Source organism: Rufibacter ruber, from assembly GCF_001647275.1.
GTDB classification, from domain to species: Bacteria; Bacteroidota; Bacteroidia; order Cytophagales; family Hymenobacteraceae; genus Nibribacter; species Nibribacter ruber_C.
In genome coordinates this window covers 1-115,343 of sequence record NZ_LRMM01000007.1, presented here as the reverse complement: position 1 = coordinate 115,343, position 115,343 = coordinate 1, and the positions used below count along the sequence as shown (strand labels likewise).

Below are 115,343 nucleotides of genomic sequence, written 5' to 3'. Positions count from 1 at the left end.
ACCATCCTGATCTCCAATGAATACGGGTGGCGTTGGGCCTTCATCATTCCCGGGATAATAGGAGTGGTATGGGTGCTGGCATGGGTCAGTATGCCCTGGAAGCGCAAGCAGGAGGCCAAAGAAGCAGCTGTGCCCCAGGCGGTGAGTAGTAAGCCATCCTTCTGGAGTGTGCTCACCAACCCCAAAGCACTGGTGTTTATTGCCATCCGGTTTTTATTAGACCCTGTCTTTTACTTCATCATGTTCTGGATTCCCAAATACCTCAATGAGGAGCGCGGGGTGTCTTTTGATGAAGTAGGAAAACTGCTGTGGATTCCTTTCCTGGCCCTGGGGCTTTCCAACATGTTGGGCGGCTGGATCTCAGACCGTCTGGTGAGAAGCAACTGGGGCGTTAACAAAGCCCGCAAAATGGTTATGGGAGTTGCCGCCGCGTTAACGGTTTCAGCTATGATGGTAGAGAGCGTGTCTACCGTGCATATGGCTATCTTTCTGATGTCTGTGCTCCTGTTTGCCCATGGCTTCTGGATCACCAACTACATTACCGCCATCTCAGATGTATTTGGGGATATGGCCACTTCTACCGTGGTGGGCTTGTCTGGAACGGCCGGTGCCATTGCCGGTATCATCATTAACCCGCTTATAGGGATAGTGGTGCAGAAATATTCCTATGACCCGCTGTGGATCGTCTGCGGACTTATGTACCCTCTGGCTTTTGTCCTGTTGATGCTCTGTATCCCGCGCATTGAGCCATTGCTCCTGAAACAGAAACAACCTAAGCCAGACGCCAGGGCAGTTGCCTAAGGATCACCTATCCTATAAGTTTTCTCATGATATTTTAAATAAACTAGGCAGAAGCTTGTTAAATTTTTTAACTTAGTGCGTTAGGATATACCATTTATATTAAACTAGAAACACAATGACTCAGATCGTGGAAGAAGCATTGAACGGAGAACTGGTTGCTACCGCAGCAAAAGGAGCGCAAATACATACAAGAAAGAGAACAGTGCCAAGAATTGGGGTTTTTGGGGTTGGGTACAAGAAGTACTGGAGCCAGTTTGAAGGCCTGTATGACCAGATGCTGGAAAAGCAGGAGGTGCTTCTGAAACTTGTGGAGAAAAACGAGGTGGAAGTGCTGGACTTTGGCATGGTAGATGACGTGACCGGTGCCTATGAACTACTGCCTAAACTAAAAGGCGCCAACCTGGACCTGGTGTTCTGTGACATGCTCACTTACGCCACATCCAGCACCTTTGGCGTCATCATCAAAAGCCTGGATGTGCCCATGGTATTAGTGGCGCTGCAGCCAGACAAGGCTTTGAACTATGAGAAAGCCTCTACCCACCAGCAGCTGTACAATGATGATATCTGTTCTCTGCCTGAGTTTACCGGGGTAGCGGTACGCATGGGCAAGCGGGTGCCAGATGTCATCATCGGCACCTTGCATGATGACCCGGCCGCTGAAGCCGAGATAGCCGAGTACTGTAACATAGCCCGCGTGCTGCATGACCTCAAAACCGCCCGTATTGGCCACATTGGCCACCCTATTGAGGCTATGCTGGACATGCACTCAGACGCCACCATGCTCACCGCCCACTTCGGGCTGCACATTGTGCAGTGTGAGGCGCATGAGATCGTCAGCAAAGTGCAGGAGGTGGGGTTTCAGGAGCTGGAAGATGAGAAAAGCCGCATCTTAGATTTCTTTGATACGCCAGACCCCGTTTCTGACCCCATTTCTGAAAAGCTGCGCGATACTGATCTGGAGGTGGCCGCCAAGGTTTCTGTGGCCCTGGAGAAGTTTGTAGAGGAGAAGCAATTGACCGGTCTGGCCTACTACTATGAAGGCAGCCCTAACAGCGAGACCCAGCAAGTCATGACCAACCTGATTGTGGGCAACTCCCTGCTGACCGGTGCGGGCTTCCCTATGTGCGGCGAGTCTGACCTGAAGTGCTGCATTGCCATGCTCATCATGGAACGTCTGGGCATTGGCGGGAGCTTCGCTGAATTCCACCCGGTTGATTTCAAGGAGAATTTCATTCTGGTAGGGCATGACGGACCGCACAACGTGACCATTGCCCAGGGCAAACCGGTGTTGCGGAGCCTCAAGAAATACCACGGCAAACCGGGCTTTGGGGCAGGGGTGGAGTTCAAGATACAGGAAGGGCCTATCACCATGCTCAGCATTACCTCAACCTATGAGGGGAAATTCAAATTTGTCATCGCCGAGGGCGAATCTGTAGAAGGCCCTATCCCGCCCACCGGGAACACCAACACCCGTGGCTATTTCAAGCCAGATGTGAGAACCTTCCTGAAGAAATGGGTGAAAGAAGGGCCTACCCACCACTTTGCCCTGGGGATTGGCCACCACGCCCAGACCATTAAGAAGATTGGCGACTATCTGGGAATAGAAGCGGTGATTGTAGAATAAGTAGTTTTTTAGTGATTAGGTTGTCTGTTGTCTGTTGTCTGTTGTTTTCGGCCTGTTTTTACAAAAACAGGTCGAAAACACAATCTAGGTTGTCATCTTGTTTTCTGTCTTCACAGACAAGCTTTTGGGTTAACCTGGCGACTGGCAGACAGTAAGCTGTGGTAGCCCATCTATAAGTAACAATTTTCTGTTTTGGGGCTGTTTTTCTGAAAACAGCCCCAAAACAGAAATGCAGAAAAGCCTTGGCCAGTGCAAGTGTTTAGTGGTTATTTTACCTGCCGTAAGGGCGGCAAGTGGCATGAAACACTCTTAGTAAACCAGTAGCGAATGAATCTTAAAAGTAACCTGTTCCTTTCTGTCTTAGTCCCGGTCATCTTTGGTTGTGCGGGCCGTACCTCAACGCCCGCGGCGGCCCCAACTACTGCCGCCGCTACCGCTGAAGTAGCGCCCTTGCCCCTGGAAGATGCCAATCTGAAGGGCAAGCGTTTCCATAATATCACCCTAGAAGCCTCCCTCAAACCTTTCAAAGAGAACAGCCCGGCGGCCATCAGAAGAGCTGCCGCTGAGATGTTCACCCAATGGCATTCCCTGCTTCGGCACGCTGATACCGTCTCTGTGATGCTCTGGACCTCAGATGGGTCTGAGATTCTGGATTACAGCGGAGACTTGGGCCAGAGCCTGGAATGGTCAAAGTACATTGGGAACCCCAACACAGAACATGCAGTGAATTCCGGTCCTAAAGAGCTGTCGCTGCATGAGCGGGCGTACCTGTACCTGGAGAATCCGCCGCAGTACACCTACAAGGACCTTAAGTTCATCATTCAGACGCTCAAGGAGATGGGCAAGGCCATTACGGGCAAACCCATCAGAATTGGCGCCACCTTTGACCGGGCCCGGAGTTTGCCAAGTCTGAGTTCAAATACAAGAAACACCCCGAGATTCTGGAAGGCAGCGCCATGGGCGAAAAATCATTTGTGTTCAGCTACGCCACCCTCAACGCAGACAAAACCCCGTACGCGGGCTTCCCGAACGGTATTCCGGACAACACCCCTTTCGGGACGTTTTTCGGGCGGCAGAGCCAGCACTTTTTAAAGGACCTGGGCTATGACTATATCTGGTTCAGCAACGGGTTCGGCTTTGGTATGGAACCCTGGGCCTCTACCGGGGTCATTTTCACCGGCAAAGGATTCAATGAGGAGAAGCTGGCCGAAACCAAGGAGAAGATCATCAATTTCTGGAGCCTTTTCAGAAATGAGTGCCCTGAGTTCAGGATTGAAACCCGCGGCACCAACCTCTCTACCGGTATTGACCTGGCCAAGGACGGGGTGGACCTGCAAGCCATCTATGGGGGCGGGTTCAACATTCTGCCGCCCCCCAATTCGCCGTGGGCGGCCTTAGATGGGGATTTTGGGCTGGAGATGATTGGCTACATGTCCCGCATGGCGCAACTGCCAGATGACCGCTATATTTTCAGGTACTACACCCATGACCCGTGGTGGCTCAACAGCCCCTGGCTGGACCGCTACGGCCGCGAGCCGCATGACATCTACCTGCCCATGGCCGTGGCCAGAATCAATGAGAAAGGGGAGATGCACCTGCCTACCCACCTCAATTTCCTGACCATTGATGACTCCTTCGGGAACATGCCCACGCAGGTGCCAGATGAGGTGACGCCGCATATCCTGAAAGCCCGTTATGACAGCCCCACCTCGCCGGGGCCGGTGGTGTGGGTGTATCCGTTTGAGGAGTACCATGACTGGGCAAAGAACCAGCCCCAGCGTTTACCAGAAATCTACTACGGTGACTGGTTTATCCGGCAGGCCATCAACAACGGCTTCCCACTGAACACGGTCATCTCTACTAAATACCTGGCGCCTGCGGTGAAAAACAAGCCGGGGCTGTTCAAGGAATCTACTTTGTTGGCCATAGTGCCGGAGGCTGGTTCTGAGTATGAGAAAGCCTTGATCAGCCACGTGAAAAACGGCGGAAAATTGATTGTCTTCGGCCCCGCCGATTATATCAGCCCTGCCTTTGCAGAGCTGCTGAATCTGCAAAATGCCAGCCCCATTGATGGCGAGCTGCAGATTGTGAACCACTACATGCCAGATCAGGTGGAGACAGGTTTCCCAAAGAAGATCAGACACCAGGCGCTGTTTTCGGGCGGCGGCTTGCGCACCAAGGTGAAGAATACCAAAGACGCCCATACCACAGTGCAGGTAACCATGAAGCAGGGGCAGCAAACCCGTGATGCGGTCTGGACCAGAGCCCTCCCAGATTGGAAAGGCGGCAAAGTGGCTTATGTACGCGGCACCAACTCCAGCCACTTTGAGGGAGGCCGTCTGCTCAAGCCAGATGATGCAAATGAGTATTTCATTGGGCCGGCGTACCTGCGCTATGTGCTGAAGGAGTTTGGCATGGAGTACAGCGTAGACAAGTATGCGCCCACGGTCAAAAACCCAGTGTTAACCATTGCCAGAAATGATAACGGGTTCCAGTTCTCCGGCTACGTGCCCAATACCTCTGTGCAGCACCGTTTCAAGTTTCCGCAGGGCGCCCCGGTGTTGCTGGGTTATGATACCCGTCTCCGGAACGGCTACGCCATCTACTCGTTGCCCACCGCTTTCCACCGCGAGGTGCGGGTGTTTGTGGAGCAGCAAGACGGCATTGTGTCCTGCAAGGAGATGCACTCCGGGGAGCTGGGCATTAGCAGAAGATTGGCCATCAGTGGCCTCAAAAATGCCACCGTACGGGTGTACCCCACTGAGGAGACCACAGATGAGAGCATCCACTTTTATTTAAACACCACCTACCCCTGGAAGGAAGGGAAACTGGGCTTTGAAAAGGGAGACCCGGCCCTGGGGAAACATTACGTGGTGAAGAATGTGACGGGAGACGTGGTAGTATCTTGGTAAAGGCGTAGGAACATGAAAATGAAACAAACTTTTTTGCTTCTGTTGGCTGTGTTCATGGGTTTGGCCTCACAGTGCCAAACCGTGAAGAAAACTACTGCGGCCTCTGTAAGGGTGCCAGCCGGGGTGGCTCACCCTAACACGTATCTGGCTGATCTCATGCAGGAGCTCACGGTGAAATGGCCGAACAACCGCACCATTAACCTGGTGTTTCATGGGCACTCGGTGCCGGCGGGATATTGGGCCAACTCTGAGGTGCATACGCTGGAGTCATACCCGTACCTGCTGCTGGGCAAAGTGAAAGAGGCGTACCCGCACGCCGTGGTGAATGTGATCACGACGGCCATTGGCGGGGAATACTCAGAGAAGGGTGCCCCCAGACTGGCCACAGAAGTATTGCCGCACAGGCCAGATGTGCTGTTTATTGACTACGCCTTGAATGACCAGGGTATAGGGCTGGAGAGAGCCAGGGCTGCCTGGGAGAAGATGATTGAAGAAGCGTTGCGGAATAACCTCAAAGTGGTGCTGGTAACGCCGTCTCCTGACAAACGCCAGAACATCACTGATCCCAATGACCAATTATCTAAACACGCCCAGCAGGTGCGCGAACTGGCTGCCAAATACCACGTGGGGCTGGCAGACCCTTACGCCGAGTTTGTAAAGTTGGCCAGGGAGAGAGGCAGCGTGGAGCAGTACATGTCACACGTGAACCACCCCAACAAAAAAGGCCATGACCTGATTGCCACAGAGCTGGCCAAGTGGCTGGTGAAGAAATAGAAGATAACCCATTGACCCCATGAGATAAAAATACAACCCTGGCAGAAGACTGTCCGGCTCCTCTAGCACTTACCTGGAGGAACAGGAACGAGGCCTATTCTTGAATGAAAAAGGGGGATTTATAGCTTACCCATTTTAGGAACTACCGCTGTTTTTGGCTTGATTTTCAGAAAACAGGCCAAAAACAGAAAGCCATAAGGATACAGATTGACACCTTGTGTTCCCAGAGTACAGCGCTGTAAAGCTTTCATTCTTTAAGTGATTAGTTAACCTCTAACCCCATGTACTATGACAAGAATATTCCCCCTTATTCTCCTAGTATTCGGCCTCTACCTATCAGCAGCCGCCCAAACCATCACCCACGCCTGGGACTTTAATAGCTCAGTGGTCAACAACCAGGTAGACGGTTGGAACATTGTGAATTTTACCAACGCCAACACGGCCAACGGTATTCTGAGCCTGACGGGCAGCGCCCGGTTCAACCACATCAGGTACAATGTGCCTTCTGGGGTCACCATTAACCCCTCGCAAAGCAAAACGGCTATCATTCGGCTCAAGAACGAGACGTCAGAAACGGTAGGCCGCCTCTATTTCTGGGGCAGCCAAGCCAGTGCGGTTTTTATTGATTTTGACATAACCCCCAATGATTCCCAGTTCAGGGAGTACAAAATAGACCTGAGCCGTGACACCGCCTGGACCGGTACCATCAGCGCCATCAGGTTTGATGTGCCTACCACCTTGCAAACGGCTTATTACGGCCAACAGGTGAAGGTAGACTATGTAAAGCTGAGTACTGAAGTGTTGCCTCCGCCCGCACCGTTGCCTAAACCCACCATGCCCGCCCGGGAGCCTGCTCCGTTTGGCATCAACCTGGCCGGGGCTGGCTTTGGTGAAAAGCAGAATATGCCGGGCGTGTACATGCAGCACTATGAGTACCCCACCAAGGCCGAGCTGGATTACTGGAAGGCGAAAGGCTTGAACCTGGTGCGGTTTTCCTTTGTTTGGGAACGCATTCAGAAAAGTTTGAACGGGCCGCTGGATAACTTTGAGCTGACCCAGATGAAACGGTTTGTAGACGAAGCCCGGGCCCGCGGCATGTGGGTGCTGCTTGACTTCCACAACTACGGCAGGCGGGTGATCAACGGCAATGAAGTCATTCTTGGGGCCTCTGGTTTGCCGGTGGCTACGGTGACAGATGTCTGGCGAAAACTGGCTTTGGTGTTCAAAGACTATGACAACATCTGGGGCTACGGCATCATGAATGAACCACATGACATGCTGCCCACCCACCCGTGGTTTGAAATTGCACAAGATCTTATAGAGGAGATCAGGGACGTAGATACCCATACCCCCATTGTGGTGGGCGGCGACCGGTGGAGCTCCGGTTATCACTGGCCCAGTTACAGTGATAACTTGAAGAACCTCTATGATCCATCTAATAAGCTCATCTTTGAGGCGCACCAGTACTTTGACGCCAACTTTTCGGGCCTCTATGCCAACAGCTATGATGCTGACCAGGTAACCCCCACCACCGGCGTTGACCGCATTGCCCCCTTTGTCAACTGGCTCAAACAGAACAACCTGAAAGGCTTTGTGGGGGAATACAGTATTCCAGATGACGCTGCAGATCTTAGCCGTTGGCGCGTCACCCTTGACAACATGCTGGCTTACATGAAAGCCAACGGCGTGAACGGCACCTATTGGGCGGCGGGACCCCGGTGGGGAGCCAACCGAATGGCTGTAGAGCCTTTGGGTGGAGTAGACAGGCCCCAGATGACCGTGCTGCAGAACTATTTAACAGCAGATGTAGTGCCTACCGGCAGCCCTACCAACCAGACCCACGTCTGGGATTTTAACGGTTCCCTCACCAACGGACTGGTAGATAATTGGTCTTTTGTGCAGTACGGGAGCGTAAGCGCCGCCAACGGCATTCTTTCGTTGACGGTGTCCCAGACCTACAACCACATGAAGCATCAGCCCACGGCTGCCAATGCCATCAACCCGGCGGTAAGCAAGTATGCGGTGATCAGGCTGAAGAATGAGACCCCAGACACCAAAGCGCGGTTCTACTGGCGGGGAGCTGACCTGGCGGCCCACTTTGTGGAATTCACCATCACGGCCAATGATACCCAGTTCAAAGAGTATGTGGTGAACCTGACCCAGAACACCAATTGGAGCGGGCAGAGCACCATTAAGGAGATTAGGTTTGATCTGCCCAGCCCTTCCAGTGCCAGCGCCATAGGTAAAATAGTGCGGGTAGACCAGGTAAAGCTTCTTTCGGCCGTAGCCCCGGCCCCGCAGCCTTTGACCTGGAATTTTGATGCCCCGGTTACCAATAATATGGTAGAGAACTGGGTAATTGTGAACTACACCAATGCCAGTACCGCTAACGGGATTTTGAACCTCATTGCCCCGGTGACTTATAACCACATCAAGTTAGATGTGCCTGCAGCATCTCCCATTGACCCGGCTGTCTATCAATATGCCACCATCAAGTTAAAAAACGGCACCGCCGAAACCAAAGCCCGTTTCTACTGGAGAGGCCCAGACCTGGCGGCACATTATGCTGAGTTCACCATTACTGCCAATGACGCCACTTTTAAAGAATATACCGTTGATTTAAGCCAAATAGCTGCCTGGGCAGGTCAGGGCACCATTAAGCAGATCAGGTTTGACGTGCCCACCCCCGTACAGGCGGCCTCGTGGGGAGCCCCGGTGGCCATTGATTTTATCTCTCTGGCGGCTACGGCGTCTCCCATGCAAACCCTAAATGTCTCCAGCGTCTCACAGCTCCTGGTGGCAGAAGGCGGTCTTCTAAAAGATCAACGTCAATGGCAGGTAGTGAGCGCTAAAGATGGTGTGTTTCAGGTCATGGCAACGGTGCCCCAGGAAGAGAGGGGACAACTGTTTATCTCTGACCTGAGCGGTAGAAAACTGTATTCCAAACTGCACACCCTTCCCAAAGGCACAACAGTTCTGGAGGCAAAAGTTAAGCGAATGGCAGCTGGTATTTATGTGGTGACTTGGTACAACGGCAGGGAAAAGATCACCCAGAAAGTGAAAGTCAACTGACCTCTGAATATTCCTGACCTGGTTTGGCTTTTTCCAGACAAGGTCAGGAAGGGAGGCCATTTTCTGAAAAAGAGACTATTTCTTACAACGGGAGGGGGCAGTTCAGCAGCCCCCTTTCCTTCCTGCTGTATTTCAGTAGGATTCAAAGGGGTACGCATGACTTTCCTGAGTTTTCTGTTTTGGGCCTGTTTTTAGGAAAACAGGTCAAAAACAGAAGGCAGGGTAAAAGAACAATAAGAAACGGTGAAGCTGCCACTGCCTGATCAGACCAAAAGGATTTTCAATTTTATACGCATACCTAACCACCTACATGAAACATAAACTTTTACTACTCCTTTTGTTCACCTTAAGCTGGGGTATTTTTCAGACTAAGGCGCAAAGTACTCCTGAGCCCTTCTTCAAGGAAGGGGAGAGGGTGAACTTTGTTGGCAACAGCATCACGCACGGCGGGTACTTCCATAATTACCTGTTGTTGTTTTATGCCACCCGTTTTCCCAACCAGAAAGTAGTCTTCTACAACTCAGGCATCTGGGGAGACAATGCCAACAGTTTCCTGCAGCGCATGGACGCTGATATTCTGAGCAAACCGGCAGAATACGCCGTGGTTATGGCCGGAATGAATGACGTAAACCGCAGCCTCTATGACCCGGCCCGCCAGAATGAAGCTGACATAGAGACCAAAAAGGCACGCGCCCTAACAGACTACAAAGGCTATTATGAGCAGGTAATTCAGAAATTACTGGCCGCCAACCTAAAAGTTATCTTGCAGAAGCCTACCATTTATGATGAGACCGGTACCCTGCCCGCCCCCAACATGCCGGGCGTAAACGGAGCCTTGCAGAAGGCCACCGTTATCATTGATGAGCTGGCCCAGAAGTACAACCTGAAGACGGTGGACTATTACACCATCTTAAACACCATCAATGCCCAGCTTCAGGCTACCAACCCGGCCGCCACCATTGTGAGCAATGACCGCATTCACCCCGGTGCCCCAGGGCATCTGGTCATGGCATACCAGTTCCTCAAGGAGACCAATGCCCCCAGGTATGTATCTAAAACGGTGATAGAAAACGGCGCTGTAAAAGAGTGTGCCAACTGCACCGCCCGTGACGTCAACATGGCCATGGGTAAGGTAGAGTTCAAAGTTAAAGCCAACAGCCTGCCGTATCCGGTTGCCTCAGATGCCGCCCCCGCTCTGGCGTGGGTTCCGTTTATAAGGGAGTTCAATGAGGAATTTTTGCAGGTTTCCCCCCTGAGCCCGGGCAAGTACACCCTGCTGATAGACGGCACGGTGGCTTCTGAGTTCACCCATGAGCAACTGCAGGCCGGTGTGAATCTGGCCACCATACAAAATACCCCCCAGTACAAACAAGCGCTTCAGGTACAGGGGCAAACCTCCCTCTACAGAACCGTACAGATAAAAGTGCGAGACCTGAAACGGGTGGAATTCAGTTACCTGCCCCGCGATCTTTTGGGCAAGCCGTATTCTGAGATAGAGGCGTACATCAATCAACTCATCAGTACCAATGATGTCAAATACACGGCAAATAAAGCCTTGTTTGATAGTTACCTGGTAAACAAGCCGCAGGAGCAGGCGCTGGAGCAGCAGCTAACAGACCTTGCTGATCAGATATATGTCCTCAATAAACCGGTAGAGCATACGTATCAGATCTTACGCAGCTTCCAGACCCAGACCCACATCTGGGACTTTGATAGCCCTATAGTAAACAACACCATTCAGGGATGGACCATAGTCAACTACAGCCCCGCCACCACTGAGAACGGCATTTTGAAACTGTTTGGCACCAGGGCCAATAACCTCATCAGATATGACGCACCGGTTGGTTCTATTGACCCCGCGGTGTCTAAGGTGGCTGTGATCAGGCTAAAGAATGAGACCATCCACAACAAAGCCCGTTTCTACTGGTGGTCCTCCAACCCTACCCATGATGCTGCCTTTATTGAATTTGATATTTCGGCCAATGATACTGATTTCAAGGAGTACATCATTGATTTAAGCAGAGATCCCCGCTGGGCGGGTGGTATTAAAATCATCAGGTTTGATATTCCTGCCTCCCTCAGTGCTTCTGAGTACACCAAGCAGATCAGCGTAGACAATGTACGCCTGTACACGTTCCCAGACATGCCAGACCGCACCCCGGCGCCCTTTGGGGTGAATCTGGCAGGGGCCGAATTTGGCTCAAACATGCCGGGTGTCGTCAATACGGACTATACCTACCCCACTATCCCTGAATTGGACTATTTCAAATCAAAAGGGCTTACGTTGATTAGGCTTCCATTCAAATGGGAACGAATTCAGTTAACGCTGGGCGGTGCCCTGGACCAGGCGGAGTTGGGACGAATGAAAAAATTTGTAGAGGCGGCCCGGGTGAGGGGAATCTGGGTGCTGCTTGACATGCACAACTACGGGCGCCGCAAGATCAACGGCACCGAATACATTATTGGCGCGCCTGAACTCACCATTGCGCATGTGGCAGATGCCTGGGGCAAGCTGGCGGCTGAATTCAAAGACTACGGCAACATCTGGGGTTACGGCCTCATGAATGAGCCCCATGACATGCTGGCCTCCACGCCCTGGAAGAACATTGCCCAAGCCCTGATCACCAAAATACGGGAGGTAGATACCCAAACTACCATTGTAGTGGCCGGTGACAGCTGGAGTTCTGCTGCCAGATGGCAAACCGCCAGTGATAATTTAAAAACCCTGTCAGACCCGTCAAAAAAGCTGATGTTTGAAGCCCATCAGTACTTTGACAGAGATGCCTCTGGTAGCTACGCCGGTACCTATGACACTGAAGGAACCACCCCAACCACGGGTGTAGAACGGGTGACACCGTTTGTGGCCTGGCTCAAGCAGAACAATTTCAAAGGCTTTGTTGGAGAGTACGGGGTGCCAGATGATGACCCCAGGTGGTTGGTGACCTTAGACAATATGCTCAACTACCTGTCTGTTAACTGTGTGAACGGTACGTATTGGGCTGCCGGCCCCTGGTGGAATACCTACAAACTTGCGGTGGAGCCCAGGGGAGGGGTGGACCGGCCGCAATTACCAACGCTCCAGAAATACCAGTTTGCCAGCAATAACTGTTCTACCCTGACCGGTATCAAAGAAGATTTGGAAGCCTCTAAGAAATACGTATTGTTCCCTAACCCATCCCGCCATGAGCTTTTCCTGGATACCCCAAACTTCAATGGCGGTCAGGTAACCATTACAGATTTGTTAGGGAGAACAGTGCTGAATGGAACGGTGAAGGAAAGAACCATAGACGTTAAGGCGTTGCCAGCCGGTACGTATCTGCTGGTGGTAGTGAAGAAAGAGCAGCGTCTGTATAAACGGTTTATCAAAGAGTAACGGTTGCTGCTAGAGGAGGTGGTTTCCTGTTTTGGGGCTGTTTTCTGAAAAATAGCCCCAAAACAGGAAAACCACCTTCTCTGTTGGGCAGAGGGATGAGAGAATCCCTTCAGGAACAAGTAAACCAGAAGCAGCCTGGCGGTAATTTATTTGCTTTGGTATTCCGGGTTCACTGCAATGGCAAACTTATACTTGTCGCCCCGGTAAAGAGACCTTTCAATCTCAATGACCTTGCCAGTGTCTGCCATCACGGCGCTGTCTAACACAAAGATGGGAATAGGGGCTTTGGTGTCAAAGTTGTTGTTGGGCGCAGAGGGCTGCATAATGTCAACACTCAGCGTTTGCTTGATGTCAGAAATTTTCAGGTTGTAGTTGTCTTCATACACCTTAAAGTATGAGATTTCAGTGGAAAGGCGGTCAATTTTAGGGCAGAGCGTGAGGGAGATGTATTTGATCTCATCTTTCATCAGGTCGTCATCTGCGTAGCGCAACTGGTGTATTTTGAGTACGGGGCCTTCCATGATGAGGTGCTTGCCCACTATGTCAGAGGAGATGCCTTCCTTTAAGATGGTTTTTTCTATGATGATGTTCTTTGGGGTGAACCCTTCGGCTTTAAGGTTCTCATTGAACCCGCGGCGGGTCATGTCCAGGGAGCCAAGGGTGCGCATCACGTGGTGGTCAGAAGACCGGTTGAGCACAAAGGTGCCTTTGCCTTTGATTCGCCTCGCCCAGCCGTTGTTCTCTACTTCCAGGAGGGTTTTGCGGGCTGTGGTGTTGCTGATGTGGTAGGTTTTGATGAGCTCGTTCTCAGAGGGAACCTTGTCTCCTGGAAGCAACTCACCGCTTTTGATTTTTTCTATTATTTCTTCGCTGATAGAAATAAACTTTGGCTTCATATGATTGAATGGCAACGGTAGAATTGGACTACTATTACAAAATTAAAATTTAAATGCAATCTACCCGCTTTTTCAGGGTATGAATTTGTGTTTTTTCGGTATGAGGTAGGAGCGGGGCCCTAGAGAGCCATTAAGATCTATTGGCTGTGGCGCTTTTGGCGCCACTTGCCTGTTACTCCTTTATTAACAAGTAAGTTATATTTATGCGTAAATTATTCCCTTCTTTTTTGTTTCTGGTGCTTTTTATCACTCAACTGGTAGTCTACGCACAGTCAGATGTGAAGGTGAGCGCCAACCAACGGTACCTGGTGTATCAAAACGGAAAGCCTTTCTTCTACCTGGGAGATACCGCGTGGGAGCTGTTTCACCGCCTGAACCGCGAGGAGGCCGCCCGCTACCTGACCAACCGGGCCCAGAAAGGGTTCACGGTCATTCAGGCGGTGGTGCTGGCCGAGCATAACGGGCTGGAAGACCCCAATCCCTACGGGAACACCCCGCTTCTCAACAATAACCCGGCCACGCCCAATGAGGCATATTTTGAGCACGTAGATTTCATCATCAAAAAAGCACAGGAGCTTGGGCTGCACATGGCCCTGCTGCCTACCTGGGGAGATAAGATTTTTAAAAACACCTGGGGGGTGGGCCCTGAGGTGTTCAACCAGGAGAATGCCTTTACTTATGGCAAGTACCTGGGAAACCGGTACAAGCATCAGCCCAACATCATCTGGGTAGTGGGCGGCGACCGAAACCCCAGAAAAGACACCACTGATGTCGCCATCTGGCGGGCGCTGGCCAACGGCATTATTGAGGGCGTGGGCGGGCAAGACAAGGCGCTTATGACGTTCCACCCCCAGACCAACTCCTCTGAGTGGTTCCACCAAGACGAATGGCTGGATTTTAACATGCAGCAGACCGGGCATTGCCCGGATATAAAAGTATGGGAACGCATCACGCATGATTACCAACGGCAGCCCACCAAACCCACTTTTGACGGGGAACCGCTGTATGAGGAAATTCCGGTTTGCTTTGATTTGAAGAATGGCCGGGCCCAGGTGGTAGATTTGCGCCGAAGGGCATACCTCAGTCTTTTTGCCGGTGCGCACGGCCACACCTATGGCTGCAACAACATTTGGCAGATGTGGCAGCCGGGCCGCACAAAAGCAGTGGAGGCCAACCTGCCGTGGTATGAATCCCTGGACCTGCCCGGCGCCCAGCAGATGACCTTTGTACGGAAACTGATGGAGTCACGGCCGCTGTTAGAGCGGGTGCCAGACCAGTCACTGGTGGTGCAAACCTCAGATGATTTCAGTACCCGTATTCAAGCCACCCGCGGCCTGGACTATGCTTTTGTCTATACGGCCTCCGGTATCCCCCCGGAAGTTAGCTTGGGCAAGATCTCTGGTAAAAAAGTCAAGGCCCACTGGTATGACCCCAGAACTGGAACCTATACCAAAGCCGGCACCTTCAAGAACACCGGGACAAGGCGTTTTACCCCGCCCACGCAGGGAGCAGATCAGGACTGGGTTTTAGTGCTGGATGACACCAGAAAGAAATACCCGGTCAAGTAAACCAAGTGAATGGACAGAAACACCTAGAGCATGTTTAAATTTGCTTTTTGTGCTGCAAACGGGTATCAAAAGAACCAGACTTTGCAGTTGACTCGCACCATAGCGGGGCGTATGCTGCTCAAAAAACGCTTCGCCAGAACCTTTCGCTCCCCGTTTTCGCTTGCAAAATCAAAAATTAAACAAGCTCTAAACATTTTTTTGTGTGTCCTCTAGAAAGGTTCTGGGTGGCGAACAGCGGCGGAAAAATGAGAACTCAACTTGTTCTCTGCAGTCCTTTCTAATAGAAAAAATAGACAAGAACATCTGACGATGCACCCGCACCTTTGAAAATCATTCTGCCTATGTTGTTGGTAGTCCCGCACTGTTTTAGGATAGAAATCCATGCCCAGGGTAGGGGACAGGGGATGATGACTTGTGCTGAGTTGAACATTTCCAGGCATTATTCCTGATCATGTTATTATTCCACTTCATTGGTCTTCTTGCGCCCTTGTAAGCTTCTACCCCTTTCAAGGAAGGGGCAAAAATGGAACATATTTCCTGAGTTCATCTTGAAATTGCAAATGCTGCTGATTACCTACCCATGAAAAGAGGTGCGGGCCATGCGCGCGCTCTATTGGGTAGTCTGTTTTCGGCCTGTTTTTAGAAAAACAGCGAAAACAGAAATTTGAGGCAGGCTTAAACAGGGGGTAGAATTGCACGTTATTGAGCAGGAACAGTTTTCTGTTGCCCGGCTTCTGAAATCTCCCGCACCCAGTGCTCCTGCAGCAGGAAGTACAGGCGGGAGTAATGTTTCTGGCGCCAGCTGTCTTGCGCTAATTGAAGGTAGGGAGCATATTTTCCGGTAGCCACCCCTTTTTGATTGGCTTCAAACTGCAACTTTTTCAGGTCTTCCTCCAGTTTCTTCACCCACGCCTCATCTACTTCCGCCCTGGCGGAAGAGACCCGTTGGGTGGAGGAGGAGCTGGTGAACACCTGCAAATCATACGGCTGAAGCCGAACCGTTAGCTTGTCTTTCCTCTTAGTTTTAGCGGCGGTCACTGGGTTGGCCAATTCGCCTTTCTCCAGCAGGCGCACCTCGGTCTCTACAGCCGTGGGGAGCAGATTGAGCACGTAGAAGTAGAGTTGGCCATCTACCACTTGTTGCCTGATCCGTACGGGATCTGTGGCCGTGGCCACGTCTTCAAACTTAACAGCGGGCAACGCATGGAACGCATCTGAGAACCGCTGAATCTCTTTCTCCATCCCGAAGGTGCCAATCAAATAGCCTCCTTTGGTGATGGTGGTAGCCTCCAGGTTGTTTAGCGCGAGCACATAAGGTTCAAGGCTATGGTAACTCACAGGGTTGAAGGTGGTCACCCGCCAGGTGAATTCCTGCACGCCCAGCTTCTGAAGGCCGTCCATCTGGTGGGTTCTGCCTACCGGGTCTTCCCAATAACGGTCATGAATAGTCACGCCCACATTTTTTAACGGCTGTAGAGAGGCCACCACCTCTGGGGCGGTCATGATAGTACGGTTTACCTCATGGGTGTCTGGCTCATAGTTAACCCGTTTCCAACGCAAATCTGCCGGAACAAAGGTGTAGTTGAGCTGGAGGTTGGGGTTATCTTTGTACAAGGCCGGGTCTATCCCCATCTCGCGCAGCACCTCTACCGGGTTTTGGTTCAGGTAGTCTGCCAACCGGTTGTTGTGGGTCAGGTGTACAAACAGGTTCAGGATGAGTTTCAGGTCAGACCGGTGGGCTGCCACCAGGTTTCCCATTTGGTTGTAATGCTCATACAGGACTTTGCACCGCCAGTCAATCCAGGCTTTCTTGGCCGCAGGGTTGGCCATGAGCCAGTTGTAGCTGTTGCTGAACCTCTTTGGGTCTCCCGCCACATACCCGGGAATCTTAATGTTGCTTTCCTGCTGAAAACGGGTCAGGTTAATGTCATTGTAGCCAGACTCCAGGGAGGCGAAGGTGTACAGCTTCGGACGGGTGATCACCAGTGAAACTGCTTTCAGGGCGGGCTCCTGCCCGTACCGTTCGCAGACCTCAGACACTACCTCCTGTACCGCCTGCATAACCCGTGGGTCTGCCGCATTGTAGTTGGGGTCCGCCCCGTGCCAGTAGCCGTACCAGAGCTTCCCGTCTTTGTTCACGTTGATCACGGTTTCTTCGCCCTGCATGACTTTTGCCGAGTCTGCCAGGGCATATTTGTTCAGGCTGGGAAGGGTGTGTATGTGAAGACCGGCATTGAACTTCATGCCCTCCTGGTCCAGCCGTTTTAAGAGATAGGCCGGGAACCCGTCTGGGTGCGGACGGGTACCGCCCTGGGCCCCGTCAATGTCTGGTTGGAACGGTTCTGCCCAGGTGCCGTACAACGGACCGGCATACCAGGCAATGGGATACTCAAATTCGGTCTGTCCAAAAGATTTCAGGTAGCTAATCAACCGGTCAGTGGTTTGGGAGAAACCATCTAGCTGGGCAGACGTGCCAAAGCTCAGGTTCAACACCGGGTCTTCATAATACAGGCCGGTGCGGCGGGCGGGGGCGCTTCCTTTGAACACCGTTGGGGGCTGGTTCGCCTCCAGATGGCTCACCCGGTAGATCTTAATTTCTTTCACGGCCGCAGGTTTGGCGGTTTCTGCGGTCATAAAGATGAAGGCCTGCCGCTTAGACCGTGGCCAGAAGACTATGCGGTGCTCCTGCATTCTATTGGACAGCGGGAACTCGCCACCGGTATAAATGCCGGTATGGGCCTGGTAGTCCCGGGTATTGGCAAAGTCCTGCAGCAACACCTCCATGGTTCGCTCCTTGTCATCTGGAAACGTAATGAAGGCCACGTGCGGCTCATTCACGTCTTGCACTTCAAAGTCCAGCACAAAACGGTTATGGCGGGCGGGGCCAGATTCACGGTACTTGCCCAGCGGGGAGGTGACAACGGTGCTGCTGCCCGCCTGCGCAATAGGGTGCCTGGTGGCGGCGTCTATTTGCGCTACTAATTTTTGGGTGGCTGGGGCGGAGTGGGTACTGCTTTGGGTGGAGAGGACGTGCAGCGGAGAGGTAACCAATTTTGTCTTCTGACCTTCAGAATACGTCACCATTAAGGAGTACTCGCCCGCCGCTTGCACTAACAACGGAATCTTTACAAAGCCTCTCTTCAAACCGGGCAGGGTATGGTTGGGTAGATTACCGGACTCCAGAACATTGCCGTTGGGGCCGCTGAGCTGATAGGCCAGTTGTTGTAACTGTATCTCCTGCTCACCCGGGTTATGTAACGCCACATGTACAAATTCGGCTTTGCCGGAAGAAAGAAAAGGGTCTTTGATGGAGACCTCTGCCGTGAAGCGCCGGTACTGGAGGTACGCCTGACGGGCCTCTGCCTCAGTGATCTCGCGGCTGTAAATGTAAATTTCGTCCAGAGCGCCGTTCCAGGCCTGCTCTCCTTTTTCATTCAGGGCACCCAGAAAGAAGAAGGGATGGTTCTGGTGCTTCCAGTTGGGCATCCAGCCGGTGGAGGCCTGCTGGCCGTCTACGTAAAGCGAAACCCCTTTCTTCTCGTTCCAGGTAATGGCCAGGTGGTGCCACTCTGGCTGGTCTGAAGGCAGGAGTTTGCTGTAATACACAATGCTTTCCCGCGGGTCGCGCAACTGGAACCGCATACGCTGGTTCAGCATGTCCCAGGTGTAGTGCAGGCTGCCCTTGGTGCCGGGGCCATTTTCATTGAACAGCACAAACGGGCCGCCTTTTTTCCCTTCCTGTCTGGCCGGCATTTTGACCCAGAGGGAAAGGGTGCCTTGTTGCTTGTTCAGGTTGTGTAAGGACTGGAACTGCAGCGTCTGTCCTTTTCCAAAATAGGCTGCTTTGCCCCTGATTCCGTCTACTAATGCGGGCAGGTTTTTATTTTCAGGGGTATTTTTCCCTTTGGCCTGCGCGGCGAAGCCTTTCTCAAAGCTCAAATGGAACAGGGTGGGAGGGGCCGTTTCTGGTTGGGTCTGTGCCTGCACAGACAGGGTGCAGAGGAGGAGTAAACCTGCCAGACGAAAAAAGTTAAATCTCATACCGGTATTGGGTTTGGTACCGCTTTTCAAGCAAGCGGCTAGATGATTCACTTAAAAGCCTTTCTGTTTTTTGGCTGTTTTGGCCAAAACAGCCCAAAAACAGAAAGGCAGACTGGCCTTGGGAAATGACCAGTCTGTATGTAGGCAAAGGGATTATTTTTCGTACTTGAACTTACCCTGCATCACCTCCCGGAAGAACTTTCCCTGGTCGGTGGGCTCGTACTCCCAGTTTTTGATCATCTGGGGCACCCACACCGGGTCAAACACCCACACCACCCATGAGATGCCTTTCTTGTGGAAGTAGTTCATAATAGAAGGGCCGTACTTGCCGTCATCATGCAGGTTCTCATCCTCACCGCCCTTCATGAAGCCAATCTCAGTGGCTATTACCGGATATTTATCTGCCACAAACCCGAAGTCCTGCTCCCACTTTGGCTCCCGCGGAATGGGGCGCTTGCCGGGGTAGGGGTGCACCACATAGCCTATGCCCTCGCGGGCGATGGGGTTCTGGCGCACCGGCGTCAGGTCATAAGCCCAGTTGAAGCCCGCCACCAGCGGCACCGCCTTTTTGTTCTGGGCGTAGATGACATCAATGATCTGCTCCATCAGCCCTTTCCACTCTGCCCAGGTAGTATTGCCGTACTGGCCGTCATAGAGGGTGGGCTCGTTGAAGATCTCGTAGAAAGCCACGGCGGGCGCCTCTTTGTAGTGGGCGGCAATGGTTCTCCAGAAGTTGAAGGTTTCTTTCTTGGTGGTGTTGTGCATGTCATGGGCCAGGATCTCCATGTCCAGGTTCCCAATGGAGTGCCAGTCAATGATCACGTAGATGCCCAGTTCAGAGCACCAGTCCACAGCCTGGTCCAGCAGGCGCATGTACTCCTCCACGCCGCGCTGGTGCCAGGCAATGGGGTGTACCGGAATCCGGATGATGTTGGCGCCCCAGCTCTTGATCACTTCAAAGTGCTTCTTGCCCCATTGGCCGTCCTTGACCAGCTTATCAGGGTCTGAGATGGAGACGCCTTTAAAGACTATTGTCTTTCCCTTCTCATCTACAAATGCATTGCCCTTCACGCTAATGAAAGACATTTTCTTATAGCTGGGATCTACTTTGAAAGGCTTCAGCCGCTCAATATGCCACCATTCCCGCTTTACCTCATTGCTCTGCAGGCCAGGCTGGGCAGAGGCTACGGGAGAAAGCAGGAGCAGGGCGAAAAAAAAGAATAGAAGGTTTAACGGGTTTTGTTTGAACATAGTGCGTTAAGTTTGGCTTTGCGCAAAGAAAGCAAAATTTACAGGATGGGAGGTAGTATTTTCTTAGCGATAAGTAGCACTGAGTCTGTTTTAGGTACGCCAGAGGCAACTGCTGCTCAGGAAGATTCACCGTAAGTGGCAGAAACAAGAGGAGTGCCTGAAGAAGCAGGCAGAAAAGGATTTGTCCTTTGGCTTCTGTTTTTGGCCTGTTTTTAAGAAAAGAGGCTAAAAACAGAAACGGATTTAGCCAGGAGTGACCATTTTTTAACGTGCGTACTAAGCACGGCATCCCTGCCGCAAGAGGGCTGTAGTTCAAATTATCTGTACGCTACACCAGAAGGGAACACTTTAGAAAGAACCTGCCAGTTCTGCCTGCGCTGCCAGCACGGCGCCCCAGGAGAATTGGTCACACAACCGCCGCATGTTCTGGGGCAGGGCGGCTTTGATTTCCACGCGCTGCCGGGTAAACGGATGGGTGAACACCAGCGAGGCGGCGTGCAGGAGCAGGAAGGGGCTCTGCTGCTGTTCCAGAAACATGAGGTTATGGCGCCAGTCGCCGTGCTTTTTGTCCCCAATGATGTAATGCCTGAGGTGGGCGAAGTGTTTCCTGATCTGGTGCATGCGGCCCGTTTCTGGTTTGACCTTCACCAGGCTGTAGCGGGCGGTCTGGTAGCGGCCCACCGGAATGGGGAGCTCCACCGTGGCCAGTCGTTGGAAATGGGTAACGGCTTCCTGAGGCTCTTTGAGCCCGTTGTCCCGGTCAGGCCGAATAGGGCTGTCTATGGTGCCGGCCTCAGGGGCATATCCCCGCACTATGGCAAAATACGTCTTGTCGGGCTGGCGCTCGGCAAAAGCCTGCACCAGTGGGGCTGCCGCCTCGGGCGTTTTGGCGAAGAGCAACACGCCCGAGGTGCCCCGGTCCAGCCGGTGCAACGGGTAGAGGCGGTACCCTAGCTGGTCGCGCAGCAACTGCAGGGCAAATTCTATCTTCTCCTCGGCAATGCGGGTTCTATGGACCAACAGCCCGTTCGGCTTATTGATGGCTACATACTGCGCATCTTCATAGATAATCTCCAGCAACACGTCTGACTTTCTTAATGAACCGGCAAATTACGCATTTTTTACCGGTGTCTGGTTCCTGGGTCAAGGTGGTGCCCAGGTAGGCTTGGGGCCGTAATTCCTCTCATGGGGAAAAGACCGGGAGGGTTGTTTTGGAGCTACTTTCAGGAAAACAGGCCAAAAACAGAAAATGGGGAACAGTGGCAGGCGTTGGCACCAGGAGCCTTGAAAAGAAGAAAGATTTTTGGGCAACGGGTATGGTATAGAGGCGGAGTGATAAATTTTACCGTTCCCCATGATCGCCTTGACCCTAACCGCTTTCCTTTTAGTTATATTATGTTTACCATTACTTTTTCTTAGATTTATAGTATAATCAGAGAAAAGTGAGGAACCAACCCCTGCCCCCTTCTAAAAGCCAAAGTCCTATTTACTGGGAAAAGCTGGCCCAGGTATCACTTGACATGATCTGCACCATTGACAATGACGGGTATTACACCTTCGCCAGTGATGCCAGCCTCTTGATGCTTGGGTACACCAGCAGTGAAATGGTGGGCAAGCATTACCTGAGCCTTTTGCACCCGGAAGATGTGGAGCGTACCACGTTGGCGGTCCAGCAACTCCTAACCCACGGGGCCCCCCATAATTTTGAGAACAGGCTCCTGCACAAATCAGGCAGAACCGTACATGTGATGTGGTCCAGCTCCTGGTCTCATGAAGATGGGAAAATGTACAGCGTGGCCCGGGATATTACTGAACTGGTGGCCACCCGGCAGCGGCTGGCTGAGAGCGAGCAACGCTATAAGGGCCTGTTCCAGCATAACCCCGATGTGATATTTCTGGAAAACCGGACGGGTATGATCACCGAGGTGAATGAGGCGTTCTGTGAGAAATGGGGGGTGACCCTGGAGGAAGCCCTCAGCAGGTCGGCGGCCTCTTTTTTCCCGGCAACCATGGAGGCTGCCACCCAACAGGCGTTGCAAGAGGTACTGCAGGGAAATACGCTCAGGCATATGCTGGAAATCAACGTGGGCGGAGAGGAGCGGATGTATGACACCATCAAGTTCCCTATTAAAGTCAATGGCCAAGTGGTGGGCGCTCAAACAATAGCCAAAGATGTGACTGCCGCTGCACAGGCCTATAAAACCATTCAGCAGCAGGCCAACAAGCTCAATACCATCTTTGAAAGCATCTCAGATGCGGTGATCATGCTTGACAGAGACGGCTGCCTCACCTACATCAACAACGAGGCAGAGCGGCTGGTAGGGCTTGACAAACAAAAAGATCTGGGGAAGAATATCTGGGAAATATTCCCGCAGGAGGTAGAGGGCGAACTCTATGCCCACTACTGCCACATGCTTGCGGCAGACACCCCCGCCTACCTGACCACCAAGGTGCATAGCAAGGAGCTCTGGCTGAGTGTGAAAGCCTACCCCTCTGCCGAAGGTGTATCTGTCTATTTTGAGGATGTCACGGAGCAGGTGGTGTCCAGGCAGGAACTGGAGAAGCTCTCCCTGGTGGCCAGCAAGACCAACAACTGCGTAATGCTGGTTGACAAAGACTGGCGCATTGAATGGGTGAACGAAGGCTTCTCCCGGCTGTTTGGCTACCGGGTGGAAGAGGTGAAAGGAAAACGCCCGTCGCAGGTGCTGCATAACGCCAAAACGGATACGTCTTCATATGAGAAGCTCTGGGGGAAGTTAATGCAGGGCGAAGACATATTCTTTGAGATTTTAAATGTCACCAAGGGCGGCGAGGAGGTTTGGATGACGGTAGACATCACCCCGGTAGTGAACGAGGAGGGAGAGGTCTACCGGTACATTGCCGTTCAAACAGACATCACCAAGCTGAAGAACTCTGAACTGGACCTGGAAAAGCTGGCCAAAGATCTTTACAAACAGAAAAGGGACCTACAGGAGTTTACGTACATCATTTCGCACAACCTGAGGGGGCCGGTGGCTAACTTGTTGGGGTTAACCCAACTACTGGTCATGGAAGACGCGGCTACTGAGAATTTCCAAAAATCACTCACATTTCTGCGGCAAAGCGTGGTCAAGCTAGATGATGTGCTCATGGATTTGACCACCCTGCTGAGTATCAGAGATACCACCGCTAACCTGGAACTGGAGCCTGTTGCCATACAGGAGGTGGTGGAGCTTGCTTTGTCCTCTTTCAAAGAGCCATTGGTCCAGACCGAGGCCAAGGTGGTTTTGGAGATAGAGGAGGGCTGTCTGGTGCGGGCGAACAAAGCGTATCTGCACAGTATTTTTTACAATCTGCTGTCTAACTCCATCAAGTACAAGGCAGATGGGCGCGCGCTCCAGATCAAGGTGACCTGCCACCCCGTGCCGCATACGCAGGAAGTGCTCATCTCCTTCACTGACAACGGCTCTGGCTTCAACCTGGAGAAGGCAAAGAAAAACCTATTTAAACTCTACAAACGGTTCCATACGGTACAGGAGGGGAGAGGCATAGGCCTTTTCCTGATCAAGAGCCACCTGGATGCCATGGGCGGGCGAGTGGAGGTAGAAACCCGGGTAGGCGAGGGAACCACCTTTCTGGTGCACCTCCCGCTCTACGCCTAAGTGCATTGCCATTCGCTTTCCAGACAAAGAAACTGCCAGGCGTAAAATGGGGGTGAGATAGGGGTTAACCTTTGAAGAATTCCACAAGCCAGGTTGGCGCTGTGTGCCCAGATTTCTGTTTTCGCTGTTTTTCAGAAAACAGGCCGAAAACAGAAACACCTCTGTGCAGTGCATTTACTGGTGTTGTGCCAGAAGCTGCTTAACATTTCCCTTTTTCAGCACTTGAGGATCTGGGCTGGCGCGAGCGTCCGGCTGGGCCACGGTTTGGGCCTACTTTCACAAAAACAGCCCAGAAACAGAAGCTCACCCTCCTAAAAGTCACCCAGACGCTTGCGCCCGGAACTAAAAAGAAAACTCTAAACAACTTCTTGGGAGAAGAGCCTGAATCCGGGAGGTTTGGCCCGCCAACCAGGGGAGCGAAAGATGCTGGTGCAAATATCTTTAAGGGATCCGGCAAGGCTCTTGAGCGAAACTAGGGAAGGAAGGTTTGCCGCCCGCTTGCCGCGCAACCTCAAACGGAAGCCGGGGCTAAGCCCATTGCCTGTTTTTCTGCCGTGATACACCGTCATGAAGCCGGAAATACGGGAGAAAATACTGGTCTGCAGCACTTGCGCCCCTGGCTGTGAGCAAGCGGCAAATAATTTTATCAGAGCGGGCAGAACAGTTTCCATTTAAAGAATTACTTTAGAGCCGGTTTAACAGGAGGCTTTGTCAATAAGATGGGCCCTGTCAGGTTCTCCAGGGGTGGTGTACGCCTTCCCTGCTGCGCTGCTAGAGTGTAAAAAGGGAACAGGCTGGCGCTGGACCATGGGCCCGGGCCGCATCAAAGACCGTTTTAAAAAAGCTCTCATAAAAGATTAAGGTATTTCCTGCTTATGTATTTTTTCTCTTTCCTGGCCGCCTTCCTGCTCCTGAGAAGACTGCGGAAATCTATGCTCCTGACAGACCAGGGGGCTAAATGGGATAAAACCCTGAACATTGCCAGCTGGGTATCATTAGGGGCGTTCATCATCTTCAGCAACTGGATAAGCGAGTTCTGGGAAGATGTGGTGGGCATTGCCTACCTGATCCTGGTGCTGACGTTGGTGTACAAGGAGAAGGATTTTAAAATGGTACGGTCACTTTTGCAGTCCTTTTACCCGTATGTGGTCATTTGCCTGCTAAGCCTGCTCCTGAAACTCATCTCCCCAGAACTGCACAATGATTGGGATGATTATATCACCATGGCGGCACTGGCGGGGTTTGTGTACATCTTTGCCGCCTGGATGAGCTTCAACAAGGGGCAGAAGGCGCTGGAGGTGGAGCGGGAGAAAAGAATTGTAGAAGAGAAGCAGCGCAAAATCATTGAGGCGCACAAAGAGGAGCTAGAGCGGCAGGTGGCCCAGCGTACCGCTGAGCTGACCAAACAGAAAGAAGAGCTCCTGCATACCGTAGAGGAGCTGCAGGCCACCCAGGCCCAACTCATTCAGCAGGAGAAGCTGGCGTCGTTAGGGGAGTTGACCGCCGGTATTGCCCATGAGATTCAGAACCCGCTTAATTTTGTGAACAACTTCTCAGAAGTAAGCATTGAGCTGCTGGAGGAGCTGAAAGAAGAGGTTTTTCAGCATCTGCCGGCTGCTGAACAGGAAAACGCCGCAGAAATCCTGCAGGACCTCACCCAAAATCTGGAGAAGATCACCCACCACGGCAAACGCGCTGATTCAATTGTGAAAGGAATGCTACAGCACTCCCGCATCAGTACCGGGCAGAAAGAAGCCACCGATCTCAATGCCCTGGCAGACGAATACCTGCGTCTCTCGTACCACGGCCTCCGGGCAAAAGACAAAACGTTTAACGCCAGCCTGGTCACTGACTTCGGGGCTGACTTACAGGCCATCTCTGTGATTCCGCAGGACATGGGCCGGGTGTTGCTGAACCTGTATAACAACGCCTTCTACTCTGTGTCTGAGAAAAAGAAGAAGCTGAACGGTAGTTTTACGCCAACCGTGAAGGTGAGCACCAGAAGGGTGGGCAACTCCCTGGAGATCACCGTGCAGGATAACGGGCTGGGGGTGCCGCAGCAGGTGCTGGATAAGATCTTCCAGCCTTTCTTTACCACCAAACCCACCGGGCAGGGAACCGGGCTGGGCTTGTCGCTGAGTTATGACATCATCACCAAAGGCCACGGCGGTGAGCTGAAAATCAATACCCGGGAGGGGGAGTTCGCCGAGTTTATCATCACGCTTCCGCTGCAGGAGGGCGTTGCGTCCGGTTCCGGGCAGGTAAAGGGGGAGAAAGTACGTGTCTAACCCAGGGCAGGGAGGGGGCAGCCTCACAGGTCATGCACAAGGCAACGGTGCCGGCCAGGCGGCCTTTTCTAAGAAAACTACTGAGCATTTCTGTGCCTTACACCTTGGTGGGCAGTTTTAAAAACTCCCACTTCTGTTTTCGGCCTGATTTCCCAAAAACAGGCGAAAACAGAAATGCCGGCAGCTGGCCAGCGCCAGGGTGAGGAAGTCGCAAACCAGTATCAGCATTCTGTTCAGGGGCCTCCAAATGAATTTATCAGCGGTAACCCTAGCATAAACGGGAAAGAAGTTCTAATTTGAATTCAAAATAACGTGCATGAAAGTTTTAGTGGTAGATGATGAGGCAGATGTGCAGCCTTTGTTCCTACAGCGGTTTAGAAGGGAGATCAGGAGCGGTGAGGTGGAGTTTACGTTTGCCCAGTCTGGGGAGGAGGCCTTCAGCTACCTGGAAGACCATTTCTCAGAGATTGTACTCATTCTCTCAGACATCAACATGCCGGGCATGAGCGGGTTAGAGCTGTTGCAGCAAATCAGGGCCAAACATGACTCAGCCCCGCCCACTTACATGATGGTCACCGCCTACGGCGATGAGGAGAATTACCAGCAGGCCATGCAGTTTGGCGCCGATGATTTCCTGACCAAACCCTTAGACTTTAGTGCGTTAAAAGATAAACTTAAAACTTTTGCTTCCTAATGGCCAAAATTTTGGTGGTGGACGACGAGACTGATTTAGAGCTCCTGATTAAGCAGAAGTTTCGGAAGAAAATCAGGGAGAACGCGTACGAATTTGTTTTTGCCCATAACGGCGTAGAGGCGCTGGAGAGACTGGCTGAACACCCAGACATGGACATCATCTTGAGTGACATCAACATGCCGGAGATGGATGGCCTGACGCTGCTCACCAAACTGCCAGAGGCCAACCCCATTGTGAAGGCTGTGATGGTTTCCGCCTACGGCGACATGGACAACATTAGAATGGCCATGAACCGCGGCGCCTTTGACTTTGTGTGCAAGCCCGTGAACTTTGAGGACCTGGAACTGACAATGGAGAAAACCGTGCAGCACGTAAGCCAAATCAGGGAGACGGTACAGGCCATCAAAGAGAATAACATTCTGCGCATGTACGTAGATGAGAACGTGCTCAACTTTATGACCCACAAGGAGTTTGAGCACAGCCTTATGGCCAATGAGACCCTTGACGGCACCGTTCTGTTCATGGATATCTGCGGCTTTACCTCCATTACAGAGAAAGTGCAGGCCAATACCGTGGTGAAGCTGCTCAATAATTTCTTCGACCTTATGGTGAAAGAGATTATTGCCCAGGGAGGCCACGTAGACAAGTTCATGGGAGACGCCGTGATGGCGGTCTTTAAAGGCGAGTACCACCTGGACCGGGCCATGGACGCCGGGCTGGCGGTGCGGCAGCACTTTCAGGAGATGGACGAGGTAGACATGGATGGGGTGGCGTTTAAACCACAGGTGTCTATTGGCATTAACACCGGTGAGATGGTCTCGGGCAACATTGGGTCAGCGTCTTTGCGCAGGCTGGACTACACCGTGATTGGTGATGTGGTAAACCTGGCGCAACGGCTCCAGTCAACTGCCAAAGCGGGGCAGCTGCTGATTTCAGAGGCCACCTATGAAAAAGCCAAAGAGTCTTTCAAGTGCCAGAAAATAGGGGAGGTGTCTCTTAAGAACAAAGCCAAACCGGTAACGGTTTTTGAAGTGCTGGAATAGCGGTTTAGGCCTGTTTTTCTGAAATCAGGCCTAAAACAGCTTATGTGCGTTGGCTTGAAGCGGTTTTGTGTTTTCTCTGGTGAAGCTGCTGGTTGTTGGGTGTGTTTTAGAGCTGTTTTCCTAAAAACAGGCCAGAAACGCTCCCGTCCAGATTAAGGAGAAACGAAGACGTTCCCAGAATGTCTGTTGAGAATAAAAAATTGAATTCCCCCCTGGAACAGAAGTAACCGGTACAAGTGAAGCGTCTATCGCGCTGTTGCAAGGGGTAAGGGGGGAGGTTGAAACTGAGATATACGCTTTTACATGAATAGCAAAATCAATTTGCTGTTGAACATAAAACCTGCTGAGGCCAAACTGGTGCGGCAGTTGTTTCTGGTGCAGTTCTTCCTGGGCGTTGCCACCGCCTTCCTGTTTACCTGTACGCTGGCCATGTTCCTGCATTCTTTTGAGGTGCGGGAGATTCCCCGGGTGTACATCCTGTCTGCAGGATTATTGTTGGTGGCCAATGCCTTTTATGCCAAACTAGAGGCGAAACTCCCGGCCAAGCGGCTTCTGCAGACCATTATCCTGTTCTCCGCGTTTTCAATTCTGCTCACCTGGGCGGGGGTTTCTTTTCTGGCCGCCAAATGGCTGCCGTTGGTGCTGTCTTCCTGGAACATGGTGGTGTACATGTTGGTGGGATATGCCTTCTGGGGCATGGCTGCAATCATTTTTAACGTGCGGGAAAGTAAGCGTCTCTTCTCTGTAGTGGGGGCGGGAGACATTCCGGCTAAATTGATGGGCTACACCGCCGTTTCAGTACTGGCGCCGTTGCTGGGGGTTGAGAACCTGCTGTGGTTTTCTATTGGCGGTTTTGTACTGGCCTATTACTTTCTGAAACGCTTTGAGCACCATGCCATCTCTGGCCACCCTGAAAGCCATGGGCATGACGCCTCACACGGTCATGGCCACCCGGCAGAGACCTCTTTCCTGAAGAAGTACTTTCAGAACCGCCTTATTTTCGCCATCACGCTTTTCTCTCTGGCGGCGTTTACCGTCTACTCCCTCATTGATTATACCCTGCTGGCAGAGGTGAAGTCAAAGTTTACCAGCAGCCCAGATCTGGCTACGTTCATTGGGGTGTTCTTTGCGGTAGGCCGCGTGCTGGCCCTGCTGGTCAAGCTGTTGTTCAGCAGCCGCGTGATCAGTAGGCTGGGGCTGTCTAATTCCCTTTTAATTGCGCCGGTGGTGCTTCTGGTCATTTCAGGGTTTATGCTGATACCCGGGGAGAGTGAGAAAACCATTCTCTATACTTTTGGGGTGATGGTGCTGCTGTCTGAGGTGTTGAAATCTGCCGTGCAGGAACCGGCCTTCTTTGTGCTTTTCCAGCCACTGGATCCCCACTCCAGATTAAAGGGGCATCTGGTGTCAAAAGGCTATACCATGCCCCTGGCGCTGCTGGCCACTGGTTTGTTCCTGGCCATCTATAAACATTACAATGGCGGAAGCATCTCCATCACCCTGGTTTGCCAGATTCTGGTTTCCCTGATAGTGCTCTGGGTGGCTACTGTTTACCTGATTAAAAAAGAGTATGTGCATTCTTTGGTGCAGGCGTTGAAGAAGGGGTATTTTACCGGAACCGAGCTCTTTCTCAATGATGAACCCGTTAGAAAGCTGTTGCTGGAGAAGCTGGGCAGCGGCAAGGCAAAAGAGGTGATTCTGGCGCTGGAGTTACTGGAGCGCTCCGGCTACCGCCACCTGGAGAAGCAGATGCTGCCTTTGCTGCAGAGCCCTTCGGCCACCATCAGGAAATATGTGCTCTCCAAGGTGGTAGACCTGAGGTGGCCGCAGGCTTTTCCGTTGATAGAGCAGGCGCTGGGGCGTTACCCGGAAGATAAGGCGAAGCCTGAATTTATAAGAGCCGCCTTTTTTCTGAATCCGGTGCTGCCGGACCTGCAGGCGGCCCAATCCCCACACATGAAAACAGCGGCTTTGACTGGGCTGGCCCTGAGAGCAGAGGCAGCAGCGTTACAGTTGGTGTTGCAGCACCTGCAGGAGCTGGTGCAAGGCTCTGAGTCAGAACAGGCAATGGCATTAGAGGTTATTTCCAGAACTTACCGTAAAGAGTTCCGGCCCCTTTTGAAAGATCTTTTGCTAGACAGGAAAGCCGCTGTGTATAAAAGAGCCATGGAGGTGGTGGGAAAAGTAAAAGACTTTGGGCTCTTCCCTACTGTGTTGGAGGTGGCGCATACCAAAGACGCCCCCTATGCCCTGCAAGCTGCCTTCGTGCATTTAGGGGATGAGGCTTTTACGGCGCAAAACCTGCCCCTGCAACAACTTCCTGCCGGGTTGCAGTTGGCCGCCATTAAAGCAGCGGGCAAGGTGCGGGGCGAGCATTCTACCCATTTTCTAACCCGGCTGTTTGCTACAGGTCTGGCGCGGCAGGGTGCCTTGGTAGAAGCCCTCTGGAACAAAAATGCCGAACTGGGTTCTGAGGCAAAGCAACAGGTTGAGGCATTTTTGAAAACAAAGCTGGGGCAGGGCAGGCAGAAAGCCCTTTACAGCCAGTTCCTGAGCCAACAGAATACCCTCCCCCTACTAAAAGAAGCACTGGACGCCGAAGGAAAGCAGGACCTGCAGCGTATGATGGAAAGCCTGGCACTGTTATTTGACCGGGCTCAGGTTAACCGGGTGATGGAGATGCTGGCCATTGGCTCCCCAGAGAAAGTGGCCAACGCCATTGAAATGCTGGAACAAGTAGTACCCAAGAAATATTTCCTGCCTCTGGAAGCGCTCCTGGACGTAACTTTAGACCCGGAAAAACAACTGGCCCGCCCCGCCGAATTGCAGCGGTTAGATACGGCTTCCATTCTCAAAGACCTGATCACCGCCAATTCAGCCAGCTGCTCCTCCTGGACCAGGTCTGTTGCATGCTATAGCCTACTGCAAACTCCTTTTTCCGGCCTTAAAGACGTTTTGGCCGCCCAACCAGTACCGGTTCAAGACGCGTTATACTCAGAGACCCGCGGGTTCGTTTTATCACAGCTTACCAAATCTGCTTATGTTATTGATTGAGAAGGTCCTCACTTTGCATTCTTCGCGTATCTTTCATGACACTCCAGAGTCTGACTTAGTGGAACTGGCAGGCGCACTGGAGGAGCTGCATTTAGACGCAGATGTTCAACTGTTCGCCAAAGGGGACCACGGAGACAGCATGTACTTTGTGTACAAAGGCAATGTTCGCATTCATGATGAAGAGCACACGTTTGCCAACCTGGGAGAAAATGAGATTCTGGGGGAGCTGTCTATTCTGGATGCCGAGCCCCGCTCAGCTACTGCCACCACCACAGAGCAAACCATTCTGCTCAAACTGGAGCGGGAGCCGTTTTATGAAATCATGATCTCTAACGCAGAAGTTTTAAAAGGCATCTTGAAAACGCTCTGCAAGCGCCTACGGCAGATGGACATCCTGCTGGTGGAAAGCAGAGCCGCTACGGCCGCTGATTAAGCTTTGCCTTGATCAGTGCCAGGTGCTGCTGCTTTTGCGTTTCCCGGCTGTTTTTTGAAAAAGAGGTGAAAAACGTGTGGCTTTCCAGAAACCTGACCTGCAGCTGGTTCCATTGTTCCTCATTCTGCACCACCCCGTAGCAGGTGAATTCCTGAAAGAGCGTTTGCCCGATTGGGAAAAAGTCATCACGCCCCAGATAATCCAGATCAGCGTCACAAATAATTTCCTGCAGCTTGTTTTGCGGGGCCTGCGGTACCTGGGTGGCCATGATCAAACGGCAGATAATGGTTATTTCCTCCGGGGTGAACCCAAAACCGGGAAGTTCCTCCTTGGCCAGAGTACAGCTTCTTTCTTCGTGCTGCTGGTAGGTGTATAAAAAACCTGCGTCATGGTACAGGGCTGCCACCTGTAGCAGCAAAAGTTCTTGAGGAGCGGTAACTCCTTCTTTCAGGGCTATTAGGCTTACCTGCTCAAATACATCTAAGGTATGGTGCAGCGAATGATAGGTTAAGTCTTTAGACAACCCTTCACGTAACTTGGCAACTATGTGTTCATAAAGCGGCTCCAATGAAATTGACATATAACTTGTGCGGTAAGGGAGTAGTCTGCTAAAGTAAATATAACATTTTCTCCCATACCTGAGAAGGGAAAGGCAGAAGACATGCCTTTAATGCGGGTTGGGGTTTTGAACCTGTTAAAGATTGCAGGCTGAGGGCACGGTGAGACGCATACGCTACGGAAATTTATTGCAGAAATGTATAGGTGAGTGTACTATTGAAATACTCTCACTTCTGTTGAAAAAGGGGAGGGGCAACCCGGTGTATATCCTGCTCCGCAGAGGCTGAAACAGAAATGCAGTAAAAAGTAAGAGGGGTAATTCTCTGGTCTATCAACTATTTGAGTTCCAACAGTTGTCTATATTGATGGACTGTTCTACTTTTACGCCCAAGATGCCAAAGGCTTTCCTGAACTATCTCCTTTCCCTGTGTATCCTCTTGCTGAGCGGATATAGTTTTCTCTACGCCCACGCGAATAAGGGAAGCCTTTACATTGCTTCTTCCGGAAATAATCAACGTACAGTACAAACCGCCGCAGGAGTAATACCCCCTCGCTGGTGTTGATGATATGGCCCAGCAAGCTGCCGCCCTCTTTCAGCTTCTTGGAGAGCTGTATGTCCGCTGAGCTGGGGGAGAGGTTCCCGGAGGGGTGGTTATGGCAGAGGACGATGGCTGAGGCGCACGATTTGAGCGTGGCCACGAAGATCAGCTTGGGGCAGCCACGCCGCCGGTGGAGAGCTCGTAGAGGCCCAGCACCCTGTTGGCTCTGTTGAGCAGCACACCTTGAACTGCTCCAGGAACTCCAGCTTCCCGTCGTCCCAGTTTCTCTTGAGTAAGTCGTGTGTGTCGGAGGAGCAGGTAATCCCTGGGCTCTTGGCTGGTTTTACCTTGTAGCGGTAAGTCAGTTTCACCTGGGCCACTCTGCAGTTCACGGTTTTCTTGGCTGTCGTTTCCATAATCGTTCATGTTTGGAGGTTAGGGAATTGATTATGGTGCCCACCCAGCCCGCGGGAGGACTGAGGGCAAGGTGGAGACAGTGAAAATGCGGAGGGACCCCGGCAGGGGATACCCATTTTGTCAGTACTACCTTGTCCCGTGTCCGGACCTGCGGGCTACCTTCACGCCGGAATGAATGCCCTTTCCTCTCACTTAGAAGCCATAGGAATTGTCTGCTACTGGGAAAGGTCTAAGGCAACTTTATACTGCCGATATCAGCCACCACAGCTATCGCATGGGTGATTCTTTTAAAAGGGGAGACTTCTCTGGAAAGGTTGGGGAAGGGGTAAAGCTAATGGAAGGTGCGTTTTTTGGGTAGCCTATCAGTTGGGAGTAGCCAGGAGTTATGCCTTTCCGCGTAGCTGGTATGCTCTCTTTAATGAAAACTGAAACCGCAAGTTCCGCAGCGGTTTCCGCACTCGCCCATTTGGGGGAGGAGGGTAATTCTGTGGACAAAAACACATCTTGCCGGACACTTTGCGTGTTCCCTAAATTGAAAAGAGCCTACTCTGTGGTATTTATTTGAACAAGGGTGGAGAATTTGCACCCGGAGTATAGGGGATCTGATAATAGCTGTTTAAGTTCCCGACTTAGTAAATTCAAGGGTCACATTTATTATATTGTCCGTTATTGGCTTTCATAAGAGGGTTTTATACAAAGCGAATTTGCATTAGACCAATGTCTAATGCAAAGCGGAATCAGTTCCATTCATGATATACCCTTTAAGGACGGGGTGGCGTGCCTCTATCCAATGGTTTTTTAGACTTTATAAGGATCAAAAGAGGTCACCTATATTGAAAGGCCCAACAAGCATAAACCTCTTGCAGGCTACTATTTATTCCATTGCTGTTCTTTTATTGACTACCTTCCCCTACCTTTACCTCCAGACGCCTGAAAAACAGTGCCATTCACCTATAGCGCGTTTGGTATCTTTCCATCACCCCACCCCTTCATAGTTAACCTTTTATGAGCATTCCCAAACTTCAGACAGGCATTGTTGCCTTTGACCTTATCTCCGAGGGCGGCTTGCCCATGGGCCGGACCACCTTGCTGGCTGGCAGTTCCGGGAGCGCCAAAACGCTATTCGCGGCCCAGTTTTTGGCCATGGGAATCCTTAAGTTCAACCAGAACGGAGTGTTCGTGACCTTTGAGGAACAGGTGGAGGACATCAGGAATGACCTGAAAGGGTTCGGCTGGGACATAGACCTATGGGAATCAGAGGGGAAATGGACGTTTATAGACGCCTCCCCCAAAGAGGAAGACGTAATCACCATTGGTGAATTCGATTTGAGTGCCTTCAGGATAAGGCTGGAGAGGGCCATCGCCAAAAACAACGCTCAACGGGTAGTCATTGACTCCATCGGCAGCATCTTCACCCACTTTCCTGAGCATAACATCATCCGACAGGAAATGTCCAAAGTGACCATGACGCTCAGGCGGGTGAAAGCCACAGCCCTCATCACCACTGAGCGCACCGAAGAATACGGGGCCATTTCCCGGTACGGGGTGGAGGAGTTCCTGGCGGACAATGTCATGATCCTGCGTAATGTGCTCACGAACGAGCGTCGTCGGCGCACCATCGAGATCCTGAAATTCAGGGGCAGCAACCACGTGAAAGGGGAAAGCCCCTTTACCATTGTGCCTATGCAGGCGGTGGTGATTGTCCCTATCTCAGCCATGAAACTGACCCAGCAGGCATCGGGCCAGCGCGTCTCCTCGGGGGTGCGGGAATTGGACCAGATGTGCGGCGGCGGGTTTTTCAAAGGCTCCATCGTCCTGGTATCTGGGGCCACGGGAGCCGGCAAAACCCTGCTGGCCTCGAATTTCATCAATGGCGCCAAGGAAAGCCAAGAGCGGTGCCTTCTCCTGGCCTTCGAGGAGAGCAGAGAACAGATCTTCAGGAATGCCAAGGGTTGGGGACAGGACCTGGGGCAACTGGAGGCCGACGGTTTGCTGAAGGTGGTCTCCACCTATCCGGAGGTCTGCTCGCTGGAAGACCACCTCATCAACATACAGGAACTGGTAAAGGAATTTAAGCCTGATCGCATTGCCCTTGACAGCATCTCGGCCCTGACCCGCAACCCGTCAGAGAAAGGGTTCCAGGAGTTCGTGGTGGCACTCACCAATTTCCTGAAGCACGATGGGGTCACCACGATGTTGACCGCCACCACGCACATGCTCACCGGGGGCGCCTCCATCACCGAGGGTGACATTGCCACCATCACCGACACCATCATTCTTTTGAGGTATGTGGAGCTGACCGGCGAGATGCAGCGGAGCATCACAGTACTCAAGATGCGCGGCTCCCGGCATGACGCCTCCATCCGCCAGATCTTGATAAACGAGGAAGGCATGCAGATAGGCCAGCCCATCACCGGTATAAGCGGCCTGCTCTCAAACACCCCGATAGTGGCCTAAGGGAAGTTTAAAAAAGAAAACTTCCCGGGCATAAAGGGAATCCAAGTACCAAGGACAAGAAAAATGACTAATTATTGGATACAACTATTCATCAATAGAAACAGCACCACTTCTGTAGGGGCTGAGGAAAATCTGAATGCTATCCTCAAGAAATATTACCCTGGTGACTACCAGCTCGAGATTATCGACATCCAGGAACACCCGGATAAGGCAGAGGAAGCCGGTATCCTGGCTATCCCCACCCTGATCAGGAAATGGCCCCAGCCGGAGGTACGTCTGATTGGCGCCTTAACCGTGCAGACCCGCGTGCTGACAGGTTTGGGCATCGCTAACGTAGACCATTTACAACGGCAGTAAAAAGATCAGCTAATCATTCAGCGTATATCATCCGGCAGTGAGGTGACCTGCTCAATTGATAAACCCATGTATTTGACGATATGCCCACTGTATATTTCCTCTAAAGTTCTGTTTGGATGGATGGGAAAGATCCTATCTATTCGGCATCTCCAACAGCCCGTTCTCTCCCCTGAAACTTTTTCCCGGTCAGCTTTGCGGTACCGTTTATTAGCAGGACCTTGCGGAAACAACACCTTGCAGTGAAACCATGGAACAGAGAGTCATCACAGTGCTGAGTAGGTTGGGGTGCCCCGGACCCGACAACAACCATGTGACATCGAATGATACCGCTCATCAGGTCACTCACTTACTGGGTCACGGTTTCCGTATCCAGAGCGTATCCACACAGATAAGCCCCGGCATAGAAGAGGGGTCCAGGCAAGACTCCATCCTCTCCACTACCTATCTGCTCATAAGGGAGGACTAATCGCTATAAACGGTGGGGATACCGGAAAGCAGTAATGAACCTTGCCCAGACCGATTCAGAACAAGACGCCTTTAAGCCTGGAGATGGTCGGGAATCACCCTTTCCCGTATAGGAGGGTTGAATGATGTAAACCCAAAAACAGGAGGGGTAACTGCATATCAGCCACTGCAGCTTCCCTGGAGAACCACTCCTCCACCATGGAAGAGGGCTACCCGTGGACGTGGCGTGCAACCCTTGACCCAAATGGCTCAGCCAGAAGATGGCCTGCCGCATGATTTTAGGAAAAGCAATTGTAGGGTCCTGGGAAACACCTTTATATACCATCCTTCTAGAATTTAATAACCTTAGCCGCCTTTATTGATGGGAAACTCACCTGGGAACACCTATAAACTGGATAAGCTCACGGAGCTGAACGAGGAGCTGGAGAACTACTTCAGTAACACCATCATCCCTCAGCTTTTCGTGGATGGAGATATGATCCTGCGCAAGTTCACTCCCGCGGCCATGACACATTTCAAACTCTCTGACAGTGACGTTGGCCGACACATAGATGAAGTATCCAATAACATCCGCTTTCCCACGATCATCGAGAACATCCATGAGGTGATCGGTAGCAATAAAAGCCTGGAAAAGGAGATACAGACCACCGACAATGTCTGGTATCAGATGAATATATTGCCCTACATCGTCCGGAGGGAGAACAGGAGCAACGGCGTCATCATCACCTTCATCGATATCAATGACCGCATCCAAATCCTGAAGGGGTACGAGCGGCTCAACAGGAATCACGAGGTCGTCATCCACGCCCTCTACCACGACATCAAGGGCCCCATGTCCAACATAGAGGCGCTGGTGAATATCATGGACGAGGCAATGGGCGAAGGGGGAAACTCGGAGGCAGAGGCAAAGGAGGTGATGGAGATGCTCAAACTCTCCGTGGCCAAGCTCCGCGAGACGGTGGAGGATCTGGTGGACATCGGGGAGGCGGAGATGGATTTCGCCAATGCCACGGAGCGGGTGAACTTCGGGAACGTTATCGAAGACGCCATCCTCTCCCTTAAGGACAAGATTACCGAGTCCGAGGCAAAGATCACCTCCGAGATCAGGGAGGCGGAGATCGGGATTCCCAGGAAAACCATCCGGAGTATCATTTACAACCTGCTCGGCAACGCCATCAAGTACAGGTCTCCGGAAAGGTTGCCCGAGGTGCTTATCAGGACCGAGCGGGCGAATGACACCGTCGTGCTTACCGTCCGCGACAACGGGATGGGTATACTGGAGGATAAAAAGGAGGCAATCTTCGCCCGCTACACCAGGCTGCGGGACGATGTGGAAGGTAGCGGCATCGGCCTGTTCATCGTCAAAAACATGGTGGAGGACACGGGGGGCAGGATCGAGGTGGAGAGCACCGTGGGGGAAGGTTCCACCTTCAGGGTCTATTTCAGGCAGAACCCCACCCAAAAATAATTCCTTTCCCGTTCCTCCCTTGCTGACCGTTGCTAATTCCCGCGGTAGGGTGTAAGGCAGGGCCAGCCATGGTAATAGAGCTGGCTCCAGGTATTCCAGTTCGTTCTTCCCCTGGAAACGTATAGAAGGTATATGTTCCGATCACGGGAACTAACCTCCTGGGCAAAGGAGGCCTGGATGGCTGCTGCTCCTTTGCCAACACTGACGGGGGAGGAGACTTCAAAAGCAATGACATTATGTCACTGTAGTGACATAATGTAGAAAACGATGGATCCGAATAAGAAAGTGCTGCTAGTGGATGACGATAGTGTCTATATTTTCATTCTGACCCGACTGCTCAGGAAACACAGTCCGCTTGTGGAGGTTGTCTCCGCCAAGGAAGGTACGGAGGCGTTGGCGATGCTGAAAAGGGATGCTGAGATGGGAGCACTTCCCCAGGTGATCATCACAGACATCGAGATGCCGGGCATGAACGGGCTGGACTTCATAAAGGAGCTCGCCAAACTCGGGCTGGTGGACTACCGCCACACTAAGGTTATCCTGAACAGCGGGAAGGCCAGCTACTCTAACCTGAACTGGCCCGCTGAGGTCCCTTCAGTTGCCTTCTTCCCAAAGCCGCTCACACTTGAAACCTTGGCAGGTATCGTAGGCTATGTCTGAGAAATAGAATTTAGCTAAAATTGATGAGGTTGTGGGCTTGGGACCACAAGCAAGCCTGAACCTCATGTTCAACTACAGAAACATGCAAAAATCAAGACATCAAGCATTACAAAACATGGCCGAAAAAGGTATGGATGCAGCTTTTGCACAGCAAGCGCAGGCTGCTTAACCTCTCCTCAATGCAACTGGACAGAAGCCAGACGCTTTGCAAGAACGGTGGGGAGTGCGTAGGCTACCAGGCCAGGAAAGCCGCCAGAACCTGCAACAGCCTATTTCTGTCTGACAGCAAGGGAGTGCTGCTTGCCTGCAGCGAGCCGGTATAGGGGGCCCACCATGACCTGTTTGAGATAGAGGCGGTGTTCAGGCAGCTGTGCGGTCTCTGATCCAGGAGGCAGGCATTGAGACCGAAGGGCGGTTTCTGAACGCGGACCTCTGTTTAGACTCGGAAAGCTTCAGGTGCCTGTGCGCAGAGATGAAGATTGAGTCAAATATTGCCTTCAACCCCAGGAATGGCAGATATGACGGGGCGTATGTGTGTTTCGATGAAGAACTCTTCAAAGGCAGGACAGTGATAGAGCACGCCAACGCCTGGCATGACAGCTTCAAGGCACTTTTGGTTAGATTCGAGACAAAGGCGCTGCACTGGATGGCTTTACATTTACTCGCTTTCACAGTCCTGTTTATCCGAAAAATCAATAAAATTGAAAAACTCTAAAGAGCTTCGTTGTCTATATTGATAGACTGTTCTACTTTTACGCCCAAGATGCCAAAGGCTTTCCTGAACTATCTTCTTTCCCTGTGTATCCTCCTGCTGAGCGGATATAGTTTTCTCTACGCCCACGCGAATAAGGGAAGCCTTTACATTGCTTCTTCCGGAAATAATCAACGGACAGTACAAACCGCCGTTGGCACTGTTCACCAAGACCTTTCCTTACTAGTAGCATATTCCTCCCCCAGCGCAGAAAAAACCCCTTTTGACAAATATGTCGCTGAAACGGAGATTGAGGAAACCGAATCCCTTCTAAAGAAAAACCAGGCGACCGGCCCCTTTCTCGCCACGGTTTTCTACGCCCAGGTACTAGCCTTTCTACTTTTCTTTCTGAAAAAGAACCTCACGTACTGTAAGGACTTTTTCTCTTTCTCCCCTTTAAGATTCTATCTTCTCTTCCGGGTCTTCCGGATCTAGTTTACCATTCCCTCTTTAGGCGATTCGCCTATTCCTTCGCTTTTTTTCTTTCGTGCCGTGCCGGTTTGTTAATCATTTCGTTGCCACTTGAGGGGCGTAATGTATCGGTATGCTTTGTAAAGAAACCATAGCAACACCTGTCTCAGGTTTTCAGAAATAAGTTAAGTTATTCAACAGGCAAGTCATATTGCCTTTCCTTGTATTTACTGCACCGCGCCCTTGTGTCTACTGCTGAAAGGGCGCACCAGTATATCGTTTTACACATCCCTAATTACTATCAATTCAAGTATCATGAAGAGAATTCTCATGCCCATGGTTTTGGGTTTGTATGTCTTGTTGTGCCATACAGGCTGCGAATCCAAAAAAGAAGAAAAGGAAGAGGCCACCCAGTTTCTGGTAAGCAGTCCCTTGGTGAAGGACACCTTAATCACCAAAGAATACGTGAGTCAGATCCACGCCATCAGTCATATTGAAATCAGAGCCTTAGAGAAAGGTTACCTGCAGAAGATTTATGTAGACGAAGGGCAAACGGTCAGAAAAGGCCAGCTCATGTTTCAGATCATGCCAGCCATGTACGAGGCCGAGCTGCAGAAAGCCCAGGCCGAAGCCAGTTTCGCGGAGATTGAGTACCAGAACACGAAGAAGCTGGCCTCCGGCAACGTGGTGTCTCCCAACGAACTGGCCATGGCCAAAGCTAAACTGAACAAGGCTAAGGCCGAAGTCTCCATGGCGCAGGTGCACTTAGGCTTCACCCAGATCAAAGCCCCGTTTGACGGCATCATGGATCATTTCCAGGTACGGCTGGGCAGTTTGGTGGACGAAGGCGACCTGCTGACCACTCTTTCTGACAATAGCAAGATGTGGGTGTACTTCAACGTGCCCGAGGCCGAGTACCTGGATTACAAAACCAACCTCAAAAACGACCACACCACCAAAGTGAAGTTGGAAATGGCCAACCACCAGGTATTTGACTACCCCGGCGAAGTACAGACCATTGAAGCCGATTTCAACAACGAGACCGGGAACATCGCCTTCCGGGCTACTTTCCCCAACCCCAAAGGGCTGCTTCGGCACGGCGAGACGGGGAATATCCTGATGGAGGTGCCTATGAAAAATGCCCTGCTTATTCCGCAGAAAGCCACCTTTGAAGTCCTGGACAAGAAATACGTGTACGTGGTGGGTAATGACAACAAGATCAAGTCAAGGGAAATCACCGTGGCCGCGGAGCTGCCGCACATCTATGTGGTGCAGGAAGGGCTTTCCAAAGACGACAGAATCTTGCTGGAAGGCTTGCGTTTAGTGCGCGAAAACGAAAAAATACACTCAAAATACGTGGAGCCGAAGTCTGTCCTAGCGCAATTGAATTTATATGCGGAATAGTGGAGGGGTCCTAAAAAGCAGAAGACATGTTTAGTAAATTCATAAGAAGACCGGTATTCGCAATTGTAATATCGATCATGATTGTTTTTGTGGGCGGCCTGGCCATCAAAAAGCTGCCTATTTCCCAGTTCCCGGACATTGCTCCCACCACGGTCAACATCTTCATTGCCTACCCGGGCTCCAGTGCCGATGTGCTGGTGAAGTCTACCTTGATTACCCTGGAACAGGCCATTAATGGCGTGGAGGGCATGCGGTACATCGCCTCAGATGCTACCAGCGCCGGCGAGGCGACGCTCAGGATCATCTTTGAGCCCGGAACCGATCCCAATGACGCGGTGGTGCGGGTAAAAACCCGGGTAGACCAGGTCATGCCCCTTTTGCCGGAACTGGTGCAGCGCGAAGGCGTGGTGATCTCCCCGGTACAGCCCAGCATGCTCATGTACGTCAACCTCTATTCCAAGGAAAAGAGCATGGACGAGAAGTTCCTGTTCAACTACGCCACCGTGAAGATGATCCCCGAAATCCAGCGGATCAAAGGGGTTGCCCGGGCACAGATTCTGGGTAGCCGCCGCTACGCCATGCGCATCTGGCTGAACCCCGACCGGATGCGCGCCTACAACATCTCAGTGGAGGAAGTGATGAAAGCCTTGGGGGAACAAAGCATCATCGGCCGGCCGGGCCGGTTAGGCCAAAGCTCAGGGATAGCCGCTCAGTCGCTGGAATACGTGCTCACCTACAAAGGCCGGTATAACAAGCCGGAGGAATACAATGATGTGATCATCCGGGCGAACGCCGAAGGGGAAAGCATTCACCTGAGAGACATTGCCAAAGTGGAACTGGGCAGTGAATTCTTTGACATCTATTCCAACCTGGACGGCCGTCGTCGGCGGCTATTGTGTTGCGGCAGAACTACGGCAGTAACGCCAGTGAAGTGATTGCCAATGTGAAGGCGCAGCTGGAGGAGATGCGTCCGTACTTTCCGCCGGGCATGGATTATAAAATCAGCTATGACGTCTCCAAATTCCTGGATGCCTCTATTGAGCAGGTAGTGCATACCCTCCGCGACGCGTTTATTCTGGTGGCCATTGTGGTGTTCATCTTCCTGGGCGATTGGCGCTCTACCCTGATTCCCATCCTGGCGGTTCCGGTCTCTTTGATTGGGGCGTTCTTTATCATTCAGTTCCTGGGCATTTCCATCAACATGGTGACGCTCTTTGCCCTGGTGCTGGCCATCGGGATTGTGGTGGATGACGCCATTGTAGTGGTGGAAGCCGTGCATGCCAAAATGGAGGAAGAGCCGCATCTCTCACCCTACAGCGCGGTGAAAAAAGTACTTGGCGAGATCAGTGGTGCTATTATCGCCATTACCGCCGTGATGGTGTCGGTATTCCTGCCTATCTCCTTCATGACGGGTCCGGTGGGTACTTTTTATCGCCAATTCTCCATTACCATGGCCAGTTCCATCGTGATTTCGGCGCTGATTGCGCTTACCCTTACGCCGGTGCTGTGCGCCATGCTGCTGAAAAACCACCACGGGCACGCCAAGAAAAGCAATATCCTCTCCAGGCCCTGGACCGTTTTAACCGTGGTTTTGAGAAACTAACCGGAAAATACGTAAGCTTGCTGACTTCTATTGTGAGCAGAAGATGGGTGACGTTTGGGGTGTTGATCGCCTTTGGGGCCGGTATCTTCTATGAAAACCAGATTGTGCCGTCCGGCTTTATCCCGAACGAGGACCAGAGCACCATCTACGCCATCATCCAGACACCGCCGGGCTCTACGCTGGAGAAAACGAACCAGGTGTCTCAAAGACTCCAGAAAATCTGTGAAGAGATTGACGGCGTGGAATCAGTGTCTTCGCTGGCTGGGTACGAGATCATGACCGAAGGCCGGGGCTCCAACGCGGGGACGTGTCTGATCAACCTGAAAGACTGGTCAGACCGCAGGCACAACGTGAAAGAGATCATGGAAGAGCTGGAGGAACGATCCAAAGGACTGGGCGCGGTGATCGAGTTCTTTGAGCCGCCCGCAATCCCCGGTTTTGGTTCTTCCGGAGGTTTCTCCATGCGTCTTCTGGACAAAAACTCCGAGACCGACTACCACGAGTTCGACAAAGTGAATCAAGAGTTCATGGATAATCTGGGCAAGCGGAAAGAGCTCTCGGGCTTGTTCACCTTCTTTGCCGCCAATTATCCGCAGTACGAACTGCAGATTGACAACAACATGGCTATGCAGAAAGGAGTGTCTATTGGCAAAGCCATGGATAATCTCAACATCCTGATTGGGAGTACCTATGAGCAAGGTTTCACCAAGTTCAACCAGTTCTTCAAAGTGTACGTGCAGTCTGACCCTAAATACAGAAGACTTCCCTCTGATTTGTTGAATCTGTATGTGAAGAACGAAGCGGGCGAAATGGTGCCGTATTCGGCGTTCATGAAGCTGAAGAAGACGCAGGGGCCCAATGAGATTACCCGTTTCAACCTGTATAACTCAGCGGCCATTCAGGGGCAACCGGCCAAAGGCTATACCACCGCAGACGCCATCCAGGCCATTCAGGAAGTAGCAGCTAAGTCGTTGCCTAAAGGCTATGACATTGCCTGGGAAGGTCTTTCGTACGATGAGGCTACCCGCGGCAACGAATCCATTTACGTCTTCGCCATTGTGTTGGCGTTCGTCTACTTTGTGCTGGCCGCCCAATATGAGAGCTTTATTATTCCGTTGGCGGTGGTGTTTTCCCTGCCCGTGGGGATTTTCGGTTCCTTCCTGGTGCTCCAACTCATGGGGCTGGAGAACAACATCTACGCCCAGATCGGGCTCATCATGCTGGTGGGTCTCCTGGGTAAAAATGCCGTGTTGATTGTGGAATTTGCCGTGCTCAAGCGCCTGCAGGGAGCCACAATTCTCGATGCCGCCATTGAAGGAGCTAAAGTGCGTTTCCGGCCAATTCTGATGACTTCGTTCGCCTTTATCGCCGGTTTGATTCCGTTGGTAATCGCCACCGGGGCCGGGGCCATCGGGAACCGGACCATTGGAGCCTCCGCCATGGGCGGAATGCTGTTCGGGACTGTCTTCGGGGTCATCATCGTGCCGGGGCTGTACTTCATCTTCGGCCATCTGGCCGATGGACGTCAGCTGATCAGAAATGAAGAGGAGACCACTTTAACCGAGGACTATGTCCATTCCATTGACAATTTTCCCCAACCTGTAGACACCGAAGTAAATGTTTAAGAATAGAAGATGGAATTGGTTGGGGATAGCGCTTATCGCCCTCACCTATTCAGCCTGTAAAACCCCTGAGTTAATCCAGAAGTCAGCGAATGCGGCCGTGCCCGCGAGTTATTCTAACTCGCAGGATACCACCAGCACCGCGCAGGTGAAGTGGATGGATTTCTTCACCGATCCTTACCTGACGGCGCTGATTGACACAGCCTTGCAGAACAACCAAGAGTTGAACATCACCCAACAGGAAATTGAGATCACCAGAAACGAAGTAAGAGCCAGAAAAGGCGAATTCCTGCCTTCTGTGGGGCTGCGCGGGGCTGCTGGGGTTGACAAGGTGGCCCGGTTCACCAACATTGGGGCCCTAGAAGCGACCACGGACATCAAGCCGGGCAAGGAAATGCCGGAGCCGCTGCAGGATTATATGGTAGGCGCGTATGCTACCTGGGAGGTGGATATCTGGCGGAAGCTGCGGAATGCCAAAAAATCGGCGGTTAGCCGGTATCTTGCCTCGGTGGAAGGCCGAAACTTTATGGTGACCAACCTGATCTCTGAGATTGCCGAGAACTACTATGAGCTGCTGGCCCTGGACAACCAACTGGCCATTGTCAAGCAGAACATAGCGCTGCAGAACAATGTCCTGAAAATTGTGAAGCTGCAGAAAGAGGCGGCCCGGGTAACCGAGTTGCCGGTGCGCCGCTTCCAGGCCCAGGTGCTCAACACCCAAAGCCTGCAGTATGACATTCAGCAGAAGATCACCGAAGCCGAGAACCGTATCAACTTCCTGATTGGCAGATTTCCGCAACCGGTACAGAGAAACACCCAGCCGTTAGAGAACCTGACGCCACAAGCCATTCAGGCCGGAGTTCCGGCGCAGCTGCTTGCCAACCGGCCAGACATCAAGCAGGCCGAGTTGGATCTGGCAGCCTCCAAGCTGGATGTACAAGTGGCCAGAGCGCGGTTCTATCCTTCTTTAGGGATTTCGGCGGGAATTGGCTACCAGGCGTTCAACCCAACGTTTCTGTTAAAGCCAGAGTCCTTGCTGTACTCCCTTGCCGGTGACATCACCGCTCCGCTGGTGAATAGAAACGCGATCAAGGCTGTCTATTACAGCGCCAACGCGAAGCAGATTCAGGCGGTGTACAACTATGAACGCACTATCCTGAACGCGTACATAGAAGTGGCGAATCAGTTAGTCAAGATCAGCAATCTGGAGAAAAGCTATGACCTGAAAGCCAGAGAAGTGGAAGCACTCACGCAGTCCATCGAGATTTCCAACACGCTCTTCAACTCAGCCCGGGCCGATTACATGGAAGTGCTCATGACCAACGCGATGCGCTGGAATCTAGATTTGATCTGGTGGAAACTAAGATGCAGCAGATGCAGGCCGTAGTGAATATTTACCGGGCGCTTGGCGGCGGCTGGAAATAACAGAAAAGACCAACCAGAGTAATACCCTTCCGGTGCCAAATAAAGCAGTCCTATGTGCAATTTGCACATGGGACTGCTTTATTTGGCACTTTTTAATTAATGGAAGGGAAGAATTAATGGAAGGGAAGTTCCTTTTAATAGTGAGTGGTTTATTACAATTTTATAACAAGTGAAATGACAATCCGGCAAGTGGAAGAAATTATTTACTGGAGAATTGAGCGTGTCAAATCGTTTTGGGGACAGATGGATTTTACTTTTCTAAAATGCTGAAAAAGAAAAAAGGGGAAAAGCTGGATATTTCCTGCTTTTCCCCTCTGGTAGTCCGTAGGGGAATCGAACCCCTGTTACCAGAATGAAAATCTGGTGTCCTAACCCCTAGACGAACGGACCATCTTTCGGTTTTGATGGTGCAAATATAGAAGGCTGTTTTTTATTTGCCAAGCCCTCGTTTTAAAATAATTCGTAGTAATGGATAAAATGCTCAAAATGAGCGGGAAAAATTTTTAGTTTGTTTTACCTGAGGGAACATGTAAATTGCCGGGGTTAAACGAGTAATAAAACGTAACAAACATGTCTAAGAAAATAAGAGTAGCCATCAACGGCTTCGGCCGCATAGGCCGTCTTACCTTTAAGACCCTGATTGAGCGCGGTAATGTAGAAGTAGTTGCTATCAATGACTTGACAGACAACGCTACACTTGCACACTTATTAAAATATGATTCCGTACACGGCCTTTTCAACGGAGAAGTGTCTGCTGATGAAAACAGCATCACGGTAAATGGCCAGCGTATTGAAATATACGCTGAGCGGGAACCCAAGAATCTGCCCTGGGGTAAACTTGGCGTTGACGTGGTATTAGAGTCTACCGGCCGTTTCGTAGATGAGAAAGGTGCAGGCGGACACTTAGAGGCTGGTGCCAAAAAAGTAGTGATCTCCGCTCCTGCCAAAGGCAACATCCCTACAGTGGTGTTAGGGGTGAATGAAGAGACCCTGACCGGTGAAGAGACCATTGTGTCCAATGCGTCTTGTACCACTAACTGCTTAGCCCCAATGGCGAAGGTGTTAGACGAGGCCTTCGGGATTGAGAAAGGGTATATTACTACTGTGCACGCGTACACGGCAGATCAGAACCTGCAGGATGCCCCGCACGCTGACCTGCGCCGGGCCCGTGCCGCGGCCTACTCTATTGTGCCTACCTCAACCGGTGCTGCCAGAGCCGTAGGGTTGGTGTTGCCCCACCTGAACAAGAAATTAGACGGTATTGCCATGCGCGTTCCAATTCCAGATGGTTCTTTAACTGACCTTACTGTGATTTTGAAGCGGGAGGTAACCAAAGAAGAAATTAATGCTGCCGTTAAGAAAGCCGCTGACAATGAGTTGAAAGGAATTCTGCAGTATACTGAAGATCCAATTGTTTCTATTGACATTGTAGGCAACCCACACTCGTGCATCTTTGATGCCGAACTGACCTCTACCAACGGCACCCTGGCCAAAGTAGTAGGCTGGTATGACAACGAGTTCGGATACTCTAACCGTGCCGCTGATTTAATTGAGCGTCTGGGCGCTTAACCAGGCAAATAGCATTTTGAAGTGGTGCTGCCTCAGGGCGGCACCACTTTTTTTATGTAGTTTTACCTCAACAGTCGCATTCCGGCCCAAAGGCCATGGCACTATGGTGCCAGGCAATGGGGGCGGGTGAAAAGGGGCTGTTGGCCAACCCGCCAAGCGCAGAAGTTAGTCATGGGCATACCAGAGAAAGCATATTTTATCCTGAATCCCAAATCTGGGGTAAAGAGCAGTGTGAACGTTCCAGCGTTGATTGAGGCACATCTTGACCATTCGCGCTGGAAGTATGAGCTGCTGTTGACAGAGCACGCCGGACATGCCACCCAACTAGCCCGGGAAGCCGCTGCCCAGGGGGCCAGGCTGGTGGTGGCGGTAGGGGGAGACGGTACGGTGAATGAAGTGGCCAGGGGGCTTCTTCAAACATCCGCGGCGCTGGGAATTCTCCCCAAAGGGTCTGGCAACGGGCTGGCGCGCCACCTGGGGATTCCGCTGGTTCTCCCGCAGGCATTGGCCCTGCTCAATAAACCCACATTTGGAAGAATAGACTCCTGCGCCATTAACGGCCATCCGTTTTTCTGTACTGCCGGTATTGGCTTTGACGGGGTGGTGAGCTCTGCGTTTGCCAACAGCACCAAGCGGGGCTTGAGCAGCTATATTCAACTGGTGGTGAAAGAATTCAGGAGCTATCAATCACAGATGGCTACCGTGCGGGTCAATGACCATGAACTAACGTCTGATTTCTTTGTAGTGGCATTTGCCAACGCGTCCCAATATGGGAACAACGCCTATATTGCGCCAATGGCCAATATACAAGACGGATTATTAGACGTTTGTCTGATTAGGCACGTGGGGTTGGCAGAGGCCCTGCAGCTGGGGTATGGCCTGCTGACTAAACAGATAGCCCATTCAAACCTGGCAGAGTTCCACACGTGCGCCACGGTGTCGGTGCACAGTGAGCAGCCCCTGCATTTTCACGCAGATGGGGAATTTGTGGGGCTGGCGAATGCGTTTGAAGTACAAATGTTCCCTACATCCCTAGAAGTAGTGGCGCCCGCTGACCAATTAATATAAGGTATGAGCAAAAACAAGAAAAACCGGGAGGGGGTGGTGTATTCCACCAACCCAGACTTTGAATATGATTACCAGCAGGAGGGGCAGGTGACTACGTTGCCGCCTCAGCAGCAGAACCTCAGGGTGCAGTTAGACAAGAAAGCAAGGAGCGGCAAGCAGGTGACCTTGGTCACCGGGTTTGTGGGGCAGGACGAAGACCTGCAGGCACTGGGGAAACTCCTGAAAAATAAATGTGCGGTAGGGGGGAGTGCCAAAGACGGCGAAATCTTTATCCAGGGGGATTTCAGGGACAAGGTTCTCCAACTGCTGGTAGACCAAGGTTACAAAGCTAAGAAAGCGGGCGGGTAAAGAAAGTAGCTTTTCCTGTTTTGGGGCTGTTTTTCAGAAAACAGCCCCAAAACAGAAATGCCACCAATGGCATTGGTTACCGCTGCTTTTAGGACTTATTCTGCAAGTACGACAAAGCTTTTTCCAGGTCTGCGGGAGTGTCAATGCCAATGGTTTCTTTGTCTGTGATGGCGGTGACAATACGGTAGCCGTTTTGCAGCCAACGCAGCTGTTCCAGAGATTCTGCCTTCTCTAAAGAAGAGGGGGGGAGTTGCGTGATTTCAGCGAGTACTGTACTGCGGTACCCATAAATGCCAATGTGTTTAAAATACGTGTGCTGATCTAGCCACTGCTGCTCTTCCACACCGCGCAGATACGGGATTGGCTGCCGGCTAAAATAGAGGGCCTGCCCCTGCTCGCCCACCACCACCTTGGGGCTGTTGGGGTTGAAGAGCTCCTCCTGGCTCTGCACCACCTTTATGAGGGTAGCCAGCTGCGCCTCGGGTTGGGCAAAACAGGCGAGTACCTTGTCTATTTGCTCCGGCTGAATAAAAGGCTCATCCCCCTGTATGTTCACCACTACCTCAAACGGCTCCTGTACCTGTTGGAGCGCCTCGTAGCACCGGTCAGTACCGCTTTGGTGGTCAGGAGAGGTCATCACCGCAGTTCCGCCAAAGGCCATGACGTGGTCAAAAATCCTGGCATCATCTGTGGCTACCACCACCCCGTCAAGGGTAGATTTCTGCGCCTGCTCATACACCCGTTGAATCATTGATTTTCCGCCTATTTCAACCAGCGGCTTTCCCGGAAATCTGGTGGAGGCGTAGCGGGCAGGTAGTATGCCAAGGGCTTTCATAGGCAGTTGCGTTTGGTTAAAGTTGATCCGGTTCTTCGGTTTCAAAGATACAACTTAAAGCCGTTCTTCCGTTTGGCAGCCAGGTACCGGTAGAGGGAAAAAGAAAAGAAGGAAACCTGAAGAATAAACCAAAAGCGGCTGCCAAAAAGCCTTAAGCCAACAGATCCTGCCTCTGTATAAATTGGAGAACCCGCAGTTTTTTGATAACTTACACCGTAATTGGAACCGCAAATTCTTTTTTTTGTTCCGAAAGAGGTTAAAAAAACGGGTCTGATTTTTGAAGGGTGGGGAGGTACGGTAGTCATTGCACTTTTTTTTGCACTTGCCTTTGATCAACGTTTACTACTAAGAGTTAAGAGTTCATAATGAAGAAGTTTGTGTTTGGATTGGGAGTATGCCTGGCATTGGGGGGAACTGCTTCAGCTGGTACCATGGCTGTGCGGGATTCTGTTGGTGTAAAAACCCAGAATGGCAAAACCTACATCACCCATAAGGTAGAACCCAATGAAACCTTGTATGCGTTGTCGCGCAAATACGGGGTGGCCGTTGACAAGATTGTGGCAGCCAACAAGAACATTGAAAAGTCTATCATGGTGGGCCAGATTGTCCTGATCCCCGTGGCAGGGGCAAAAGCTGCCACCAGCACCGCTGCCACGCCCGCCAAACCTTCACCCGCTACCACCGCCAGCCCTGCGGCCAGCCGCACGTACGCCGTTGATGGCAAAGGCAATAAAATGCATGCCGTGAAAGCGGGCCAGACCCTGTTCTCCATTTCAAGGCTGCATGAGGTAACCGTTGAGGACATCAAGAAATGGAATAAACTTACAAGCAACAATGTGGTAGTGGGGCAGAACCTGGTTGTGGGGGTTGGCGCCAATACAGCATCTGGCAAGGCTGACATCTACGTTCCTGAAAAAGATGATGCCGTGGTTGCCGCTAAAACCCCGGAGGCACCCGCCGCTTCTACCCCGCCCGCCAACTCTGCTCCGGTGACCGCTACCACCGCCAAGCCCAGTCCTAAAGCAGAACCTGAAGAGGAGAAGACTATCGCCAGAACCACTGAGTATGTATCGCGCATCAATGAGAGCGGGATGGCAGAGCAGATTGACACGAGATCAGATGCCAACAAGTTCCTTGCGCTGCACAAAACAGCCCCGGTGGGGACCATCATGGCGGTAAAAAACCCCATGAACGACCAGACCGTGTATGTGCGCGTGATAGGCAAATTGCCCGCAACCGGTGACAATGACAAACTGGTGCTGAAGCTTTCAAAAAAGGCCTGCCAACAAATTGGCGCGGTTGACAAACGGTTCAGGGTAGAGGTGTCTTACATGCCTTAAATCCTGTTTCCGGCTTGTTTTCCGGAAAAGAGGCGAAAAACGGAAAGCTGCCGCAGCTCCCGCTTTTCGCCTCTTTTGTCTTTACCGCGTTCATAGAGCCCTAAAAAGTATCAATTCTTACTTCCCAATCCCTAATTAAAATAAGGTGTCTTATTCCCACGCCCAAGTCAAAGCCCTGTTAGATGACCGGTACCAGCGGTACAACACCCCAGACTTTATTCCAAATGACCCGGTGTCTATTCCGCACCTGTTCTCTCGCAGGCAGGATGTGGAGATTGCCGGTTTTTTTGCCTCCATTTTGGCCTGGGGACAGCGCAAGACCATCATTAACAAGTGCAGGGAGCTGCTGCAGCGCATGGACCACGCGCCGTACCAATTCATTCTGCAGCACCAGGAGAATGACCTGAAGCAGTTGCTCGGGTTTAAGCACCGCACTTTCAATGACACTGATTTGCTGTACCTGGTGTACTTCTTCCGGTGGTTTTATGAGCAGCACGAGAGCCTGGAGGTGGCTTTTCTGGGCAGTCCTGAGAGAGAAGCCGTGAACCAGAAGCAGAGGCTGGAGAATTTCTTCCAACTGGTTTTCTCCCTGCCTGACGCCCCGCCCCGCACGCGCAAACACATTTCTACGCCCGCCAGGAAATCAGCGTGTAAGCGCATCAATATGTACCTGCGCTGGATGGTCAGGAAAGACAGCCACGGCGTTGATTTCGGGATCTGGGGCAGAATTCCCACCGCAGACCTGGTCTGCCCCTGTGATGTGCATGTGCAGCGGGTGGCCCGAAAGCTGGGGCTCCTTCAGCGCACGCAGTCAGACTGGGCCATGGCCGAAGAACTGACCCAGCACCTGAGAGCCTTTGACCCGGTAGATCCGGTGAAATATGATTACGCCCTCTTTGGTCTGGGGGTGGAGGAGAAGTTTTAGGAGCCTTTTCCGTTTTCGGCCTACTTTTCTGAAAACAGGCCAAAAACAGGAACAGACCTGCTAAGGGAGGATTTTCAGCAGAGTGCGAAAGAATGGTTACTAAAGAAAAAACGTGAAAGCACAGACGGGTCTTTATCTGTAACAATATGTTTACTAAAGATCAAAATTATAACAAATTTCTTTCCCCCTGCCGGAACAAGCCGCCGCGGCAATCTGTTCTACAATGCTGGGCAATAGCGTTTTTAAGCTACTTTTGCGAAAACAGCCTGAAAACAGAAACAACCTCAGCTACATCCAGCTGAAATAACTATCTGTCCGTGAAAAGGCAGGAGAAGGTGCACCCTGTGCGGTTTGTGATGAAGGCAGACGTGGGGTGGTAAAACAGCCGGGGCAAGCTATTCTGAGACTTCGTAGCAGAATAGGCAGATGGTAGACAAGTAAAAAGAACAACAACAGAACAAACAAGTAAGCTTGATATATCCAACTAATTTTGAACAGAAGATAGGGTTTGGCCAGATCAGAGAGATGCTGGCAGAAGCCTGTCTAAGTGCGCTGGGCCGCCGGTTTGTGGAGCGCGTGCAGTTTCTGGACCGCTTTGACCTGGTGCAGCGCCTGTTGCAGCAAACGCATGAATTTGCCAACATCTTACGGGCCGGGGAAGATTTTCCGTCCAGCTACTATTTTGACGTGACTGAGCATTTGAGCCGCGCCGCCTTAGAGGGGGCGTTCCTGGAGGTGCGGGGCGTGTTTGAAATCAAAATGTCACTGCGGGCCATAAGGCAGGCGCTGGGGTTCTTCGTGGAGTCTGAGGAAGGCATGTACGAGGCGCTCAAAGCCCTGACCAAAGACGTGGAGGTAGACCGCCAGCTGGTGGCGGCCCTGGAGAAACTGGTAGATGACGCCGGAAACGTGAAAGAAGACGCGTCTCCTGAGCTGCAGCGGGTAAAGCGGGATTTGATTGGCCAGCAGACACAGCTGCGCAAGCAGATCAGCAGCATTATGCGCCATGCCAAACAAGAGGGCTGGACCCCCGGTGATGCCGAGCCTACCGTGCGCGGTGGCCGTCTGGTAATTCCTGTCATTGCCGAATACAAACGCCGGATCAAAGGTCTGATCCATGATGAATCGGCCACCGGCCAGACCGTGTACCTGGAGCCGGAGAGCGTGTTTGAGCTCAACAACGACATCAAAGACCTGGAGAATGCCTACCACCGGGAGCTGATCAGGCTCTTGACGGCGGTGACCAACCAGGTGCGGCACCATCTGCCGTCGCTGAGAAAGGCGTACCAGTTTTTGGCGCTCCTGGACTTTATCAGAGCCAAAGCGGTAGTGGCCAATAAGATAGGAGCTGTCATGCCAGAGCTGCATAAGCGGCCGTTTATCAAATGGAAAGATGCCCGCCACCCTATTCTGCACCTCACCATGCAGGCTCAGGGCAAGAAGGCGGTGCCCCTAAGCCTGGAACTGGACCAGGAGCAGCGTATCCTGTTAATCTCAGGGCCAAACGCCGGGGGTAAATCAGTGGCTATGAAAACAGTAGGCTTGCTGCAGTATATGCTGCAGTGCGGGCTGCTGATTCCGGTGGCCGAGGGTTCTGAGGCCGGTCTGTTTGGGGATGTGTTCCTGGACATGGGCGATGAACAGTCCATTGAGAATGACCTGAGTACCTATAGTTCGCATTTGCAGAACATGAAGCAGTTTCTGCTGTTTGCAGACAGAAAGTCACTGGTGCTCATAGACGAGTTTGGCACGGGGACCGAGCCTTCGCTGGGCGGGGCCATTGCCGAGGCTGTGCTGGGGCAGCTGCATCAGCAGAAAGTGTTTGGCGTGATCACCACCCACTATACCAATCTCAAAAACTTTGCCGAGCGCACCCCTGGAATGGTGAACGGTGCCATGCGCTACAATCCCGCTGAACTGCAGCCGCTGTACCAGTTGGAGATTGGCAAGCCCGGCTCCTCGTTCGCGCTGGAGATTGCCCGCAAGATTGGCCTGCCCAGGAACATCATTGAAAAAGCCGGAACCCTGGTGGGCAAGGAGAAGATCAGATATGATAAACTCCTGGAGCAACTGGAGCAGGAAAAAACCGACTTTGAGCGCCGCAATGCCACCGTGGCCAAGCAGGAGCGCAAGCTGCAGAAGGCGGTAGAAGAATACACTGCCCTGAAGCAACATCTGGAGGAAAGCAAGCAGGACATTATCCGGACGGCCAAAGGCCAGGCCAAGCTTCTGCTCAAAGACGCGAACCAGCAGATAGAAAGCACCATTGAGCAGATCAGGAAAAGCCAGGCTGAAAAGGAGCAAACCAAAGCGGCCCGTCAGCAGCTGGAGACCTTTAAAGAAAAGCTGACGCCTGATCCTAAATCGGTTGTAAGGCGCACCAGCGGGGCTGTACCTACCGGACCGCTGCAACCCGGTGAAAAGGTGGTGCTGGTGGGGCAGGACTCGGTGGGCGAACTTCTGGCGGTGAAAGGAAAAACCGCCGAGGTGAGCTTTGGCGGCCTCAAAACCATTGTGAAGCTGGAGAAGCTGGAGCGGCCAGACATGGCCGTGGTCAAGCAGAAAGAGAAGAAAGCCAAAGAAGAACAGGCTTCGGCCCCTTCTAAGGGGCTGGATGTGACCCAACGCATGGCTGACTTTGTCCATACCCTGGACGTGCGCGGCAAATATGCCGAAGACGCCCTGACCACCGTTATGAACTTCCTGGATGACGCCATTATGCTGGGCATACCAGAAGTCAAGATCATTCACGGCCGCGGCAACGGCATCCTTAAGCAGGTGGTACGGGATTACGCCCGCAGCCAGCGTGAAGTAGCCAGCGTGAGTGATGAACACATTGAACGGGGCGGTGACGGTGCCACCGTGATTGTGCTGAAGTAATTGCTTTGGGCGTCCGAGGCCCGAAAGCAGGGCCGTTCAAAAGCCCGGAAGGGCAGAGGAACAGACTGCCGCAGGCGGGTTCTCCACAACGGCACCTGGTATAAGCTGTTTTGGGGCTGTTTTTCTAAAAACAGCCCCAAAACGTAAAACAGGAAAGGCTGGTTATTCTACCAGCCTTTCCTGTTTCTGCAGTTGTTTCAGCAGTAGGCGCCCCCGTGCATTGACGGCTTTTCCGCCTTTGGCCATGTGCTGGTGAATCAGCTCCAGGACCTCCTGCTGCAACCAGGGCTGTTGCATAGACAGGTCAGTGAGTGACTGGAGGCAGATGGCTTTCACAAACTGGTTGTGCAGGTGCTGCAGCCAGAATTCCAGCCGCTCTATTACCAACGGCAGGTCCTCCTCCTCCCAAGACAGCTGCCCCAGCAGCGCCGGGAGGCAGTAGTTAAAAGCCGGGTCCAGATTGGGTTGGGCCAATTGGTGTAAAATTTCCTTCCGGTACGGCTGGAGCCAAAGCGGCTGTTGCTTAGCAACGGCTTCCACCACATGGGCGGCTCTGGCTCTGAGTACAGCGTCTGTATGATACAACCCCGGCCACAGCTGTTCCAGTGCCTCCTGCCCCTGCTGGAGCAGGTAAGCCGCCACCTCATCGGCGCGGCCTTTTCCTGCGCTCTTCTCTTCGGCCAGGGCCGAAATCAACTCAGTAGTGGTCATGGCTACAGTTAAGGTAAGAGCTTCTTTACATGTTGATTCTGCAAGCGAAAACGGGGAGCGAAAGGTTCTTCTATAGCGTTTTTTGAGCAGCATACGCCCGCTATGGTGCGAGTCAACCGCGAAGTCGGGTTCTTTTGTTACCCGTTTGCAGCGCAAAAGGCAAATTTAAACATGCTCTGTAATGGTTTTTTTGTTTTGGGCCTGTTTTTCTGAAATCAGGCCTAAAACAGAAAGAGCGCTAAATAATGTTCACTTCTGGGGTGAGGGCTATGCCAAACTTCTCCTGCACAGATTGAATCACCGCGTAGGCCAGCTCTTTTACCTCATTGCCCGTGGCGCCGCCGTAGTTTACCAGCACCAGCGCCTGGTCTTTGTGCACGCCGTGTTTGCCCAGGACTTTCCCCTTCCAGCCGCACTGTTCAATCAACCAGCCCGCGGGTACTTTTACCACGTCTCCGCTCACCGGGTATCCCGGGAGGGAGGGGTGCTGGGCTTTCAGGGCGTCAAACTGTTCTTTTGGGATTTCGGGGTTTTTAAAAAAGGAGCCCGCGTTGCCAATCTTGGCGGGGTCTGGCAGTTTGCTTCTTCTAATGTGGCAAACGGCCGCACTGATGGCTTTCAGGCTCAACTCTTTTACCTGCTGCTGCGCCAGGGTGTCTTGAATGGCCCCGTAAGACGTGTTGTACTGGTGGGCGTCCCGGGTCAGGCGCAGCGTAACGGAGGTAACAATGTAGTTGCCTTTGGCCTCTTTCTTGAACACGCTCTCGCGGTAGCCAAACCCGCACTGCTCCTTGCTGAACGAAACCAGTTGGCCAGTTGCAATTTCCAGGGCCTCCAGCGAAACAAAGGTGTCTTTCAACTCCACCCCGTAGGCGCCAATGTTCTGCAGCGGGGCCGCACCCACCGTGCCCGGAATCAGGGAGAGGTTCTCAATGCCCCCCAGATCCTGCTCAATGGTGTAGAGCACCAGGTCATGCCACGTCTCGCCGCTCCCCGCCGTCACCAGCACATGTGTTCCGTCCGGATCCTCTTGCCGTGAGAGGCCTTTGATGCGGTTCAGGAGAACGGCGGCCTGCACATCCTGCGTAAGCAGCACATTACTGCCGCCGCCCAGAATCAGCAACGGAAGCGGCTTTACCTCAGGGTGCTGGAGCAGCTCCTGAAGTTCCTGTACAGAGGTGAACTCTGCCAGTACCGCGGCTTTGGCGTCTATCCCGAAGGTATTGTAAGGTTGCAGTGAGGCCTGGCGTTGAATCTTCATGTGCAGAAAATGGTGTGTTCCCGCAAAAGTACGGAAACCGCAACAGAATTCAGAAGCTGCGGCAGCCGGCAAGCCGCCGCTTCTGCATAATTCCTGTTTTGGGGCTGTTTTTCAGAAAACAGGCCTAAAACAGGATAGCACGTTTGCCTGTATTTTTTACGAACTTGCAGGTTCAATCTCAGGATCAACTAGTATTTAGATACCATGGCGGGAAAAAAAGCATCTCAAGATTTCAACATGACGGCCATTACCCTGGCAGGGCTGGAAGAAGTACTGGCGCAGGAACTCAGGGACCTGGGGGCGAAGTTTGTGAAACCGGGGGTGCGGGCCGTGACTTTCAGCGGAAACCAGTACCTGCTCTACCAGGCCAACCTCTGCTGCCGCACTGCTATCAGAATCTTAAAGCCGTTTGCCCAGTTCAAAGCCCGCGACGAAAAAGAGCTGTACCTGAAGGTGCGGGAGCGCGACTGGGATGAATTCATGACTCTGGACAGCACCTTCGCCATTAACGCCGTGGTATCCCGCTCCACGTTTGAACACTCCCTGTACGTGGCCCAGCTCACCAAAGACGCCATTGTAGACCAGTTCCGGGATAAGACCGGCCGCCGCCCCAATATTGACGTGACCACCCCAGACGTACGCCTGCACCTGCACATGCACGAGAACATTGTCACGCTGGCGCTTGATTCGTCGGGTGATTCGCTCCACCGCCGGGGTTACCGGCAGCAGACCAACGTGGCCCCGCTCAACGAGGTGCTGGCCGCAGGTATTCTGCTGTTGAGCGGCTGGGACAAGAAAACCGCCCTCTATGACCCTATGTGCGGCTCCGGTACGTTTCTGACCGAAGCGGCTATGCTGGCGCATAACATAGCGCCGGGCGTTTACCGCAAAGACTTCGGGTTTATGCGCTGGCCAGATTATGATGAGGCCATGTTCCACAAAGTGTACCAGGCGGTGCTGGCCCAGGAGGACCCAGACAATCCGGTAGAGATCTACGGCTCAGACATAGACCCAGACTTTGTGGAGGCCGCCTTCCAAAATTTAGAATATGCCGAACTGGACCAGTATGTGCGGGTAAAAGAGGTGGATTTCAAAGTGGCCTCCAAGCCAGAAGAAAAGGGCCTCCTGATTATGAACCCCCCGTACGGGGAGCGAATTGGCGACGAGCGTGAAATCAACGGCCTCTACAAAATGATAGGCGACACCCTCAAGGCCAACTTCCAGAACTGGGACGCCTTTGTCTTCACGGGCAACCTGGAGGCCGCCAAACATATTGGCTTAAAGCCCTCCAGAAGAATTCCGCTGTATAACGGGCCCATAGAATGCCGCTTGTTTAAGTACGAGCTGTACGGGGGCAGCCGGCGGGAGAAGGAGCATCTGGTTGGGGAAGAAGAATAACAAAATAGCCCGGTTGCGTTTCCGGGCTATTTTTTTGAAATCAGGGCAAAAACAGATGATTAGATGAGTCTGCGCCGGCGCAGGAACCAGAAACCGGCCAAAATCAACAGCAGGGGCCACAGGTAACATACGCCCACCACCAGCGTGATAAACATCTGCCAGCCGGTACCAAGGGCGTTGTAGAGCCGTACACCCAGCCCACTTCTTTCAGAAAAGCTCATGGGCACAATCTGATATACCTCCAGTTCAATGGTGCTGTAGGCCGTTTGGCGTTGGAGGTGCTTCAGGCGGGCATCTGCACTTTCAATCTCTTCCCTGATGCTTTTCAGCTGCTGCTCTACGTCCAGTACCTCCTGAATGCTGTTGGCCTGTTTCAGCAGGGTCAGATACCGTTGCTCTACGGCTCTTTTGGCCACCAACCGCGCCTGTACATCTATGTATTCCATGGCCACATCTTCTGCGCCCAGTTTTCTATGGTCCAGCTTGATGCTCTCCTGCTCCAGTTGCTCCAGCAGCGCAGAAAACTGGTCAGGCTTCACCTTGATCTTAAAGCTCATGGCCAGTTGATCCTGTTGTTGGTGCTGAAACGTAGAGACCAGAATGGCGTCAGCATTTTTAACGGTAGCTTCAATGCGCTGGGTGCTGCTAGCGAGGTCTTCCACCTGAAATTTCACCTGGGCGTTTTTAATCAGCATTTGCTTTTCTGGGTTGGCCGCCGTGGGTGCTGCAGGGTTCACAGAAGCTGCCCCGGTCTCTGCCGCTTCCTTCTGGGCTGTCATTGTGCCTTCTTCCTGGGGGGCAGCGCAGCCACTGAGCAAAGAAAGGGCTACCAGCAGAAGGCCAAAAAGGAGGGAGGTGTTGTTTGTTTCCATAGCCGAAGGTTTTCCCCTTAATGCATTCATCTACAGTATGGTAACCCAAAAAATGAGCACAATAATCAGGGCTGCTTTTGCGTTTCCGGGCTGTTTTTAAGAAAACAGACCCAAACCAGAACTCTGGTGAAATGCGCCCGGAATGGCTGTAAACGCAGAAAGGGAGCCTGTGCCGGGCTCCCTTTGCTATTCAAAAATAATTTTCAGTTACAGACGCGTAATCTGTGCCCCAATGGCGTTCAGACGTCCGTCAATGTTCTGGTAACCGCGGTCAATCTGCTCAATGTTGTGAATCACGCTACGGCCTTCGGCCGAAAGGGCGGCAATCAACAGGGCCTGACCCGCTCTGATGTCAGGGGAGGTCATGGAGATTCCGCGCAGCGGCACCTGCTTGTTCTGGCCAATCACTGTGGCCCGGTGTGGGTCACAGAGAATAATCTGCGCGCCCATGTCAATCAGTTTGTCTACAAAGAACAGGCGGCTTTCAAACATTTTCTGGTGAATGAGTACCGTTCCCTTGGCCTGGGTGGCCACCACCAGCGCGATGCTCAGCAAATCTGGCGTGAAGCCGGGCCAGGTATGGTCAGAAACCGTCAGGATAGAGCCATCTATGTAGGTGTCAATTTCATAAGAGTCCTGGGCTGGAATGTAAATATCATCGCCCCTGAACTCCATCTGGATGCCCAGCCTGCGGAACGTATCTGGGATTAGCCCCAGCTCCCTGATCTGCGCGTCTTTGATGGTGATTTCAGAACCGGTCATGCCCGCTAAGCCAATGAAGGAGCCAATCTCAATCATGTCTGGCAGCATGCGGTGCTCAGTACCGCCCAGTTTCTCCACGCCCTCAATGATAAGCAGGTTGGAGCCAATGCCGTTGATTTTCGCGCCCATGCGCACCAGCATTTTGCAAAGCTGCTGCAGGTACGGCTCACAGGCGGCGTTGTAGATGGTGGTGATGCCTTCGGCCAGCACGGCCGCCATCACAATGTTGGCGGTTCCGGTCACAGAAGCTTCATCCAGCAGCATGTAAGTGCCTTTCAGGTTCTTGCCTTCCAGGTGGTAGAAGCTGTCTTCAGAGTCATAGGTGAACTTAGCCCCTAGTTTCTCAAAACCAATAAAGTGGGTGTCCAGACGGCGGCGGCCAATTTTGTCCCCGCCCGGTTTAGGCAGCTTTGCCATCCCAAAACGGGCCAGCAAAGGCCCTAAAATCATCACAGATCCTCTAATGGCGCGGGCCTGGTCAATAAATTTCTCTGAGGTGAGGTAGTCCAGGTTCACGTCTTCGGCCTGGAAGATATACGTGTCTGGCGCTGTCTGCTCCACCTGTACGCCCATGTCCCGCAGAAGCTCAATGAGCTTGTTCACGTCCCTGATGTTAGGGATGTTAGAAATAATCACGGGGTCAGGGGTCAGTAAGACCGCACACAGAATTTGCAGCGCCTCGTTTTTTGCTCCCTGCGGAATAATTTCGCCTTTTAAAGGTCGGCCACCTATTACTTCAAAAGAAGCCATGCGTTCTTACTTATTCTTTCTGTTGTTCTGATTCTTGTTCTGGTACCCTTTGTTTTTCTGGTTGTTAGGGTAGTTGTTGTTGCTGGGGCCCTGCGGGGTTTTGATGTTGCTCTCAAAGAGGCCGCCTTTCTCTAACAACGCAGAATCTAGGTCCAGCTCACCTTTAGAGAGGTCGCGCAGGTTTTCCAGGATGACCTGGTCTGTGACGCTGTCTTTGTTGTAGGTGCGGTACAGCACTTTCATGAGTTTGCCAATGGAGATGATGGCGGCCTCCCGCTCCTGGGCATCATTGATCTGCTTGGCTTTCTCAATGAGGCGCTCCAGGTTGGTGCCATAGTGCATGTACTTGGGAGTATGGCTGGGGTAGTCTACCTTCTGCGGCTTCTCATTGAGGTACTCCATGGCACTCAGCTGGAAGGGGGCGTCTACGTCCAGCTTGCCGTCTGACATCACGTACAGGTGATTCCAGAGGGTCTGCTGGGCATCCTGAATGTCTTTCACGTTGGGGTTCAGGCGCCCCATCAGGTTTACCAGCAACTGGGCCAACTGCGTACGCTTGGTGCGGTCATCAACGGTTAAGATATACTGGACAATGTTTTGCACGTTGCGGCCGTACTCCCGCAGTAAAAGCTCTTGCTTGAAAGTTGAACTGGCTACCATGTCTATGGGTTGGATTGCTGTGTCAAAAATAGGAAAAATTAGTTGGTAGTTATTCGTTGTTCGTTATTAGTTAGGACAAAACCTCAAAATGAGGAGCCATTTGGGAGAAGGAAAGGTAAGTGAATAAACCATTTTCCGTTTTGGGGCTGTTTTCACAAAAACAGCCCCAAAACGGAAATGGCCGGATTGCGAACAACTAATAACTAAGAACGAATAACTACCAATTACGCATGTATACGCAGCTTGGCAAAACTCAGGAGCAGTGTTTTCTCACCCACGCCCTCAAAAGTAATGATGGCTTTGGTGGAGTTGCCCTGGGTGTCCATCTTGGTGACGGTGCCAAACCCGAATTTAGGATGCTCTACGCGCATTCCGGCCTGCAGGTTAGACGTGTCACTGGGCGTGAAGTCGGTTGGCGGGGTATAAGACGGGGCCGCTGCCGGTTTGCGAGCGGGCGTGATCAATTGCGCCGCGGGTGTCTTGCGCTGCAGCACTTTCTCTAACGGGCCACGCTCATCGCCAAACTTGAAGTTCAGGAACTTGGGGTCAATCTCGTCAATGAACCGGCTTTTCTCAGCGGCCCGCAGGTTGCCCCACTGGTAGCGGCTGGTGGCGTAGGAGAGGGTCAGTTTTTTCTCAGCCCGGGTAATGGCCACGTAGAACAGACGGCGCTCCTCCTCCAGATCAGCACGGCTCTGCATCATCATCTGGCTGGGGAACAGGTTTTCCTCCATGCCCACAATGAACACGTTCCTGAACTCCAGACCCTTGGCCGAGTGGATGGTCATCATGGTCACGTACTCGCCTTCGTCCTCTTTCTTGGTGTCTGCGTCTGTGAGCAGGGCAATGTCCTGCAGGAAGTTGGCCAGTGATTTGTCTTCGCGCTCGGGGTCGTCTACAAACTCCTTGATGGCGTTCAGGAGCTCCTGAATGTTCTCATAGCGGGCCAGGCCTTCCACTGATTTGTCTGCGTACAGATCATCTACCAGCCCTGAGTGTTTGGCAATGTAGGTGGCGGCGTCAAAGGCGTCTTTCTGCTCAGCCATCACGGCAAAGCTCTTGATTTTGGTGGCGAACTCTTCAATGGCGGCCCCGGCTCTACCGGCTAATACCTGGTTGGCGTGGCTCACAATTTCCCAGATGCTGTGGTTCATCTCATTGGCGGTGACAATGAGTTTCTCTACGGTGGTCTCGCCAATGCCACGTTTAGGGTAGTTGATCACTCGGCGCAGCGCCTGCTCGTCATTGTGGTTGATGGCCAGCCGCAGGTACGCAATCAGGTCTTTGATTTCCTTGCGCTGGTAGAAGGAGAGGCCGCCCACAATGCGGTACTTGATGTTCATCTTGCGCAGCGCCTCTTCCATGGCCCGGCTTTGGGCGTTGGTGCGGTACAGAATGGCAAAATCTTCATACGAAAGGTGGTTGTTCATCTTCTCCTCAAAGATGGCGTGTGCCACCAGCTTGCCCTCCTCATTGTCTGAGCTGGCCTTGATGACGTCAATCAGCTGTCCTTCCTCATTCTCAGAGAACACATTCTTGCGCAGCTGGGCCTTGTTGTTCTTGATCACTGAGCTGGCCGCGTTCACAATGTGCTGGGTAGACCGGTAATTCTGCTCCAGCTTGAACACCTCCAGCTCCGGGTAGTCTTTCTCAAAGTTGAGAATGTTCTGGATATCCGCGCCGCGGAAGGCATAGATACTCTGAGCATCATCACCCACCACGCAAATGTTACGGTCTTTGGCTGAGAGCTTGCGGGTGATCAGGTACTGGCTGTAGTTGGTATCCTGGTACTCATCTACCATCACGTACTTGAAGATGTGCTGGTACTTGTTGAGCACGTCTACATGGTCTCTGAACAGCACGTTGGTGTTGAAGAGCAAGTCATCAAAGTCCATGGCGCCGGCCCTGAAACAGCGCTCAGCGTAGGTTTTAAAGATCTGCCCAATCTTGGGCCGAAGGGCGGCCTCATCATCTGCCTGAATGGCGGGGTCGCGCAGGTACTGGGCTACAGAGATCAACTTGTTCTTGGCGCCTGAAATCCTGCCCAGCACCACGTTGGGCTTGTAGAGCTTGTCATCCAGGTTCATCTCCTTCACAATGTTCCGGATCAGGGTTTTGGAGTCATCTGAGTCATAGATGGTGAAGTGGCTGGGGTAGCCAATCTTCTGGGCCTCGGCCCGAAGAATGCGCGAGAAAACGGAGTGGAAGGTTCCCATCCAGAGGTTCTTGGCCTCCGGGCCCACCACCTTCTCTATACGCCCGCGCATCTCTTTGGCCGCCTTGTTGGTAAAGGTCAACGACAGAATGTTGAACGGGTCTACGCCCTTGTTGAGCAAATGCGCAATGCGGTAGGTCAACACCCTGGTTTTGCCGGAGCCCGCACCGGCAATAATCATACAAGGGCCTTCCGTATTTAAAACAGCGGCGCGCTGCGAGTCATTCAGGAGTTTTAAATAATCCATGCGTACTATCGTCCTTTCTTCAGAAGAAACACAAATTTACGGAAAAAGGTGGCAAGTTCAGGGGCTAGCCAAAAGAAAGCCTGCTTCTGTATAAGAAGCTCTTTTTCTTTTAAAATTCAGCTTTTCTAAACATATTGTGGTTTCAGCGGTTCTGGTAGGCTGTTCCAGGTTTGTGCGGGGGCACTAACCAGAGCGCTTGGAACCACTGAGTTTCAAATGGTCAAAATATTTCCGTCTTCATGTGAAAGCTTATATTGGGCTAGCAGAGAGACTAAACCAACTTTGACAGACAGACAGACAGACAGACAGACAGACATTAGGTATATCAATGGATTATTATAAAAGTGACATCATCTCTATCACGTATGAGGAGGAGCTGAAGCTGGTGCGCACCCGCTGGAAAGGGTTTGCCAACAGTGATGAGTACCGGGCCGTCTTGGACGTGTATCTACAAGTAGTACAAGAGAAGGAGGTGGTGCGGTGGATTGGCGACAATACCAACGCCAAGGCTATAAGACCAGCTGACCAGGAATATACGGCCTTAGAATGGGCCCCTCGGTTTGCAAGAGCCGGAAGTTTAAAGAAAATGGCAGTGATTGTGGCCAGTGATATCTTCAATAAAATGGCAGTAGAAAACATAATCCAGAGGTCTAGTGATACGGTTCCTTTCAACACCCACTTCTTTGACAACCAAGAAGACGCCTTTGCCTGGGTAATGGCAGGATAGCTGTTTTAGGACTGATTTCTGAAAAACAGGTCAAAAACGCAGCTGCTGTTTCTGGTTGTGCCCTCAGTTTTGCGGCCGAACTTAATTAGCGGTACTTTTGTCTTCCTGTTGATAGTTAACCGCCATGATAGTCTTACAAAATACCGTTCTCTCTGATGATCTCAAAGACAAGTTCTTTGTCTGTAACCTGGAGAAATGCAAAGGTGCCTGCTGTGTAGAGGGTGATTTGGGTGCCCCCCTGGATAAAGATGAGCTTCCGCTGCTAGCGGAGGCGTATGAGTACGTAAAACCGTTCATGTCTGTAGAGGGAATCAAGGCCGTAGAGGAGCAAGGCCTCTTTGTGGAGGATTTTGAAGGCGACTACAGCACGCCCACCATTGGCGACCGGGAATGTGCCTACGCCATCTATGACGAGAACCTCACGCTCAAATGCGCCATTGAGCAGGCGTACCTGGAAGGGATCATCTCCTGGAAGAAACCCATCTCCTGCCATCTGTACCCCATCAGAATCACCAAATATGACGGCTTTGAGGCGCTCAACTATGACCGCTGGGAAATCTGCAACCCGGCCTGTTCATTTGGGCAGGAGTTAGGGGTGCCGGTTTACAAATTCCTGCGGGAGCCGCTGGTGCGGAAATACGGCGAGGAGTGGTTTCAGGAGCTGGAAGAACTGGTGGCCGCAGACCAGAAGCTGAAACCAGTTGTATAGCCTGCTTAAGCTAGAAATTATGACCCTGTTTTTGGCCTGTTTTTCCAAAAACACGCCAAAAACAGAAAGAGCAGCCAAACCGGCTGCTCTTTCTGTTTCTAGGAATATTTTAATTGATTAGAACTGGGTAAAGTCATAGCTGTCCAGGTAGCTGGTGGTGAAGTTGCCAGACTTGAAGCCTTCATCATCCATCATGGCCAGGTGGAACGGAATGGTGGTCTTGATGCCTTCAATCACGAACTCGCTCAGCGCACGCTTCATTTTCACAATAGCCTCCTCGCGGGTTTGGGCACTCACAATCAGTTTGGCAATCATGGAGTCATAGTTGGCCGGAATGGTGTAGCCCGCATACACGTGCGTATCTACCCGTACCCCGTGCCCCCCCGGGATGTGCAATACGGTGATTTTTCCTGGGCTGGGACGGAAGCCAGCCTTTGGGTCCTCCGCGTTGATGCGGCACTCAATGGCGTGCATCTGCGGGTAATAGTTTTTGCCTGAAATAGGAATACCGGCCGCTACTTTGATCTGCTCTTTGATCAGGTCATAGTTCACAACCTCCTCCGTGATGGGGTGCTCCACCTGAATACGGGTGTTCATCTCCATGAAGTAGAATTCCTTATGCTTGTCTACCAGGAACTCAATGGTGCCCACGCCTTCATAGTTGATAGCCGCCGCCCCGGCAATGGCTGCCTGGCCCATGCGCTCGCGCAGTTCCTGATCAATAAACGGCGACGGTGTCTCTTCAATCAGCTTCTGGTGACGGCGCTGAATGCTGCAGTCACGCTCTGAGAGGTGGCACACTTTGCCGTACTGGTCGCCCACTATCTGGATTTCAATATGGCGGGGCTCCTCCACAAACTTCTCCAGGTACATACCGTCATTCCCGAAGGCCGCTTTGGCTTCCTGACGGGCATCGTTCCAGGCCTTGTCAAACTCCTCGGCAGACTTGATGATGCGCATGCCGCGGCCACCGCCCCCGGCCGTAGCCTTGATGATCACCGGATATTTGATCTTTGCGGCCAGTTTCTTGCCTTGCTCGGCAGAGGTCAACAGACCCTCAGAACCAGGAATGGTAGGCACACCCGCCTTTTTCATGGTGTCTTTGGCAGATGACTTGTCTCCCATGGAGTTGATCATCTCTGGCGTGGCGCCAATGAACTTGATTCCGTTTTCGGCGCAGATTCTGGAAAACTCGGCGTTTTCAGACAGGAAACCGTAGCCCGGGTGAATAGCGTCTGCGTTGGTGATTTCTGCCGCGGCAATCAGGTTAGGGATGTTCAGGTAAGACTTGGCACTTGGGGCGGGGCCAATGCACACCGCCTCATCCGCGAAGCGCACGTGCAGGCTTTCCTTGTCGGCGGTTGAGTACACCGCCACTGTCTTGATCCCCATCTCCTTGCACGTCCGGATAATCCTTAGCGCAATCTCACCCCGGTTGGCAATTAGTATTTTTTTGAACACAGTTCTTTTAATTAGGATTTAGAAATTAAGAATTAAAAATGGAAGAACCTGTCCTGTTTCTGCCTTTCAACTTTGCGTGGCTTCAATGCCAAGTGCCTTTCCTGAATTTCCTGTTTTCGGCTCTTTTTGAAAAAGTAGGCCAAAAACGGCAGACCTTGTAAGAAAAGAACTATTTGCTTGAAAGAAGGCGGAGGTTAAACGGACTCTTCTAAACCAAAGAATTATGAATAGTTCACCCATTCATAATTCCTAATTTTTAATTCATAATTAGTTAGCTCGGGTCAACCAGGAACAACGGCTGGTCGTACTCAACCGGTGAGGCGTTGTCTACCAGCACTTTCACAATGCGGCCAGAAACCTCAGATTCAATCTCGTTGAACAGTTTCATGGCTTCAATGATACAGATCACCTGTCCTTTTTTGATTTCATCGCCTACGTTTACAAACGCGGGTGACTCTGGGTTGGCAGAGCGGTACAAGGTACCAATCATGGGCGCTTTGATGGTGATGTACTTGCTGGTATCATCAGCGGCGGGTTGCGCGGGCGCTGCCGGAGCGGCGGGTGCCGGGGCAGCCAGCGGGGCCGGAGCAGCTGCCTGCGGGGCAGGAGCCGGGGCGGCGGCCGGGGCCGAAGTGAATTTTACTTTCTGGCTTGCCTCGCGCTGCACAGAGATCTTGAACTCTTCTGTCTCAATGTCAACTTTGTTCAGGCCTGATTTCGCAATGAAATCAATCAGTTCTTGGATTTCCTTAGCTTTCATAGTTCTATTTTACTCGTTCGGCGTAGGTATAGGTACGCGTGTCTACCTTTATTTTTTCGTCTTGGCCAATAAACAACGGCACTGAGATGGTGGCGCCGGTTTCTACGGTGGCTGGTTTTGAGGCGTTGGTGGCGGTATCACCTTTGATGCCCGGCTCTGTATACGTAATGGTTAACTCTACGTACGTGGGCAGTTCAGCGGTGAGCGGGGTTTCTGTCTCAGCGTGGAACAGAATGGTTACCTCCTGGCCTTCTTTCATCAGGTCAGCAAACGGCACCATCTTCTCTTCCAGCACCACTTGCTCAAAGGTGCTCATGTCCATGAAGTTGTAGCCGTAGTCATCTTTGTAGATGAACTGGTGCGGGCGCTGCTCCACGCGGGCGGTGGTTACCTTGACACCGGCCGTGAAGGTATTGTCTACCACTTTGCCGGTTTTGATGTTTTTCAGTTTGGTACGGACAAACGCCGGGCCTTTCCCTGGTTTCACGTGCTGAAACTCAGTGATGATCCAGAGGTCGCCGTTAAATTCAATGCAAAGCCCGTTGCGGAAATCAGCGGTAGTTGCCATAGTGGTTGTGTGTGTTTCGGTTTAAAATGCCTGCGGGTTTCTCCCGATTTGACATAAAAAAATTCGGCCAAAGATAGCCGAATTTTTTGATTCTGTTTCAGAAATAACGTCTAAAAATGAGCAGATTACTTAGGGTCATAGGCCCATTTCAGGTAAACGGCACCCCAGGTGAAACCTCCGCCAAAAGCGGCCAGAATAATGTTATCCCCTTTTTTCAGCTGAGACTCATATTCCCACAGGCACAGCGGAATGGTACCGCTGGTGGTGTTGCCGTACTTCTGGATATTCAGCATCACTTTCTCCGGACCAACGCCCATGCGGTTGGCCGTGGCGTCAATGATGCGTTTGTTGGCCTGGTGCGGCACCAGCCACGCCACATCTTCATGGGTGAGGTTGTTGCGCTCCATGACTTCGGCAGACACGTCTGCCATGCCTTTCACCGCAAATTTGAATACCTGCTGGCCCTCCTGGAAGGCGTAATGCTCTCTGCGAGCCACGGTCTCTGCGGTAGCGGGCCTGCGGCTGCCGCCGGCTTTCATGTGCAGGAAGGGGGCTCCCGAGCCGTCTGACTTCAAGATGCTGTCTTGTATGCCCAGGCCTTCAGTGTTCGGTTCCAGCATCACCGCGCCGCCGCCATCTCCAAAGATGATGCAGGTGGCCCGGTCTGTATAATCAACAATGGCAGACATTTTATCAGCGCCTACCACAATCACTTTCTTGTATTTGCCGGTTTCTATAAACTGGGCACCGGTAGCCAGCGCGAACAGGAAGCCGGAACAGGCGGCCTGCAGGTCATAGCCAAACGCGTTCACGGCGCCAACCTCTGCACAAATGATGTTAGCTGTGGCCGGGAACACCATGTCTGGGGTGGTGGTGGCGCAGATGAGCAGGTCTACTTCCTCTGGCTGGGTATTGGTTTTCTTCAGCAGTTCCAGTACCGCCGGAATGGCAATGGCCGACGTTCCCTGGTCTTCGCCTTTCAGAATGCGTCTTTCTTTGATGCCGGTACGGGAAACAATCCACTCGTCATTGGTTTCTACCATGGTCTCCAACTCCTTGTTGGTTAACACATAGTCAGGGACATATCCGCTCACACCGGTGATGGCGGCCGTAAGTTTGCTCATATGGTTCGGTTGGGCTTGTCTGGTGAAGGGCGCCGTTTAAGCGCTGAAGTATTTCCTGAATTTATCTGCAATGTGGCTTTCTGCCATTTTGTTGGCCAGGTGCACCATGTTGCAGATAGCAGTGGGGCTGGACACGCCGTGGCCAATCACTGCATTGCCGTTCACCCCTAACACGGGGCTACCGCCTACCGCCTCATAGTTGAAACGGTCAAAGAAGGGGTCTCTGAAGTTTTTCTCCCGGAGTATGTCATAGATAGACTCCGCCATTTTCAGAATCACGTTACCGGTAAAACCGTCACACACAATGACATCTGCTTTGTCATTAAAGACATCACGCCCTTCAATGTTACCGATAAAGTGGATGGATTTGTTTTCTTTGAGGAGTTTGTGGGCGGGTTGGGTCACCATGGTGCCTTTGCCCTCTTCCTCGCCCAGGTTCATGAGCCCTACGCGGGGCTTCTCAATATCTAAGAGGTATTCAGCGCAGATAGAGCCAATCTCCCCAAACTGCTCTAGGATCTCCGGTTTGCAGTCGGCAATGGCGCCCACGTCTAAAAGAACGCCGTAGCCGCCGGAGAGCTTAGGGATAAAGCTTGCCAGGGCCGGCCGCAGGATGCCCTCTACCTGTTTCACGCTGAAAACTGCCCCCACCAGCATAGCCCCCGTGTTGCCGGCGCTGCAGAAGGCGTCTACCTTCTTGCTGGCCAACAGGCCGTAGCCCACGGCAATGCTGGAGTCTGGTTTCTGGGTGAGGGCTTTGGTAGGGTGTTCACCCATCCCAATGACTTGAGATGCGTGAACAACCTGAACTCTGGAACCGGTGTAGTGGTGCTTTTGCAGGAGGGAATGAACGGTATCTTCATCTCCAATAAGGAAAATCTCAATCTCATCCGTTAACGTCTCAGCCGCCAAAAGTGCGCCTTCTACAACTGCTTCGGGGGCGAAGTCGCCGCCCATTGCATCCAGAGCTATTTTCATGTAAAGCGTATTTCGTAAATTATACTACAAGTAACTAAAATAAAGCCTGACCAGGCAAGCTTTATTACGCAACAGAGGTATAATTTTTGATGGCCACTTTGCCTTTGTAGTATAAATCACCGTCTACCACGTAGCTTCTGTGGTATTGGTGTACTTCACCGGTGTTAGGGCAGATAGAAATCGCTTTGGGCGTCAATTTGTCGTGCGTTCTTCTCTTATCTCTTCTGGTTTTGGAGATTTTTCGCTTAGGATGTGCCATCTCAGGTAATTATTACAAAATTGGTTAGAAACTTATTTAAGCTTTTTAAGGGCGGCGAAGCGGGGGTCCAGCGGACCGTCCTCATCATCGTCCTCGTCGTCATTGTCTTCCACAGGAGTGGAGTAGATTAAGAGGCCGTCTGCCTCCGGGTCATCTTCCCGCTCCAAATCTTCCTCTACAAACCGGGGGCACAGCTTTTTCATGGGTACCGCGAGCCCAATGTAGTCATACAGGTGCTGTGCGATGTTGATATACTGCGTCTCTGGTACTATCTGCAGCACGTTCTCGTCCAGTTCCAAATCTTCTGGCCCGTACCGCACGTGCAGCGTCTGGTTAACTTCCAGGGGGTGCTCAAATTCCTCCAGGCTCCGGTCGCAGGTCAGCCGAACCGTTCCTTTGATATGGAAGTCAAACTGCAAAAGAAGCTCTGACTTGTGCAGCGTCACCTCCGCTTTCAGGTTGCCGCCATGGATGATCTCCCGGCTGAACAACTCAAAGAAGGGTTCGCCCAATTCAAACTCGTAGGTGTGCTGCTTGTTCGCGAGCCGTACAAGGTTGATGTCGTATTTCTTTATCTCCTTCACGTTGCCTCTTTTTTAGCAAGTCGCAAAATTAGCAGAAATATCTTAAATATAAAATACAAATGCCTTTTTTGCTGGGGTTAAACAAAAGCCGTTTTCGGCCTACTTTTGGGAAAACAGGCTGAAAACAGGAGTGGTTCATTGTGAGGGAGATATAAATTGGAAGTAGATGTGGTGGGAATTATGGCTTACATGAATCTGAACCCAAATATTTATTCCATAATACTTTCTTCAATTCTTTCTTGTAGTCAAGGTAGCTTGGCAATGGTGCTGATCCTTGCAGGGTTTTAATAGTTTGTGAGATTATGACAGGCTTCTTGTTCATACCCTACTTTATTCTAAACCTCACCCGCTACTTTGAGCATACTTGAGAAAATTTCTTCGCTAAAGCGAAAATTTGTGCCTTTTATCTTTTCAATAATTGGCTTTACAGATGATATAATACCTACTTGTTTCGCTTTGGCAATTATTCCCAATGTTCCAGTGAAAGGTAACCCTAGTCTTTGAGCAAGTTTACGAGCTTGAAGGTCGTCAAGAATTAGCACATTCTCTTCTTTTTCAGAGCTTAGGGCAATAGCGCTTGCTTCTCCTTTGTCTACTTCTAATTCGAGTAATTTCTGATATCTTATATTGGTTACTTCTTCAATAGAAATCCAGTCTGGAAGCGGTGAGCCAAACTCAGTGGCAATAACAGTAGTGGTCACTACTTCTCTGAAGAGAGCTTTAAGTAGGGGCAGTTCGCCAATCTTGTCTAGCAGGATAAAGCAGCTGGTATCTGCAATGACTATTTTAGATGGCAGCGGCATCTCTACCTATTTCACTCGCGGGGTAGTTAAACAAGGAAACATTAAAGTCTCCCAAGATTTCAGCGAAAGCCACCTTGGAAAGGCCTGCAAGTTCGGCCGCATGGCCGAGAGATAGTTTGCCTGACTCATAGAGTTTAGCAGCTAGAAAGCGGGCTGTTTGCCGTTCATCTAGATCTATATTTGCTGGCAGATGTAAAACCACTGTTCTCATATACCCAATATACGAAGGTTCTTTTAAATATGTACAATAAACTAAAATGCGTTTTCGGCCCGTTTTCCAGAAAACAGGCGAACGCATTCAAGAAAATTTTACCAGGCTAAGAGTTACACCCCAGCCCGCGACCTTAGAATATCTACGGCCGCAAACAGAGCTTCTCTGAATGACGTCTCATCTGCCTTGTTCTGACCGGCAATGTCATAGGCGGTGCCGTGGTCAGGGGAGGTACGCACAATGGGCAGGCCGGCGGTAAAGTTCACACCGTTCTCAAAGGCCAGTGTCTTGAACGGAATCAACCCCTGGTCATGGTACAGCGCCAGCGTGGCATCAAATTTCTGATAGCTGCGGGTACCAAAGTACCCATCGGCGGGGAACGGCCCGAAGACCAGGTTGCCTTTGTTCTTCAGCTGTTCAATCACGGGCAGAATCAGTTCCGTCTCCTCAGAGCCCAGTAACCCGTTTTCCCCCGCGTGCGGATTCAGACCCAGCACCGCAATTTTCGGTTTCTGAATTCCGAAGTCTTTGCGCAGGGAATTGTCCAGAATGGTGAGTTTCCGGATGAGCAGTTCCGGGGTGAGGGTGTTGGCTACATCTTTCAGCGGTAAATGCCCGGTTACCGTAGCCACGCGCAAGCCGCTGGAGGAAACCAGGAACATCAGGCTCTCCGGTGCATTGAAAAACGTTGTGAAGAACTCGGTGTGTCCGGGGAACTGAAAGCCTTCGCCCTGGGTGTTGTCTTTGTCGATGGGCGCGGTGACAATGGCTTGTATATGGCCATCTTTCAAGTCCTGAGCGGCGCGCAGCAATGCCGTACGGGCAATGGCGCCGGTGGCAGGAGTAGGAACGCCGGGCGTAAAATCAATTTCCTCCTCCTGCACGTTCAGAACGTTCAGTTTCTTGAAATGCAGCTGGTCAAACGCCTGAATGGTGTGAAAACTGAAGTTCTCCAGCGCCAGCAGCTTACGGTATTTGTTCAGCGCAGCAGCGGTGCCGTAGACTACGGGCGTGCAGAAATGCAGTACCCGGTTATCGGCGAAGGTTTTCAGAATCACTTCCGGCCCAATGCCGGCCACGTCACCTATGGTAATCCCAATGCGGGGCTTTTGTTTTGGCTCCATTGCTTAAGCAGTAGCTTGTGAGGTAAGGAAATGGTACAGCAGGCGCACGCTACTGCCGGTGGCGTGCTTGCCCCGGTAAGAGTCTGGGCTCAAGAGGTACGCCGTACCGGCGATGTCCAGGTGAATCCAGGGGTAGTTGGTGAAGAACTCCAGAAATTTTCCCGCCGAGATAGCCCCTGCTTCGGCCCCGCCGATGTTCTTTAAATCAGCGATGTCAGATTTCAGGTGCTCCTGGTACTCATCCCACAGCGGAAATTCCACCAGCCGCTCATGCGCCATTTCGCCGGCCAATTTCAAATCGGTTTTAAGCAGGTCATCGGCGGTGCCCATCATGCAGATGCCTTCGCGGCCAATGGCGCGTGCGGCGGCCCCGGTGAGGGTGGCAATGTCAATCACCAAAGATGGGTTGTAACGTTTGGCGAAATGCAGGGCATCGGCCAGAATCAGGCGGCCTTCGGCATCTGTGTTCAGGACTTCCACAGAGTGGCCGCTGTGCATGGTAATCACATCGCCCGGGGCGAATCCTTTGCCGCTAATCAAATTGTCAGTGGCCGGAATCAAACCAATCACGTGCAATGGTACATTATTCTTAGCCAAAGCATAGAGTGTGCCCGCCACAGCGGCCGCCCCGGACATGTCTGACTTCATGTAGTCCATTGAGTTGGGGGTGGGCTTAATGCTCAGCCCGCCGGTGTCATAGACCACGCCTTTGCCTACCAGAATCACCGGTTGGGCGTTGGTGGCATTCTCGGGCTTCCACTCCAGAATATTAAAAGTCGGGGCTTGGTCAGAGGCTTGGTTCACGCTCAACAGACCGCCCATTTTCAGGGACTGAATCTGTACCTCGTCCAGAACTTCCACCTTCACGCCGGTGCCTTCCAGCATTTCTTCAATCTGTTCGCTCAGCATCACCGCCGTCTGCATGTTAGGCGGCGTGTTCACCAAGTCACGGGTATGATACACGGCATTCAGCAGGTTGGCCAGTTCATTCACCTGGGTTTGCGTCACGCCCACGCCGGTAATGGTCACCGTTTTCAGGCAAGGCGGCGTGTTCTTTTCAGTTTTATAGCCGGTGAAAGCGTAGTTGCTCAATACCAACCCTTCGGCTACGTACAGGGCAGCTTCCCCATCAGCGCCGTCCAGCAGCACCACCTGCTCCACTTTATCCGCCGACAGGCGCTGCAGCAGGGCGTTTCCCGCTTTGCGGAGGGCTTCCTGGGTGAGCGTTTCCTTTTTCTTGGGCTCGGTGAGCACCAGGTAGAGTTGGTGGGTGAGTTTATTGAGGGTCACCAGCGTGCTCTTGAGGTCCAACTGGCGGTTGATGTAGTCCAGTTCATCAGCGGAGAAAAGCTCCACGGGGAGTTGCTCGCGGCCCGGAATCAGCACGGCGGTGCTGGTATTTGCCGGTAATGTTGCGGCGTAGGTCAGTTCTGTGCGCATAAGATGTGTATCTTTGAGCTGCAATATAGCCTGAACAAACGGAAACCGAAAACCTGTGAAGCCCGTCCAGCCCAAGAAACACCTAGGTCAGCACTTTCTCACCGACCTCAACATCGCCCAGAAGATAGTAGAGGCGCTCCGGCTGCCCAATGGGGTGCAGGAGGTGCTGGAAGTGGGGCCCGGCATGGGCGTACTCACCCAGTTTCTGGTGCAGCACCCGGAGTATCAGACCACCATTGTAGACATTGACCGCGAAAGTATTGCATGGCTGAACGAGCATTTTCCGCAGCTGGAGGGCCGCGTACTTTTTGCCGATTTTCTTAAAACCGACTTGAAAACGCTCTTTAAAGGGCCATTCGCGGTGATTGGCAATTTCCCGTACAACATCTCCAGCCAGATTTTCTTCAAGATTCTGGAGCACCGCGACCAGGTGCCCGAAAGCGTGGGCATGATTCAGAAAGAGGTGGCCGAACGCATTGCCGCGCCGCATGGCTCCAAAACCTACGGCATCATGAGTGTGCTTTTGCAGGCGTTTTATACTATTGAGTACCTGTTCACGGTGCATGAGCACGTGTTCAATCCACCGCCTAAGGTGAAATCTGCCGTGGTGCGCTTGACGCGTAATGAAGTGGCGCAGCTGCCGTGTGATGAGAAACTGTTTTTCAAGGTGGTCAAAACCAGCTTCGCCACTAGGCGGAAAACCTTAAGAAACTGCCTAAAACCCTTTAATTTACCTGTGGCGGTCACGCAAGACCCGCAGTTTGATAAACGCGCCGAACAGTTGAGCGTAGACGATTTTATCCAGTTGACCCTCTTGATTCAGCAGCATGCAAACTGAAATCACCCGCGAGTTCATTGATCAGATAGAAGACGCCATTGCCCGCCGTGATGCCGCGTTCATTCTCTCCAACATGGAGGAAATGTACCCTCCAGACATCACCACGGTACTCTATGAACTCAACCTGGAGCAGAGCAAGTACGTGATGGATTTGCTGCCTGCCGAGGTGGGCGCTGAAATCCTGAGCGACCTGGACACCGATGTGCGCACTAATTTCCTCAAGAACTTCACCATTGAGGAAGTGGCCCGCTACATAGCCGAAATGGACTCTGATGACGCCGTGGACGTGCTCAACGAGCAGACTGTGCAGCGCAAAGAGGAAATCATCGCCCAGTTGGAAGACCGCGAGCACGTGGCCTACATCATTGACCTCTTGCACTATGACGAAGATTGCGCCGGCGGGCTCATGGCCAAGGAGCTGATCAAAGTGAACATCAACTGGCATGTGGGGCAATGCATAGATGAAATCAGGCGGCAAGCCGAAGACGTGGAGAAAGTCTACGCCATTTACGTGGTAGATGACCGCGATAAGTTGCTGGGCCGGTTGAGCATGAAAACCCTCATTCTCTGCGGAGATGACACGCCCATTGCCAAAGTCTACGACCCCGATGTGATTGCCATAGAGTCGTTCAAAGACGAGCAGGAAGTGGCCAGCGTGATGCAGAAATATGACCTGGACGCTATTCCGGTAGTCAACATTCAAGGCCGTTTGCTGGGCCGCATCACCATTGACGACGTCATTGACGTGATTCAGGAACAGGCCGAACTGAGCCGCCAGCTCATGACTGGTATCACCGAAAATATTGAAGAAGATGACAGCGTGTTCCGGCTCTCCCGGGCGCGTTTGCCGTGGCTCATGGTGGGCATGGTGGGCGGTTTGCTGGGAGCGCGATTCATCGGCCTGTTTGAAGGCGATATTGCCATTATTCCCGCCTTAGCCATGTTCACACCCTTAATTACCGCCACCGGCGGAAATGTTGGCATTCAGTCCTCGTCCATCATCATTCAGACCCTGGCCAATAAAACGGTGCTGTTTGATAATTTCACCACCAGAATTGTCAAAGTTTTGCTGGTGGCTATCATCAACGGGTTGGTCATGTCAGGGCTGGTGCTGGGGTTCAATGTGTTGTTTGGAGTAGAGTTGACCTTGTCTTTGGTAGTGGCCGTGGCGTTGTTCAGCGTGGTGTTACTGTCTTCGTTCATGGGCACCGTCACACCCATGATTCTGGATAAATACGGCGTAAACCCCGCCGTGGCCGCCGGACCTTTCATCACCACTGCCAATGACTTATTAGGACTGGGCGTGTATTTCCTGGTGGCGCATTTGTTGTTAAGTCTGTAGAAGCAAAAATGTTGGTCAGTATTACAGAATCTTATTTTGTTGGCTTTGGAGTATTCTATCTATTAGGGTATTTGGTTAGTTATTCAAGAAAAGATAGTGACACCATTTTCTCGCCTAACATAGAAGCTTCTATGTTACTGGCTGTAAAGTGGGCGGGGTTCCTGTATTTGCCAATTTTGATATTAGAAGCGTTTTGGAACAATGAATTTTCATTAGATGATGATTCTTACTTTGCGGTTATCAATAGAATGTTTGGCCCTTATTGATTTTATTTCTGGTTAAAACCTATACTCTTCTTAGTAGCAACTTCTTTTCTATGGTCAAAAAAAGTTAGGGCTTCAAGATTTACTTTGCTTCTCATCGCTTTCCTTCTATTATTCACTCATTTTCTTTTTGATAGAATCTCCTCTCTGCCACTCTTAAACAGGGACTTTCTCCCTAGTAGCTGGACAATCATTTCCAAAGAATCTTTTTTTGAGAGGTTATTAGCTTTTAGTTGCCATTTGGTGATTTTTGCTGTAAGCATTTTAATTGTGAGTAGATTGAGAAGAAAAGCGCTTTTTCAAAAGCTGAAAAGGCATAAAGGATGATATTAATAATTTTACACCTTAGACTTCGTCTTAATCTATACTAATGCCTTTTTCTGAATCTTCCTTCCGCTGCCTTATCATTGACCTCATGCATGAAAGCTTGCTCCCCATGCTACAATCGCTGGGTGTGGAGGTAACCTACGTGCCTGATATTAAAAAAGAAGACGTTCCTGCTTTGTTGCCAGACTACCACATGCTGGTGGTGCGTAGCAAGCTGAGAATTACGGCTGAACTTTTGACAAATGCCCCCAAACTGGAAGTAGTAGCCCGCGCCGGTGCCGGGGTGGATAACATTGATGACGGCGTGCTGGAAGCCAGAAACATTACCTTGCTCAACGCCCCTGAGGGAAACCGTGATGCCGTAGGCGACCACACATTGGGTTTGCTGTTGGCACTGTTCCGGAAAATCACCGAAGGCGACCGCCAAATAAGAGAAGGCCATTGGCTGCGCGAAGAGAACCGGGGCGAAGAGATAGGCGGAAAGACCATCGGGTTGCTAGGGTATGGGCACATGGGCAAAGCGTTCGCCAAGCGGCTGATAGGCTTTGAATGTGAGGTGCTGGCGTATGACAAGCAGACGGTGGAAAATCCTTTTCCGCACGTGCGGATGACCTCTTTGGAGGAAATTCAGGAACGGGCCCAGGTGCTGAGCCTGCACTTCCCGTACAACCAGGAGAACCACCATTTTGTTAATGAACAGCTGGTTTCAGGTTTTAAACAGCCGTTCTGGCTCCTGAACACCGCCCGCGGCGAAGTGCTAGACCATGCGGCTTTGGTGGAAGCCTTAAAATCCGGACAGATAAAAGGAGCTGCGCTGGACGTGCTGGAAAACGAGAAGCTGAAGACGTGACTCCGGAGCAACAGGAACGTTTAAACTATCTGCTAGATCACCCGCGGGTAATCCTGACCCCGCACATTGCCGGCTGGACGCAGGAATCTTATGTGCGCATCAATGATGTGCTGGTAGCAAAGCTGAAAAGTTATCTGGAAGAGAGAAAGTGATTTCCGTTTTTGGGCTGTTTTCTGAAAAGTAGGCCAGAAACGTAGCGGCGTTACCCTGTAACGCCGAGGTTCCATGAAACTGTAATGGCTCTCCCGCCAGAAACATTTCTCATGAAGAGCATTTCAATTGCTAAGATGGGCAGCGGGTTTTGGAACTTGTATAGCTGCGTAGAACCACGGCGTTACAGGGTAACGCCGCTACGGGTTAGGTTTATATTTTAGCCTTTTTTAGGGAAATAGAGTGAAAACAAGAGAAGGCGGGTGGGTGCAAAACTCAAGTGGCACCCACCCGCCTTTCCTTTGATTGAAAAAAAACAATCAATTAGAACCTCAATTCATTACCGCTGCGGGTTGAACTGGACGCTGGAGTACCCAATAATCAAATCTGCGCGCGTTCCCGGCGGACGGTAATACACCAGCACATCATACACGTTCTCGGTGGCGAAGTGGCTTCCTTCGTAATAACGGGAATCGGCTTGGCCGTTGGCACCCTTCACGGTGAAGTAGTAATTGTAGTAGCCTTGTTTGAGAAGTGCAGAGCCGGTATACATCTGATGGGCGGCATCATACGTCAGCTTGAAATTTTCCTTCAGCTGCCAGTCAGTGAAACCGCCGAAGACATAGACCGGGCCGGGGGCGGGCTCAGGGGAATGCAGCCGGAAGAAAACCCGCTGATAGTCGGCGTTCAAAGGGGCGTTGCCGTATTCGCGGCTCCCGAAGAGGAACTTGCCGTTGGCGTCTGGCTGGGTGCTGTAGGCTTCGCGGGCGCGGCTTTTACCCACGGTGGCAAAAATCTGGTCAGGCGAGGTGGAGACATCGCGGCGCTCCACCCCTAACCCGCTGAACCGCTCACTGCGGGTGTCCAGGGCCCGGAACTCGTTCAAGCCCAGAAAGGTCTGCTCCACGTCAAACAGCTGATACTCCAGCCTGCGCTGCGCCTCCTGCACAAAAGTGGGTTTGGTGAAGAATTTGGCGTTGTCCCAGCGGTGGTTCTGGCGCATGATGACTTTCACTTCCTGCGCCGGGTTCACAAGAGGGTATTGCGCGTAAAATACGTTGAAGTCTAACTGCTGGCGCACGTAGCGGTCTCCGGCGCCGGGAGTGGCTACCGGCCTCAGCCCCACCGTTACCAGCTCCTCAAACACCACGTACCGTCTGCTTAGCAGAAGATTGCCGCCTTCCTCTGAGACTTCCAAGAGGTAGTTGCCGCTCAGTTTTACCCGGGGCACCTGAAAACGGTAGTGCCAATACGGAACCTTGGTGCCCGCAGAGGCTTCTACCTGGTTGATGTAAAACTCGTTGAAGTCCTGCACAAACTGGAGCGCCTGGAGCTGGCTGGGCTGCCAGTTGATATCACAGTGGTGGAGCCGCACCACCGCCCTGCCGCGGGGGGCAGAGAAACGGTCAAATTCCAGCAATAGGCCACCCGACTGATTCAACGGTACCACCGGCGGGGCCAGCACATCTGCCACGTTGTAACTCTGTGCATAAAGCTGCACTGACTGCACATCTGAGGTGTACACCGCATCTTCATACCGCAAAGCAGCCCCGGTGCCAGAAGCCCCGGTGCCGGAGCCGGTCTGCTCCACGGGCACACATCCGGCCAGGGCCAGGGAAGCAAGGGCAAGTGACAGTAAGCGATTCCTCCAGGTTCTATTCATTTTCCAGTGTTCTAGGTGGCAGGCTTTCCTGCTGCACAGATATCTAAGACAGGTTGCTGCTTTGATGAAAACCGTGCAACGGCTCTGATGTTCATTAGTAACGCGCAACTTTATCAAATCTGGTGCTGGGCAGAAGTTCTTTTCTCCTGTTTTGGGGCTGTTTTTCAGAAAACAGCCCCAAAACACAAACCCTCACAGGCTCTTAGATACCTGCGTGGGGTATCAATTATTTCAACTGGTTTTCCAGGGCGTCTACCTGGTCCATGAGTTGTTCCCAGGCCGTCTGCTCCTTGTCTAGCTGGGCTTTGACTTTGTTGAACTGCTGGGTGGCCTCGTGCAGGGCATTGGGGTCAGCGTAGGTGCTGGGCAGGGCCAGTTTGTTTTCGCAGTTTTTCAGCTTGGCTTCCAGTTCGTTCACCAGCCCCTCTACCTGCTTCAGTTTCTGGTTGGCTTTCTTTAGCTCCTGCTCCAGTTCCTGCTGCTGGCTGGCTGTGGGCTTGGGTTTGTTTTCGGCCTTGGCCGATTTTTGGGGCGCGGAAACAGAGCGTTTCTGGTCTTTCTCCCGCTGCTCCATCCAGTACTCGTACTCATGGTAGGTGCCGGGGTACTCCTTCAACTCATGGTTCTCAATGTACCAGATTTTGTTCGCCACGCTCTCCACAAAGTAACGGTCGTGGGAAATGACCACAAACGTACCCTCGTACTGCTCCAGCGCCTGAATGAGGATGTTCACACTCTGCATGTCTAGGTGGTTGGTAGGCTCATCCAGCAGCAGGAAGTTGGCTTCTGAAATCAGGGTTTTGGCCAGAGCCACGCGGCTTTTCTCACCCCCAGACAGAACTTTGATCTTTTTGAAAACGGTGTCGCCGGTGAACAGGAACGAACCCAACACGCCGCGCAACTCCATCTCGGTGCGTTTGCTGCCCGCCTGCACCATCTCCTGCAGAATCTCGTTCTCCACGTTCAGGCTCTCCAGCTGGTGCTGGGCGTAGAAGGCCATGATCACGTTGTGGCCCAGCTGGCGCTCCCCTTTAATGGGTTCATCGCCGGCAATGATGCGCATGAGGGTAGACTTCCCTTTTCCGTTGGCACCAATGAGGGCAATTTTATCGCCGCGCTCTATGTTCACGTGCGTGTTCTGGAAAATGAGTTTGTCGCCATAGCTTTTGCTCATGTTCTCCAGCCTTAGAATATTGCGGCCGGGCTGCACCGTGAACTGGAACTTGAAATTGACCACGGGCGCATCGGCGGCCACGTCTTCAATGCGCTCCATTTTCTCCAGGGCCTTCATGCGGCTCTGCGCCTGCTTGGCTTTAGTGGCCTTGGCTTTGAAACGGGCAATGAACTGCTCGGCCTGCTTGATCTGCTGCTGCTGGTTCTCATAGGCGCCCTTCTGGATCTCGTTGCGCAGCTCTTTCTCCTCCAGATAGAAGCTGTAGTTGCCGGCGTACACGTTCAGCTTACCGCCAGATACTTCTACCGTGGTGTTGGTGGTCCGGTCCAGGAATTCGCGGTCATGGGACACAATGACCAGGGCACCTTCATAGGCGGCCAGATAGTTTTCAATCCATTTGATGGAAGGCAGGTCCAGGTGGTTGGTAGGCTCATCCAGCAGCAGGAGCGAGGGTTTCTGCAACAGGATCTTGGCCAGCATCACGCGCATGCGCCAGCCTCCGGAGAAGGTGCGCAGCGGCTGCTGCAGCTCCTCAGTGGTGAAGCCCAGGCCTTCCAGAATCTCTTCGGCCTTGACCTGAATGTTATAGCCGTCCAGCGCCTCAAACTGCTCCTGTAGCTTGGCCAGCTTGTCAATGTGCTCGTCCTGGTAGTTGGTTTCCATCTCATGCAGCACCTCGTCAATGCGGCGCTGCACCTGAATAGCCTCTTCAAAGGCCTGCATGGCCACTTTCAGGATGCTCTCATGGGTGTCATAAGACAGCAGGTCCTGGTTCAGGAAGCCCAGGGTGGTATCACGGCTCATTTGGATTCCGCCGCCGTCAGGCTTGTACTCGCCCACCAGCAGGCGCAGCAGGGTTGATTTGCCGGTGCCGTTGAGCCCCACCAGCCCAATCTTGTCTTTGGGTTTGATGTGCAGGTTGGCGTCTTCGTACAGGGTGCGGCTCCCGAAATGGAAGTGAAGGTTATTGATGGAAATCATGGATCAAGGCGTATCAAACCGCAAAGGTACAGATTTCTGCAGAAACCTGATTTTACCAGGGCTGCGGGTAAATTCCTGTTTTTGACCTGTTTTCTGGAAAACTGCCCTAAAACAGATACAAGCTGGCCCGGCGGGGCCGGAGCTTGCGGGGATCTTTCTGTTTTTGCGCTATTTTTTGGAAAACAGCCCTAAAACGCCCAACTTCGTTGCACCTATGGTAGCCATTGTATCTCTTCTAGACGCGCAACATTCTGACCAACTGAACCGGCTGATCTTTGAGCTGGAGCGGGAATTTGGGCTCAAGGGGGTGCAGATGACCCCTTACCCGCACATCACGTGGCTCACCGTGAATGACGGAAGCCTCCATAACCTGCAGGAGACCCTGGGGCACGCGGCGGGCATCTGTTGCAAGTTCAAGGTCAGAACCACCGGCCTGGGCCTCTTCCCGGGCGAGAAGCCAGTCCTGTTCATACCGGTCCTGCGCACCCCGGCCGTGAACCGGTTCCATGCGCAGCTGTTTGAGGCGGTTGGCCTGATCTGTCAGGAGATTGGCTCGCATTATTACCCAGAGACCTGGGTGCCCCACCTCTCCCTGGCCCTGGGCGACACGTCCCCTGAGGTGGTGGCCAAGGCTATGGCGTACCTGAACCGGGAGCCGTATAATTGGCAGATTGAACTGGATAACCTCACGCTGCTCACCAAGCACGGCGAACTGTTCCTGAAAGACGGCGAGTTCCCGCTGGTGGGCACAGAAGAAGGCGCCGCCTTTAAACTTACCAAGTCCTGATTTCCGCTGGGCCTATAGGATTTCCTGTTTTGGGGCTGATTTCTGAAAAACAGCCCCAAAACAGGAAAAGACTGCTATCTGTACGGAGACAGGCATCAGTAAAATTCACTTAACGTTGGGTTTGCAGTTCCCTTACTTTCTCCTGCAGGATCTCCAGGGCCAAATCAAAGGTGGCTTTGTGGGTTCTGAAGGAAAGGATGGCAAACCGCAGCATAAAGTCATCGCCTAGTTTGGTAGAGGAGAGAAAAACGCGCCCGTCTTGCTGCACCGCCTGCACCAGCCGCTGATTGAAGGCGTTGGCATCAGCCCCGGCAGCCGGCAGGTACCTGAAAATCACCACAGACAGCGCTGGCGCCGCCGGTGTTTCAAACCCGGTAAGCTCCTGAAGTTTGGCGTAGGCGTATTGTGCCAGCAGCAGTTTCTCTTCCAGGGCGCTTCTAAACGCCGCCACCCCGTGCAGTTGAAGCGGGAGCCACAGCCGCAGCCCCCTGAAATGCTTGCTCAGCTCCGGTGAAAGGTCTGCGGGGGAGTATTCCTGGTCTGCTGCCAGGGCATCTTGCATGTAATTGGCCGAGTAGTAGTGGGTTTTGGCCAGCTGCTCCCGGTCTTTGATAAGTACGGCGCCAGACCGTACGGAATAAACAACCCCTTATGAGGGTCCATGACCACTGAGTCTGCCTGTTCAATCCCCCGTAAAATCTCTTTGCCAGACGGGGCCAGCGCGAAGAATCCGCCGTAGGCGGCGTCTACGTGAAACCACAGCTGGTGCTGTTGGGCAACGGCTGCCAGTTCAGGGAGAGGGTCAACGGCCCCAACATCTGTGGTCCCCGCTGAGGCCACCAGCAGCCATGGGGTTAAACCCGCCGCCTTGTCCTGTTCTATGACCGCCCGCAGCGCCTGCGGTTGCATGCGGTAACGGTCATCCATGGGGACCAACCGGGTGGGGCACTCCCCTAAACCGGCTATGCGCAGTGCTTTGTTCAGGCAATGGTGGGTATGGCTGGTTAGGTACACCACCGCCTCTGGAACAAGGCGGGAAGTTATTTGCTTCGCATCTCGGGCGGTGGCCAGGGCAATCAGGCTGGCAATGCTGCCCCCGGAGGTGAGGTTGCCAGCGGCCTCTGCGGGAAAGCCAATGGTCTCTGCCATCCAGCGCAGGAGCAGGTTCTCCATTTTCACGGCACCGGGGGCAGAGTAGAAGATGCCGGCGTATTTGTTGGCCACGGCGGCCAGATAGTCCCCCAGCCCGGCATAGTACAGCCCGCCTCCGGGTATATAGCCCAGATGCCCGCCAGAGGCGGAATTGATACCCGGGGTGTCTACTTGGTGTTGGAGTACCTGCAGGGTCTCTGCTATAGGCTTGGGCAGCTCGGGAATGGCAAAAGGCGCCAGGCTGTCATGCGTTTCTGAACGGGGAACAAAAGCCGGTGCCTCAGGGAGGGCTTCCAGAAAGTGCTGGGCATACCGTTCTACTGCCTGTTGCATGGGAAACCGGTGTGAAGCGTCTGGCTCCAGAAGAAGAGCGTGCTGCTCCAGTTCCTGGAGACGGGCCTCAAGTTGGGAAATAGACATGAAGTGGTTTTTCTGGCTGCTAATCTACAGCAAATTATAAAAGGTTTTGCTGTGGCCTTGGCTCTAAAAGCCAAAAAGACCCTTTCCCTTGCCGGTACAGGCAAGGGAAAGGGTGGCAGGGTGAGAAAGGGGAAATAGGTTAGTTTGAAAGGGAGTTGTCGCGCAGGTAGCCTTTCCGGAAGACTCTGTACTGGTCAAAAATGGTTCTTACCGCCCGGTTCAGGTAAGCTGTGTTTTCAGCAGACTTGTCAGCGAGCACGCCAGAGGTATAGCCTTGCCAGACGGCATTCTGCTTTTTATGGTCCAGCAGCGTCACCAGCAGGGTACCCTGCGACATGAACATCTTCACCGGCCGGTAAGGGTCATGTTCTTTAGCGGGCTCCTCGTTGTTCACCAGCCAGATGTCAAACTCTTCCTGCTCATAACCTTTCATGTTGAGGTCATTGAAATACAGGTAGTAGCTTACCAGCAGGTCAGGTTTCTTTTCTGTAAACTCGTACCCCTGAATTTCCAGCCTCTCTTTGATAAACTTCTTGAGGACTTCATAGTTCTGCGTGGTGGCGCTGTCCTGCTCTGAGGCGTGGGTGACAAAATTGAAGGTTTTGTATTTGTGGAAGGTGCCGGTATAGCTGTAGTCAGACCCAAATTTACGGGCCTTAAACATCATGCAGCCATTCAAGCCAAAGACCAGCAGCAGAAGCACAATGGTAGATACGTAGTAAAGCTTTCTCATTTTTTTGACCTTAGTGTTAAATTTCTGTACCTCCGTTACTTACGGTAGTACCTTCCAGGAAGGTTTTAAAAAATTATAAGAAAAGTAAAATTCTGTAGAAATACGGGAGCGCCCCTTTTCCTGGCGGTGTTTTAAAAGATGAAAACCTGCCTTAAGACAAATTAGAATACCTTAGATGACAGCTTTTCTTTACGGGGTAAGGTTTGCCAGCCCCGGAAAAAACCTTCAGTAGTCTCTTTGGCTAGCGGGGGAGCTTTCCCCGTTATGTCATTTGCCTGGTCCTATGTTCCTCTAGTCTTATAAAATCAGCAACCAGAGAAGATGCTGGAAAAAAAAAAGCTGCGTAGGTTGCTGAATTAAAGCTACTTAGATTTGTCTGAAAAACAATAGCCAGACAGGTGAATCTGCGGCGGGCATAAAAAAAGCGGGACAAAACGTCCCGCTTTTGGAAAAAGTAAGCCGGAAACGGCTGTTACTTGTCTAGTACAATGGCGAAAATCAACGGGGCCACAATGGTGGCATCTGATTCAATAACATATTTAGGCGTGTTCACCCCCAGTTTCCCCCAGGTGATTTTCTCATTCGGCACGGCGCCTGAGTAAGAACCGTAGCTGGTGGTAGAGTCAGAGATCTGCGCAAAATAGCCCCACAACGGAACCCCCGTACGCTGCAGGTCCTGGTGCAGCATAGGCACCACGCAGATAGGGAAGTCACCGGCAATACCGCCGCCAATCTGGAAGAAACCAATGGTAGACTCCTCGGTGGCCGTTTGGGTGTACCACTCGGCCAGCTCCATCATGTACTGGATACCGGTTTTCACAGTATGCACATTCTTAATGTCGCCGGAAATGACGTGGCCGGTGTAGATGTTGCCCAGGGTAGAGTCTTCCCAGCCCGGTACAAAAATTGGCAGGTTCTTCTTGGCGGCTTCCAGCATCCAGCTGTTCTTAGGGTCTATCTGGTAGTGCTGCTCCAAATCACCAGAGAGCAGGATCTGGTAGAAGAACTGGTGCGGGAAATAAGCTTCACCGGCCTGGTCAGCTTTCTGCCAGTATTTCAAGACGGTGTGCTCCAGGCGACGCATGGCTTCCTCCTCTGGAATACAGGTGTCTGTCACGCGGTTCAGGTGGCGGTCCAGCAGCGCCTGCTCGTCTTGCGGCGTCAGGTCACGGTAGTTAGGAATACGCTCATAAAAATCATGGGCCACCAGGTTGAAGATGTCTTCTTCCAGGTTGGCGCCCGTACAGGTAATGGCCTGCACTTTGTCTTCCCGAATCATTTCAGCCAGAATAATTCCCAACTCTGCGGTACTCATGGCGCCCGCCAGGGTGATCATCATCTTTCCGCCGTCATTCAAATGCGCTTTATAACCTTCAGCGGCATCAATCAGGGCAGCGGCGTTAAAGTGCTTGTAATGGTCTTTCAGGAACTGCGTTACCTTCATTTCTTATCTTTGTGTGTTAAAAGTGATGTGGTGAAATTCTATCTCTTTATAATCTAGGGTGATTACAAGAGGCAAACATCCTAACCCAGTGGTTAGTTCGGTTTTTCTATGATGAAATTGTGGTTGGTGTAAATGCAGATGTCGGCGGCAATGGTGAGCGCCTCCCGCACCATTTCCTCAGCGGTGAGGTGCGGCGCGTGCTTTTTCAACGCCAGGGCGGCCGACTGGGCATAGGTGCTGCCAGACCCAATGGCCGCTATCTGGTAGTCGGGCTCCAGAACATCACCGGTGCCGGAAATAATGAGCAGCTCCTCTTTGTTGGCTACCACCATCATGGCCTCCAGCTTGCGCAGGTACTGGTCTTTGCGCCAGTCTTTGGCCAGTTCAATGGCGGCGCGCTTCATGTTGTTGCCGTAGGCGTTGAGTTTCTCCTCAAAGCGCTCCAGCAGGGTGAACGCATCTGCGGTGGAGCCGGCAAAACCGGTAATGATTTTCCCGTCCTGCAGCTTTCTGATTTTACGCACGTTGCTTTTGGCCACATATTTATCCATAGTGGCCTGCCCGTCTGCCCCAACGGCTACTTCGCCGTTATGGTAGATGCCCAGCACGGTGGTTGAACGTATTTTTACCATAAGTGTCTTTCCTGTTCTAGTGATACGTACGTTTACGCACGCAATTGCCGCGAAACTACGACAAACTTTTGGAAATCACGAGCACCCTATCCCCCGGGGCGTTTCTGACCTGTTTTTTAGAAATTAGCCCCAAACCGGGTGGTAGGTTTTCCAACTTATTCCTTTATTATTGTCACTTCCCCCTAAAGGGGAGGAGCTGACCGAAGATTACTTAGTAAAAAAAATAAAAAAGTTATCACCAAACGATTTGCTGTCTCGCTGGGATTTTTACCTTTGCAGGCTCCACTGTTGCAAAAAACCACCTAATCTACTATGAGTCGTTTAAACCTCCTTGAAGAAACCCGGTATGAAAAGCTTCCGGTAACCGTTTTCCCGGATCAGCATGATGCCTCCAGAACAGTTGCCAGACGAATTGCGGAGCTGATCAGAAGAAAGCAGCAAAATGGGGAGAAAACTGTTTTAGGACTGGCTACCGGTGCCACCCCGGTGGGTGTCTACGCAGAGTTGGTGCGCTTGCACCGGGAAGAAGGGCTGAGCTTTAAGGATGTGATCACCTTCAACTTGGACGAGTACTACCCCATGCAGCCTACGGCCAAGCAGAGCTATGTGACGTTCATGAACGAAAACCTGTTTGACCACATTGACATTGACCGCAACAACATCAATATTCCTGACGGTACGCTTCCGTTAGAGGAGATACCGGCGTTCTGTCTGGAATATGAGCGCAAGATAGAGGCGTTAGGGGGGCTTGACCTGCAGGTGCTGGGGATTGGCCGTACCGGTCACATTGGTTTCAACGAGCCAGGTTCTGCGCCTAACTCGGGTACCCGTCTGGTAACACTGGATGACCTGACCCGCCGTGATGCTTCGCGTGATTTTGGGGGGAAGGAAAATGTGCCCACCAAAGCCATCACTATGGGCATTGGTACCATTTTCAAGGCGCGTGAGATTGTTCTCATGGCCTGGAACGGAAAGAAAGCCTCTATCATTAAGAAAGCGGTGGAAGGGGAGATTTCCAGCGAGGTGCCGGCCACGTATCTCCAGCTCTCTGACAATGTGGAGTTTGTCTTGGATCAGGATGCGGCTTCAGAACTCACCCGTTTTGATACGCCGTGGCTCACCAGAGACTGCGTATGGGATGAGCAACTGACCAAAAAGGCAGTGATCTGGCTGTCATGTGAGGTGGGCAAACCAATCCTGAAACTCACTGAAGAAGACTACAACAACCACGGTATGGCCCAACTGGCCGTAGACCGTGGACCGGCCTATAACATCAACATTGACATCTTCAATAAACTGCAGCACACCATTACCGGCTGGCCGGGTGGTAAGCCCAATGCAGATGACTCTGAGCGTCCTGAGCGCGCCTTGCCGGCCCAGAAACGGGCCATTGTTTTCTCGCCGCACCCAGATGATGATGTGATCTCCATGGGGGGGACGTTCATCCGGTTGGTAGACCAGGGGCATGATGTGCACGTAGCGTATCAAACCTCAGGCAACACCGCGGTGTGGGATGATGACGTGCTGCGTTATATGGAATTTGCCATTGACTTCAACAAGAGTATTGGTGATGATTCAGGTAAACTGACTTCTATCTATGAGGAGATGCGTTCTTTTATTGAGCAGAAGCAGCCGAACCAGGTAGATACCCCGGAGATCCAGAACGTGAAAGCCTTCATCAGAAAAAGTGAAGCCATTGCGGGCGCCCGCTATGCCGGTCTGGAAGATGACCACATCCACTTCCAGGCGTTGCCTTTCTATGAAAGCGGCAAGACCAAGAAGAACCCGGTAACCGATGCAGATATTGAGTTGACCATGCAGTTGCTGCAGGAGGTGAAACCCCACCAAGTGTTTGCAGCCGGTGACTTTGAAGACCCGCACGGCACCCACATTGTCTGCTTCAATATTATTGTGGAGGCCCTGAGAAGACTCCGCGCCAATGGCGAAACCTGGGTAAACGATTGCTGGCTCTGGATGTACCGCGGGGCGTGGCATGAATTTGAGACCCACGAAATTGAAATGGCCGTTCCGCTTTCTCCGCAGGAAGTACAGCGCAAGAAAGCCGCCATCTTCAAGCATCAGTCGCAGAAAGATACGCCGGTATTCCCGGGTGATGACGCGCGGGAGTTCTGGGTACGTGCCCAGGAGCGCAACCGCGAGACCGCCCGCCGGTATGACCGCCTGGGCCTAGCCGATTATGAAGCCATGGAAGCGTTTGTGCGCTTTAAATTCTAATCCCTTCCCTAGATCCTGATCTGTCCGGAGCCGCTTCCAAGTATTGGGGCGGCTCGGTTTTTAAGGCTGTTTTTGACCTGTTTTTAGAAAAACAGCCCGGAAACGGCTTTTAGCCCCTTTTCAGGTATTTGGTGATGCAGTGCACAGCGCCAGAATGTTCGGCAAACGTGTGGAAGTCTGGGAGCAGCTGTACCTCAAACCCCAGCGACTCCCAAAGCCGCTGGTTTGCCTCATCGGTTTTCTTCAGGTTTTCCCAGGCCCCGCAGCCGTAAGAAGGCAACCACACCCGCTTTTCCTGGTCACTGACAATCTCCACCAGCGCATTGTTGGCCGTGGCAAAATACCATTTCCGCTCACATTCCTCCTCATCATCTACATACGTGAGCGGCAGCGGATTCCGGTAGACTTTAAAACCGGCCTTCTGCAGATTTCTGGCCACGTTGTCAAACACGTTCACCATGGCATGGCGGGGCAGAGGCTCTCCTAGCAGATCTGCCGCTAGTCTGGGGTCACCCACCAGCAGCTGATACTGCCCCTGCGCATCTCGCCGGCCAGCGAGACAAACATATCTATGTGGAACAGCGGTTGTACAGATCCCTCTTCGTTCTTCATGTAATAATGCTCCTTCCACTCCTTGCCGTCTTTCTGGAAGGTGCGGGTTTCCTGCTCAGGAATGGGAACCGTGCTGCCCAAAACCAGCAATTTTCTGCGCTTGTCCAGGTACTGCTGAAACAGCTTTTTCACCGCCTGCGCCCGCGTCTCGCCGGGCTGCAGGGTAACCATGTCGCCAATGTACTGGATGGTCTCTACCGGGTAATCCGCTCCCAGAAAGAAGAAGTCATCGGCAACCAGTATGTTCCCACCTTCAAAATACAGGGGCGCCTGGGTATGCCGGTACCCAACTGCTGAAGCCAACAGATCAGCCAGGTAGGCGTCACCGCTGCGCAAAAAGGTGTGGGGCTCCAGAATGTAATGGTCACCGCTCTGGCTGTCTTTTCCTACCGCAATAGGGTCCTGCGCCCAGATGGTGAAATCAATTTGATTGTCAACCGCTAGTATGCGGCAACGGTGGGTGAGGTTCGCCTCCTGTAAGAGATTTGCCAGCAGGTTGTTTGTTCTGCGGTGGGTGGCCAGCGTGAAGTGAGTGTGGGCGGGCAGCGCCAACATCAGGTGCCGCATCCGTTCCCACAGCGGGTTTTCCTGCGGGTTCTCCAGCGCGTAAGCCGGTAGGCAAAGCAACAGGTCCAGAATTCGGCCGTGGGCTGAAGAAATCAGGGAGGGGGATGGGGGCGGCGTCTCAATGAGCCAGTCCATCAGGAGAATGGAGAGGGCGGTTTTCTGTTTCCCGTGCAGGGAAATGTCTTGGCTGGTCTCATTTACCAGCGCATTCACTTTGGGGTAATGACGGGTCTTGGACGGGTGTTGGGTCATGGGCAAAAAGGTTGTACTAACCTTACGCGCAGGCAAGGGAAGATTGCTGATTTTATGTTTATGATTCCGTTTTCGGTTCCATTTTTAGTGGGTGAACACGCCAGACGTTAAGAAAAAGGAAGCAGAGTACACAAAAAATGAGATTTCACTTTTGTGTACCGCAAAACGTCCTTACATTGACCACACCATTGTGAACCCTTGGTTTCTTTACTCACCTATACCTTTAATTGTTCACTGGTGTGACCCAAACCTGTGGCCAAATGCGTAAAACTCTTATTCTGTTCCTTACCCTCATGACTCTTCTGGAAACGCAATGCCAGTCTTCCAAACCCGCTGAAACCAGCCGGGCGGTAGAGGTGGCCAAGCAAGCGTTTGAACAACACGCCGCCTACAAAGAAGCCGCTCTCCAAGACCGCAGGTTCAAGCACAAAGACATTGTACCGCTGCTGGAGCAGCTCAGGCAGAACCGGCTGTTTCAGGTGCAGGTGGCGGGGCAGTCAATAGAAGGGCGGGATATCTATCTGGTAAAAGTGGGCACGGGCAAAACCAAGGTGATGCTGTGGTCCCAGATGCACGGTGATGAGTCTACGGCCACCATGGCGTTGTTTGATATATTCAATTTTCTGCAGAACCCGGGAGAGCTGAAAGGGCTGCGGGATGAAATCCTGGCCAATAACACGCTCTACATGGTGCCCATGCTCAACCCAGACGGCGCTGAAGTGTTCCAGCGCCGCAACTCCCTGGACATTGACCTGAACCGGGACGCGCTGATGCTGCAAAGCGCCGAGTCCAGGCTACTGAAAAAGCTGCGGGATGAGATTAAGCCCGAGTTTGGGTTCAACCTGCATGACCAGAGCCGGCTGTACACGGTTGGCACCACCGCCAAACCCGCCACCATTTCTTTTCTGGCCCCGGCCTTTGACAATGCCCAGACGGTGAATGAGGTGCGGGGCAGGGCCATGCGCACCATTGTGGGCATGAACGAAGGGCTGCAGCAACTGGTGCCGGGGCACGTGGCCAAGTACTCAGACGCCCATGAGCCCCGCGCCTTTGGTGACAACATCCAGAAATGGGGCACCAGCGTGATCCTGATTGAGTCTGGGGGCTACAAGGGTGACCCGGAGAAACAGTACATCCGGCGGCTGAACTTCGCCACCATTCTATCAGCGTTACACATCATTGGCACCGAGAGCTACGCGCAGTACAACCTGGCTGACTACTTCAAGATTCCCCAGAATGAGCGGTACCTGTATGACCTGGTGATCAAGGATGTCTGGTACAAGGAAAACGGCAAAGATGCGCAGCTAGACGTGGGCATTAACCGGTATGAACCCGCCTCAACTACTGCTAAAAAAGGTTTTTATCACCGCAGCGCCGTAGAGGAGATAGGGGACATGAGCGTGCATTACGGGTATGAGGAGATTGACGGCCAGGGCATGACCTTGGTGCCGGGCAAAGTCTATGACAAACCCTTTGCCACTATAAACGAGCTAACCCCGGCCCGGGCCAAACAATTGCTGGCAGACGGCTATACCACGGTGCGCATGCAGAATCTGCCTACGCAGGCAGACCCGGAAGACCTTCCGTTGAACATCTTAACCACCACCGGCAGGGTCAACCACGGGCTGGCTTTGTTCAGGGGAGCCAATTTTGTGGTGAAAGACAAAGAGGGGCAGGTGCGCTATGGAATAGTCAACGGCTTTGTCTATGACCTGCAGGGCGAAAAACCGCAACTCTTCCACGGACTGATTCTCTAATATATGATGCGTTTCTGGGCTGTTTTTCTGAAAACAGCCCAGAAACGCGCAGCTAATTCTTTCTCTCACTAACAACAAACCTTATTGACAATGGACGGAAATGCCATTATTCTCACCGATGGGCTACTGCACCAGTACCCCGCCAAAACTGCCCATGGCCTGATCAGGGGCACCGAGCGCTACCGTATTGTGGGCGTGATTGACCACGTGTCGGTGGGCAAAGATGCGGGCGAAGTGGTAGACGGCAATACCCGAAACATTCCGGTGTATCCAGATTTGGCCTCTTTTCTGAAAAACAGCCCGGAAACGGCCCAGTACTGTCTGGTAGGCATCGCCCCGAAGGGCGGAAAACTCCCGGCCACCATGAAGGCCACTATTGCAGAAGCCATTCAGCAGGGAATCAACATTGTGAGCGGCCTGCACGAGTACATCAGTGACATGCCCGAGCTGGCGGCGCTGGCGCAGGAGCACGGTGTGCAGATCATTGACGTGCGCAAACCCAAACCCAAAAGCGAGCTGCATTTCTGGACCGGTAAGATCAAAGATATTCCGGCGCCACGCGTAGCAGTGCTGGGCACAGATGTGCGCATGGGCAAGCGTACCACCACCCGCCTGCTCACCCAGGCGGCAGAGGCTGCCGGCCTGAAGGCGCAGATGATTTTCACCGGCCAGACCGGCTGGATGCAGGGGCGCGGCAAGGGCTTCATTCTGGATTCCACCTACAATGACTTTGTGTCTGGCGAACTGGAGCACGCCATTCTGGAATCGTATGCCGAACACCAGCCCGACGTGTTCTTCGTGGAAGGGCAGGCGGCGCTTAGAAACCCCAGCGGTCCGTGCGGCTCAGAGTATCTGGTGTCTGGCCAGGTGAAATACGTGGTGCTGCAGCACGCGCCCGCGCGGGTGTACTTTGATGATAATGAGGAACTGGGAATCAAGATTCCGCCCATCTCCACCGAGATTCAACTGATAGAGCTGTACGGGGCCAAGGTGCTGGCCGTAACCCTGAACACAGCCGGTTTGTCTCTGGAACAGGCGAAGGAGTACCAGCAGCAGTACCAGGAGGAGCTGGGGCTGCCGGTGATTCTTCCGTTGGAAGACGGCGTAGGCCAGATCATTGAGCTGGTGAAGGAAGTGTTGGAGCAGGAGCAGGCGGCGGTATGAAAATTAAGGAAATCAACGTCTGGAAAGCCGACCTGGAACTGACCCGGCCCTACACCATCGCCTTCAAGACCGTGAGCGCGGTAGAGAACGTGCTGGTGGAGCTGGTGGCCGAAAATGGCCTCACCGGCATTGGCGCAGGAAACCCCAGCAAGGAAGTGACCGGTGAGGCGTTTGCCACAACGTGGCAGGCGGTGCAACCAGAGAACCTGGACTGGCTTGTGGGCCGGGACCTGCGGGAAGTGAAACAGCTCTGCGAGGAGCTCACCGAGCGCCTCCCTCATAATCCCGCCGCGCGCGCGGCGGTAGATATTGCGTTGCATGACCTTTTCTGCAAGTATTTGGAGGTGCCGCTGGTCACGCATCTGGGGCAGAAACTCACCGCTTTGCCAACCTCCATCACCATTGGCATCAAGAACGTGGCCGAGACGCTGGAGGAGGCCGAGGAATACGTGGGCCGCGGCTTCACGCACCTGAAAGTGAAAACCGGGCAATCGGTGGAGGAGGACGTGGAGCGGCTGGTGAAGCTGCGCGAAGTCTACGGCAACCGCATCTACATCAGGATTGACGCCAACCAAGGCTATTCGGCGGCTGAGTTGGAGGAGTTCTGTGCCCGTTCGGCCAAGCTGGATCTGGAACTGATTGAGCAGCCGCTTCAAGCCAATATCATAGATGAACTCAGAGGGCTACCAGCGTCTATAAAAGATTTGGTGGCGGCAGATGAGTCATTGCTTTCCCCGGCAGATGCTTTTAAACTGGCCTCTCCGCCCAGAGCCTGCGGTATATTCAATATCAAACTGATGAAATGCGGCGGGGTACATGCCGCTTCTAAGATAGGAACGGTGGCCCAGCTGGCGGGCATTGACCTGATGTGGGGCTGTAACGACGAGAGCATTGTCAGCATCACCGCCGCCCTACACGCCGCCTTCTCTTTTTCCAACACCAAATACATTGACTTAGACGGAAGTCTGGACTTAGCCAAAGATGTGGTGAGCGGCGGCTTTCTCCTTGAGAATGGCCTCATGCGCCCAAACGGGAAAGCCGGATTGGGCGTGGAGCGGCTCAAGGAGTTGGCGTAACCCGGTAGTACCTGCCATGGATTTTATTACCAGACCCGTGAGGTTTCTAAAACCTCACGGGTTTTTCTGTTTTCGGCTTGTTTTTCAAAAAACAAGCCGAAAACAGAAATTTTCACAATTTACACATGACAGAGGGTAGGGACGTATGCTATTCGCCCCTTCGATTTTGGAATTCACAGCTACCTTTGGAGTAATGGGAAATCTACAGTCCTTAAGGTCAAAATAGCTGGCAGAAAAAATCTACCCTCAGCCTCTCCGCCTAGCGGTTTTTCTGACGCAGATTTGTATCTTCCCAGCTTCAACCAAACTACACAAACCCTTTATTCATGGTTTTAAATTATCTGTGGGCGGCGTTTTTCATCATCGCCTTCTGCATTGCGCTGTTCAAGCTCATCTTCTTCCAGGACGTGGAGATCTTCCAGAAGATGGTGACCAGCACCTTTGACAACGCCAAGACCGGTTTTGAGATCTCCCTGGGGCTTACCGGCGTTATGACCCTGTGGCTGGGGCTGATGAAAGTAGGGGAGCGCGGCGGCATCATTGCTATTTTCGCCAAACTGGTGGGGCCTTTCTTCAACCGTCTGTTCCCGGAGCTGCCCAAGAACCACCCCGTATTCGGGTCTATCCTGATGAACTTTTCGGCCAACATGCTGGGGCTGGACAATGCGGCCACGCCGTTGGGGCTGAAGGCCATGAAGGAGATGCAGGAGCTTAACCCGGAGAAAGAAACTGCCAGCAACGCGCAGATCATGTTCCTGGTGCTCAACACCTCGGGGTTGACCATCATCCCTATCAGCATTATGGTGTTCAGGGCGCAACTCAAGGCCGCAGATCCGTCTGATATTTTCATTCCCATCTTACTCGCCACCTTCTTCTCCACCATCACCGGCTTGATTGCGGTGGCACTGTACCAGCGCATCAACCTGTTCAACCGCGTGATCATGGCGTATCTGGGGACTATGCTGCTCTTGATTGCCGGCATTATCTACTACTTCAACAGTATTCCGCAGGAGCAGATCAGTGTGATCTCACAGGTGGCCAGCAATGTGATTCTGTTCAGCATCATTGTCTCATTCATTGCGCTGTCGCTGGTACGCAAGGTGAACGTGTACGAAGCGTTCATAGAAGGCGCCAAAGAAGGGTTTTCAGTGGCAATTTCCATCATTCCGTATCTGGTTGCCATTCTGGTGGCTATTGGCGTGTTCAGGGTTTCTGGCGCGCTGGACATGCTGGTGAATGGTCTTGGGTATCTGATTGGCCTGATGGGGCTCAACACTGATTTTGTGCCGGCCCTGCCGGTGGCCTTCATGAAGCCGCTGAGCGGAAGCGGTGCCCGCGGGCTGATGGTGGAGGCCATGAACACCTACGGCGTAGATTCTTTTGTGGGTCGCTTGGCGGCCACCATTCAAGGCTCCACCGAAACCACCTTCTATGTCTTGGCGGTGTATTTTGGGTCTGTAGGCGTTCGTAAAACCCGCTACGCCCTCACCTGCGGCCTCCTGGCCGATCTGGCCGGGGTGATCGCCGCCATTTTCCTGGCGTACCTGTTCTTCCATTAAGTCTGTTTTCGCTGTTTTTCCGGAAACAGGCCGAAAAACAGAAAACAAGAAAAAGCCCAGTCGCAACCCTGTCGGGCTTTTTCTGTTTTGGGGCTTAGCCGTTTACCAGTACTTTTAATGTAGCTACACACACTAAATACAAAGGACCAACTACCTTTGGAAACTTAGCGTTGAATAGACCTATGGCTGAAGAATATTTGAAGAACCCTGACTTTCCGGTCATTCGGGCTGACTGGGAAGGCAACCGCCTGCGCAACGGCCGCTTTCTGGGCGAGTTCAAGGAAGGAAACCAATCTATGCTGGTGGCCTTGAAATGGATGCTGAGTAAAAATCCGCAGCGGGAAGAGAAGAAAAAAGATACATGGCTTCCGCCGGTGACAGACCCTGCCGCGTTTCTGCAAGGCAAAGAAGACGGGCTGGTGTGGCTAGGCCATGCTACGTTCTTCATCCGCCTGGGCGGTACCACCTTTCTCACAGATCCGGTTTTTTACGGGGTTTCCTACCTCAAACGGAAGGTGCCGCTGCCGGTGCCGCCGGAGCAGCTGCCCAAGATTGACTACGTGCTGCTGTCGCACGGGCACATGGACCATTGCGACAAGAAAAGCCTGCAGACCCTGCGCCAGCTGCAGCAATTCGCGGTGCTGACTTCCCTGAAAATGAAGACGCTGATTGAGCCGTGGCTGCCCGAAACAGAAATCATGGAAGCCGGTTGGTACCAGGAATACGTGCTGCCGCAGCCGCAGCCCAACGTGTACTTTCTGCCGTCGTTCCACTGGTACAAACGCGGTTTAGCAGACAATAATAAGATTCTGTGGGGGAGCTTTCTGCTGCAGACACCGGAGCAGACGCTGTATTTTGGCGCAGATTCTGGCTATGACCAACACTTTAAAGAAATAGCCCAACTGTTCCCCAGCATTGACACCTGCCTGTTAGGGGTGGGCGCGTACAGCCCGGCGTTTATCATGAAGCCCAGCCACACCAATCCGGCAGAGGCGGTGCAGGCATTCAATGACTTGGGCGGAAAAACGCTGATCCCGATGCACTACGGCACCTTCGACCTTTCTGATGAGCCCATCAGTGAGCCGGTTCAGTGGCTGCAGCAGCTGGAAAAGAAAGGGGAGATTGCGGGGCAACTGAAAATTACAGGCATAGGGGAGGCGCATCTTTTTAATTCTCACTAACCGGAACAAACCTTTATTTGCAGAGGCAGCCGTATCTTTGGCCAAGAATTTCCAAACCAATCACCCATGCTTTACAACTTCACGAATGACTACAGCGAAGGCTGTCATCCGTCTATATTAGATAAACTGGCGGCCACCAACCTGACCCAGCAGCCCGGCTACGGGAACGATGAGTTCACTAAAGAAGCAGTGGAGGCCATCCGGCAGCTTTGCCAGAACCCAGAGGTAGAGGTGCACCTGGTGGCGGGCGGTACGCTGGCCAACCTTATTGTGCTGGGGGCGGTGCTGAAAACCTTTGAGTCAGTGATCTGTGCCGAAAGCGGGCATATCAACAACCATGAGGCGGGCGCCATTGAGGCCACCGGCCATAAGATAGAAACGGTGCCCACCGCAGATGGAAAGTTGAGACCGGCAGATATACAGCCGCTGCTGAACAAGTTCCCGGAGTTCCACACGGTGAAGCCGCGGGTGGTCTACATCTCCAACTCCACTGAGATTGGCACTATTTACAAGAAGCAGGAACTGGAGGAACTGTCGCGGTTTTGCCGGCAGAACAACCTGCTGCTGTTCCTGGACGGCGCACGGCTGGCCATGGCCTTGTCGGCGAAGAGCAATGACCTGACTATGGCTGATATTGCCGCGCTGACTGACATCTTCTATCTGGGCGCCACCAAGTGCGGCGGCTTGATAGGCGAGGCCATTGTGGTGGCCAATGAAAGCCTGCGCAAAGACTTTAAATACTACATCAAACAACGAGGCGCCATGCTGGCGAAGGGAAGACTGTTGGGGATTCAGTTTGCCGAGCTCCTGCGCCAGAACCTGATGTTTGAGCTGGCCAACCACGCCAATACCCTAGCTGATCTGATTGCCCAGAATCTGCAGGCGCTGGGTTACGCCTTCCTGACCCAGCCTGAAACGAACCAGCTGTTCCCCATCCTGCCAAATTCCATCATTGCCGAGCTAAGCAAGAAGTACGGGTTCTTTGTCTGGCGGAAAGCGCATGAAGGTTTTTCCGCGGTGCGGGTCATCACTTCCTGGGCCACCCCGCAGGAGCACGTGGAGCAGTTTATACAGGATCTGAAGGCGCTGTCACAGAAGTAGATCAAGTAGTTTGCAACCACTTCTGTAGGTGAAGATGTTCTCTTCCTGCGGTTTCTGTTTTCGGGCTGTTTTTCCAAAAACAGCCCGAAAACGGGATTTTCACTTTCTGCCGTTTGCTTCCTGGAAAGTATCCGTTCCTGGTTCTTTCCCGTATCCTTTAGGAAAAGAGTTTTCACCTTAACCTATAGAGCGATGGCTGAAGAGAAAAATAAGAACCTGAACAACAACCAGAATACCGTAAGCAACCAGGCAGAACCCGGCCGTATACCGCAAGCCGTAGGCAAACTGCCGTTGCCAGATGATGTGAATGATAATCCTGGCCACGGCAACCAGGAACCAGGCATGACACCTACCGGGGGCGGCCGTAAAGGCAACATCAGCGTGGAAGACGGTGGCAACACAGACGGAAGCTCTACCGGAAGCCGTTAATTCCTCTTCCAACAGAAAGGCCGCCACTGCTCAGCAGTGGCGGCCTTTCTGTTAGCTCTTGGGTGGGCGGGGTTTGTCATAGGTGAGCTTGAATTGGCTCAGGTCCGGCTGGTGCTTGCGCTTGCGGTGCAGCTCGTGCTCATACACCACCTGCCCCAGATCCCGCAGAAACGGAAACCCGATGGTGTCATACTCATACTTGCCGTCATTGTAGATCTCATCTTCGTTCACGTGCACGGTGGCGGTGAGCAGGAACTCCACCTTGTTCTCAAAATCCACCACATACGCGTTGTCGGTCAGGAACCCGAACGACTGGCCAATCTTGTTGAAGATCCTGATGTGCTCCGGTATCCGCTCGGTGCGGGTGGGGCCGCCAAACAGCAGGTATTTTACAAAGGCATCCGGGTACTGTTTTTCCGCATATGCAGGGTAAGCGGTTTCCCTGGGCAGCTGTGACAGGTACTGGTACAGGAACCGGTAATCTTCTGGGGTCAGGTTGAAGCGGTTTTGCACCGGTACAGAGGCTGGGAACAGCACCGCCCGCAGCATCTGGTGCTGGTCTTCCAGCGCAAATGTGTTAGAGTAGGCAAAGTCCCGCGGCTCCATCACCAGCTTGTCTTCATTGGTCACGTTGCCTTTGCCCATGAGAATAGGGGTAGGGTTTTTGTAGTCTTTCCCGCTTTTGATCAGCCCCTGCTGGTAGAGCACCTGCCCGTCTTTCAGGAAGCGCACCGGGTTGGTGTACTGGTCCAGCTCAATGGGCAGAAAGCGCGACAGCCTGATGGGCAGCCGCACACTGGCGTACCCTTTGGCTTTCAGACCCTCGTTCAGAGGCTCCTGGCCCATGAACTCATACAGGCGGTTGTAGGCGTCATTGTCACTGGTCACCAGAATCTTCTTAATGTAATGGGCAATGCTGGGGAAACCGTTGGCAGATGTTTTGTCTTGCAGCACCTTGGTCTGGCCTTGGTAGGCGCTATCTGTGAGCATGACGGTTTCTTTGGTGAGGCCGTCAATCTTCAGGGTGTTGATTTTCTCCAGCGCCATGAGCGCGGCGGGAAACTTCACCGTACTGGCGGGGTTAAAATAATTGTTAGGGTCTACCTGGTACCGGTACGTCTTGAAAGAAGGCGTATTGTTCCTGTCGCGGTCAATCTGCGTATAGAGAATCTGGATTTTAAATTTCCCCGGGTTCGCCAGCAGCGTTTTGAACTTGGCTGGGTGCTTTTGCAGAAGCTGGGCTAAGAATTTGTCTGTTTTGGCTTGCGCCGAAGCTGCGGTGGAGAGCATAAGGGAGCAGAGGAGGAAAGAAAGAAAGTACTTCATGTTGGGTTCAGCAGGTCAGGGGTGAAGAAGATGGGAGCCAATATTAGTAAATTCGCCCCATCCCGCAATTCCTTGCCTTCCGTTCCTGTAATCAAAAATGTTTTTCCCATGCAGAACCCGTTCCAGATTGGAGACACCCGGCAGTACCAGAAAACTGTAACCGCTCAGGACTTCGCCCGTTTTGAAAGTGGGCTGGTGCACCCCGTTTGCTCCACCTTCGCGCTGGCGCAGGCCATGGAGTGGGCGGCGCGGCTGTTTGTGCTGGAGATGAAAGACCCGGATGAGGAAGGCATTGGCACCATGCTGCACATTAACCACCACGGCCCCGCGTTTGAAGGGGAGACGCTCCGGCTGGAGGCGGTCTTTCAGGAGCTGACCGGCAATACCCTCACGTGTGCGGTGACCGTACGGGTGGGGGAGCGGCTGGTGGCCACCGGGCAAACCGGGCAGAAGATTTTGAAAAAAGAGAAGATAGAACGACTTTTGAAGAATAGAAACGCATAAATGGCGAAACAGAAAGACAAAGACAGGCTCCAGAAAACGGTGAACATTTCAAACCGACGGGCCTCTTATGAATACCAGTTCCTGGACAAGTACATTGCCGGCATGGTGTTGCGCGGCACGGAGATCAAATCCATTAGGGAGGGCAATGTGAACCTCACCGATGGCTACTGTACCTTTCACGGGAACGAGCTGTTCCTGCACCAGATCACCATTGCCAAATACACAGAGGGCACCCACTACAACCATGAGCCCACCCGTGACCGCAAGCTGCTCCTGAACAAACGGGAGCTGAAGAAGCTCAAAGAGGGCGCCCAGGAGCAGGGCGTCACCATGATCCCCACGCGGCTCTTCATTAATGACCGCGGCTTCGCCAAGGTAGAGATAGCGCTGGCCAAGGGGAAGAAACTCTTTGACAAACGCGAAGACATCAAAGAACGCGACATCAAGCGCGAAATGGCCAGGGAACGGTACTAAGAATTAAGAATTAGGAATTAAGAATTGGAATAGAGCAATGGTTCACTGCTTGTGGTGCTCCCATAATTATACAGCTTGCCTCAGTTCTTCTTCATTTACGGAGCTGTAAAGTTTTTTCTTGATCTGCCTCTGCTTAGGCTTCTCTTCTGGGTCGACTTCTTCCTGGCTATTTACCTAAATGTCTTTTAATACCTGATCAACTGCAGACTCCACCTTTTGTCATCCTGAAAGGATCTTAGGGAACAGGGGGCGAACTAGAAAAGCAGGTGCCTTTATTGATTCTCCCCTTGAGGGGAGCGAAGAGGGGTGTTGACACCAGCTGATCTTCGCATTGCCCTCACTTCATTGTAGTAAAGAAGGAATAGAATTAATCTAGTGATTTTCAGCAACGCCTGCTCTCCTGTGTAAACACCCCACTGGCTCCCCTCAACGGGCGAATCTGGTTCAAATAAACAAATTACTTAATTTCCTGTTTTCGCGTTTTTCAGAAACAGCCCGAAAACAGGAACAGCGCTAGAAATTCCGCCGGAAAAGTGAGAAATTGCTCCTTTATTTTGTTCACCAATTCTCACATTCACTCAATCACGCCTTACCTTGAACTTCGGGATTTGTAAACTGAGTCTGGTGCCGGTGCGCCGGGAGCCATCTGATAAAAGCGAAATGATCTCGCAGTTGGTGTTTGGCGAGTGCTATCAGGTGCTGCAGACCCAGGAGAAGTGGCTCCAGATTCAGAATGCGGCAGATGACTATGAGGGGTGGATTGACTTCAAGCAGCATTTCCCCGTAACAGACACCTACTTTCAGGAGTGGAAAAATGAGAAACACGCCCGCTCCATGGATGTGGTGCAGACCGTGAGCGGCACAGACGGGGTAACCCCTATTGGCCTGGGCAGCGTACTCCCTTTCTTTGACGGCATGACCATTAGGGTAGGAGACGAGAAAATGCTTTACAACGGCCGCGCCACCAACCCCAACCTTCCTTACCGCGAAAATTTTCTGCAGAAGATAGCCCTTCAGTTTAAGAAGCGCCCTACCTGTGGGGCGGGAAATCCATCTTCGGGATAGACTGCTCCGGCTTTGTGCAGCAGGTGTACGGGCTGTGCGGCTACCAGCTTCGGCGGGACGCCTACCAGCAGGTGGTGCACGGGCAGGAGGTGCACTTTGTGGCGCAGTCCAGACCCGGTGACGTCGCCTTTTTTGACAATGACGAAGGCCGCATCATTCACGTGGGCCTGGTGCTGGAAGACCAGAAAATCATTCACGCCTCCGGCGAGGTGCGCATAGACCAGCTGGACCACTACGGCATCTACAACCGGGATGCCAAACGCTATTCCCACAAGCTGCGCATCATCAAACGAATTCTGGAGTAACCTTCGGCGGCTGATTCTCAGGGAGGTATGGCATCTGATGAAGATTTTACGTATCTTACAGGAGCAATCACTGAGCCGGACGCGTTATGAACGAAAAGGTACTCTTACTGAACCAGGATTTCACCGCCATTGCCACCTGCAGCCTGCACAAGGCGTTTGTGCTGCTGTACCTGCAGAAGGCCGAGTTGGTGGCGCAGGACCTTCTGAACGGCCTTCGCACGGTGAGCCACACCTACCCGCGGCCGCTGGTGATCAGGTTGCAGCGTTACGTGCGGGTTCCCTACAAAGGCATTGCGCTCACCCGCCAGAACATCATGCGCCGTGACGGCTACCGCTGCCAGTACTGCGGCGCTTCCAGAAACCTTACCCTGGACCATTTGCTTCCGCGCTCCCGCGGCGGGCAGAGCACCTGGCACAACCTTATTACCGCCTGCTCCCGCTGTAACTCCAAGAAAGGCGACCGTACCCCAGAGGAAGTGCAGATGAAACTGGCCAGAAAACCCTTCAAACCGTCTTTGGTCTCGTTCCTGCGCGAAAGCATACAGGATGTTGACCACGCCTGGATGCCGTATCTGGGGGAGCGGGTGCGGGCATAGGAGTAGTACATTGAATAGATGATATACAATTATTAACCGTTTCATATGTTGAGAAAAGCATTTTTTGTAGTTGTGTTGGCAGCCTTTGTTGCCCCTGTAGCGCTTCAGGCGCAGGATTTCCCAGGCAAGGGTACGCTCAGGGATTTGAGAATCACCAGTTCGCAAGGGGTCAGCGAACCCGTAAAGGCCCTCTTCCTGATTAAAACCGATGCGGGCAATGTACCAGTTTCCCTAACGAGCATTGAGCAGATTGTTCCTGAATGGATTGAAGCCATTGAAGTCATCAAAAACAGTTCTGCCGTAGAGAGATTTGGGGAGAAAGGCCGGGAAGGGGTGGTGCTCATCAAGATCAGACCAGAAAGGGAGCAGCAGGTTCTCCAGATGGTGAAAAAAGGTTAGCCTTAACCTCTGGTGGTGGGCATAAAGTCACAGCTGTACAGCCTCTCGTTACGTACAGCCACTCCTTTCTGTCTGAGAGCTAGCCCCTGCCATCTCACCAGGCTCCTACCAACTTAGCCCTTCCAATCCATAAGGGGTAAGGTGATTTGCCTATGCAAAAAGGCGTAACCTAACGTTCAGCTTAAAGCCATCTCTTACATAGAAGGCTTGTCACCTCTGTTCTGTTTTTGCTGTTTTCATGAAAAACAGGCCAAAAACAGAGGGAACCCCGTCCTGGGCAGATCCCAAAAGCTTGAGCAGGCAGGTAAGAGAAAAGTTTGTCATTTTCCGGAGCAGGGAAGGTGCTGGAACCGCCTGCCCCTGCGCTACGGCAGTTATTGAGAATCTTATCAGTTTCTTGCTGAGAAACAGCGAAAAGCATAACTTTGCCCTGTAAACAGAGCGCCAACTCCCCCTTCAGGCGCTCCCGGCTGTTCAGCCGGAAAGAATTGATACCCATAGCTTTGTGTTTCTGGCTTCTTTTTTTTGAAAACAGGCTGTAAACGTGCTGTGGTGTGGCCGTGCTCTATATTCTATCTAAACCCTTTTGTAAAATGAAAAGATTGCTACTTGTTTTTCTCCTGTTGGGAGCGGTGTGCTCCTATGAGGCTGCTGCCCAAGATGCCAATGCCAAACCAATCAAGGTGAAGCTAGGCAAGACCTCCCTGTCTGTGCACCCAGACGCCACTTACTTTGTGAAACTGGAAGACCGTACCATTGAATTGGAGCAGCTGGCCCTGGACCAGATTGACCAGGCCTGGATTGCCGCCGCTGAGGCCCTGAAACCCGAACAGGCCATGGAAGCGTTTGGCGATAAAGGAGAGTATGGCGTGGTGCTGATCACTTTCACTAAAAAGAACGAGGCTGAGGCGCTAAAACTGATCCAGGACGTGAAGCGCCGGAAAATGTAATTCCGGCTACTGTAGCCAGAGGTTGCCACGTGCGTTTTAGGGCTGTTTTTCTGAAAACAGCCTAAAACGCACGTTTCCTTTTCAGGGACAGGAAGGCTTGCCAGTCAAGGAGTTAGATATTATTTGACCGGTTTAACCGTATTGATTCCCAAAAAATTCGTACCTTCGCGCCGCATTCAAGGCGGATGCCCCGTGTTCTCAGGTGAGGCCATGGGTATGTAACATAAGCTACGCGGGGTTAAGTGGTTCTGTGACTACGCGTTATTTTAGTGAACCAGCATAGAAATATGGCAAATGTAGAAGATTTTGACTGGGGCCAGTACGAGTCTCAGGGTTTCGGTGGAGGTTACTCTGCGGCGCAGAGAGCTGAAATGGAACAAATGTACGCCGACACCCTGAACACCGTTCAGGAAGAGGAAGTAATCACCGGTACGGTGGTGGGTATCACTGACCGTGATGTGATCCTGAACATCGGCTTTAAGTCAGACGGGTTGGTACCTGTTTCAGAATTCCGTGACATGCCGGAGCTGAAGGTGGGTGACACCGTTGAGGTTTTCATTGAAGACCAGGAAGACCCTAACGGTCAGCTGATCCTGTCTCGCAAGAAAGCCAAAATTGTAAAAGCTTGGGAGAAAATCTACGGCGCCCTTGAGAACGACCTGGTTCTGGAAGGTGTGGTGAAACGCAGAACCAAAGGTGGTCTGATCACTGACCTTTACGGCGTAGAGGCCTTCTTGCCAGGTTCTCAGATTGATGTGAAACCTATCCGCGACTTTGATGTGTACGTGGGTAAGAAAATGGAAGTGAAAGTGGTGAAAATCAACGCCGCTTTTGACAACGTAGTAGTTTCGCACAAAGTCCTGATTGAGAAAGATCTGGAGCAGCAGCGTGCCGCTATCCTGAACAACCTTGAAAAAGGTCAGGTGTTGGAAGGTGTGATCAAGAACATGACCAACTTTGGGGTGTTCATTGACCTTGGTGGCGTAGACGGTCTGTTGCACATCACTGATATTTCATGGGGCCGCATCAACCACCCGCAAGAGGTGTTGGAGCTGGACCAGAAAGTAAACGTGGTAGTTCTGGACTTCGACGACGACAAGAAGCGTATTTCTTTGGGCATGAAGCAGCTGACTGCTCACCCATGGGATGCCCTCCCTGCCGAAGTAGAGGTTGGCTCACGCGTACGCGGCAGAATTGTGAACGTAGCAGATTACGGTGCGTTCTTAGAACTGATGCCAGGCGTAGAAGGCTTGATCCACGTATCAGAAATGTCATGGTCTCAGCACCTGCGCAACCCACAAGACTTCATCAAACAAGGTGATGAGATTGAGGCTGTGGTGTTGACCCTTGACAGAGATGAGCGCAAAATGTCTCTGGGCATTAAGCAACTGTCTGAAGATCCTTGGACCAAGCAAGATGTATTGACCAAATATGCCGTGGGTACTAAGCACACAGGTGTGGTTAGAAACCTGACCAACTTTGGTCTGTTCATTGAACTGGAAGAAGGCGTAGACGGTCTGGTACACGTATCTGACTTGTCCTGGACTAAGAAAATCAAACACCCATCTGAGTTTGTGAAAGTTGGTGATAACTTAGACGTAGTGGTTCTGGAGCTGGATGCTTCTGCCCGTCGTCTGGCGTTAGGCCACAAGCAACTGGAAGAAAACCCATGGGATACGTTTGCTACCGTATTCACCATTGGCTCAACCCACAAAGCAACGGTGTTAGAGAAATCTGACCGTGGTGCTACCCTGGAGCTGCCTTACGGTATTGAAGGTTTCGCATTCCCTAAAGGCTTGTCAAAAGAAGACGGTACTGCCGTTGAAGCTGGTGAGCAGTTAGATTTCAAAGTAACTGAGTTCTCTAAAGAAGATCGTAAGATCATCTTGTCGCACACTGCCAGCCACACGGCTCAGCCAGAAGATGCTAAGAAAGCCAAGTTTGCTAAGAAAGACGCTCCTGCCGGTGCCGCCAAAGCTGCTGCCCCTGCTGCTCCTAAGAAAGACGAAGTGCGTTCAACCTTAGGTGACCTGGATGCCCTTTCTGCTTTGAAAGACCAAATGATGGAAAGCGAAAAAGAAGCCGGTGAGAAAAAATTAGCCGCTGCTGCCAAAGCACGTGCTGAGAAATCTGGTGACGCTGACAGCGCTGAGTCTGCTGAATAAGTTCTGAACGGGTTTTTGACCTGTTTTCCTGAAAAGAGCCCCAAAACACGGGGCTCTTTTTTTTGCCCCCCTGCAGCCTCCAGCTTTCATTTAGCCCGTTGCAATTCCAGCAGTTTCTAAAATTGAACTCAGAAAGGCAGATTGGGAAGGAGGGAAGCCTCTTCTGTACAGGCTGATGGTAAGAAGGCAGCATTAGAGAAAGACGGTTTCCTCCTTTAGCAAAGCACTTAGCCAGGTATAGCCAAAAAAAATTAGCTTCTTATCTCTTTGATTCCATGTGATTTAAGGAGCCAGAAGCCTTCTGCGCCCGGGGAAACCGTTAAAAAAATGCCATAAAATTGGCGCAGTAATAGAAAGTGGCTATATTTGCACTCCCAATCACGGTAACGTGGCCGAGTGGCTAGGCAGAGCTCTGCAAAAGCTCGTACAGCGGTTCGAATCCGCTCGTTACCTCAACTAAGGACAGAAACCCCGCTCAGGTATTACCTGAAGCGGGGTTTTCGTTTTTACAGGTTCTCAAACAGGAAATAAATCTCTCAAGCGCCCTTCTCCGCTTGTTGCTAAGAGCTTGTTTACATTTTGATTTTGCAAGCGAAAACGGGGAGCGAAGGGTTCTGGCAAATCGTTTATTGAGCAGCATAGTAGCGTTATGGTGCGATAAAAAGGTGAAGACAGGTTCTTTCGATACCCGTTTGCAGCTTAAAAAACAAATTAATACAAGCTTTAAGAGTCTCCTTGCCCGGTACGCAGCTGGCTGTTGATCTATGCAGGCTATGGGGTTTACGCTTTTTTGAGGGTTCCTTTCCCTGGCACCTTTCCAGATGATTTTAGCCGCCGGTATTGCCTTCCTCTCCCCATGTTTTCCCGTAAGGCAGGGTTCGTTACCTACCTGTCAGCTGTGGGTTAAGTAGTTTCCGCAGGAAGGGTTTGCGGCAACTATCATATCTGTATTTTCGCCAAATCTTTTGCCAAAAATCTACGTAAGCCGAACATCTATTAGCAATGTGATGCTTTTTGAAGCATCTGCCTGTATTGAATTGATAAATTCTTAAACTTAATTGGTTGTCAGAGCTTTACAGGCAAAAGCAACTAAGTACCCCCATTAGAACGCTGACACTGCATGAGTGAGAAAAACACCGGCCAGGAAGAAAAACCGCTTCCGTCATTTGAGTACAGGATTCCCAACGGCACCTTGATCGCCATTGGCGGACGTGAGAATAAAGGAGAAGAACCGGAAACTGGTTCAACCAGTAAGGAGAACCTGAATTTTGTGAGAAATGAGATTCTTGAACGGTTTGTGCAAGAGCTGGAAGGCAAGAATCCCTTGATCGTAGTCATTCCTACGGCCTCCTCCCTACCAGAAGAGGTGGGGCAGGATTACGTGAAGGTCTTTAATAATCTAAAAGTAAACAACGTACAGGTGCTGGACATACGCTCCCGCGAAGACTCCTGCAAGGAGGAGCACCTGGATATGATCAGGAAAGCGGCGGGCGTCATGTTCACCGGGGGCGACCAGCTTCGGCTCACGGCCATCTTTGGCGGTACAGAGATCATGCGCCTGATCAAAGAGCGCTATTTCAAAGAGAAGCTGGTAGTAGCAGGCACCAGTGCCGGTGCGGCCGCTATGTCTACCCAGATGATTTACCAGGGCATGAGCGGCGGCGGTTTCATCAAAGGCTCTGTGAGCATAACGGCCGGCCTGGAGCTGATCAATGACGCCGCCATTGACACGCACTTCATTGCCCGGGGGCGCATGGTGAGAATGGCCCAAATGATTGCCACCAACCCCACGTTTATAGGCATTGGCCTGGAAGAAGACACCGGCATTGTGGTAAAGAAGGGGCGGGAAATAGAGGTGATAGGAAGCGGTTTGGTGGTGATTGTAGACGGCCGCAGCAGCACAGCAACCAACATATACAAGGTGGAGGAAGGCGTTCCAGTCACCATCAGAGACCTTAAAGTCAATTTGCTAGGCAAAGGAGACACGTATACCATGGAAATTTTTTAACACAACTCTCACTGAATTCTATCTTTTGAGTTTCAAGATTTATGAAAATCGCTGAATTGCGCATCATGCGCGGACCAAACTTTTGGTCAGTTAAACACCCGAAGATTATTGTGCTCAAGCTGGACATGGGAGACTATGCTGGTGTTTCTACCGCCCAGATCCCAGATTTTGCGCAGCGGCTGGAAGAAATGTTCCCCGGTATGGTAGAGCACCGCAGTACGGAGGGGCAGGAGGGCGGCTACTTAAAGCGGGTACGGGAAGAGGGCGTGCCGTTAAGCAATGTGGTAGAGCACGTGGCGCTGGAACTGCAGACCTTAGGGGGGATGGAGTGCGGGTTTGGGCGGTCTTATCCGGCCCCGCAGCCGGGGTTTGAGTACGTGGTGTTCTCTTACCAGGAAGAAAAAGCCGGTGAATATGCCGCAGAGGCGGCCATACGCGTGGTGACGGCACTGGCAAAAGGGGAGCAGTATGACATTCAACCAGATGTACTGGAACTGCATGAGATACGGGAAGATGAGCACATTGGCCCCAGTACCTATTCAATTGTCTCAGAGGCCGTAGCCCGCGGTATTCCTTACATCAGGCTCAACAAGCATTCCCTCATCCAGTTGGGGTATGGGGTGCACCAGAAGCGCATTCAGGCCACCATGACCTGCCGTACCGCCGCCTTCGCCACTGAGATTGCCGGTGACAAGAGCGCCACCAAAGACATGCTGCGGGAAGCCGGGGTACCGGTGCCCAAAGGGGAGATAGTGTATTCTGTAGATGAACTGAAGGAGGCGGTAGAGTACCTGGGTTACCCAATTGTGACCAAACCCTTAGACGGCAACCACGGCAAGGGGGCCGGTATCAACCTCAGGTCCTGGGCCGAGGCCATTGCCGGTTTCAAGATGGCGCAGAAATACTCTGATGCCGTGATTGTAGAGCAGTTCATTGAAGGCTATGACTTCCGGATGCTGGTCATCAACAAGAAGTTTGTGGCCGCCGCCAAACGCACGCCCGCCATGGTGGTAGGAGACGGTGTCTCTACCGTACAGGAACTGATCAATAAAGTAAACAGTGACCCAAGACGGGGCGTGGGGCATGAAAAAGTGCTTACCAGAATAACCGTTGACAAAGACACCAAAGGCATTCTGGAAAAGAAGGGCTACACCCTCAAAACTATCCTCGCGGAAGGGGAGGAACTGATGCTGAAGAGCACGGCCAACCTTTCTACCGGAGGCACCGCCACTGACGTCACAGATCTGGTAGACCCCTACAACATTTTAATGGCGGAACGCATTGCCGGCACCATTGGGTTGGACATCTGCGGCATTGACGTGGTTACCTCAGACATAGCCATACCGTTGCCAGAGGCCCGTGGGGCTGTGATAGAGGTTAATGCGGCCCCTGGGTTCAGAATGCACATCTCACCAACAGATGGTCTGCCGCGCAACGTGGCAGAACCGGTCATTGACATGCTGTTTCCCCGTGATTGCCCTTCGCGCATTCCCATCATTGCCGTGACTGGAACCAACGGGAAAACCACCACCTCCCGTTTAATTGCCCACCTGGTGAAATCAAAAGGCTACCACGTAGGCTTCACCACCACAGACGGCATCTACATACAGGACAAGATGCTCCAGAAAGGGGATACCACCGGGGCAAAGAGCACAGAGTTTGTGTTGCGGGACCCAACGGTCAATTTTGCGGTGCTGGAGTGCGCCCGCGGCGGAATGCTACGCTCGGGCCTGGGCTTCCAGAACTGTGACATTGGCATAGTAACCAATGTGGCCGAAGACCATCTGGGGCTGCGCGATATTTACACCTTAGAAGACATGGCCAAGGTGAAGGCCGTCGTTCCCAAGAGTGTGAGCAAAGACGGCTACGCCATTCTAAACGCAGATGATGACCTGGTGTACGAGATGGCCAAAGAGGTAGAGGCAAAGGTGGCTTTCTTCAGCATGGACGAAAACAACCCGCGCATTCTCAAGCATGTGGCCAAAGGCGGCATTGCCGCCGTCTTTGAGAACGGCTTCATTTCCATCTTCAAGAACACCTATAAAATACGGGTTGACCGCGTGGCAGACATCCCATTGACGTTTGGCGGCAGGGCCAGGTTTAACATTGAAAACGTACTGGCGGCCACCCTGGCGGGGTATTTGTCCCATTTTGAGATCAGTGAGATCAAGACCGCGCTGAGAACCTTTATTCCTTCCCCCACCAAGACCCCGGGCCGCATGAACCTCTTCAAGTTCCCCACCTTTGAGGTGCTGGTGGACTATGCCCACAACCCCGCCGGCATGAAAGGCATTGCTGAATTCCTGGAGAATGTAGACGCCCGTAAAAAAGTTGGGATCATTGCCGGGGTAGGGGACCGGCGGGATGAAGACATGGTAGAGCTGGGGAAACTGGCGGCCCAGATGTTTGATGAGGTGATCATACGCCTAGACAAGGACCTGCGGGGCAGAACCGGTGATGAAATCAATAAACACGTGATCAACGGCATTATGCAGGTAGACCCTGAGAAACCGTACCGCATCATTCAGCAGGAGATGAGTGCTATTGCCTACGCGCTGGAGCATGCTGAGCGTAACTCCTTCATCACCATCTTCTCAGAAGACATCTCAGAAGCCATCAAACTCATTGAAAACTTCAAGGTAATCCAAGACCGGAGGGTCTTGGTAGATTAGTGAGTGGAGGCATGGGGTAATCTTTAGAGCTTGTTTAAATTTTGGTCTTCTGGCGAAAAATGGGTGCAAAAGGTTATGGCGAAGCGATTTTTGAGCGGCCTAGCAGCGCTACGGCGCGAGAAAATGGCCAGCTCAGGTTCTTTTTGTTGCCATTTATAAGTACAAAAGACAAGTTTAATCAGGCTCTTAAATGTAAGCATGTGCTCAAATCATATTTCCTGTTTTTGGGCTGTTTTGTGAAAAACAGGCTAAAAACAGGAATAGGTAATCCTGTCAAAATCCCTGTATTGTCCGCCTGTAAGGAAATGGCTGGCGGGTAAGAAACGTTCTTCTTACCCGCCAGCCATTTATTTACAGGAGACATCAACAACAGCGTATTTTAACCTTGAAGCAGTGTAGCGTTTTATATTCAGGTTATGGCGCCAGCGTGGGCTTGTGCATTATGGGAAGCGAAGCCGCTGTTTCCGGGCTGTTTTTGCGAAAGTAGCTTCAAAATGCAGTCAAACACTCGCGCAGGTGCCACGCCATGATTCGTCACTATCCATTCAACCAGGAAAAACCAGAGACAGCTTCATTGACAGCTTGCCGGTTAAACCCCGTTCACCCCTTCCCGCAATACGTATTCAAAAAAGAAGCCCGGAAACATTTTGCGTTTCCGGGCTTCTTTTTGAAAAACAGGGCTAAAACGGTTATTTCAGCGTGAAAGAGGACGTACCAATAAGGTAGCCGCCTGAGTAGAATTCAACGGTATGTTTGCCGGTCTTGTACGGGCTGCCTTTGGAGTACAGGAACGTGACCTGCTGCTGTGAGTTGTCAAAGACCACGTCACGTTTGCTCGTGTAGAAAATCTCTTTGCCTTCGTACTCAAATGTTCCAGAACCGGTGGCCAGGTTGTAGAGGGCAGAGCCGTCTGGCTCAATCAGACGCATCATGATCTCCTTGTTTTCCTTGGGCGCCACCTCGTTTCTGCCAAGCCTGAACGTGAATTTGATCTTGTCTACGCGCTTGGCTTTGTACTCCTCGTCATCGTCTTCTTTCTCTTTGCCTTTGTCATTCAGGATGGTCACCTGAATATGCTGGGCCTCCAGCTTTGAGGCCAGGGCTACTTTTTCCTCCAGTTCCTTGTTGGTAGAAGAAATTCTGCTGATGGAGTCAGACAGCTTGTTCTGGGTGGTCTTCAGGCCCGTCACCTCGGTGAAAAGCTCCTCATTGGCCTCCTGCAGCTTGGCCATCTCCTCGTCCTTTTTCCGGAGGGCCACTTCCAGGTTCTGCGCCCGCTGCTGGAAACGTTTCTGGTCAGCAATGGTGAACGAGCTGTTCCGGAAAGACCGGAGCTGGGCCAGGTCAGAGTTAATAGCGGCTATGCGGGTTTCCAGGGAGTCATTGGCCAGGCCCAGGGACCTCAGTTCGTTGCTCTGGCGCTCAAAATCAGCCTTGAGGGCTTCATAGACTTTGATCTGGTTCTCCAGTTCGGTATTCTTTACTTTAATAATTTCCTTCTGCTCCTCACTCTCCTGCGTCTTCTGCTGCTGCATGTAAATGAGAATACCATTGATGCTGAGCAGTACAATAATAAGGCCTACCACTAAGAGTTTGCGGTTGCTGTCCTTTTCGGGTGTTTCGGTTGCCATTGGGTAATTGGGGTTGGTGAATGGATTTCCGCCATTTCGTATTCTTACAAAAATACGGTTCTATCTATCCTTTGCAAATAACGGGTTAAAATACTTCCTTGGGGCCATGCCTACAGAACAAGACTTAAATGAGGCCTACTGGGCAAACCGGTACCGGCAAAACCAGACCCAGTGGGACGTGGGGGCCGCCACTGAACCGCTCAAGGCGTACATTGACCAGCTCACCCGCAAAGACCAGCGTATCTTACTGGCGGGCGGCGGAAATGGTTACGAAGCCGAGTATCTGCACCAGCAGGGGTTCACGCAGGTCTTCCTGCTGGACTTTGCGGCTGAGCCCTTGGCCAACTTTCAGCGCCGGGTGCCTGACTTCCCGCGGGAGCACCTCCTGCGGCAGGATTTCTTTTCCATAACGCCGCACCGGTTTGATTTGGTATTGGAGCAGACCTTCTTCTGCGCCCTGCCCAGAAGCCGGCGTGCGCAGTATGCCCGCCAGGTGTTTGATTTACTGGTACCTGACGGTAAGCTGGCTGGGGTTCTTTTTTCTAAGGAATTTGAGAAAGAGGGGCCACCTTACGGCGGAACCGCTCTGGAGTACCAGGCGTATTTTGAGCCGTATTTCAGGTTCAGGCACTTTGCACCCTGCTACAATTCTATCAAACCTAGACAGGGGCGGGAATTGTTTATAGTGCTGGAGCGGCGGGAGCGCATGCAGTTTCTGGCGTGAGATTCTAGAATTTGCTTAATTTTGGCCAAAGGCCGAAGACATGCCACTGGGAGCGGCACAACAGCTGCCGCCGGTATTTCTGTTTTTGGGCTGTTTTTCTGAAAACAGGCCTAAAACAGCTTTTAACTCTTCTGCCATACCATAACTTCGTAACGTATTTTGACCATGACTATTTCCATCCCTAAACTACAACATACAGACAGCGGCAACTTCTTTCTGATGGCGGGCCCGTGCGCCATTGAGGGCGAGGAGATGGCATTGGAGATTGCCGGTGAGCTGGTGCGAATCTCTAACCGGCTGCGCATCCCGTTGATTTTCAAAGGTTCTTACCGCAAAGCAAACCGTTCCCGCCGTGACTCGTTCACCGGCATTGGCGACGAGAAGGCGCTGAAGATCCTGGCCAAAGTGAGCGAGACCTTCGGGATCCCCACCGTGACCGACATCCATGAGAGCCATGAGGCGTCCATGGCCGCCGAGTACGTTGATGTGCTGCAGATCCCCGCGTTCCTCTGCCGCCAGACAGACTTGTTGATTGCCGCCGCTGAGACCGGCAAAGTGGTGAACATCAAAAAAGGCCAGTTCCTGTCTGGGGAGTCCATGAAATTTGCCGTGGAGAAAGTGCGGGACTCCGGCAACAACAACGTGATTCTGACCGACCGCGGCAACAGCTTCGGGTATTCTGATCTGGTGGTGGACTTCCGGAATATTCCGGCCATGCGGGAAAACCAGGTGCCGGTGGTCATGGATGTGACGCACTCCTTGCAGCAGCCTAACCAAACCTCTGGCGTAACCGGCGGCCGCCCCGCCCTGATTGAGACCATTGCCAAAGCGGCCATTGCCGTTGGCGCAGACGGTTTGTTTATTGAAACGCACCCAACGCCCGCCACTGCCAAGTCAGACGGAGCCAACATGCTGCAGCTGTCTAACCTGGAAGGTCTGCTGGAGCGTCTGGTAAGAATCAGGGAAGCTATCCTTTAGAGGGGAATCCCTGTTTTGGGGCTGTTTTTCTGAAAACAGCCCCAAAACAGGGGGAATCCTTTTCTTTTATACTATTTCTGTGTCTTCTTTGGCGCAAGCATTTGTTTGTGACCACGGGTTTCTGATAAGGAGTGCGTGGTCACCAGCAAATGCTTGCGCCATTTTTATTAAAAGACATTTAGTTAAAAACGCAGCGTGAAATGCTGCTTGGGCTGGTTGGTCCGGAAGAAAACGAGGCCCATGTAGAAGAGGTCTACTGTGAGCAGCACTTGCGGGTGCTGCTTTATTTTTTGCCAGGCTTGGGCCATTTCAGCAGACCAGTAGATGTCATCAAAGATGAAGACGCTGCCTTCATGGGCTTTGGGCAGACACAAATCAAAGTAGCGGAGAGTAGGTTCCAGACGGTGGTTGCCGTCAAAGAACACAAAGTCCAGCTGCTCTATCTGTTCAAGGGTTTGGGGCAGCGTCTGGTCCATATTGCCTTCCACCAGCCGCACGTTCTGCAGCCCCAGGTACTGCATGTTTCTCCTGGCCTGGGCCGCAATGGCTGGGCATCCCTCCAGGGTGTAGAGGTTTGCCTTTTCCCTGGCCAGACCCAGATAGCCGGTGGTGAGGCCAAGGGAGGTGCCCAGTTCCAGAACAGTGGCGGGTTGAAAATGGTTGGCC

The 115,343-nt window shown here is 52.2% G+C and carries 91 protein-coding genes, 2 tRNA genes and 3 pseudogenes (1 of these 96 running past the window's edge); 57 read left to right on the top strand and 39 right to left on the bottom strand.

The window, feature by feature from the left end:
- The 6 genes from A8O25_RS04795 to A8O25_RS04765 all read left to right on the top strand — a co-directional run.
- Window positions 1-801, top strand: partial view of an MFS transporter gene (locus A8O25_RS04795; protein ID WP_066831592.1) — the 3' portion only. 450 nt of this gene lie to the left of the window's left edge; only the last 801 of its 1,251 coding nucleotides appear in the window; the start codon falls outside the window, past its left edge; the stop codon is at window positions 799-801.
- Between the two features lie 202 nt (window positions 802-1,003).
- Window positions 1,004-2,425, top strand: coding sequence for an arabinose isomerase (locus A8O25_RS04790; protein WP_377047807.1), 1,422 nt, complete (start codon window positions 1,004-1,006; stop codon window positions 2,423-2,425).
- A 956-nt stretch (window positions 2,426-3,381) separates the two neighbouring features.
- Window positions 3,382-5,337, top strand: coding sequence for a hypothetical protein (locus A8O25_RS04785; protein ID WP_193788614.1), 1,956 nt, complete (start codon window positions 3,382-3,384; stop codon window positions 5,335-5,337).
- 81 nt (window positions 5,338-5,418) lie between these two features.
- Window positions 5,419-6,111, top strand: coding sequence for an SGNH/GDSL hydrolase family protein (locus A8O25_RS04780; protein ID WP_066831629.1), 693 nt, complete (start codon window positions 5,419-5,421; stop codon window positions 6,109-6,111).
- 288 nt (window positions 6,112-6,399) lie between these two features.
- Window positions 6,400-9,183: a glycoside hydrolase family 5 protein gene (locus A8O25_RS04775; protein ID WP_082893441.1), complete on the top strand. Its 2,784-nt coding sequence runs from the start codon at window positions 6,400-6,402 to the stop codon at window positions 9,181-9,183.
- Between the two features lie 310 nt (window positions 9,184-9,493).
- Window positions 9,494-12,556, top strand: coding sequence for a cellulase family glycosylhydrolase (locus A8O25_RS04765; protein ID WP_082893440.1), 3,063 nt, complete (start codon window positions 9,494-9,496; stop codon window positions 12,554-12,556).
- Between the two features lie 146 nt (window positions 12,557-12,702).
- Here A8O25_RS04765 and A8O25_RS04760 read toward each other — a convergent pair whose 3' ends face one another.
- On the bottom strand, window positions 12,703-13,452 hold the full coding sequence (locus A8O25_RS04760; protein ID WP_066831566.1) for a GntR family transcriptional regulator: 750 nt from the start codon (window positions 13,450-13,452) through the stop codon (window positions 12,703-12,705).
- Window positions 13,453-13,655: 203 nt separating this feature from the next.
- On the opposite strand from A8O25_RS04760, the gene A8O25_RS04755 reads away from it, so the two are divergent.
- Window positions 13,656-15,020: a glycoside hydrolase family 140 protein gene (locus A8O25_RS04755; protein ID WP_066831563.1), complete on the top strand. Its 1,365-nt coding sequence runs from the start codon at window positions 13,656-13,658 to the stop codon at window positions 15,018-15,020.
- 699 nt (window positions 15,021-15,719) lie between these two features.
- Here A8O25_RS04755 and A8O25_RS04745 read toward each other — a convergent pair.
- The 3 genes from A8O25_RS04745 to A8O25_RS04735 form a co-directional block, all read right to left on the bottom strand.
- Window positions 15,720-19,061: a LamG domain-containing protein gene (locus A8O25_RS04745; protein WP_153042591.1), complete on the bottom strand. Its 3,342-nt coding sequence runs from the start codon at window positions 19,059-19,061 to the stop codon at window positions 15,720-15,722.
- 153 nt (window positions 19,062-19,214) lie between these two features.
- Entirely contained in the window at window positions 19,215-20,312 is a 1,098-nt protein-coding gene (locus tag A8O25_RS04740) for a glycoside hydrolase family 5 protein (RefSeq protein ID WP_066831552.1), read from the bottom strand.
- Window positions 20,313-20,660: 348 nt separating this feature from the next.
- Window positions 20,661-21,395, bottom strand: a complete 735-nt coding sequence (locus A8O25_RS04735; RefSeq protein WP_338152729.1) for a pseudouridine synthase — start codon at window positions 21,393-21,395, stop codon at window positions 20,661-20,663.
- A gap of 359 nt (window positions 21,396-21,754) precedes the next feature.
- Here A8O25_RS04735 and A8O25_RS04730 point away from each other — a divergent pair, with 359 nt between their 5' ends.
- Window positions 21,755-23,953 carry a PAS domain-containing sensor histidine kinase gene (locus A8O25_RS04730; protein ID WP_066831549.1) on the top strand — a complete coding sequence of 733 codons (2,199 nt, stop codon included), beginning with the start codon at window positions 21,755-21,757 and terminating at the stop codon, window positions 23,951-23,953.
- Window positions 23,954-24,309: 356 nt separating this feature from the next.
- On the opposite strand, the gene A8O25_RS22865 is transcribed toward A8O25_RS04730, so the two are convergent.
- Complete coding sequence (locus A8O25_RS22865; RefSeq protein ID WP_153042590.1) at window positions 24,310-24,624, bottom strand: hypothetical protein; 315 nt, start codon at window positions 24,622-24,624, stop codon at window positions 24,310-24,312.
- Window positions 24,625-24,828: 204 nt separating this feature from the next.
- Here A8O25_RS22865 and A8O25_RS04725 point away from each other — a divergent pair, with 204 nt between their 5' ends.
- From A8O25_RS04725 to A8O25_RS04705, 5 genes are all read left to right on the top strand, one after another.
- Window positions 24,829-26,241: a sensor histidine kinase gene (locus tag A8O25_RS04725; RefSeq protein WP_066831545.1), complete on the top strand. Its 1,413-nt coding sequence runs from the start codon at window positions 24,829-24,831 to the stop codon at window positions 26,239-26,241.
- Window positions 26,242-26,557: 316 nt separating this feature from the next.
- Window positions 26,558-26,935 carry a response regulator gene (locus A8O25_RS04720; RefSeq protein WP_066831543.1) on the top strand — a complete coding sequence of 126 codons (378 nt, stop codon included), beginning with the start codon at window positions 26,558-26,560 and terminating at the stop codon, window positions 26,933-26,935.
- Window positions 26,935-27,978 carry an adenylate/guanylate cyclase domain-containing protein gene (locus tag A8O25_RS04715; protein WP_066831540.1) on the top strand — a complete coding sequence of 348 codons (1,044 nt, stop codon included), beginning with the start codon at window positions 26,935-26,937 and terminating at the stop codon, window positions 27,976-27,978. Before A8O25_RS04720 ends, A8O25_RS04715 begins: the two co-directional genes overlap by 1 nt.
- A 303-nt stretch (window positions 27,979-28,281) precedes the next feature.
- Window positions 28,282-31,032, top strand: coding sequence for an NTP/NDP exchange transporter (locus A8O25_RS04710; RefSeq protein ID WP_066831537.1), 2,751 nt, complete (start codon window positions 28,282-28,284; stop codon window positions 31,030-31,032).
- Window positions 31,019-31,465, top strand: coding sequence for a Crp/Fnr family transcriptional regulator (locus A8O25_RS04705; RefSeq protein WP_066831534.1), 447 nt, complete (start codon window positions 31,019-31,021; stop codon window positions 31,463-31,465). Before A8O25_RS04710 ends, A8O25_RS04705 begins: the two co-directional genes overlap by 14 nt.
- Here A8O25_RS04705 and A8O25_RS04700 read toward each other — a convergent pair.
- Both A8O25_RS04700 and A8O25_RS23710 read right to left on the bottom strand, forming a co-directional pair.
- Window positions 31,449-32,045, bottom strand: a complete 597-nt coding sequence (locus A8O25_RS04700; protein ID WP_066831531.1) for an HD domain-containing protein — start codon at window positions 32,043-32,045, stop codon at window positions 31,449-31,451. The two genes, A8O25_RS04705 and A8O25_RS04700, sit on opposite strands and share 17 nt — an antisense overlap.
- Before the next feature lie 359 nt (window positions 32,046-32,404).
- On the bottom strand, window positions 32,405-32,722 hold the full coding sequence (locus A8O25_RS23710; protein WP_074987939.1) for a JAB domain-containing protein: 318 nt from the start codon (window positions 32,720-32,722) through the stop codon (window positions 32,405-32,407).
- Window positions 32,723-33,984: 1,262 nt separating this feature from the next.
- On the opposite strand from A8O25_RS23710, the gene kaiC reads away from it, so the two are divergent.
- The 8 genes and pseudogenes from kaiC to A8O25_RS04645 all read left to right on the top strand — a co-directional run bounded on the left by kaiC (window position 33,985) and on the right by A8O25_RS04645 (window position 45,602).
- Window positions 33,985-35,436, top strand: coding sequence for a circadian clock protein KaiC (gene kaiC / locus A8O25_RS04690; RefSeq protein ID WP_066831525.1), 1,452 nt, complete (start codon window positions 33,985-33,987; stop codon window positions 35,434-35,436).
- Between the two features lie 63 nt (window positions 35,437-35,499).
- On the top strand, window positions 35,500-35,793 hold the full coding sequence (locus A8O25_RS04685; RefSeq protein WP_066831522.1) for a circadian clock KaiB family protein: 294 nt from the start codon (window positions 35,500-35,502) through the stop codon (window positions 35,791-35,793).
- 826 nt (window positions 35,794-36,619) lie between these two features.
- A complete protein-coding gene (locus A8O25_RS04680; protein ID WP_066831519.1) occupies window positions 36,620-37,726 on the top strand; it encodes a sensor histidine kinase in 1,107 nt (368 codons plus the stop codon).
- 267 nt (window positions 37,727-37,993) lie between these two features.
- Window positions 37,994-38,386 (top strand): response regulator, encoded by a 393-nt coding sequence (locus A8O25_RS04675; RefSeq protein WP_066831517.1) that lies wholly within the window; start codon window positions 37,994-37,996, stop codon window positions 38,384-38,386.
- Between the two features lie 370 nt (window positions 38,387-38,756).
- Window positions 38,757-39,101, top strand: a complete 345-nt coding sequence (locus A8O25_RS04665; protein ID WP_066831512.1) for a hypothetical protein — start codon at window positions 38,757-38,759, stop codon at window positions 39,099-39,101.
- 762 nt (window positions 39,102-39,863) lie between these two features.
- Window positions 39,864-40,952, top strand: coding sequence for an efflux RND transporter periplasmic adaptor subunit (locus tag A8O25_RS04655; RefSeq protein ID WP_066831506.1), 1,089 nt, complete (start codon window positions 39,864-39,866; stop codon window positions 40,950-40,952).
- Between the two features lie 26 nt (window positions 40,953-40,978).
- Window positions 40,979-44,180 (top strand): annotated as a pseudogene (locus tag A8O25_RS04650) (efflux RND transporter permease subunit).
- Window positions 44,173-45,602: pseudogene (locus tag A8O25_RS04645) on the top strand (TolC family protein). The pseudogenes A8O25_RS04650 and A8O25_RS04645 overlap by 8 nt, the downstream one beginning before the upstream one ends.
- A 315-nt stretch (window positions 45,603-45,917) precedes the next feature.
- On the opposite strand, the gene A8O25_RS04640 reads toward A8O25_RS04645, so the two are convergent.
- Window positions 45,918-45,992, bottom strand: a tRNA-Glu gene (locus A8O25_RS04640).
- Window positions 45,993-46,172: 180 nt separating this feature from the next.
- Between A8O25_RS04640 and gap the strand changes: the two genes are divergently transcribed.
- The 3 genes from gap (at window position 46,173) to A8O25_RS04625 (ending at window position 48,587) form a co-directional block, all read left to right on the top strand.
- Window positions 46,173-47,171, top strand: coding sequence for a type I glyceraldehyde-3-phosphate dehydrogenase (gene gap, locus A8O25_RS04635; protein ID WP_066831501.1), 999 nt, complete (start codon window positions 46,173-46,175; stop codon window positions 47,169-47,171).
- Between the two features lie 171 nt (window positions 47,172-47,342).
- Window positions 47,343-48,239 (top strand): diacylglycerol/lipid kinase family protein, encoded by an 897-nt coding sequence (locus tag A8O25_RS04630; protein WP_066831500.1) that lies wholly within the window; start codon window positions 47,343-47,345, stop codon window positions 48,237-48,239.
- A gap of 3 nt (window positions 48,240-48,242) precedes the next feature.
- Window positions 48,243-48,587: a translation initiation factor gene (locus A8O25_RS04625; protein ID WP_066831499.1), complete on the top strand. Its 345-nt coding sequence runs from the start codon at window positions 48,243-48,245 to the stop codon at window positions 48,585-48,587.
- Between the two features lie 88 nt (window positions 48,588-48,675).
- Here the strand turns inward: A8O25_RS04625 and kdsB are convergent, their stop codons facing one another.
- Window positions 48,676-49,422 (bottom strand): 3-deoxy-manno-octulosonate cytidylyltransferase, encoded by a 747-nt coding sequence (gene kdsB / locus A8O25_RS04620; protein ID WP_066831619.1) that lies wholly within the window; start codon window positions 49,420-49,422, stop codon window positions 48,676-48,678.
- A gap of 365 nt (window positions 49,423-49,787) precedes the next feature.
- Here kdsB and A8O25_RS04610 point away from each other — a divergent pair, with 365 nt between their 5' ends.
- The 3 genes from A8O25_RS04610 to A8O25_RS04600 all read left to right on the top strand — a co-directional run bounded on the left by A8O25_RS04610 (window position 49,788) and on the right by A8O25_RS04600 (window position 54,567).
- The gene (locus A8O25_RS04610; protein WP_241498935.1) at window positions 49,788-50,762 is read left to right on the top strand and encodes a LysM peptidoglycan-binding domain-containing protein; all 975 of its coding nucleotides are present in this window, start codon (window positions 49,788-49,790) and stop codon (window positions 50,760-50,762) included.
- Between the two features lie 145 nt (window positions 50,763-50,907).
- Window positions 50,908-51,687 carry a TIGR02757 family protein gene (locus A8O25_RS04605; RefSeq protein WP_066831492.1) on the top strand — a complete coding sequence of 260 codons (780 nt, stop codon included), beginning with the start codon at window positions 50,908-50,910 and terminating at the stop codon, window positions 51,685-51,687.
- Window positions 51,688-52,158: 471 nt separating this feature from the next.
- The gene (locus A8O25_RS04600) at window positions 52,159-54,567 is read left to right on the top strand and encodes an endonuclease MutS2 (protein ID WP_066831489.1); all 2,409 of its coding nucleotides are present in this window, start codon (window positions 52,159-52,161) and stop codon (window positions 54,565-54,567) included.
- A 162-nt stretch (window positions 54,568-54,729) separates the two neighbouring features.
- Here the strand turns inward: A8O25_RS04600 and A8O25_RS04595 are convergent, their stop codons facing one another.
- On the bottom strand, window positions 54,730-55,278 hold the full coding sequence (locus tag A8O25_RS04595; protein WP_066831486.1) for a hypothetical protein: 549 nt from the start codon (window positions 55,276-55,278) through the stop codon (window positions 54,730-54,732).
- Between the two features lie 238 nt (window positions 55,279-55,516).
- Window positions 55,517-56,539 (bottom strand): UDP-N-acetylmuramate dehydrogenase, encoded by a 1,023-nt coding sequence (murB, locus tag A8O25_RS04590; protein ID WP_066831483.1) that lies wholly within the window; start codon window positions 56,537-56,539, stop codon window positions 55,517-55,519.
- 204 nt (window positions 56,540-56,743) lie between these two features.
- Between murB and A8O25_RS04585 the strand changes: the two genes are divergently transcribed.
- The gene (locus A8O25_RS04585) at window positions 56,744-57,937 is read left to right on the top strand and encodes a THUMP domain-containing class I SAM-dependent RNA methyltransferase (RefSeq protein ID WP_066831480.1); all 1,194 of its coding nucleotides are present in this window, start codon (window positions 56,744-56,746) and stop codon (window positions 57,935-57,937) included.
- A gap of 59 nt (window positions 57,938-57,996) precedes the next feature.
- Here the strand turns inward: A8O25_RS04585 and A8O25_RS04580 are convergent, their stop codons facing one another.
- The 4 genes from A8O25_RS04580 to A8O25_RS04565 all read right to left on the bottom strand — a co-directional run bounded on the left by A8O25_RS04580 (window position 57,997) and on the right by A8O25_RS04565 (window position 63,443).
- Window positions 57,997-58,809: a DUF4349 domain-containing protein gene (locus tag A8O25_RS04580; RefSeq protein ID WP_066831479.1), complete on the bottom strand. Its 813-nt coding sequence runs from the start codon at window positions 58,807-58,809 to the stop codon at window positions 57,997-57,999.
- 207 nt (window positions 58,810-59,016) lie between these two features.
- Entirely contained in the window at window positions 59,017-60,321 is a 1,305-nt protein-coding gene (murA, locus tag A8O25_RS04575; RefSeq protein ID WP_066831478.1) for a UDP-N-acetylglucosamine 1-carboxyvinyltransferase, read from the bottom strand.
- A gap of 6 nt (window positions 60,322-60,327) precedes the next feature.
- Window positions 60,328-60,981 (bottom strand): DUF4290 domain-containing protein, encoded by a 654-nt coding sequence (locus A8O25_RS04570; protein ID WP_066831477.1) that lies wholly within the window; start codon window positions 60,979-60,981, stop codon window positions 60,328-60,330.
- A gap of 224 nt (window positions 60,982-61,205) precedes the next feature.
- On the bottom strand, window positions 61,206-63,443 hold the full coding sequence (locus A8O25_RS04565) for an ATP-dependent helicase (RefSeq protein WP_066831475.1): 2,238 nt from the start codon (window positions 63,441-63,443) through the stop codon (window positions 61,206-61,208).
- Between the two features lie 328 nt (window positions 63,444-63,771).
- On the opposite strand from A8O25_RS04565, the gene A8O25_RS04560 reads away from it, so the two are divergent.
- Window positions 63,772-64,170: an STAS/SEC14 domain-containing protein gene (locus A8O25_RS04560; protein WP_066831473.1), complete on the top strand. Its 399-nt coding sequence runs from the start codon at window positions 63,772-63,774 to the stop codon at window positions 64,168-64,170.
- Window positions 64,171-64,294: 124 nt separating this feature from the next.
- Window positions 64,295-64,879 (top strand): DUF3109 family protein, encoded by a 585-nt coding sequence (locus A8O25_RS04555; RefSeq protein WP_066831469.1) that lies wholly within the window; start codon window positions 64,295-64,297, stop codon window positions 64,877-64,879.
- Between the two features lie 117 nt (window positions 64,880-64,996).
- On the opposite strand, the gene accC is transcribed toward A8O25_RS04555, so the two are convergent.
- The 11 genes from accC to A8O25_RS04500 all read right to left on the bottom strand — a co-directional run bounded on the left by accC (window position 64,997) and on the right by A8O25_RS04500 (window position 74,191).
- Window positions 64,997-66,340, bottom strand: a complete 1,344-nt coding sequence (gene accC, locus A8O25_RS04550; protein ID WP_066831466.1) for an acetyl-CoA carboxylase biotin carboxylase subunit — start codon at window positions 66,338-66,340, stop codon at window positions 64,997-64,999.
- Window positions 66,341-66,611: 271 nt separating this feature from the next.
- Complete coding sequence (gene accB, locus A8O25_RS04545; RefSeq protein ID WP_066831463.1) at window positions 66,612-67,100, bottom strand: acetyl-CoA carboxylase biotin carboxyl carrier protein; 489 nt, start codon at window positions 67,098-67,100, stop codon at window positions 66,612-66,614.
- A 4-nt stretch (window positions 67,101-67,104) separates the two neighbouring features.
- Window positions 67,105-67,668 carry an elongation factor P gene (efp, locus tag A8O25_RS04540; protein WP_066831460.1) on the bottom strand — a complete coding sequence of 188 codons (564 nt, stop codon included), beginning with the start codon at window positions 67,666-67,668 and terminating at the stop codon, window positions 67,105-67,107.
- Between the two features lie 125 nt (window positions 67,669-67,793).
- Window positions 67,794-68,792 carry a beta-ketoacyl-ACP synthase III gene (locus tag A8O25_RS04535; RefSeq protein WP_066831457.1) on the bottom strand — a complete coding sequence of 333 codons (999 nt, stop codon included), beginning with the start codon at window positions 68,790-68,792 and terminating at the stop codon, window positions 67,794-67,796.
- 36 nt (window positions 68,793-68,828) lie between these two features.
- A complete protein-coding gene (gene plsX / locus A8O25_RS04530) occupies window positions 68,829-69,770 on the bottom strand; it encodes a phosphate acyltransferase PlsX (protein ID WP_066831454.1) in 942 nt (313 codons plus the stop codon).
- 64 nt (window positions 69,771-69,834) lie between these two features.
- Complete coding sequence (rpmF, locus tag A8O25_RS04525; protein ID WP_066831452.1) at window positions 69,835-70,029, bottom strand: 50S ribosomal protein L32; 195 nt, start codon at window positions 70,027-70,029, stop codon at window positions 69,835-69,837.
- A gap of 32 nt (window positions 70,030-70,061) precedes the next feature.
- Entirely contained in the window at window positions 70,062-70,613 is a 552-nt protein-coding gene (locus tag A8O25_RS04520; RefSeq protein WP_066831449.1) for a YceD family protein, read from the bottom strand.
- Window positions 70,614-70,948: 335 nt separating this feature from the next.
- Window positions 70,949-71,416, bottom strand: coding sequence for a PIN domain-containing protein (locus tag A8O25_RS04515; protein WP_066831446.1), 468 nt, complete (start codon window positions 71,414-71,416; stop codon window positions 70,949-70,951).
- Window positions 71,400-71,714, bottom strand: coding sequence for a UPF0175 family protein (locus A8O25_RS04510; RefSeq protein ID WP_241498934.1), 315 nt, complete (start codon window positions 71,712-71,714; stop codon window positions 71,400-71,402). Before A8O25_RS04510 ends, A8O25_RS04515 begins: the two co-directional genes overlap by 17 nt.
- Before the next feature lie 26 nt (window positions 71,715-71,740).
- A complete protein-coding gene (gene pdxA, locus A8O25_RS04505) occupies window positions 71,741-72,751 on the bottom strand; it encodes a 4-hydroxythreonine-4-phosphate dehydrogenase PdxA (protein WP_066831439.1) in 1,011 nt (336 codons plus the stop codon).
- A 3-nt stretch (window positions 72,752-72,754) separates the two neighbouring features.
- A complete protein-coding gene (locus A8O25_RS04500) occupies window positions 72,755-74,191 on the bottom strand; it encodes a leucyl aminopeptidase family protein (RefSeq protein ID WP_066831436.1) in 1,437 nt (478 codons plus the stop codon).
- A gap of 55 nt (window positions 74,192-74,246) precedes the next feature.
- Between A8O25_RS04500 and rsmA the strand changes: the two genes are divergently transcribed.
- From rsmA to A8O25_RS23705, 4 genes are all read left to right on the top strand, one after another.
- Entirely contained in the window at window positions 74,247-75,029 is a 783-nt protein-coding gene (gene rsmA / locus A8O25_RS04495; protein ID WP_066831434.1) for a 16S rRNA (adenine(1518)-N(6)/adenine(1519)-N(6))-dimethyltransferase RsmA, read from the top strand.
- Entirely contained in the window at window positions 75,019-76,371 is a 1,353-nt protein-coding gene (gene mgtE / locus A8O25_RS04490) for a magnesium transporter (RefSeq protein ID WP_066831431.1), read from the top strand. Before rsmA ends, mgtE begins: the two co-directional genes overlap by 11 nt.
- 699 nt (window positions 76,372-77,070) lie before the next feature.
- Window positions 77,071-77,811 (top strand): NAD(P)-dependent oxidoreductase, encoded by a 741-nt coding sequence (locus A8O25_RS04480; protein ID WP_241498933.1) that lies wholly within the window; start codon window positions 77,071-77,073, stop codon window positions 77,809-77,811.
- Window positions 77,808-77,963, top strand: a complete 156-nt coding sequence (locus A8O25_RS23705; protein ID WP_241498932.1) for a hypothetical protein — start codon at window positions 77,808-77,810, stop codon at window positions 77,961-77,963. The genes A8O25_RS04480 and A8O25_RS23705 overlap by 4 nt, the downstream gene beginning before the upstream one ends.
- A 338-nt stretch (window positions 77,964-78,301) precedes the next feature.
- Here the strand turns inward: A8O25_RS23705 and A8O25_RS04475 are convergent, their stop codons facing one another.
- Window positions 78,302-79,624, bottom strand: a complete 1,323-nt coding sequence (locus A8O25_RS04475) for a type IX secretion system plug protein (protein ID WP_066831425.1) — start codon at window positions 79,622-79,624, stop codon at window positions 78,302-78,304.
- A 226-nt stretch (window positions 79,625-79,850) separates the two neighbouring features.
- Window positions 79,851-81,779 (bottom strand): ribosomal protection-like ABC-F family protein, encoded by a 1,929-nt coding sequence (gene abc-f / locus A8O25_RS04470; RefSeq protein WP_066831422.1) that lies wholly within the window; start codon window positions 81,777-81,779, stop codon window positions 79,851-79,853.
- A 214-nt stretch (window positions 81,780-81,993) separates the two neighbouring features.
- Between abc-f and A8O25_RS04465 the strand changes: the two genes are divergently transcribed.
- Window positions 81,994-82,566, top strand: a complete 573-nt coding sequence (locus tag A8O25_RS04465; RefSeq protein WP_066831420.1) for a 2'-5' RNA ligase family protein — start codon at window positions 81,994-81,996, stop codon at window positions 82,564-82,566.
- A gap of 109 nt (window positions 82,567-82,675) precedes the next feature.
- Here A8O25_RS04465 and A8O25_RS04460 read toward each other — a convergent pair.
- From A8O25_RS04460 to hslV, 4 genes and pseudogenes are all read right to left on the bottom strand, one after another.
- Window positions 82,676-84,051: pseudogene (locus A8O25_RS04460) on the bottom strand (pyridoxal phosphate-dependent decarboxylase family protein).
- Window positions 84,052-84,277: 226 nt separating this feature from the next.
- Window positions 84,278-84,871, bottom strand: coding sequence for a DUF4136 domain-containing protein (locus A8O25_RS04455; RefSeq protein WP_066831411.1), 594 nt, complete (start codon window positions 84,869-84,871; stop codon window positions 84,278-84,280).
- A gap of 472 nt (window positions 84,872-85,343) precedes the next feature.
- The gene (locus tag A8O25_RS04450) at window positions 85,344-86,315 is read right to left on the bottom strand and encodes a deoxyhypusine synthase family protein (RefSeq protein ID WP_066831408.1); all 972 of its coding nucleotides are present in this window, start codon (window positions 86,313-86,315) and stop codon (window positions 85,344-85,346) included.
- 92 nt (window positions 86,316-86,407) lie between these two features.
- Entirely contained in the window at window positions 86,408-86,947 is a 540-nt protein-coding gene (gene hslV, locus A8O25_RS04445; RefSeq protein ID WP_066831404.1) for an ATP-dependent protease subunit HslV, read from the bottom strand.
- Between the two features lie 312 nt (window positions 86,948-87,259).
- On the opposite strand from hslV, the gene nagB reads away from it, so the two are divergent.
- On the top strand, window positions 87,260-89,182 hold the full coding sequence (gene nagB, locus A8O25_RS04440) for a glucosamine-6-phosphate deaminase (RefSeq protein WP_066831402.1): 1,923 nt from the start codon (window positions 87,260-87,262) through the stop codon (window positions 89,180-89,182).
- A gap of 109 nt (window positions 89,183-89,291) precedes the next feature.
- Here the strand turns inward: nagB and A8O25_RS04435 are convergent, their stop codons facing one another.
- Both A8O25_RS04435 and A8O25_RS04430 read right to left on the bottom strand, forming a co-directional pair.
- Complete coding sequence (locus A8O25_RS04435) at window positions 89,292-89,642, bottom strand: hypothetical protein (protein WP_066831400.1); 351 nt, start codon at window positions 89,640-89,642, stop codon at window positions 89,292-89,294.
- 38 nt (window positions 89,643-89,680) lie between these two features.
- The gene (locus tag A8O25_RS04430) at window positions 89,681-90,613 is read right to left on the bottom strand and encodes a hypothetical protein (protein WP_066831397.1); all 933 of its coding nucleotides are present in this window, start codon (window positions 90,611-90,613) and stop codon (window positions 89,681-89,683) included.
- A 260-nt stretch (window positions 90,614-90,873) separates the two neighbouring features.
- On the opposite strand from A8O25_RS04430, the gene A8O25_RS04425 reads away from it, so the two are divergent.
- From A8O25_RS04425 to A8O25_RS04395, 7 genes are all read left to right on the top strand, one after another.
- Entirely contained in the window at window positions 90,874-92,370 is a 1,497-nt protein-coding gene (locus A8O25_RS04425; RefSeq protein WP_153042589.1) for a M14 family metallopeptidase, read from the top strand.
- A 90-nt stretch (window positions 92,371-92,460) separates the two neighbouring features.
- The gene (locus tag A8O25_RS04420) at window positions 92,461-93,534 is read left to right on the top strand and encodes an N-acetyltransferase DgcN family protein (RefSeq protein WP_066831392.1); all 1,074 of its coding nucleotides are present in this window, start codon (window positions 92,461-92,463) and stop codon (window positions 93,532-93,534) included.
- On the top strand, window positions 93,531-94,610 hold the full coding sequence (locus A8O25_RS04415; protein WP_066831390.1) for a mandelate racemase/muconate lactonizing enzyme family protein: 1,080 nt from the start codon (window positions 93,531-93,533) through the stop codon (window positions 94,608-94,610). Before A8O25_RS04420 ends, A8O25_RS04415 begins: the two co-directional genes overlap by 4 nt.
- A 326-nt stretch (window positions 94,611-94,936) precedes the next feature.
- Window positions 94,937-96,169: a nucleoside recognition domain-containing protein gene (locus A8O25_RS04410; RefSeq protein ID WP_066831388.1), complete on the top strand. Its 1,233-nt coding sequence runs from the start codon at window positions 94,937-94,939 to the stop codon at window positions 96,167-96,169.
- A gap of 182 nt (window positions 96,170-96,351) precedes the next feature.
- Window positions 96,352-97,350, top strand: a complete 999-nt coding sequence (locus A8O25_RS04405; protein WP_066831387.1) for an MBL fold metallo-hydrolase — start codon at window positions 96,352-96,354, stop codon at window positions 97,348-97,350.
- Between the two features lie 66 nt (window positions 97,351-97,416).
- Window positions 97,417-98,451, top strand: coding sequence for a threonine aldolase family protein (locus tag A8O25_RS04400; RefSeq protein WP_066831384.1), 1,035 nt, complete (start codon window positions 97,417-97,419; stop codon window positions 98,449-98,451).
- Between the two features lie 192 nt (window positions 98,452-98,643).
- Window positions 98,644-98,880, top strand: a complete 237-nt coding sequence (locus A8O25_RS04395) for a hypothetical protein (protein ID WP_066831381.1) — start codon at window positions 98,644-98,646, stop codon at window positions 98,878-98,880.
- Window positions 98,881-98,931: 51 nt separating this feature from the next.
- Here A8O25_RS04395 and A8O25_RS04390 read toward each other — a convergent pair whose 3' ends face one another.
- A complete protein-coding gene (locus A8O25_RS04390) occupies window positions 98,932-100,206 on the bottom strand; it encodes a serine hydrolase (RefSeq protein ID WP_066831378.1) in 1,275 nt (424 codons plus the stop codon).
- A 108-nt stretch (window positions 100,207-100,314) separates the two neighbouring features.
- On the opposite strand from A8O25_RS04390, the gene A8O25_RS04385 reads away from it, so the two are divergent.
- From A8O25_RS04385 to A8O25_RS04365, 6 genes are all read left to right on the top strand, one after another.
- Window positions 100,315-100,710 carry a thioesterase family protein gene (locus A8O25_RS04385; protein ID WP_066831376.1) on the top strand — a complete coding sequence of 132 codons (396 nt, stop codon included), beginning with the start codon at window positions 100,315-100,317 and terminating at the stop codon, window positions 100,708-100,710.
- On the top strand, window positions 100,711-101,184 hold the full coding sequence (gene smpB / locus A8O25_RS04380; RefSeq protein ID WP_066831373.1) for an SsrA-binding protein SmpB: 474 nt from the start codon (window positions 100,711-100,713) through the stop codon (window positions 101,182-101,184). It begins immediately after the preceding gene.
- A 594-nt stretch (window positions 101,185-101,778) separates the two neighbouring features.
- The gene (locus A8O25_RS23700) at window positions 101,779-102,249 is read left to right on the top strand and encodes an SH3 domain-containing protein (protein ID WP_153042588.1); all 471 of its coding nucleotides are present in this window, start codon (window positions 101,779-101,781) and stop codon (window positions 102,247-102,249) included.
- A gap of 14 nt (window positions 102,250-102,263) precedes the next feature.
- Window positions 102,264-102,554 carry a C40 family peptidase gene (locus A8O25_RS23695; protein WP_241498931.1) on the top strand — a complete coding sequence of 97 codons (291 nt, stop codon included), beginning with the start codon at window positions 102,264-102,266 and terminating at the stop codon, window positions 102,552-102,554.
- An 86-nt stretch (window positions 102,555-102,640) separates the two neighbouring features.
- Window positions 102,641-103,150, top strand: a complete 510-nt coding sequence (locus A8O25_RS04370) for an HNH endonuclease (protein ID WP_066831371.1) — start codon at window positions 102,641-102,643, stop codon at window positions 103,148-103,150.
- A gap of 45 nt (window positions 103,151-103,195) precedes the next feature.
- Window positions 103,196-103,549: a hypothetical protein gene (locus tag A8O25_RS04365; RefSeq protein WP_066831369.1), complete on the top strand. Its 354-nt coding sequence runs from the start codon at window positions 103,196-103,198 to the stop codon at window positions 103,547-103,549.
- A 181-nt stretch (window positions 103,550-103,730) separates the two neighbouring features.
- On the opposite strand, the gene A8O25_RS22860 is transcribed toward A8O25_RS04365, so the two are convergent.
- The gene (locus tag A8O25_RS22860; RefSeq protein ID WP_153042587.1) at window positions 103,731-104,048 is read right to left on the bottom strand and encodes a hypothetical protein; all 318 of its coding nucleotides are present in this window, start codon (window positions 104,046-104,048) and stop codon (window positions 103,731-103,733) included.
- A 94-nt stretch (window positions 104,049-104,142) separates the two neighbouring features.
- Here A8O25_RS22860 and A8O25_RS04355 point away from each other — a divergent pair, with 94 nt between their 5' ends.
- The 6 genes from A8O25_RS04355 to A8O25_RS04330 all read left to right on the top strand — a co-directional run bounded on the left by A8O25_RS04355 (window position 104,143) and on the right by A8O25_RS04330 (window position 111,664).
- Window positions 104,143-104,499 (top strand): hypothetical protein, encoded by a 357-nt coding sequence (locus A8O25_RS04355; RefSeq protein WP_153042586.1) that lies wholly within the window; start codon window positions 104,143-104,145, stop codon window positions 104,497-104,499.
- A 287-nt stretch (window positions 104,500-104,786) separates the two neighbouring features.
- The gene (gene rpsA / locus A8O25_RS04350; protein ID WP_066831363.1) at window positions 104,787-106,664 is read left to right on the top strand and encodes a 30S ribosomal protein S1; all 1,878 of its coding nucleotides are present in this window, start codon (window positions 104,787-104,789) and stop codon (window positions 106,662-106,664) included.
- A 382-nt stretch (window positions 106,665-107,046) separates the two neighbouring features.
- Window positions 107,047-107,117: transfer RNA gene (locus A8O25_RS04345), tRNA-Cys, on the top strand.
- 667 nt (window positions 107,118-107,784) lie between these two features.
- The gene (locus A8O25_RS04340; protein WP_066831361.1) at window positions 107,785-108,672 is read left to right on the top strand and encodes a cyanophycinase; all 888 of its coding nucleotides are present in this window, start codon (window positions 107,785-107,787) and stop codon (window positions 108,670-108,672) included.
- Between the two features lie 41 nt (window positions 108,673-108,713).
- On the top strand, window positions 108,714-111,344 hold the full coding sequence (gene cphA / locus A8O25_RS04335; protein ID WP_066831359.1) for a cyanophycin synthetase: 2,631 nt from the start codon (window positions 108,714-108,716) through the stop codon (window positions 111,342-111,344).
- A 59-nt stretch (window positions 111,345-111,403) separates the two neighbouring features.
- Window positions 111,404-111,664: a hypothetical protein gene (locus tag A8O25_RS04330; RefSeq protein ID WP_066831357.1), complete on the top strand. Its 261-nt coding sequence runs from the start codon at window positions 111,404-111,406 to the stop codon at window positions 111,662-111,664.
- Window positions 111,665-112,033: 369 nt separating this feature from the next.
- On the opposite strand, the gene A8O25_RS04325 is transcribed toward A8O25_RS04330, so the two are convergent.
- Window positions 112,034-112,975: a hypothetical protein gene (locus tag A8O25_RS04325; RefSeq protein WP_066831354.1), complete on the bottom strand. Its 942-nt coding sequence runs from the start codon at window positions 112,973-112,975 to the stop codon at window positions 112,034-112,036.
- A 106-nt stretch (window positions 112,976-113,081) separates the two neighbouring features.
- Here A8O25_RS04325 and A8O25_RS04320 point away from each other — a divergent pair, with 106 nt between their 5' ends.
- Window positions 113,082-113,699 carry a methyltransferase gene (locus A8O25_RS04320; protein ID WP_066831352.1) on the top strand — a complete coding sequence of 206 codons (618 nt, stop codon included), beginning with the start codon at window positions 113,082-113,084 and terminating at the stop codon, window positions 113,697-113,699.
- A gap of 15 nt (window positions 113,700-113,714) precedes the next feature.
- Here the strand turns inward: A8O25_RS04320 and A8O25_RS24030 are convergent, their stop codons facing one another.
- Window positions 113,715-113,837, bottom strand: a complete 123-nt coding sequence (locus A8O25_RS24030) for a hypothetical protein (protein ID WP_277620005.1) — start codon at window positions 113,835-113,837, stop codon at window positions 113,715-113,717.
- A 27-nt stretch (window positions 113,838-113,864) separates the two neighbouring features.
- Here A8O25_RS24030 and kdsA point away from each other — a divergent pair, with 27 nt between their 5' ends.
- On the top strand, window positions 113,865-114,677 hold the full coding sequence (gene kdsA / locus A8O25_RS04315) for a 3-deoxy-8-phosphooctulonate synthase (RefSeq protein WP_066831350.1): 813 nt from the start codon (window positions 113,865-113,867) through the stop codon (window positions 114,675-114,677).
- A gap of 182 nt (window positions 114,678-114,859) precedes the next feature.
- Here the strand turns inward: kdsA and A8O25_RS04310 are convergent.
- The coding region (locus A8O25_RS04310) for an O-methyltransferase (RefSeq protein ID WP_161947693.1) at window positions 114,860-115,343 on the bottom strand (484 nt) is incomplete at its 5' end.

Coding starts and splice junctions, on each gene's coding strand:
- A8O25_RS04785 (WP_193788614.1), top strand. CDS start 3,382: ATGGGCGAAAAATCATTTGTGTTCAGCTACGCCACCCTCAACGCAGAC.
- A8O25_RS04775 (WP_082893441.1), top strand. CDS start 6,400: ATGACAAGAATATTCCCCCTTATTCTCCTAGTATTCGGCCTCTACCTA.
- A8O25_RS04765 (WP_082893440.1), top strand. CDS start 9,494: ATGAAACATAAACTTTTACTACTCCTTTTGTTCACCTTAAGCTGGGGT.
- A8O25_RS04760 (WP_066831566.1), bottom strand. CDS start 13,452: ATGAAGCCAAAGTTTATTTCTATCAGCGAAGAAATAATAGAAAAAATC.
- A8O25_RS04755 (WP_066831563.1), top strand. CDS start 13,656: ATGCGTAAATTATTCCCTTCTTTTTTGTTTCTGGTGCTTTTTATCACT.
- A8O25_RS04745 (WP_153042591.1), bottom strand. CDS start 19,061: ATGAGATTTAACTTTTTTCGTCTGGCAGGTTTACTCCTCCTCTGCACC.
- A8O25_RS04740 (WP_066831552.1), bottom strand. CDS start 20,312: ATGTTCAAACAAAACCCGTTAAACCTTCTATTCTTTTTTTTCGCCCTG.
- A8O25_RS22865 (WP_153042590.1), bottom strand. CDS start 24,624: ATGGAAACTGTTCTGCCCGCTCTGATAAAATTATTTGCCGCTTGCTCA.
- A8O25_RS04725 (WP_066831545.1), top strand. CDS start 24,829: ATGTATTTTTTCTCTTTCCTGGCCGCCTTCCTGCTCCTGAGAAGACTG.
- A8O25_RS04720 (WP_066831543.1), top strand. CDS start 26,558: ATGAAAGTTTTAGTGGTAGATGATGAGGCAGATGTGCAGCCTTTGTTC.
- A8O25_RS04715 (WP_066831540.1), top strand. CDS start 26,935: ATGGCCAAAATTTTGGTGGTGGACGACGAGACTGATTTAGAGCTCCTG.
- A8O25_RS04710 (WP_066831537.1), top strand. CDS start 28,282: ATGAATAGCAAAATCAATTTGCTGTTGAACATAAAACCTGCTGAGGCC.
- A8O25_RS04705 (WP_066831534.1), top strand. CDS start 31,019: ATGTTATTGATTGAGAAGGTCCTCACTTTGCATTCTTCGCGTATCTTT.
- A8O25_RS04700 (WP_066831531.1), bottom strand. CDS start 32,045: ATGTCAATTTCATTGGAGCCGCTTTATGAACACATAGTTGCCAAGTTA.
- kaiC (WP_066831525.1), top strand. CDS start 33,985: ATGAGCATTCCCAAACTTCAGACAGGCATTGTTGCCTTTGACCTTATC.
- A8O25_RS04685 (WP_066831522.1), top strand. CDS start 35,500: ATGACTAATTATTGGATACAACTATTCATCAATAGAAACAGCACCACT.
- A8O25_RS04680 (WP_066831519.1), top strand. CDS start 36,620: ATGGGAAACTCACCTGGGAACACCTATAAACTGGATAAGCTCACGGAG.
- A8O25_RS04675 (WP_066831517.1), top strand. CDS start 37,994: ATGGATCCGAATAAGAAAGTGCTGCTAGTGGATGACGATAGTGTCTAT.
- A8O25_RS04655 (WP_066831506.1), top strand. CDS start 39,864: ATGAAGAGAATTCTCATGCCCATGGTTTTGGGTTTGTATGTCTTGTTG.
- gap (WP_066831501.1), top strand. CDS start 46,173: ATGTCTAAGAAAATAAGAGTAGCCATCAACGGCTTCGGCCGCATAGGC.
- A8O25_RS04630 (WP_066831500.1), top strand. CDS start 47,343: ATGGGCATACCAGAGAAAGCATATTTTATCCTGAATCCCAAATCTGGG.
- A8O25_RS04625 (WP_066831499.1), top strand. CDS start 48,243: ATGAGCAAAAACAAGAAAAACCGGGAGGGGGTGGTGTATTCCACCAAC.
- kdsB (WP_066831619.1), bottom strand. CDS start 49,422: ATGAAAGCCCTTGGCATACTACCTGCCCGCTACGCCTCCACCAGATTT.
- A8O25_RS04610 (WP_241498935.1), top strand. CDS start 49,788: ATGAAGAAGTTTGTGTTTGGATTGGGAGTATGCCTGGCATTGGGGGGA.
- A8O25_RS04595 (WP_066831486.1), bottom strand. CDS start 55,278: ATGACCACTACTGAGTTGATTTCGGCCCTGGCCGAAGAGAAGAGCGCA.
- murB (WP_066831483.1), bottom strand. CDS start 56,539: ATGAAGATTCAACGCCAGGCCTCACTGCAACCTTACAATACCTTCGGG.
- A8O25_RS04585 (WP_066831480.1), top strand. CDS start 56,744: ATGGCGGGAAAAAAAGCATCTCAAGATTTCAACATGACGGCCATTACC.
- A8O25_RS04580 (WP_066831479.1), bottom strand. CDS start 58,809: ATGGAAACAAACAACACCTCCCTCCTTTTTGGCCTTCTGCTGGTAGCC.
- murA (WP_066831478.1), bottom strand. CDS start 60,321: ATGGCTTCTTTTGAAGTAATAGGTGGCCGACCTTTAAAAGGCGAAATT.
- A8O25_RS04570 (WP_066831477.1), bottom strand. CDS start 60,981: ATGGTAGCCAGTTCAACTTTCAAGCAAGAGCTTTTACTGCGGGAGTAC.
- A8O25_RS04565 (WP_066831475.1), bottom strand. CDS start 63,443: ATGGATTATTTAAAACTCCTGAATGACTCGCAGCGCGCCGCTGTTTTA.
- A8O25_RS04560 (WP_066831473.1), top strand. CDS start 63,772: ATGGATTATTATAAAAGTGACATCATCTCTATCACGTATGAGGAGGAG.
- A8O25_RS04555 (WP_066831469.1), top strand. CDS start 64,295: ATGATAGTCTTACAAAATACCGTTCTCTCTGATGATCTCAAAGACAAG.
- accB (WP_066831463.1), bottom strand. CDS start 67,100: ATGAAAGCTAAGGAAATCCAAGAACTGATTGATTTCATTGCGAAATCA.
- efp (WP_066831460.1), bottom strand. CDS start 67,668: ATGGCAACTACCGCTGATTTCCGCAACGGGCTTTGCATTGAATTTAAC.
- A8O25_RS04535 (WP_066831457.1), bottom strand. CDS start 68,792: ATGAGCAAACTTACGGCCGCCATCACCGGTGTGAGCGGATATGTCCCT.
- plsX (WP_066831454.1), bottom strand. CDS start 69,770: ATGAAAATAGCTCTGGATGCAATGGGCGGCGACTTCGCCCCCGAAGCA.
- rpmF (WP_066831452.1), bottom strand. CDS start 70,029: ATGGCACATCCTAAGCGAAAAATCTCCAAAACCAGAAGAGATAAGAGA.
- A8O25_RS04515 (WP_066831446.1), bottom strand. CDS start 71,416: ATGCCGCTGCCATCTAAAATAGTCATTGCAGATACCAGCTGCTTTATC.
- A8O25_RS04510 (WP_241498934.1), bottom strand. CDS start 71,714: ATGCGTTCGCCTGTTTTCTGGAAAACGGGCCGAAAACGCATTTTAGTT.
- pdxA (WP_066831439.1), bottom strand. CDS start 72,751: ATGGAGCCAAAACAAAAGCCCCGCATTGGGATTACCATAGGTGACGTG.
- A8O25_RS04500 (WP_066831436.1), bottom strand. CDS start 74,191: ATGCGCACAGAACTGACCTACGCCGCAACATTACCGGCAAATACCAGC.
- mgtE (WP_066831431.1), top strand. CDS start 75,019: ATGCAAACTGAAATCACCCGCGAGTTCATTGATCAGATAGAAGACGCC.
- A8O25_RS04480 (WP_241498933.1), top strand. CDS start 77,071: ATGCTACAATCGCTGGGTGTGGAGGTAACCTACGTGCCTGATATTAAA.
- A8O25_RS04475 (WP_066831425.1), bottom strand. CDS start 79,624: ATGAATAGAACCTGGAGGAATCGCTTACTGTCACTTGCCCTTGCTTCC.
- abc-f (WP_066831422.1), bottom strand. CDS start 81,779: ATGATTTCCATCAATAACCTTCACTTCCATTTCGGGAGCCGCACCCTG.
- A8O25_RS04465 (WP_066831420.1), top strand. CDS start 81,994: ATGGTAGCCATTGTATCTCTTCTAGACGCGCAACATTCTGACCAACTG.
- A8O25_RS04455 (WP_066831411.1), bottom strand. CDS start 84,871: ATGAGAAAGCTTTACTACGTATCTACCATTGTGCTTCTGCTGCTGGTC.
- A8O25_RS04450 (WP_066831408.1), bottom strand. CDS start 86,315: ATGAAGGTAACGCAGTTCCTGAAAGACCATTACAAGCACTTTAACGCC.
- hslV (WP_066831404.1), bottom strand. CDS start 86,947: ATGGTAAAAATACGTTCAACCACCGTGCTGGGCATCTACCATAACGGC.
- nagB (WP_066831402.1), top strand. CDS start 87,260: ATGAGTCGTTTAAACCTCCTTGAAGAAACCCGGTATGAAAAGCTTCCG.
- A8O25_RS04435 (WP_066831400.1), bottom strand. CDS start 89,642: ATGGTGAACGTGTTTGACAACGTGGCCAGAAATCTGCAGAAGGCCGGT.
- A8O25_RS04430 (WP_066831397.1), bottom strand. CDS start 90,613: ATGACCCAACACCCGTCCAAGACCCGTCATTACCCCAAAGTGAATGCG.
- A8O25_RS04425 (WP_153042589.1), top strand. CDS start 90,874: ATGCGTAAAACTCTTATTCTGTTCCTTACCCTCATGACTCTTCTGGAA.
- A8O25_RS04420 (WP_066831392.1), top strand. CDS start 92,461: ATGGACGGAAATGCCATTATTCTCACCGATGGGCTACTGCACCAGTAC.
- A8O25_RS04415 (WP_066831390.1), top strand. CDS start 93,531: ATGAAAATTAAGGAAATCAACGTCTGGAAAGCCGACCTGGAACTGACC.
- A8O25_RS04410 (WP_066831388.1), top strand. CDS start 94,937: ATGGTTTTAAATTATCTGTGGGCGGCGTTTTTCATCATCGCCTTCTGC.
- A8O25_RS04405 (WP_066831387.1), top strand. CDS start 96,352: ATGGCTGAAGAATATTTGAAGAACCCTGACTTTCCGGTCATTCGGGCT.
- A8O25_RS04400 (WP_066831384.1), top strand. CDS start 97,417: ATGCTTTACAACTTCACGAATGACTACAGCGAAGGCTGTCATCCGTCT.
- A8O25_RS04395 (WP_066831381.1), top strand. CDS start 98,644: ATGGCTGAAGAGAAAAATAAGAACCTGAACAACAACCAGAATACCGTA.
- A8O25_RS04390 (WP_066831378.1), bottom strand. CDS start 100,206: ATGAAGTACTTTCTTTCTTTCCTCCTCTGCTCCCTTATGCTCTCCACC.
- A8O25_RS04385 (WP_066831376.1), top strand. CDS start 100,315: ATGCAGAACCCGTTCCAGATTGGAGACACCCGGCAGTACCAGAAAACT.
- smpB (WP_066831373.1), top strand. CDS start 100,711: ATGGCGAAACAGAAAGACAAAGACAGGCTCCAGAAAACGGTGAACATT.
- A8O25_RS04370 (WP_066831371.1), top strand. CDS start 102,641: ATGAACGAAAAGGTACTCTTACTGAACCAGGATTTCACCGCCATTGCC.
- A8O25_RS04365 (WP_066831369.1), top strand. CDS start 103,196: ATGTTGAGAAAAGCATTTTTTGTAGTTGTGTTGGCAGCCTTTGTTGCC.
- A8O25_RS22860 (WP_153042587.1), bottom strand. CDS start 104,048: ATGGGTATCAATTCTTTCCGGCTGAACAGCCGGGAGCGCCTGAAGGGG.
- A8O25_RS04355 (WP_153042586.1), top strand. CDS start 104,143: ATGAAAAGATTGCTACTTGTTTTTCTCCTGTTGGGAGCGGTGTGCTCC.
- rpsA (WP_066831363.1), top strand. CDS start 104,787: ATGGCAAATGTAGAAGATTTTGACTGGGGCCAGTACGAGTCTCAGGGT.
- A8O25_RS04340 (WP_066831361.1), top strand. CDS start 107,785: ATGAGTGAGAAAAACACCGGCCAGGAAGAAAAACCGCTTCCGTCATTT.
- cphA (WP_066831359.1), top strand. CDS start 108,714: ATGAAAATCGCTGAATTGCGCATCATGCGCGGACCAAACTTTTGGTCA.
- A8O25_RS04330 (WP_066831357.1), top strand. CDS start 111,404: ATGGGTGCAAAAGGTTATGGCGAAGCGATTTTTGAGCGGCCTAGCAGC.
- A8O25_RS04325 (WP_066831354.1), bottom strand. CDS start 112,975: ATGGCAACCGAAACACCCGAAAAGGACAGCAACCGCAAACTCTTAGTG.
- A8O25_RS04320 (WP_066831352.1), top strand. CDS start 113,082: ATGCCTACAGAACAAGACTTAAATGAGGCCTACTGGGCAAACCGGTAC.
- A8O25_RS24030 (WP_277620005.1), bottom strand. CDS start 113,837: ATGGCAGAAGAGTTAAAAGCTGTTTTAGGCCTGTTTTCAGAAAAACAG.
- kdsA (WP_066831350.1), top strand. CDS start 113,865: ATGACTATTTCCATCCCTAAACTACAACATACAGACAGCGGCAACTTC.